The sequence below is a fragment of the Roseixanthobacter liquoris genome (genome assembly GCF_043195135.2).
In the GTDB taxonomy this organism is placed as follows: domain Bacteria; phylum Pseudomonadota; class Alphaproteobacteria; order Rhizobiales; family Xanthobacteraceae; genus NCEH01.
The window spans coordinates 485302-598771 of sequence record NZ_CM195537.1; the positions used below are offsets into that span (position 1 = coordinate 485302).

Annotated in this window: 107 protein-coding genes, 1 pseudogene and 1 riboswitch (2 of these 109 running past the window's edge); of the genes and pseudogenes, 46 read left to right on the forward strand and 62 right to left on the reverse strand. The window is 67.9% G+C overall.

Going from position 1 to position 113470, the window contains the following annotated elements:
• Positions 1–1252: the 3' portion of a thioredoxin domain-containing protein gene (locus V5F84_RS02095; RefSeq protein WP_394043197.1), read on the forward strand. Its footprint begins 764 nt before the window's first position; the window shows 1252 of its 2016 coding nt (coding positions 765–2016); its start codon lies off the left edge, out of view; the stop codon is at positions 1250–1252.
• 171 nt (positions 1253–1423) lie between these two features.
• On the opposite strand, the gene V5F84_RS02100 is transcribed toward V5F84_RS02095, so the two are convergent.
• From V5F84_RS02100 to hemE, 4 genes are all read right to left on the reverse strand, one after another.
• Positions 1424–2920 carry a glycosyltransferase gene (locus V5F84_RS02100; protein ID WP_394043198.1) on the reverse strand — a complete coding sequence of 499 codons (1497 nt, stop codon included), beginning with the start codon at positions 2918–2920 and terminating at the stop codon, positions 1424–1426.
• Positions 2921–3086: 166 nt separating this feature from the next.
• On the reverse strand, positions 3087–4352 hold the full coding sequence (rho, locus tag V5F84_RS02105; RefSeq protein ID WP_348845784.1) for a transcription termination factor Rho: 1266 nt from the start codon (positions 4350–4352) through the stop codon (positions 3087–3089).
• A gap of 246 nt (positions 4353–4598) precedes the next feature.
• Positions 4599–5024: a protoporphyrinogen oxidase HemJ gene (hemJ, locus tag V5F84_RS02110; protein ID WP_394043199.1), complete on the reverse strand. Its 426-nt coding sequence runs from the start codon at positions 5022–5024 to the stop codon at positions 4599–4601.
• A 45-nt stretch (positions 5025–5069) separates the two neighbouring features.
• The gene (gene hemE / locus V5F84_RS02115; protein WP_394043200.1) at positions 5070–6116 is read right to left on the reverse strand and encodes a uroporphyrinogen decarboxylase; all 1047 of its coding nucleotides are present in this window, start codon (positions 6114–6116) and stop codon (positions 5070–5072) included.
• A 326-nt stretch (positions 6117–6442) separates the two neighbouring features.
• Between hemE and V5F84_RS02120 the strand changes: the two genes are divergently transcribed.
• Genes V5F84_RS02120 through dnaQ form a run of 5 tightly spaced genes read left to right on the forward strand, consistent with a single transcriptional unit; the run spans position 6443 to position 10147 of the window.
• On the forward strand, positions 6443–7312 hold the full coding sequence (locus V5F84_RS02120; protein ID WP_394043201.1) for a pyruvate, water dikinase regulatory protein: 870 nt from the start codon (positions 6443–6445) through the stop codon (positions 7310–7312).
• 16 nt (positions 7313–7328) lie between these two features.
• The gene (locus V5F84_RS02125; protein WP_394043202.1) at positions 7329–7943 is read left to right on the forward strand and encodes a Maf family protein; all 615 of its coding nucleotides are present in this window, start codon (positions 7329–7331) and stop codon (positions 7941–7943) included.
• Complete coding sequence (locus V5F84_RS02130; protein WP_394043203.1) at positions 7940–8788, forward strand: shikimate dehydrogenase; 849 nt, start codon at positions 7940–7942, stop codon at positions 8786–8788. The genes V5F84_RS02125 and V5F84_RS02130 overlap by 4 nt, the downstream gene beginning before the upstream one ends.
• Before the next feature lie 3 nt (positions 8789–8791).
• On the forward strand, positions 8792–9400 hold the full coding sequence (gene coaE / locus V5F84_RS02135) for a dephospho-CoA kinase (protein ID WP_394043204.1): 609 nt from the start codon (positions 8792–8794) through the stop codon (positions 9398–9400).
• A 12-nt stretch (positions 9401–9412) separates the two neighbouring features.
• Positions 9413–10147 (forward strand): DNA polymerase III subunit epsilon, encoded by a 735-nt coding sequence (dnaQ, locus tag V5F84_RS02140; protein WP_394043205.1) that lies wholly within the window; start codon positions 9413–9415, stop codon positions 10145–10147.
• 167 nt (positions 10148–10314) lie between these two features.
• On the opposite strand, the gene secB is transcribed toward dnaQ, so the two are convergent.
• Positions 10315–10797: a protein-export chaperone SecB gene (secB, locus tag V5F84_RS02145; protein WP_394043206.1), complete on the reverse strand. Its 483-nt coding sequence runs from the start codon at positions 10795–10797 to the stop codon at positions 10315–10317.
• 133 nt (positions 10798–10930) lie between these two features.
• Between secB and V5F84_RS02150 the strand changes: the two genes are divergently transcribed.
• The gene (locus V5F84_RS02150) at positions 10931–11140 is read left to right on the forward strand and encodes a DUF1674 domain-containing protein (protein WP_394043207.1); all 210 of its coding nucleotides are present in this window, start codon (positions 10931–10933) and stop codon (positions 11138–11140) included.
• Between the two features lie 16 nt (positions 11141–11156).
• Here the strand turns inward: V5F84_RS02150 and V5F84_RS02155 are convergent, their stop codons facing one another.
• Positions 11157–11963, reverse strand: a complete 807-nt coding sequence (locus V5F84_RS02155; protein ID WP_394043208.1) for an undecaprenyl-diphosphate phosphatase — start codon at positions 11961–11963, stop codon at positions 11157–11159.
• Between the two features lie 244 nt (positions 11964–12207).
• On the opposite strand from V5F84_RS02155, the gene V5F84_RS02160 reads away from it, so the two are divergent.
• The 3 genes from V5F84_RS02160 to V5F84_RS02170 all read left to right on the forward strand — a co-directional run bounded on the left by V5F84_RS02160 (position 12208) and on the right by V5F84_RS02170 (position 15092).
• Positions 12208–12897 (forward strand): glutathione S-transferase family protein, encoded by a 690-nt coding sequence (locus tag V5F84_RS02160; protein ID WP_348845773.1) that lies wholly within the window; start codon positions 12208–12210, stop codon positions 12895–12897.
• Positions 12898–12977: 80 nt separating this feature from the next.
• Positions 12978–14102: a tRNA epoxyqueuosine(34) reductase QueG gene (queG, locus tag V5F84_RS02165; protein ID WP_394043209.1), complete on the forward strand. Its 1125-nt coding sequence runs from the start codon at positions 12978–12980 to the stop codon at positions 14100–14102.
• A gap of 75 nt (positions 14103–14177) precedes the next feature.
• Positions 14178–15092: a Rossmann-fold NAD(P)-binding domain-containing protein gene (locus tag V5F84_RS02170; RefSeq protein WP_394043210.1), complete on the forward strand. Its 915-nt coding sequence runs from the start codon at positions 14178–14180 to the stop codon at positions 15090–15092.
• Between the two features lie 26 nt (positions 15093–15118).
• Here V5F84_RS02170 and V5F84_RS02175 read toward each other — a convergent pair whose 3' ends face one another.
• Positions 15119–17137, reverse strand: coding sequence for a SpoIIE family protein phosphatase (locus tag V5F84_RS02175; protein ID WP_394043211.1), 2019 nt, complete (start codon positions 17135–17137; stop codon positions 15119–15121).
• Positions 17138–17191: 54 nt separating this feature from the next.
• Positions 17192–17707 (reverse strand): universal stress protein, encoded by a 516-nt coding sequence (locus V5F84_RS02180; RefSeq protein WP_394043212.1) that lies wholly within the window; start codon positions 17705–17707, stop codon positions 17192–17194.
• A gap of 167 nt (positions 17708–17874) precedes the next feature.
• Here V5F84_RS02180 and V5F84_RS02185 point away from each other — a divergent pair, with 167 nt between their 5' ends.
• Both V5F84_RS02185 and V5F84_RS02190 read left to right on the forward strand, forming a co-directional pair.
• On the forward strand, positions 17875–18309 hold the full coding sequence (locus V5F84_RS02185) for a GlcG/HbpS family heme-binding protein (protein ID WP_394043213.1): 435 nt from the start codon (positions 17875–17877) through the stop codon (positions 18307–18309).
• 2 nt (positions 18310–18311) lie between these two features.
• The gene (locus tag V5F84_RS02190; RefSeq protein WP_394043214.1) at positions 18312–18908 is read left to right on the forward strand and encodes a D-glycero-alpha-D-manno-heptose-1,7-bisphosphate 7-phosphatase; all 597 of its coding nucleotides are present in this window, start codon (positions 18312–18314) and stop codon (positions 18906–18908) included.
• Positions 18909–19134: 226 nt separating this feature from the next.
• Here the strand turns inward: V5F84_RS02190 and V5F84_RS02195 are convergent, their stop codons facing one another.
• A complete protein-coding gene (locus V5F84_RS02195; RefSeq protein WP_394043215.1) occupies positions 19135–19725 on the reverse strand; it encodes a malonic semialdehyde reductase in 591 nt (196 codons plus the stop codon).
• Positions 19726–20031: 306 nt separating this feature from the next.
• Here V5F84_RS02195 and V5F84_RS02200 point away from each other — a divergent pair, with 306 nt between their 5' ends.
• The 3 genes from V5F84_RS02200 to V5F84_RS02210 all read left to right on the forward strand — a co-directional run bounded on the left by V5F84_RS02200 (position 20032) and on the right by V5F84_RS02210 (position 22864).
• Positions 20032–21270, forward strand: a complete 1239-nt coding sequence (locus V5F84_RS02200; protein ID WP_394043216.1) for a pyridoxal phosphate-dependent aminotransferase — start codon at positions 20032–20034, stop codon at positions 21268–21270.
• A gap of 19 nt (positions 21271–21289) precedes the next feature.
• Positions 21290–22354 (forward strand): AbrB family protein, encoded by a 1065-nt coding sequence (locus V5F84_RS02205; protein WP_394043217.1) that lies wholly within the window; start codon positions 21290–21292, stop codon positions 22352–22354.
• 102 nt (positions 22355–22456) lie between these two features.
• Positions 22457–22864 (forward strand): DoxX family protein, encoded by a 408-nt coding sequence (locus tag V5F84_RS02210; protein WP_394043218.1) that lies wholly within the window; start codon positions 22457–22459, stop codon positions 22862–22864.
• A 1-nt stretch (position 22865) separates the two neighbouring features.
• On the opposite strand, the gene V5F84_RS02215 is transcribed toward V5F84_RS02210, so the two are convergent.
• Both V5F84_RS02215 and V5F84_RS02220 read right to left on the reverse strand, forming a co-directional pair.
• Complete coding sequence (locus V5F84_RS02215; protein ID WP_394043219.1) at positions 22866–23630, reverse strand: M48 family metallopeptidase; 765 nt, start codon at positions 23628–23630, stop codon at positions 22866–22868.
• A gap of 188 nt (positions 23631–23818) precedes the next feature.
• Positions 23819–25189 (reverse strand): polyhydroxyalkanoate depolymerase, encoded by a 1371-nt coding sequence (locus V5F84_RS02220; RefSeq protein WP_394043220.1) that lies wholly within the window; start codon positions 25187–25189, stop codon positions 23819–23821.
• Between the two features lie 156 nt (positions 25190–25345).
• On the opposite strand from V5F84_RS02220, the gene V5F84_RS02225 reads away from it, so the two are divergent.
• The 3 genes from V5F84_RS02225 to V5F84_RS02235 all read left to right on the forward strand — a co-directional run bounded on the left by V5F84_RS02225 (position 25346) and on the right by V5F84_RS02235 (position 27872).
• A complete protein-coding gene (locus V5F84_RS02225; RefSeq protein ID WP_394043221.1) occupies positions 25346–26704 on the forward strand; it encodes an ActS/PrrB/RegB family redox-sensitive histidine kinase in 1359 nt (452 codons plus the stop codon).
• A gap of 73 nt (positions 26705–26777) precedes the next feature.
• The gene (locus V5F84_RS02230; protein WP_394043346.1) at positions 26778–27332 is read left to right on the forward strand and encodes an ActR/PrrA/RegA family redox response regulator transcription factor; all 555 of its coding nucleotides are present in this window, start codon (positions 26778–26780) and stop codon (positions 27330–27332) included.
• Positions 27333–27488: 156 nt separating this feature from the next.
• Entirely contained in the window at positions 27489–27872 is a 384-nt protein-coding gene (locus tag V5F84_RS02235; protein WP_394043222.1) for a DUF4174 domain-containing protein, read from the forward strand.
• Positions 27873–27973: 101 nt separating this feature from the next.
• Here the strand turns inward: V5F84_RS02235 and V5F84_RS02240 are convergent, their stop codons facing one another.
• Together V5F84_RS02240 and V5F84_RS02245 are read right to left on the reverse strand one after the other, a co-directional pair.
• Positions 27974–28459, reverse strand: coding sequence for an MmcB family DNA repair protein (locus tag V5F84_RS02240; protein ID WP_394043223.1), 486 nt, complete (start codon positions 28457–28459; stop codon positions 27974–27976).
• Positions 28456–29340, reverse strand: coding sequence for a YihY/virulence factor BrkB family protein (locus V5F84_RS02245; protein WP_394043224.1), 885 nt, complete (start codon positions 29338–29340; stop codon positions 28456–28458). The genes V5F84_RS02240 and V5F84_RS02245 overlap by 4 nt, the downstream gene beginning before the upstream one ends.
• Before the next feature lie 113 nt (positions 29341–29453).
• Between V5F84_RS02245 and V5F84_RS02250 the strand changes: the two genes are divergently transcribed.
• Positions 29454–30509, forward strand: coding sequence for an FUSC family protein (locus V5F84_RS02250; protein ID WP_394043225.1), 1056 nt, complete (start codon positions 29454–29456; stop codon positions 30507–30509).
• Positions 30510–30641: 132 nt separating this feature from the next.
• Positions 30642–32342, forward strand: coding sequence for an acyl-CoA dehydrogenase family protein (locus V5F84_RS02255; protein WP_394043226.1), 1701 nt, complete (start codon positions 30642–30644; stop codon positions 32340–32342).
• Positions 32343–32416: 74 nt separating this feature from the next.
• Here V5F84_RS02255 and V5F84_RS02260 read toward each other — a convergent pair whose 3' ends face one another.
• Positions 32417–33745, reverse strand: a complete 1329-nt coding sequence (locus V5F84_RS02260; RefSeq protein ID WP_394043227.1) for an MFS transporter — start codon at positions 33743–33745, stop codon at positions 32417–32419.
• A 262-nt stretch (positions 33746–34007) separates the two neighbouring features.
• Here V5F84_RS02260 and V5F84_RS02265 point away from each other — a divergent pair, with 262 nt between their 5' ends.
• From V5F84_RS02265 to V5F84_RS02275, 3 genes are all read left to right on the forward strand, one after another.
• Positions 34008–34511 carry a TspO/MBR family protein gene (locus V5F84_RS02265; RefSeq protein WP_394043228.1) on the forward strand — a complete coding sequence of 168 codons (504 nt, stop codon included), beginning with the start codon at positions 34008–34010 and terminating at the stop codon, positions 34509–34511.
• 70 nt (positions 34512–34581) lie between these two features.
• On the forward strand, positions 34582–34776 hold the full coding sequence (locus V5F84_RS02270; protein WP_394043229.1) for a twin transmembrane helix small protein: 195 nt from the start codon (positions 34582–34584) through the stop codon (positions 34774–34776).
• A 12-nt stretch (positions 34777–34788) separates the two neighbouring features.
• Positions 34789–35373 (forward strand): cob(I)yrinic acid a,c-diamide adenosyltransferase, encoded by a 585-nt coding sequence (locus V5F84_RS02275; protein ID WP_394043230.1) that lies wholly within the window; start codon positions 34789–34791, stop codon positions 35371–35373.
• A 25-nt stretch (positions 35374–35398) separates the two neighbouring features.
• On the opposite strand, the gene croR is transcribed toward V5F84_RS02275, so the two are convergent.
• The 4 genes from croR to V5F84_RS02295 form a co-directional block, all read right to left on the reverse strand.
• Positions 35399–35866 carry a 3-hydroxybutyryl-CoA dehydratase gene (croR, locus tag V5F84_RS02280; RefSeq protein ID WP_394043231.1) on the reverse strand — a complete coding sequence of 156 codons (468 nt, stop codon included), beginning with the start codon at positions 35864–35866 and terminating at the stop codon, positions 35399–35401.
• Positions 35867–36066: 200 nt separating this feature from the next.
• A complete protein-coding gene (locus V5F84_RS02285) occupies positions 36067–36654 on the reverse strand; it encodes an OmpA family protein (RefSeq protein WP_394043232.1) in 588 nt (195 codons plus the stop codon).
• Positions 36655–36704: 50 nt separating this feature from the next.
• Positions 36705–37124, reverse strand: coding sequence for a hypothetical protein (locus tag V5F84_RS02290; RefSeq protein WP_394043233.1), 420 nt, complete (start codon positions 37122–37124; stop codon positions 36705–36707).
• Between the two features lie 142 nt (positions 37125–37266).
• Positions 37267–38679, reverse strand: a complete 1413-nt coding sequence (locus tag V5F84_RS02295) for an HD-GYP domain-containing protein (protein WP_394043234.1) — start codon at positions 38677–38679, stop codon at positions 37267–37269.
• A gap of 148 nt (positions 38680–38827) precedes the next feature.
• Here V5F84_RS02295 and V5F84_RS02300 point away from each other — a divergent pair, with 148 nt between their 5' ends.
• The 15 genes from V5F84_RS02300 (at position 38828) to V5F84_RS02370 (ending at position 55129) form a co-directional block, all read left to right on the forward strand.
• Positions 38828–39505, forward strand: coding sequence for a TetR/AcrR family transcriptional regulator (locus V5F84_RS02300; protein WP_394043235.1), 678 nt, complete (start codon positions 38828–38830; stop codon positions 39503–39505).
• The gene (locus V5F84_RS02305; RefSeq protein ID WP_394043236.1) at positions 39502–40470 is read left to right on the forward strand and encodes an HlyD family secretion protein; all 969 of its coding nucleotides are present in this window, start codon (positions 39502–39504) and stop codon (positions 40468–40470) included. The genes V5F84_RS02300 and V5F84_RS02305 overlap by 4 nt, the downstream gene beginning before the upstream one ends.
• Before the next feature lie 62 nt (positions 40471–40532).
• Complete coding sequence (locus V5F84_RS02310; protein WP_394043347.1) at positions 40533–41468, forward strand: ABC transporter ATP-binding protein; 936 nt, start codon at positions 40533–40535, stop codon at positions 41466–41468.
• Positions 41465–42592 (forward strand): ABC transporter permease, encoded by a 1128-nt coding sequence (locus V5F84_RS02315; RefSeq protein ID WP_394043237.1) that lies wholly within the window; start codon positions 41465–41467, stop codon positions 42590–42592. The genes V5F84_RS02310 and V5F84_RS02315 overlap by 4 nt, the downstream gene beginning before the upstream one ends.
• Before the next feature lie 152 nt (positions 42593–42744).
• The gene (gene ccoN, locus V5F84_RS02320; RefSeq protein ID WP_394043238.1) at positions 42745–44403 is read left to right on the forward strand and encodes a cytochrome-c oxidase, cbb3-type subunit I; all 1659 of its coding nucleotides are present in this window, start codon (positions 42745–42747) and stop codon (positions 44401–44403) included.
• Positions 44404–44414: 11 nt separating this feature from the next.
• Positions 44415–45164, forward strand: coding sequence for a cytochrome-c oxidase, cbb3-type subunit II (ccoO, locus tag V5F84_RS02325; protein WP_394043239.1), 750 nt, complete (start codon positions 44415–44417; stop codon positions 45162–45164).
• A 3-nt stretch (positions 45165–45167) separates the two neighbouring features.
• Positions 45168–45329 (forward strand): cbb3-type cytochrome c oxidase subunit 3, encoded by a 162-nt coding sequence (locus V5F84_RS02330; protein ID WP_348845743.1) that lies wholly within the window; start codon positions 45168–45170, stop codon positions 45327–45329.
• A gap of 4 nt (positions 45330–45333) precedes the next feature.
• On the forward strand, positions 45334–46215 hold the full coding sequence (ccoP, locus tag V5F84_RS02335) for a cytochrome-c oxidase, cbb3-type subunit III (RefSeq protein WP_394043240.1): 882 nt from the start codon (positions 45334–45336) through the stop codon (positions 46213–46215).
• Positions 46216–46340: 125 nt separating this feature from the next.
• A complete protein-coding gene (gene ccoG / locus V5F84_RS02340) occupies positions 46341–47810 on the forward strand; it encodes a cytochrome c oxidase accessory protein CcoG (protein ID WP_394043241.1) in 1470 nt (489 codons plus the stop codon).
• An 11-nt stretch (positions 47811–47821) separates the two neighbouring features.
• On the forward strand, positions 47822–48325 hold the full coding sequence (locus V5F84_RS02345) for a FixH family protein (protein ID WP_394043242.1): 504 nt from the start codon (positions 47822–47824) through the stop codon (positions 48323–48325).
• Positions 48326–48379: 54 nt separating this feature from the next.
• A complete protein-coding gene (locus tag V5F84_RS02350) occupies positions 48380–50581 on the forward strand; it encodes a heavy metal translocating P-type ATPase (protein ID WP_394043243.1) in 2202 nt (733 codons plus the stop codon).
• Positions 50578–50763, forward strand: coding sequence for a cbb3-type cytochrome oxidase assembly protein CcoS (gene ccoS / locus V5F84_RS02355; RefSeq protein WP_394043244.1), 186 nt, complete (start codon positions 50578–50580; stop codon positions 50761–50763). The genes V5F84_RS02350 and ccoS overlap by 4 nt, the downstream gene beginning before the upstream one ends.
• Complete coding sequence (locus V5F84_RS02360) at positions 50760–51911, forward strand: MFS transporter (RefSeq protein WP_394043245.1); 1152 nt, start codon at positions 50760–50762, stop codon at positions 51909–51911. Before ccoS ends, V5F84_RS02360 begins: the two co-directional genes overlap by 4 nt.
• Positions 51912–51975: 64 nt before the next feature.
• Positions 51976–52725 carry an SDR family oxidoreductase gene (locus tag V5F84_RS02365; RefSeq protein WP_394043246.1) on the forward strand — a complete coding sequence of 250 codons (750 nt, stop codon included), beginning with the start codon at positions 51976–51978 and terminating at the stop codon, positions 52723–52725.
• Positions 52726–52804: 79 nt separating this feature from the next.
• Positions 52805–55129, forward strand: coding sequence for a putative bifunctional diguanylate cyclase/phosphodiesterase (locus V5F84_RS02370; protein WP_394043247.1), 2325 nt, complete (start codon positions 52805–52807; stop codon positions 55127–55129).
• Positions 55130–55139: 10 nt separating this feature from the next.
• Here V5F84_RS02370 and V5F84_RS02375 read toward each other — a convergent pair whose 3' ends face one another.
• The 15 genes and pseudogenes from V5F84_RS02375 to V5F84_RS02445 form a co-directional block, all read right to left on the reverse strand.
• Positions 55140–55769 carry a 2-dehydro-3-deoxy-6-phosphogalactonate aldolase gene (locus tag V5F84_RS02375; RefSeq protein ID WP_394043248.1) on the reverse strand — a complete coding sequence of 210 codons (630 nt, stop codon included), beginning with the start codon at positions 55767–55769 and terminating at the stop codon, positions 55140–55142.
• A 22-nt stretch (positions 55770–55791) separates the two neighbouring features.
• Complete coding sequence (locus V5F84_RS02380; RefSeq protein ID WP_394043249.1) at positions 55792–56706, reverse strand: 2-dehydro-3-deoxygalactonokinase; 915 nt, start codon at positions 56704–56706, stop codon at positions 55792–55794.
• Positions 56707–56773: 67 nt separating this feature from the next.
• Positions 56774–57595, reverse strand: coding sequence for an amino acid ABC transporter ATP-binding protein (locus tag V5F84_RS02385; RefSeq protein WP_394043250.1), 822 nt, complete (start codon positions 57593–57595; stop codon positions 56774–56776).
• 84 nt (positions 57596–57679) lie between these two features.
• The gene (locus V5F84_RS02390; protein ID WP_394043251.1) at positions 57680–58495 is read right to left on the reverse strand and encodes a transporter substrate-binding domain-containing protein; all 816 of its coding nucleotides are present in this window, start codon (positions 58493–58495) and stop codon (positions 57680–57682) included.
• An 86-nt stretch (positions 58496–58581) separates the two neighbouring features.
• The gene (locus V5F84_RS02395; RefSeq protein ID WP_394043252.1) at positions 58582–59235 is read right to left on the reverse strand and encodes an amino acid ABC transporter permease; all 654 of its coding nucleotides are present in this window, start codon (positions 59233–59235) and stop codon (positions 58582–58584) included.
• Between the two features lie 10 nt (positions 59236–59245).
• Complete coding sequence (locus tag V5F84_RS02400; protein WP_394043253.1) at positions 59246–59920, reverse strand: amino acid ABC transporter permease; 675 nt, start codon at positions 59918–59920, stop codon at positions 59246–59248.
• Positions 59917–61122 carry a LacI family DNA-binding transcriptional regulator gene (locus V5F84_RS02405; RefSeq protein WP_394043254.1) on the reverse strand — a complete coding sequence of 402 codons (1206 nt, stop codon included), beginning with the start codon at positions 61120–61122 and terminating at the stop codon, positions 59917–59919. Before V5F84_RS02405 ends, V5F84_RS02400 begins: the two co-directional genes overlap by 4 nt.
• 181 nt (positions 61123–61303) lie before the next feature.
• A pseudogene (locus V5F84_RS02410) lies at positions 61304–61810 on the reverse strand (allophanate hydrolase-related protein); the annotation flags it as partial.
• Positions 61780–65322 carry an urea carboxylase gene (uca, locus tag V5F84_RS02415; RefSeq protein WP_394043255.1) on the reverse strand — a complete coding sequence of 1181 codons (3543 nt, stop codon included), beginning with the start codon at positions 65320–65322 and terminating at the stop codon, positions 61780–61782. The pseudogene V5F84_RS02410 and the gene uca, both read right to left, overlap by 31 nt.
• Before the next feature lie 2 nt (positions 65323–65324).
• Complete coding sequence (locus V5F84_RS02420; RefSeq protein ID WP_394043256.1) at positions 65325–65981, reverse strand: urea amidolyase associated protein UAAP2; 657 nt, start codon at positions 65979–65981, stop codon at positions 65325–65327.
• Between the two features lie 12 nt (positions 65982–65993).
• Positions 65994–66797, reverse strand: a complete 804-nt coding sequence (locus V5F84_RS02425; protein ID WP_394043348.1) for an urea amidolyase associated protein UAAP1 — start codon at positions 66795–66797, stop codon at positions 65994–65996.
• A 16-nt stretch (positions 66798–66813) separates the two neighbouring features.
• Positions 66814–67632, reverse strand: coding sequence for an ATP-binding cassette domain-containing protein (locus V5F84_RS02430; protein WP_394043257.1), 819 nt, complete (start codon positions 67630–67632; stop codon positions 66814–66816).
• Complete coding sequence (locus V5F84_RS02435; protein ID WP_394043258.1) at positions 67629–68441, reverse strand: ABC transporter permease; 813 nt, start codon at positions 68439–68441, stop codon at positions 67629–67631. The genes V5F84_RS02430 and V5F84_RS02435 overlap by 4 nt, the downstream gene beginning before the upstream one ends.
• A gap of 888 nt (positions 68442–69329) precedes the next feature.
• Positions 69330–70400 carry a putative urea ABC transporter substrate-binding protein gene (locus V5F84_RS02440; protein ID WP_394043259.1) on the reverse strand — a complete coding sequence of 357 codons (1071 nt, stop codon included), beginning with the start codon at positions 70398–70400 and terminating at the stop codon, positions 69330–69332.
• Positions 70401–70476: 76 nt separating this feature from the next.
• A riboswitch (guanidine-I (ykkC/yxkD leader) is annotated at positions 70477–70589 on the reverse strand.
• Between the two features lie 181 nt (positions 70590–70770).
• Positions 70771–73311, reverse strand: coding sequence for a glycoside hydrolase family 18 protein (locus V5F84_RS02445; protein WP_394043260.1), 2541 nt, complete (start codon positions 73309–73311; stop codon positions 70771–70773).
• 414 nt (positions 73312–73725) lie between these two features.
• On the opposite strand from V5F84_RS02445, the gene pap reads away from it, so the two are divergent.
• A complete protein-coding gene (gene pap, locus V5F84_RS02450; protein WP_394043261.1) occupies positions 73726–75231 on the forward strand; it encodes a polyphosphate:AMP phosphotransferase in 1506 nt (501 codons plus the stop codon).
• Positions 75232–75297: 66 nt separating this feature from the next.
• Here the strand turns inward: pap and V5F84_RS02455 are convergent, their stop codons facing one another.
• The 9 genes from V5F84_RS02455 to V5F84_RS02495 all read right to left on the reverse strand — a co-directional run bounded on the left by V5F84_RS02455 (position 75298) and on the right by V5F84_RS02495 (position 84745).
• The gene (locus tag V5F84_RS02455; protein ID WP_394043262.1) at positions 75298–76047 is read right to left on the reverse strand and encodes an SDR family NAD(P)-dependent oxidoreductase; all 750 of its coding nucleotides are present in this window, start codon (positions 76045–76047) and stop codon (positions 75298–75300) included.
• A gap of 64 nt (positions 76048–76111) precedes the next feature.
• Complete coding sequence (locus V5F84_RS02460; protein ID WP_394043263.1) at positions 76112–77326, reverse strand: ABC transporter substrate-binding protein; 1215 nt, start codon at positions 77324–77326, stop codon at positions 76112–76114.
• A gap of 111 nt (positions 77327–77437) precedes the next feature.
• Positions 77438–78454: a LacI family DNA-binding transcriptional regulator gene (locus V5F84_RS02465; RefSeq protein ID WP_394043264.1), complete on the reverse strand. Its 1017-nt coding sequence runs from the start codon at positions 78452–78454 to the stop codon at positions 77438–77440.
• A gap of 199 nt (positions 78455–78653) precedes the next feature.
• The gene (locus tag V5F84_RS02470; protein WP_394043265.1) at positions 78654–79697 is read right to left on the reverse strand and encodes a branched-chain amino acid ABC transporter permease; all 1044 of its coding nucleotides are present in this window, start codon (positions 79695–79697) and stop codon (positions 78654–78656) included.
• A gap of 8 nt (positions 79698–79705) precedes the next feature.
• Positions 79706–80593 carry a branched-chain amino acid ABC transporter permease gene (locus V5F84_RS02475; protein WP_394043349.1) on the reverse strand — a complete coding sequence of 296 codons (888 nt, stop codon included), beginning with the start codon at positions 80591–80593 and terminating at the stop codon, positions 79706–79708.
• Between the two features lie 21 nt (positions 80594–80614).
• On the reverse strand, positions 80615–81328 hold the full coding sequence (locus tag V5F84_RS02480) for an ABC transporter ATP-binding protein (protein ID WP_394043266.1): 714 nt from the start codon (positions 81326–81328) through the stop codon (positions 80615–80617).
• A complete protein-coding gene (locus V5F84_RS02485) occupies positions 81321–82076 on the reverse strand; it encodes an ABC transporter ATP-binding protein (RefSeq protein WP_394043267.1) in 756 nt (251 codons plus the stop codon). Before V5F84_RS02485 ends, V5F84_RS02480 begins: the two co-directional genes overlap by 8 nt.
• Positions 82077–82269: 193 nt before the next feature.
• Complete coding sequence (mmsB, locus tag V5F84_RS02490; protein WP_394043268.1) at positions 82270–83211, reverse strand: 3-hydroxyisobutyrate dehydrogenase; 942 nt, start codon at positions 83209–83211, stop codon at positions 82270–82272.
• Between the two features lie 10 nt (positions 83212–83221).
• A complete protein-coding gene (locus V5F84_RS02495; protein ID WP_394043269.1) occupies positions 83222–84745 on the reverse strand; it encodes an aldehyde dehydrogenase family protein in 1524 nt (507 codons plus the stop codon).
• Between the two features lie 166 nt (positions 84746–84911).
• On the opposite strand from V5F84_RS02495, the gene V5F84_RS02500 reads away from it, so the two are divergent.
• The gene (locus V5F84_RS02500) at positions 84912–85922 is read left to right on the forward strand and encodes a 4-hydroxythreonine-4-phosphate dehydrogenase PdxA (RefSeq protein ID WP_394043270.1); all 1011 of its coding nucleotides are present in this window, start codon (positions 84912–84914) and stop codon (positions 85920–85922) included.
• 53 nt (positions 85923–85975) lie between these two features.
• Here the strand turns inward: V5F84_RS02500 and V5F84_RS02505 are convergent, their stop codons facing one another.
• Genes V5F84_RS02505 through V5F84_RS02530 form a run of 6 tightly spaced genes read right to left on the reverse strand, consistent with a single transcriptional unit; the run spans position 85976 to position 91370 of the window.
• Entirely contained in the window at positions 85976–86518 is a 543-nt protein-coding gene (locus V5F84_RS02505; RefSeq protein WP_394043271.1) for a flavin reductase, read from the reverse strand.
• A 44-nt stretch (positions 86519–86562) separates the two neighbouring features.
• Positions 86563–87168, reverse strand: a complete 606-nt coding sequence (locus V5F84_RS02510; RefSeq protein ID WP_394043272.1) for a malonic semialdehyde reductase — start codon at positions 87166–87168, stop codon at positions 86563–86565.
• Between the two features lie 60 nt (positions 87169–87228).
• Positions 87229–88542 (reverse strand): NtaA/DmoA family FMN-dependent monooxygenase, encoded by a 1314-nt coding sequence (locus V5F84_RS02515; protein ID WP_394043273.1) that lies wholly within the window; start codon positions 88540–88542, stop codon positions 87229–87231.
• Positions 88543–88586: 44 nt separating this feature from the next.
• Entirely contained in the window at positions 88587–89435 is an 849-nt protein-coding gene (locus tag V5F84_RS02520; protein WP_394043274.1) for an ABC transporter ATP-binding protein, read from the reverse strand.
• Between the two features lies 1 nt (position 89436).
• A complete protein-coding gene (locus tag V5F84_RS02525; RefSeq protein ID WP_394043275.1) occupies positions 89437–90255 on the reverse strand; it encodes an ABC transporter permease in 819 nt (272 codons plus the stop codon).
• A gap of 29 nt (positions 90256–90284) precedes the next feature.
• Complete coding sequence (locus V5F84_RS02530) at positions 90285–91370, reverse strand: putative urea ABC transporter substrate-binding protein (RefSeq protein ID WP_394043276.1); 1086 nt, start codon at positions 91368–91370, stop codon at positions 90285–90287.
• 269 nt (positions 91371–91639) lie between these two features.
• Between V5F84_RS02530 and V5F84_RS02535 the strand changes: the two genes are divergently transcribed.
• Both V5F84_RS02535 and V5F84_RS02540 read left to right on the forward strand, forming a co-directional pair.
• On the forward strand, positions 91640–92269 hold the full coding sequence (locus V5F84_RS02535; protein ID WP_394043277.1) for a TetR/AcrR family transcriptional regulator: 630 nt from the start codon (positions 91640–91642) through the stop codon (positions 92267–92269).
• Between the two features lie 39 nt (positions 92270–92308).
• Entirely contained in the window at positions 92309–93118 is an 810-nt protein-coding gene (locus tag V5F84_RS02540) for a carbon-nitrogen hydrolase family protein (RefSeq protein ID WP_394043278.1), read from the forward strand.
• Here V5F84_RS02540 and V5F84_RS02545 read toward each other — a convergent pair whose 3' ends face one another.
• Both V5F84_RS02545 and V5F84_RS02550 read right to left on the reverse strand, forming a co-directional pair.
• Entirely contained in the window at positions 93119–93958 is an 840-nt protein-coding gene (locus V5F84_RS02545) for a GntR family transcriptional regulator (protein ID WP_394043279.1), read from the reverse strand.
• Between the two features lie 80 nt (positions 93959–94038).
• A complete protein-coding gene (locus V5F84_RS02550; protein ID WP_394043280.1) occupies positions 94039–95247 on the reverse strand; it encodes a pyridoxal-phosphate-dependent aminotransferase family protein in 1209 nt (402 codons plus the stop codon).
• A 231-nt stretch (positions 95248–95478) separates the two neighbouring features.
• On the opposite strand from V5F84_RS02550, the gene V5F84_RS02555 reads away from it, so the two are divergent.
• From V5F84_RS02555 to V5F84_RS02570, 4 genes are all read left to right on the forward strand, one after another.
• Entirely contained in the window at positions 95479–98445 is a 2967-nt protein-coding gene (locus V5F84_RS02555) for an FAD-binding and (Fe-S)-binding domain-containing protein (RefSeq protein WP_394043281.1), read from the forward strand.
• 71 nt (positions 98446–98516) lie between these two features.
• Positions 98517–99524 (forward strand): Bug family tripartite tricarboxylate transporter substrate binding protein, encoded by a 1008-nt coding sequence (locus V5F84_RS02560; RefSeq protein ID WP_348845701.1) that lies wholly within the window; start codon positions 98517–98519, stop codon positions 99522–99524.
• A 240-nt stretch (positions 99525–99764) separates the two neighbouring features.
• Positions 99765–100283, forward strand: coding sequence for a tripartite tricarboxylate transporter TctB family protein (locus V5F84_RS02565; RefSeq protein ID WP_394043282.1), 519 nt, complete (start codon positions 99765–99767; stop codon positions 100281–100283).
• 11 nt (positions 100284–100294) lie between these two features.
• Complete coding sequence (locus V5F84_RS02570) at positions 100295–101806, forward strand: tripartite tricarboxylate transporter permease (protein WP_394043283.1); 1512 nt, start codon at positions 100295–100297, stop codon at positions 101804–101806.
• Positions 101807–101878: 72 nt separating this feature from the next.
• On the opposite strand, the gene V5F84_RS02575 is transcribed toward V5F84_RS02570, so the two are convergent.
• The 12 genes from V5F84_RS02575 to V5F84_RS02630 form a co-directional block, all read right to left on the reverse strand.
• Positions 101879–102871, reverse strand: a complete 993-nt coding sequence (locus V5F84_RS02575; RefSeq protein WP_394043350.1) for an amidohydrolase family protein — start codon at positions 102869–102871, stop codon at positions 101879–101881.
• Entirely contained in the window at positions 102871–104379 is a 1509-nt protein-coding gene (locus V5F84_RS02580; RefSeq protein ID WP_394043284.1) for an aldehyde dehydrogenase, read from the reverse strand. The genes V5F84_RS02575 and V5F84_RS02580 overlap by 1 nt, the downstream gene beginning before the upstream one ends.
• A 32-nt stretch (positions 104380–104411) precedes the next feature.
• On the reverse strand, positions 104412–106115 hold the full coding sequence (locus V5F84_RS02585; RefSeq protein ID WP_394043285.1) for a thiamine pyrophosphate-requiring protein: 1704 nt from the start codon (positions 106113–106115) through the stop codon (positions 104412–104414).
• Positions 106116–106133: 18 nt separating this feature from the next.
• The gene (locus tag V5F84_RS02590; RefSeq protein ID WP_394043286.1) at positions 106134–106841 is read right to left on the reverse strand and encodes a GntR family transcriptional regulator; all 708 of its coding nucleotides are present in this window, start codon (positions 106839–106841) and stop codon (positions 106134–106136) included.
• Between the two features lie 30 nt (positions 106842–106871).
• Complete coding sequence (locus V5F84_RS02595; RefSeq protein ID WP_394043287.1) at positions 106872–107852, reverse strand: ABC transporter substrate-binding protein; 981 nt, start codon at positions 107850–107852, stop codon at positions 106872–106874.
• A gap of 35 nt (positions 107853–107887) precedes the next feature.
• Positions 107888–108739 carry an ABC transporter permease gene (locus V5F84_RS02600; protein WP_394043288.1) on the reverse strand — a complete coding sequence of 284 codons (852 nt, stop codon included), beginning with the start codon at positions 108737–108739 and terminating at the stop codon, positions 107888–107890.
• Entirely contained in the window at positions 108726–109574 is an 849-nt protein-coding gene (locus tag V5F84_RS02605; RefSeq protein WP_394043289.1) for an ABC transporter ATP-binding protein, read from the reverse strand. The genes V5F84_RS02600 and V5F84_RS02605 overlap by 14 nt, the downstream gene beginning before the upstream one ends.
• Before the next feature lie 233 nt (positions 109575–109807).
• A complete protein-coding gene (locus V5F84_RS02610) occupies positions 109808–111223 on the reverse strand; it encodes an amidase (RefSeq protein ID WP_394043290.1) in 1416 nt (471 codons plus the stop codon).
• Positions 111220–111438: a hypothetical protein gene (locus tag V5F84_RS02615; protein WP_394043291.1), complete on the reverse strand. Its 219-nt coding sequence runs from the start codon at positions 111436–111438 to the stop codon at positions 111220–111222. Before V5F84_RS02615 ends, V5F84_RS02610 begins: the two co-directional genes overlap by 4 nt.
• An 11-nt stretch (positions 111439–111449) precedes the next feature.
• Complete coding sequence (locus V5F84_RS02620; protein ID WP_394043292.1) at positions 111450–112154, reverse strand: ABC transporter ATP-binding protein; 705 nt, start codon at positions 112152–112154, stop codon at positions 111450–111452.
• A complete protein-coding gene (locus V5F84_RS02625; RefSeq protein ID WP_394043293.1) occupies positions 112147–112902 on the reverse strand; it encodes an ABC transporter ATP-binding protein in 756 nt (251 codons plus the stop codon). Before V5F84_RS02625 ends, V5F84_RS02620 begins: the two co-directional genes overlap by 8 nt.
• Positions 112903–113044: 142 nt before the next feature.
• A protein-coding gene (locus V5F84_RS02630; RefSeq protein ID WP_394043294.1) for an ABC transporter substrate-binding protein crosses the window boundary here: on the reverse strand, positions 113045–113470 show its end. The gene runs 831 nt beyond the window's last position; only the last 426 of its 1257 coding nucleotides appear in the window; its start codon lies off the right edge, out of view — the gene reads right to left on this strand; the stop codon is at positions 113045–113047.

Sequence of the window (113470 nt, forward strand, 5' to 3'; positions counted from 1 at the left end):
GGACGAATATTGGCTCGTGCCGCACTTCGAGAAGATGCTGTACGACAACGCCCTGCTGCTGGAATTGCTGGCCCTCGCCCACCAGGAGACCCGCGACCCGCTGTTTCTCGCCCGTGCGCGCGAAACCGTCGGGTGGCTGGAACGCGAGATGCTGACCGCGGGCGGCGCCTTCTGCGCCAGCCTGGACGCCGACAGCGAGGGCCACGAAGGCAAGTTCTATGTGTGGACTTTGGCCCAGATCGAGGACGTCCTGGGCGCGGACGACGCGGCCACTTTCGCCGGATTCTATGACGTGAAGCCCGGCGGAAACTGGGAAGGCGCCACCATTCTCAACCGCACCAAGGCCGGCAACGTGGCGCCCGAGGACGAGGCGCGCCTCGCCCCGATGCGCGAAAAGCTCCTTGCCGCGCGGGCCAGGCGCGTGCGGCCGGGGCTGGACGACAAGGTTCTGGCGGACTGGAACGGCCTGATGATCGCCGCCCTCGCTCGCGCCGGTGCGTTGCTGAACGAGCCCGCCTGGATCGCGCTTGCGGAGCGGGCGTTCGCGGCGGTGGTTGATCTCATGGCGGAAGGCGACCGGCTCGGCCATTCCCATCGCGCCGGGCGCACGCTTTTTCCCGGCCTCGCGAGCGATCTCGCCGCCATGGCACGGGCCGGTATCGCCCTGCACGAGGCGACCGGGGAAGGCGAGCCGCTGAACCGGGCGGTGGCCTTCCTCACCGTGCTGGAGCGGCACCATCTGGACCCCGCGAGCGGCGCCTATTTCCTCACGGCCGACGATGCGGATGCCTTGGTCGTGCGACCGCTCTCCACCATGGACGAGGCCCAGCCGAACTATAATGCGGTGGCGGCCGATGCCCTGGTGCGCCTCTCCGCTTTGGTGGGCGACGACGCCTTGCGCACCCGGGCCGACCGCATCCTGCGGGGCCTCTCGGCCGCGGCGGCGGGAAACGCGCTCGCCCACGGGGCGCTGCTCAATGCCATCGACACCCGCCTGCGATTGGCGGAGATCGTCACCACCGGCGCCGCGAGCGCGGCGTTGGCGGAGGCCGGCTTGCGCCTCTCCTTCCTCGCCCGCGTCGTGATCCGCGCCGCCGCGGCGGACGATCTGCCCGCCGGGAGCCTTGCCCGCGCCCGCATGGAGAGCGCGCCGCCCTCCGGCGCCGCCTTCATCTGCGTGGAGGGGCGCTGCACCTTGCCGATCACCGAGCCCGAGGCGATCGGACCCGCGTTGCAAGCGGCGCGGGCTTGAAATCGGAAAATTTGTCCGCTCGGAAACGTCTATGCCTCTAGAATCGATTTTGGAAGCGCTGGGCGGCCGTTTTTGTTCGGACGAGGAAAGTACCGTCCGACGTCCGATTTTGCCGCCAGCGGCCTTCTGGTTCGATCAACTTTTTCGCGAATTATGGTTGTAAATGCGCCTTTAGCGCGCATTTTCCGGCGCGCCGGCGGAAGCCCCATTTTCTTCGCCGGCGAGCTTGTCCGGAGCCGGCCTCTCTCGACGCACCGGCATCCGGGGCACCGAGGCGAGAAGGTCCCCTCCCTGCGCATGCGCCGATGCGGGTCGCAGAAGATCGGCCATCACCTGGTCCACCACCGCCGGCCAGGAATACCAGGTGAGGTTCGAGATGCGATGCTGCGATGCAGCATAGATCGCAGCATCCTCAAGGGCGCGGATCGCCTCCGGCATGTCGCGCCTGCTTGAAAAATACCGCCCCGCCGGGCCCAGCACCTCGCGGACCACCGCAATGTCGCGCGCCAGCACGGGCAGCCCGCGCGTCGCCGCTTCCAGGGGCGGCAGGCCGAACCCCTCGGCCAGGGAGGCAAACAGCAGGGCATGGGCGCCGGAATAATGCGCGGCCACTTCGGCGTCGCCCAGGTCCTGATGCCAGAACAGCCGCTGGCCATACCAGGGCGAGCCGCAGATGATCTCCAGCATGTCCTCGCTCATCCAGCCGCGACGGCCGATGATCACGAGGGGCCGCTCATAGCCTTCCCCCCAGAGCCGCTCGAACGCCGCCACCGCATCGCCGTGGCCCTTCTTGGGCTCCACCGTGCCCACCATCAGCCACGGGCGCCGGGCCAGCACGGCGCGATGCGCATCGCTCAGCGCGGCGGTCGCAAGCGCGCCCTGCCCGTCCGTGGGATCAAAGCCATTATAGGCGATCGCGCCGCTCACGCTCTTTCCGTACCAGTGCGCGAAATCGCGCAGATCCTCCAGGCTTTGCCCGGAGACCGCATAGAAATGTCCGCCCGTCTCCACGGCCTGCACCAGGGCGCGCTGGAATCTCAGGCGCCAGGGATATTGATAGAAGGTCGGCATCAGCGCCGGCAGGATGTCGTGGACGAGAAACACGATCCGCGCCCCGGCGGCGGCCGCGCGCCGATAGGCGCTGAAATCCATCTCGTGCCAGAAACCGGCGCAGAACAGCACGTCGCCCGGTGCGAAGTCGATCGCCGCGCCGCGCGCCGGCACCGGTGCAAGCGCGGCGCGCATTGCCGGAACGAGACCGTCCATGGTCCGTGAAAAGGCCGCGCTGCCCCGCTTCAGCGGCGCCGCCGGGATCAGGCTCGCCGCAAACCGGCTTCCCGTCGACAGGACATGGCTGACGTAGCGCAGCCCTTCAAGGCCGGCGCGAAGGGCGATGCGCGCCGCGGGAGCCGGCGCGGCCGGCGCGGGCGCGGTGCCCACCAGCGGGTCCAGCCGGCGCACGAAACCGCCGTCCGCAGCGCATTCCACCAGCTCGAACCCGACCCCCGCCCGCGCGGCGAAGCGTGCGCCGTGATCGGCATATTGGGTGAGCACCCGGTGGATGCCGAGCGGTGCGGGATCCGGTTTTATGAATGAGGTGTCCAGCAGCACCCGTCGCACGCCGGCCTGATGCCGCGCCTCGTCCCGCTGGCCGCCCGGATCGCGCATCGCACTTCCAATCCCCATGATCGACGTGCCGCCCCCGGCGCCAGATCGCCGCGCCATCATGCGCACGGATCGGGATAAATCCATGCGCGGTCGATGCGGCGTTGGACAAAAAAAATCAGCCGCAACGGGTGCGGCTGATTTTCGGTTTCCTCGGAAAATTTCCCGATCAGGTGTTCATGGAATCGAAGAAATCCTGGTTGGTCTTGGTCTGCCGCAGCTTGTCCATGAGGAATTCGATGGCGTCCACCGTTCCCATGGGGTTGAGGATGCGCCGCAGGACGTACATCTTCTTGAGCACGTCGGCGGGAACCAGAAGTTCTTCCTTGCGGGTGCCGGAGCGCGTGATGTCGATGGCGGGGAACACCCGCTTGTCGGACACCTTGCGGTCCAGGATGACTTCCGAATTGCCCGTGCCCTTGAACTCTTCGAAGATCACTTCGTCCATGCGCGAGCCGGTGTCGATGAGCGCCGTCGCGATGATGGTGAGTGATCCGCCTTCCTCGATGTTGCGCGCCGCGCCGAAGAAGCGCTTGGGCCGCTGGAGGGCGTTGGCGTCCACGCCGCCGGTCAGCACCTTGCCGGAGGAGGGGACCACGGTGTTGTAGGCGCGGCCGAGGCGGGTGATGGAATCCAGCAGGATTACCACGTCGCGGCCATGCTCCACGAGGCGCTTGGCCTTCTCGATCACCATTTCGGCGACCTGCACGTGGCGCGAGGCCGGCTCGTCGAAGGTGGAGGAGATGACCTCGCCCTTCACCGAGCGCTGCATGTCCGTGACTTCCTCCGGCCGCTCGTCGATGAGCAGCACGATCAGGAAGCACTCGGGATGATTGGCGGTGATGGACTTGGCGATATTCTGCAGCAGCACCGTCTTGCCGGTGCGCGGCGGCGCGACGATCAGCCCGCGCTGGCCTTTGCCGATGGGCGAGACGATGTCGATGATGCGCGCCGAATAATCCTTCTTGGACGAATCCTCGAATTCCAGCTTCAGGCGTTCGTCGGGATAAAGCGGCGTCAGATTGTCGAAATTGATCTTGTGCCGGGTCTTCTCGGGGTCTTCGAAATTGATCGTATTGACCTTGAGAAGCGCGAAATAGCGTTCGCCCTCCTTGGGGCTGCGGATCTGGCCGTTGACCGTGTCGCCAGTCCGCAGGCCGAAGCGGCGGATCTGGGAGGGGGAGACATAGATGTCGTCCGGGCCGGGCAGATAATTGGCGTCGGGCGAGCGCAGGAAGCCGAAGCCGTCCTGGAGCACTTCGACGACGCCCTCGCCGATGATCTCGGTTTCGCTGGCAGCGAGTTGTTTCAAAATCGCGAACATCAGCTCCTGCTTGCGCAGGGTGCTCGCGTTTTCGACCTCGTTTTCTTCAGCGAAGGCGAGCAGTTCGACGGGGGTTTTGGACTTGAGATCCTGGAGTTTCACTTCCCGCATATGGGAAAGCCTCGAAATCTTGAATTGGGCCGGCGGCTTCGTGAACCAAAGCCGGGCAGATGGAAGGGGCGGGGAATCGCAGATCTTCAGGAAACACCGGGATACCGGGATCTCACCTGACGTTCCGTATCGGCCCCATGACGTGGCCGTAAAAACGAAACGCGCGCTGCCTGCGTTTAGGAAAGCGAAAGAACAATACCGGAATCGCGGGCCTTTATGCAAGCCCTGTCGCGGCCCGCCGGCTCATCAAAAGGGCTTAAGGATCACCAGGATCACGATGCCGATCATCAGAACCGTCGGCACCTCGTTGGCGATACGAAAGAATCTGGCGCTTTTGGTGTTGCGGTCCTCGGCGAACGCCCTCGTCCATTTCGCGCATTCCCCGTGGAAAGCGGACAGGGCCAGCACCAGAACCAGCTTGGCATGCAGCCAGGGCGAGGAAATCCAGCCGCCCTCATAGATCAGGAAACCGCCCGCGAGCCAGGTCACGATCATGGCCGGATTGGAAATCGCCTTCAGCAGGCGGCGTTCCATGACCTTGAACGTCTCCGATTGCGCCGAGCCCTTCGGCGCGTCGCAATGATAGACGAACAGGCGCGGCAGATAGAACAGCGAAGCCATCCAGGAGATGACCGCCATCACGTGCAGCGCCTTGATCCAGAGATAGAGCATGTCAGCTTCCGCCCTCGGCGGCACGCATCGTCGCGCACCGGATGATCACAGGCTTGTCCGCACCTTTTCCACAAGGTTTTCCACATGCGCGAGGGGGGTCTCCGGCTTGATTCCGTGGCCCAGGTTGAAGATGTGGCGCGCGCCCTGAAAATCCTTGCGGATATTGAAGATTTCCTCGTCCAGCTGCGCCCCTCCGGCGATCAGCCGCAGCGGGTCCAGATTGCCCTGGAGCGCCACTTTATCCCCAAGCCTCGTCCGCGCAACGCGGCGATCCGCGCTCCAGTCGAGCCCGATACCGTTGAGCCCGAGGGCGGCGAGCTTTTCCAGCGCCTCCATGGTCGCGCCCTTGGGGAACGAAATGATCCGCGCGCCGGGATGCACCGCCCGCACCCCTTCAACGATCCGCGCCAGGGGCTTGGCGCACCAGCGCTCGAACGAGGCCGGGTCGAGCACGCCGGACCAGGTGTCGAAAATCTGCACCGCATCCGCGCCGGCGGAAATCTGCCCGTTGAGATGGGCGATGGACATCTCCACCAGTACGTCGATGAGCGACTGGAACAGGTCGGGATCGCGCAGGGCGAGCAAACGCGCCGGCCCCTGGTCGTCGGTGCCCTGCCCGGCCACCATATAGGTCGCAACCGTCCAGGGCGCCCCGCAGAAGCCGATCAGCGCGGTTTCAGCGGGCAGGGCCGCTTTCACCAGCGAAAGCGCCTCGTAGACCGGCTGGACGCGATCCGGGTCGAGCGCACTGCGCAGTGCCGCCACGCCCGTGCCGCTCGTCACCGGCTCCAGGCGCGGCCCCTCGCCCGCCTCGAAGCGCACGTCCACCCCGAGCGCATGGGGAATGACCAGGATGTCGGAAAAGATGATCGCCGCATCGAAGGCGAAGCGCCGGATCGGCTGAAGCGTCACTTCGGCGGCGAGCTTGGGCGTGTAGCACAGGGTGAGGAAATCGCCGGCCGTGGCCCGCACGGCGCGATACTCGGGCAGATAGCGCCCGGCCTGCCGCATCATCCAGAGCGGAGGGATCGCCTGGGGCACGCCATCGAGCACGGCGAGAAAGGGGGAAGGCTGCGCCGCGCTGTTCGTCATCCCGCTCCAACTATCTAAAAAGGAATCTTATTTAAGAGATGAGTCTTTTACGTCTTAACGGTTGATTAACTATTCGCAGCGCCGTCGACAACCGGTCCACAGGCTGACACGTCCGCGCACCCGTCCCGGTGAGCCGGCCAACAATCGTTAACAAAAGGTAAATCGCCGCCCATCGGGAGATTTCCCCACAAGCCCACAGAGGGTGCCTTTGAGTCAGTCCCGAGGGGTTCAATTGTGGACGACGATGCCCATGACTCTTTCGCCGGCCTTGCATGACCCCGAAGGGCGTGCGTTTCTGCACCGACCGTCCACAGGCCGGTGGATAAATGGCAGGATATGACGTGACGGCACCGCGCGTTCCCAACGAAAGCTATTTCCATCTGCATCTCGTGTCGGACGCCACCGGCGAGACGCTGATCAATGTGGGCCGCGCCGCCTGCGCCCAATATGCCAATGTGCTGCCGATCGAGCACGTCTATCCGCTCGTGCGCTCCATGAAGCAGCTCGAGCGCGTCTTGATCGACATCGAGAACAATCCCGGCATCGTGCTCTACACGCTGGTGGACAAGGAAGTCCGCGAACGGCTGAAAGAGCGCTGCCGGGAACTCGGGGTGCCGTTCCTCTCGGTGCTGGCGCCGGTGGTGCAGATGTTCCAATCCTATCTCGGCGGCGAGCCGCAGCCGCGCGTCGGCGGGCAGCACGCACTGGATGCCACCTATTTCAAGCGCATCGACGCGCTCAATTTCACCGTCATGCACGACGACGGCCATATGACCGACGATCTGGAGCTGGCGGACGTGGTGCTGCTCGGCGTGTCGCGCACGTCAAAGACGCCGACCTCGATCTATCTCGCCAATCGCGGCATCAAGACCGCCAATATTCCCCTCGTGCCCAATGTGCCGCTTCCCCCCGGCCTGGAGCGGCTGAAGAAGCCGCTCATCGTCGGCCTCGTCGCCAGCGCGGAACGGATCGTGGAAATCCGCCAGAACCGCCTTCTGGGGCTGAATGCCGCCACGCCGAACACCGCTTATGTGGACCGCGAGGCGGTATCCGAGGAACTCGCCCTCTCGCGCCGGCTGTGCGCGCGCCACGGCTGGCCGCTGATCGACGTGTCGCGCCGCTCCATCGAGGAGACGGCGGCCGCCATCATCGGCCATCTCTCCGAGCGCCGCCGGCGTGCGATCGTGGAAACCTGAGCGGACGGACCCGGCCATGAGCCTCTGGCGCGACCCCAATCCCCTCGCGCTCGCCTCGCGCAGCGCCACCCGGCGCGCCTTGCTGGAGGCGGCGGGCCTGCCGGTGGACCTGGTGGACGGCGATGTGGACGAACGCGCCATCGAAGCCTCGGCCCAGGCCTGCGAGGCCGGGCCGGACGATGTCGCCCGCATGCTCGCCCGCGCCAAGGCGTTCGCGGGCGCGCGACGGGTCGGCGCGGACCGCCTTGTGGTGGGCGCCGACCAGACCCTAGCCCTGGCGGGTGAGGTGTTTCACAAGCCGAAGGACCGCGCGCGGGCGCGCGCCCAGCTCTCCCGCCTTGCCGGCCGCACCCATGCCCTGCATTCCGCCGTGGCGGTGGTGCAGGCCGAGGAGGTGGTGTTCGAGACGGTTCAAACGGCGCGGCTGGCCATGCGTCCCCTCTCCGATACCGCGCTCGACGCCTATCTCGACGCTGCCGGACCGGCGGTGCTCACCAGCGTCGGCGGCTATCAGCTGGAAGGGCTGGGCGTGAACCTGTTCGAGGCCATCGACGGGGACCATTTCACCATTCTCGGCCTGCCGCTGCTGCCGCTGCTGGGATTCCTGCGCGACGAGGGCGTTTTGCTGTGAGCGTGACCCTGTGCATCAGCGGCCATCCCGTGGCCTATTCCCGCTCGCCCATGCTGCATGGCTATTGGCTGGAAAAGCACGGTCTCTCCGGCACCTACGGCCGCGAGGACGTGCCGCCGGAGGAAGCCGCGGCCTTCTACGCGAACTTCGCCGCGCGCGGCTATGCGGGCGGCAATGTGACCGCGCCCAATAAGGAAATCGCCTTCCGCGCCGTCGCCGAGGCGGACGAGACCGCCCGCGCGCTCGGGGCGGTGAATACGCTGTGGATCGAGGACGGGCGGCTCCACGGCGGCAATACCGACGTCTACGGCTTCTTGGCCAATCTCGATGCCGGGGCGCCGGGCTGGGACCGCACGGGCGGCCCGGTGCTGGTGCTCGGCGCGGGCGGTGCCTCGCGGGCCATCGTCTATGGCCTGTTGTCGCGCGGCGTGGAAAAGCTCTGGCTCGCCAATCGCACCGTGGAGCGCGCGCAGGCGCTGGCGGACCAGTTCGGCCCGCGCGTGGTGCCGATCGGCCTCGGCGAGATCGCCGCGCCCTTGGCGGATGCGGCTTTGTTGGTGAATACCACTTCGCTCGGCATGAAGGGCCATCCGCCGCTCGAACTCGATTTTTCGCCCCTGAAGGCCGAGGCGGTGGTGACGGACGCGGTTTATGTGCCGCTGGAGACGCCCTTGCTGAAGGCGGCGCGGGCGCGCGGCCATCGCATCGTGGATGGGCTCGGCATGCTGCTGCACCAGGGCGTGCCCGGCTTCGAGCGCTGGTTCGGCGTGCGGCCGGACGTCGATGCGTCGCTGCGCGCGCTGATCGTCGCCGACTTGCGCGCCAAGGGCCAGCTGGAGGCCTGATCCATGTGGATTCTCGGGCTCACGGGCTCCATCGGCATGGGAAAATCCGCCACCGCGCGCCTGTTCCGCGCCGAAGGCGTGCCGGTCTATGACGCCGATGCGGCCGTCCATGCGCTTTATCGCGGCGCGGCCGTGGCGCCGGTGGAAGCCGCCTTTCCCGGCGTGACGAAGGACGGGGCCATCGATCGCCCGGCCCTGTCCGCCCGCGTGCTGGGCGATGGCGAGGCCATGAAGCGGCTGGAAGCCATCGTCCATCCCCTGGTGCGGGCGCAGGAGATGGCGTTTCTCGACGAGGCGCGGGCCGCCGGCGCGCGGCTGGTGGTGCTGGACATTCCCCTGCTGTTCGAGACCGGCGGGGACCGGCGCGTGGATGCCGTGGCCGTGGTGAGCGCGCCGCCAGCGGTGCAAAAGCGGCGGGTGCTGGAGCGCGTGGGCATGACGGGCGAGCGTTTTGCCGCCATCCTGGCCAAGCAGCTGCCCGATTCGCTCAAGCGCACCCGCGCCCATTTCCTGATCGATACGGGGCGCGGGTTCGAGAGCGCCCGGCATCAGGTGCGCGGCATCGTGCGCGCGCTGAGCGGGCCGGGCCGGCGGCGTCAGGCCGGGAATTGAGCGGAAAAGACCATGCGGGAAATCGTCCTCGACACCGAAACCACCGGCCTCGACGCCAATAAGGACGACCGGCTGGTGGAAATCGGCTGCGTGGAAATGGTCAACCGCATCCTCACGGGCACGGTGTTCCACGTCTATATCAATCCGGAACGCGACATGCCGGTGGAGGCGTTCAACGTCCACGGCCTGTCCGCCGACTTCCTGTCCGACAAGCCGAAATTCGCCGAGGTGGCGGACGCGTTCCTGGACTTCATCGCCGACGACACGCTGGTGATCCACAATGCGGCGTTCGACATCGGCTTCCTGAATGCGGAACTGACGCGTTCCGGGCGGCCGGTCATCGCCCGCGACCGGGTGATCGACACGCTGGCCCTGGCCCGCCGCAAGCATCCCGGCGCCCAGAACAGCCTCGACGTGCTGATGAACCGCTACGGCATCGACAGTTCGCGCCGCGTCAAGCACGGCGCCTTGCTGGATGCCGAGCTGCTGGCGGAAGTTTACAGCGAACTGCTGGGCGGCCGGCAGGCGATGCTGGTCGGGCTGGTGGAGGAAAGCGGCAATGCCGCGCCGCGCCTGGTGGCCGATACGGTGATTGCCGCCCGCGCCCGTCCGGTGCCGCTGGCGCCGCGCCTCAGCCAGGAGGAGCGCGACATCCATCGCGCCTTCATCGAACAGATGGGCGACAAGGCGCTTTGGGCGCAATATCTCGTGGACGAAGTCCGGGCCGAAGAGGCCGCGCGGGGCTGAAGCTCTGGGTCTGCGGCAGTGCGCGAACCCCCTCACCCGTCCGTTGCACGGCCGACCTCTCCCCGGCGGGGAGAGGTGAATTCGCGCTCCCTCTCCCCGCCGGGGAGAGGGTTGGGGCGAGGGGCGCCGCCGCGATCAGCGAAAGCCCGCACCCTGCGCGGAAATCCTCAGGCCTGGCCGACCGGCTGGAAGCGCTGGGCTTCCGCCATCATGCGCTGCTGATAGAGGCTGGCGAAGTCCACGGGATCGATCATCAGGGGCGGGAAGCCGCCGTTGCGCACCGCGTCCGCCACGATCTGGCGGGCGAAGGGGAACAGCAGGCGCGGGCACTCGATGAGCACCACCGGCTGGAGGCTCTGCTCGGGAATGCCCTGGATGCGGAAGATGCCGCCATAGGTCAGGTCGAAGGCGAACATGGTGTTGCCCTGGACCGAGGCCTTGCCATCCACCTTCAGCTCGACTTCGAACTCATTGTTCGCGAGCGGGCGGGCGTTGACGTTGATCTGGACGCTCACGTCCGGCTGGCCGGCAGGGCTCGCCAGGGAATTCGGAGCGTTGGGATTCTCGAACGAGAGATCCTTGATATATTGTGCGAGGACATTGAGCGAAGGCGCCACATTGTCCGCCGGGCTGCCATTTTGAGTCGCCATGCTCGTCTCCCTTGAGGCTGGTCCTCGTCCCCATGCGAGGTGGCGGGTCGCTAGCATGCCTCAGGACCAGGGGCAAGGACGCCAGCGGGGATGCACCATCGGCAGCCCCGCTTATGACAGGAGGAAGACCAGCATGAGCGAAACCGAAATTCGCGCGCCGGCGGCAGCGCCCGGCAAGCCCCTTTCCCCGGCGGCGCAGCGCGCCTTGGCCGAGGCGGCGGAACGGCGCGCGGCGATCGACGCGGTGGCGAAATCCATGCCGAAGGAACTGAACGGGCGCGGCGGCACCGAGCCCGTGCGCTACGGGGATTGGGAAGTCGGCGGCATCGCCTCCGACTTCTGACGGGGCGAGCGCTCCCTCAGTGCACGATGGCGAGGCCGATCAGGCCCGCAACGCCCACGATGATCCGCCACCAGCCGAACACCGCATAGCCGTGGCGGGAGACGAAATCGAGCAGCGAGCGCACCACCAGGACGGCGGCGCAGAAGGCCGCGACGAAGCCGATGAGGATCAGCAGCCCATCGTCCAACGACAGGAGGGAGCGGTTCTTGTAGAGGTCATAGACGAACGCGCCGAACATGGTGGGCAGGGCGAGGAAGAAGGAGAATTCCGCCGCCGCCCGCTTGTCCACGCCCATCAGCATGGCGCCGACGATGGTCGAGCCGGAGCGCGACATGCCGGGGATCATGGCCAGGCACTGGAAGAAGCCGATCTTCAGCGCCAGCAAAGGCGGGAAGCCCATGGCGTTGTTATAGCGCGGCTCCGGCACGATGCGGTCCACGAACAGCAGCACGATGCCGCCGAAGATCAGCGTGAAGCAGATCAGCATCGGGCTTTCAAACAGCACCGCCTTGATGAAGCCGTGCAGCGCGGCGCCGATCACCGCCGCCGGCAGGAAGGCGATCAGCACGCCGAGCACGAAACGCCGCGCGCCGGGGCTGGTGGGCAGCGCCAGCGCCACCTTGAGGAACCGCTGGAAATAGACCGTGAGGATCGCCAGCACCGCGCCGAGCTGGATCAGCACCTCGAACGTCTTGCCGGTGCTCTCGAAGCCAAGGAAATGCCCGGCCAGCAGCAAATGGGCGGTCGACGAGACGGGGATGAATTCGGTGAACCCTTCCAGGAGGCCGAGGAGCAGGGCTTCGAGCATGGTGCCGAGGGTCATGGCGCGGGAGTCCGGGCGTGAAGGGGAAATGGCCAGGGGCCATGAAGCGGCGGCATCCTGAAATTTTCGCTTAATCGGTGCAATGCAAAAGCATCCGCCGGCGCGGACGCGGACGTTGGGTCAGGCGCTTGGTTTGGTTCACCATGTGGCCCTATTGCCACAGCGCGCCCGTCCATTCGGTCTTGCGGCACTGCGAGAACCGCTCTAGACCGGGGATCAGCCGCAGCGGCGAAATCCCCCAGACATGCATCTGCACCATCATCCTTTCTGCCCTCATTCGCGTTTCGTGCGCCTCCTGCTTGCCGAATACGGCATCGAGCCGGAGCTGGTGGAAGTGCGCGTGTGGGAACGCCGGCCGGAATTCCTGGCGCTGAACCCCGCCGGCGAAACGCCGGTGATGGTGGAGCAGCAGGCCCCTTCCGTTCCCGGCGCCAGCATCATCGCGGAATATCTCGACGAGACGCGCGGCCTTGCCCTCGCAGACCGCCGCCTGCTGCCGGAAGACCCGGCCGGGCGCGTGGAAGTGCGGCGCCTCGTGGCCTGGTTCAACGACAAGCTGTTCCTGGAGAGCACCGAGCATCTGGTGCGCGAGCGCATCTACAAGCGCTATATGAAATCCGACCAGGGCGGCGGCCCGCCCGATGCCCAGGCGCTGCGTGCGGCGCGCACCAATCTGCGCTACCATCTCAAATATATCGGCTGGCTGGCGAAAGGCCGCAATTGGCTGGCCGGCGAGCGCATGAGCCATGCGGACCTTGCCGCCGCGGCCCATCTCTCGGTGGCCGATTATCTGGGCGACGTGCCGTGGGACGAGGACGAGGACGCGAAGGCCTGGTACGCGCGGCTGAAATCGCGCCCGACCTTTCGCGGCCTGCTGAACGATTCCATTCCGGGAATGCCGGCCTCCAGCACCTATGCGGACCTGGATTTCTGAGCGGGCCGGCGGTGCGTGAAAATCCCCCTCTCCCGCGTGCGGGGGAGAGGGCGTCGACGGCGGTGGAGACACCGCCGGATATGGCCGCCCTCAAGGCGCATCTGCACGCGCTCGCCCTTGCCGAGGGGTTCGACGCCTTCGGCATCGCCGATCCCGAGGCCGCCTCCGCCTCCGCCGCCGGGCCGCGCCTGCGCCAATGGGTGGCCGAGGGAAACCATGGCGACATGGGCTGGATGGCCGAGACCCTGGATCGCCGCGCGGATGCGCGCACCCTATGGGGCGAAGTGCGCACGATCGTCATGCTGGGCCTCAATTATGGGCCGGACGAGGACCCGCGTGCCGCCTTGGCCCAGCGCACGGGCGGGGTGATCTCGGTCTATGCGCGGGGCGAGGATTATCACGAGCTGATCAAGGCGAAGCTCAAGCGCATCGCCCGCGCGCTGCTCGCAAAAGCCGGCAGCGGCGACGTGAAGGTGTTCGTGGATACCGCGCCGCTGATGGAAAAGCCCCTCGCCCAGGCGGCGGGGCTCGGCTGGCAGGGCAAGCACACCAATCTGGTGTCGCGGGCGCGCGGCTCCTGGCTGTTCCTCGGCGCCATCGCCACCACGCTCGACCTGCCGGCGGATGCGCCGGAAGACGATCATTGCGGACGCTGCCGCGCCTGCCTCGACGCCTGCCCGACGGCGGCCTTCCCCGCGCCCTATCGCATCGATGCCCGGCGCTGCATTTCCTATCTCACCATCGAGCATGCCGGGCCGATCCCGCGCGACCTGCGCCCGCTCATGGGCAACCGCATCTATGGCTGCGACGATTGCCTCGCCGCCTGTCCCTGGAACAAGTTCGCCGAAGCCGGGCGCGAGATGAAGCTCGCCGCGCGGGCGGAAAATCGCGCCCCCGCCCTGGCGGAGCTGGTCGCGCTGGACGACGGGGGGTTCCGCTCCCGGTTCGCGAAAAGCCCCATCAAGCGCACCGGGCGCGTGCGCATGGTGCGCAATGTTCTGATCGCCATGGGCAATTCGAACCATCCCGCATTCGTGCCGCAGATCCTGCCTTTGCTGGCGGATGACGCGCCGCTGGTGCGCGGGGCGGCCGTGTGGGCGCTCTCGCGCCTGATGCCGCCGGCGGAGTTCGCGCGGCTCGCGGCATCGCGCGCGCCCGATCCCGACGACGCGGTGCGGGCGGAATGGGACGCCGCTCTCCCCTGAGTGGGGGGCGGGTGAGTCGGGGGCGTTCCGGCGCAACGGCCGCTTTGGCCCTTGCCGGAAGCGCGCGGCTGCGTCATGACCGATGGCATGAGCACGCTGCTGGCGGTGGGATTGGGATATTGCGGGCGCGCCCTTCTGGCGCGCGAAACCGTGCCGTTCTCACGCGTGATCGGCACCAGCCGCACGCGCGAAGGCGCGCAGGCGCTCGCCGCGCTGGCGCGGCCCGGCCTTCCCGTCGCGGGCCTGCCGTTCGACGGCGTGCACCTCTCGGCCAATCTCGAACAGGCGCTGCGCACGGCCAATGTGCTGCTGCTTTCGGCCCCGCCGGGCGAGGCGGGGGATCCGGTTCTCGCGGCGGGCCGCGCGGCGCTGATGGCGAATGCCCATCTGCGGTCGGTCGTCTATCTCACGACGCTCGGGGTCTATGGCGACCACAAGGGCGCCTGGGTGGATGAGCGCACCAAGCCGAAGCCGGGTTCGCTGCGCCTGGAACGGCGCCTTGCGGCGGAGGCGGAATGGCTGCGCTTCGGTGGCGCGCGCGATGTGCCGGTCGCGATCCTGCGCCTCGCCGGCATCTATGGGCCCGGCCGCAACGCCTTGGTGCAGGTGGCGCGCGGGGAAGCCCGGCGCATCGACAAGCCGGAGCAGGTGTTCAACCGCATCCATGTGGACGATATCGGCGCCAGCATCCGCGCGGCGGTGAAGCGGCGGTTCAACGGCGTGGTGAACGTCACCGACGATCTGCCCACCGCGCCGGGCGAGCCGATTCTCGCCGCCGCGACATTGCTGGGGGTGGACCCGCCGCCGGCGATCCCCTTCGATGAGGCGGCGCGGGACATGACGCCCATGGCGCTGTCCTTCTGGGCGGCCAACAAGCGGGTCGCCAACGGCCGGCTGAAGCACGAGCTGGGCGTGACCCTGACCTATCCCACCTATCGCCAGGGCCTCGCCGCGCTCTATGCCGCCGGCGAAGGGCGCGACCAGAAATAGCCTGAAATCGCCGACCTTTCGTGGCGCTATGGATGCTGCGCCAGCCAGGATTTCAGCTTTTCCAGCTGGTGCGGCCCCTGAAGGGAAAGCGCGCGCGCCGGGCCGAGTTGCGCGGCGTCGTCGGCGGCGTGCTCCACCTGGCGGGCAAGGTCGGCGGCGCCGGCAAGGCCGAACTGGCCGAGCAGGCCGGCGAGCGCATGGGCTTCGCGCCGCAGCGCGGCCGCGTCCCCTGCCGCGACCAATGCGTCCCAGGCTTCGAACCGGCGCGCGGCATTTTCCACGAACCGCTCGGCGAGGGACTGGAACGCGGCCGGGCTCACCGCGTGGCGCAGCGCCGCGACGCCGGAGAGGTCGAGCCCGTCCGCATCCGCCGCCCTTGGGCGATCGAGGGAAATCGGCGGCGGGACGGGTTCGGGCGCGGGAAGATCAGCGTGCGGGGCGGCGGGATTTTCGGCCGAACCGGCCTCAGCGGCGGCGACGGGCGTGGCATCGCGGTGCGGGTCCGGATCGACGGCATCCGCCGGCGCTTGCGCGATCTCGGCGCCGGCGGTGTCGCTGCGCTCCAGCAGGATCAGCATCCAATCGTCCTGCGGATCGGGGCCGAGGCGGGCGGAGATGCGCGCGGCGGTGCGGCCGGCGGCGGCCGGCAAGGGCAGGGCGGCGCGGCTCTGCACCTCGCCTACCAACCAGTCCGGGCAGCTGCCGCCGCTCGCGAGTTCCGCCGGGTCGAGCCCGTCGGTCGCGAGCAGGAGGCGCTCCCCCGGCGCGAGGGCCAGGCGCAGATCCTCGTAGCGCGGGCGGTCGGCAAATCCGAGCAGCGGCCCTTCGCAGGTCACCGCCCGCGCCGAATCCGCCGTGAGGATCATGGGATGGGGGTGCCCGGCGGAGGCGATCTCGATCGTCCCGTCCGCCAGCAGGTCCACCACCAAAGCGGTGGCGATGGCGGCATCGAAGGCCGGCTCGCCGAAGATCAGGTCCGACCAGCGGGCCAGGAATTGCCCGGGTGAGAGGCCGGGGTCGAGATCCAGCGCGCGCACCATGGCGGCATGGGCGATGGCGCCGGCCTTGGCGTCGATGCCATGGCCCATCACATCCACCATCACGATGCGCTCGCGCCCCGGGCGCGGCAGGTGCACCACGAGGTCGCCGCCGCCGATGTCGGCGGTCTCGTGCAGCAGCGCCAGCGCGAACGGGCCGAGCGCCTGCGGCAGGTTGGGCTGCACCAATTGGCCGAGCGTGGTGCCGAAATAGCGGAACAGCCGCAGCCGCTGGCGCAGCGCGCGGGTGAGCGCGAGCTGGATGGTTTCCAGCAGGGCTTCCGGCGTCACCGGCTTGGTAAGAAAGGTGTCGATGCCCAGTTCCAGGGCGCGGGTGCGCACGGTGGAATCCGCCGTGATCATGACGATGGGGATGGGCGGCCGGTCGCGGTCCTCCTCCAGCGCCGCCACGAGGGCGGTGCCCGGCTCCGCGCCGAGATGAAAGTCCGTGAGGATCAGGTCCACCTTGGTTTCGCGCGCCAGGGCCAGCGCGCTGCGCAGGTCGCGGGCGGCGATCACACGATAATGGGGCTCCAGGAGGCCGAGATAGGTCTCCAGGAGCAGTTCCTCGTCCTCCACCACCAGCACCTGCGGCCGCCGGCGCGCCAATTGGCGGCGCAGGCGCAAGCGGTTGGGTGGGCCGGGGTCGTAGCTCGCCTGGTCGAGGAAATGCCGGGCCAGCGGCAGGCCGCGCCCGGATTCCGCCTCGGGCGCGACGCGGGTGAGGCTCGCCGCCTCCCAGGCCGCCGCGAAGCCGCGGAACGGGCCGCCGTCGTCCTCCAGGTCCAGGGTCAGCACGATGCCTTCCAGCCGCACCCGCACGGTGAGCGTGCGCGCCGGCGGGCGGGCGTGCTGCACGGCATTGGTGGCGAGTTCCACCAGCGCCAGCACCACCTCGTCGCTGATGTCGGCGCCGATGCGCAATTGCGCCAGCTGGCGCCGCAACGCCTTGCGGATCCAGGAGATGCTCTCCAGCGTGGCCGGCCTTTGCGCCTCGAACAATTCCAACGCCCGTCCCCCTCCGTTGATCCCGTGCGGCCGTCCGCGCGCCGTTCGCCCGCCTCAGGCGAGGGCGTCCAGCTCCTCGTCCGAGAGGGCGCCGGGCACGATCGTCACGGGGATCGGAAAGCGCGCCGCATGCGGCCCGGCGGCGGCGGCGACCAGCGGCCCCGGCCCGTCCGATCCGGTTCCGGCGGCGAGCACGAGGATGGCGATATCGCGGTCCTCGCCGATCAGGTCCAGCAAGGCGGCGCTCTTGCCGCCCTCGCGGATCACCGTTTCGGCCTCGATGCCGGCGAGCTGGCGGGCGCGAGCGGCATAATCGTCGAGATGGGCCTGCATGGCCTCGGTGGCTTCCGCGCGCATCAAATCGGCGATGCCGAGCCATTGCTGGCGCGCGCCCTCCAGGTCCAGGATGCCCAGCATCACCACGCCGGCGGCGGTGCGGGCGGCGCGGCGGCTGGCATAATAGACCGCGCGGTCGCATTCCGGGGTCTCGTCGATCACCACCAGGAACTTGCGGCGGTGCCCCGGTTCGTTGATCTGCCGCTTGGGATTGGTGTTGGTGATGGGATGCATGATCCGGCCCTCGCCCGCCGCGCCGCGATGCTGCCACGCGCGGCCCCTGCCATCGACAAAAAACCGCGCCCGCGCAACCGCCTCGGTGTCTTTCCCCGCCCGTCTTTCCCTGCGGCCGGGCTTGTAATACTTCTCTCGCGTCGCACGGGGCGGCACGGGAGACGCGCATGTCGGTTTTGACCCTCGACCAGGCCCAGACCATCCTCTCCACGGCGCTGCGCCAGGCAGTCGCCCAGAATCTGAGCCCGCTGGCGATCGTGGTGCTGGACGGGCGCGGGGCGCTGAAGGCGTTCGCGGCCCAGGACGGCACCAGCCTGAAGCGCGGCGAGATCGCCATCGGCAAGGCGCGCGGGGCGCTGGCGCTGGGCATGGGCTCGCGCTCCCTGTTCCGCCGCGCCAAGGAGCAGCCCTTCTTCATCGCCGCCGCCGGCGAAGTGGTGGGGGACCTCATCCCGGTGCCGGGCGGCGTGCTGATTCGCGATGGGGCGGGCGCCATCTGCGGCGTGGTCGGCGTTTCCGGCGACACCTCGGACAATGACGAGGCCTGCGCCGTCGCCGGCATCGAGGCGGCGAGCTTCCGCGCCGATCCCGGCCAGGACTGAGCATGGACGACGATACCGGGGCGCGGGCGCAAGCCTTGCGTCCCGCCGCGTTCCTGGATCGGGACGGGGTGCTGAACGTCGATATCGGCTATGCCTTCCGCCCGGCGGACCTGCGCCTGATGCCGGGCGCGGGGGAAGCGGTGGCGCGGCTGAATGCGGCCGGCTATCTGGTGTTCGTGGTCACCAACCAGTCGGGCATCGCGCGCGGGCTCTATACGCTGGAGCAGGCGCAGGCGTTCAACGCAGCGCTGGCGGAAGCACTGTCCCGCCACGGCGGGCATGTGGACCGCTTCTATCTCGCGCCGTTCCACCCGGACGGCAGCGTCGCGGAATATGCCCTCGACCATTTCGACCGCAAGCCCAATCCCGGCATGATCCTGCGCGCGCTCGCAGAATGGCCGGTGGAGCGGGCCCGCTCCTTCCTGATCGGCGACAAGGAGACCGACATGGAAGCGGCCCGGCGCGCCGGGCTGCCGGGCCATTTCTATGCGGGGGGGAATCTCGACGAACTCGTCCGCGAAATTATCGGCGGGATGGAAGGGAAAATTCCGTCCCAAGGCGGGGCGAGGGGGGGCGGGGCCGGCCGGGAGGCCCTGTAAACCCTGGGTTTTCGGCAGAATGTTTCACGTGAAACATTCGCCTGCCGCGGACGAACGGCGGATCCGTGAGCGATCACGCCGCCTTTTCGGGCGATGAAACCGCCTGTTCGCCCGAATGCGCGCCTGCGTTCGGCAAGCCGGTTTTTTGTGGGCGACTCGTGCAAGAGGCGCCTCCGCGAAGGCGCCTCTGCGATGAGGGAGCGATGGGGCGGGAGCGGTCCGTCGCTCAGAGGATCTTGGCGCCTTCCTCGAACGGCAGGCGCGGCAGGCGCGGCATGACCTTCGAGGGGTCGCCATGGCCGAGGGCGGCGATGAAATTGCTCTTCACCTTTCCGTCCGGGAAGAATTCCGCATCCAGCTTGGCCGCGTCGAAGCCCGACATGGGGCCGACGTCCAGGCCCACCGCGCGGGCGGCGAGGATGAAATAGGCGCCTTGCAGCGAAGAGTTGCGGAAAGCGTGGGGTTCGACCATGCCGGGATTGTTCACGAACAGATCCTTGAAGCCCGGCGCATGGGGGAACAGCTGGGGGATCTTCTCGTAGAATTCCAGATCGTAGGCGATGATGGCGATGACCGGCGCGGCGAGCGCCTTGAGATTGCCTTCGGAGAGGGCCGGCTTCAGCCGCGCCTTGGCTTCCTCGGACGCCAGGAACAGGATGCGCGCGGGCTGGGTGTTGGCCGAGGTCGGCCCATAGATGGCGAGGTCGTAGAGCGCGCGCAGCTCGGCTTCGCTGACGCCCTGGTCGGTCCAGCCGTTCTGCGAGCGCGCCTTCAGGAACAGAGTGTCCAAAGCGGCCTGATCAATCGTGTAGCTCATGGCATCACCGTATGGAGGAGGCCGGGCCGCCGGCCCGGGATGGCTTCGACTTAGGCTTGCGGCGCGAACATGGATAGGGGGTCGCCTTGCAATGGTCCTTTGCAAGGATGCAAACCACGCATCAAGAATGCTGATTGATCGGTCACGGCATTTGATGGGTGCTGGCGGCCGAACACGGCTATGGTCGCCGCTCTCCCACCGCGTCCCCCGCGTCCCCTGGCTCGAAGAGGCGCCTCCACCGCGTCCTTGCCAAGGGCGCCTCCCACCGCGCCGTCGCGCCCGAAGGCTTGCGCCCAGGTTGTCCCCATGACCGCTTCCGCTTCCGCATCACCCCCCGCCTCCCAGCCCGCCGCTTCCGCCGCCGATCCCCTGCTGGAGGCGGTGCGCGCCCATGTGCGCGCCCTGCCCGAGAGTGGCATCGTCGAAGTGATGAATTACGGGCGAAACCGCGACGGCATCGTGCCGCTCTGGGCCGGGGAGGGCGATATCCAGACCCCCGCCTTCATCTGCGAGGCGGCGGCGCAGGCGCTCCATGCCGGCGAAACCTTCTACACCTGGCAGCGCGGCCTGCCGGAGCTGCGCGCGGCGATCGCCGCTTATATCGCCGGCCTCTATGGCGTGCCTTCAGATCCCGAGCGCGTCTTCGTCACCGGCTCGGGCATGCAGGCGATCCAGATCGCCTTCGCCCTGGCGCTCGGCGCGGGCGACGAGGTGATCATCCCCTCGCCCACCTGGCCCAATGCGGCGGCGGCGGCGCTCAAGGCCGGCGCGCACCCGGTCTATGTGCCCTTCTCCTACGGCCCGCAGGGCTTCGCGCTGGACCATGCGCGCCTCGCCGAAGCGGTGACGCCGCGCACCCGCGCCATCTTCCTCAATTCCCCCGCCAACCCCACCGGCTTCGTTGCCTCGCTGGAGGATCTCAAGGCCGTGCTGGCGCTCGCCCGCCGGCATGGGCTCTGGATCGTCGCCGACGAGATCTACGGCCGCTTCCATTATGGCGAGGGCGTGCGCTCCCCGTCCTTCCACGATGTCATGGACGCCGACGACCATATCCTGTTCGTCCAGACCTTCTCGAAGAACTGGGCCATGACCGGCTGGCGCATCGGCTGGATCGAGGCGCCGGCGGCGCTCGGGCAGGTGATCGAGAACCTGATCCAATATTCCACCTCCGGCGTCGCCGCCTTCATGCAGCGCGGCGCGGTGGCGGCGCTGACGCAGGGCGAGCCGTTCGTCGCCGCGCAGATCGCCCGCGCCCATCGCGGGCGCGATCTGGTGGCCGACGCGCTGCTGGCCACCGGAAAGGTGGACCTCGTGAAGCCGGACGGCGCCTTCTACCTGTTCTTCGGCATCGAAGGGGAACGCGACGTGCGCACCCTCGGCCTGCGGCTGGTGGACGAGGCGAATGTGGGCCTTGCCCCCGGCACCGCCTTCGGCGCGGGTGGTGAAGGCTTCATGCGGCTGTGCTATGCCCGCGGTGAAGAGCAGTTGCGTACCGCCGCAGACCGGCTGGTGCGTTGGCTGGAGGCCCGCCCCCCGGGCCGGTGAAGCGTTCAGGCATCGTCTCATGACCCTCAATCTTCCGCCGCGCTGGGCGTTCCTGGTGGCGAGCCTCATCACCCTCGCCAGCGGCGCGCTGGGAGGTCTGGTGTTCTTCCGCCTCGGTCTGCCGGCGGCCTGGATGTCGGGCGCGCTGATCGCCACCACCGCGCTCGCTCTGTGCGGCGCGCGGCTGGAAGTGCCCACGCCGGTGCGGTTCGTCGGCTTCCTGGTGCTCGGCGCCTCCATGGGCACCGCCATGTCGCCGGACATGCTGACCCATGCCGCCACCTGGCCGATTTCCATGGCCCTGCTCGCGGTCAGCGTGGTGGGCGTGATGGCCGGCAGCATGGCGTTCCTGGTGCGGGTGGCGCGGTGGGATGCGCAATCGGCCTTCTATGCCTCCGCGCCGGGCGCGCTCAGCACCGTGGTGGCCATGGCCGCGACCACGCCCGCCGACATGCGCAAGGTGGCCTTCTCCCAGGCCATGCGGCTGTTCCTTCTGGTGGCGGCCCTGCCCCATGTGATGGGCCGGGTGGGCCATCCCTCCGGCGCGCCGGCGGCGGTGCCGCTTTCCTCCCTGCCCGATGTGGCGATCCTGCTGGCGGTGAGCCTCGCGACCGGGGTTGCCTTCAACCGGCTGCGGGTGCCGGGCGGCATGCTCGTGGGCGCCATGACCGGCAGCGCGCTGCTGCACGGCTTCGGCTTTTCCCATGCCTTCGTGCCGCCGATCCTGCTGATTCCGAGCTATGTGGTGCTCGGCGCGGGGGTGGGCGCGCGGTTCCAGGGCACCGACCGGGCGACCCTGCGCTCGTGCCTGTTCGCCTCGCTCGGCGCGTTCGCCGTGGCGCTGGTGGTGTCGGTGGCGTGCGCGCTGCTGGCGGCGCAGCTGACCCATGACGACCCCGGCAAGCTCATCACGGCGTTTTCGCCCGGCGCGCTGGAGACCATGACCGTGCTCGGCTTCGCCATGGGCTATGACCCGGCCTTCATGAGCGCACATCACCTGTTCCGCTTCGCCGGCATTTCGGTGTTCCTGCCCCTCGCCGCCCATCTGCTGTTCACGATCCGCCGCCAGCACGATCGGAAATAGGCGCGCGCACGGTCACCGCATCGTGAGCCGGGCCGTGTTGCCTTGTGCCGGGCGCGCGGCCCAAAGAGTGCCGATACGTCTGGACATGCCGGAGGGGCACTCATGAACCGTATCGACGATCTTGCCTTGCTGGTCGGCCGCCTGCTGATGGCGGCGCTGTTTCTGCCCTCGGGCATCCGCAAGGCGACCAATCTTGGCGGAACGGCGCAATATCTCGGCGCGCTCGGCGTGCCATCGCCGGACCTGATGGCGATCGCGGCGGCGGCGACGGAAATCGGCCTGCCGATCCTGCTGGTGCTGGGCGTGGTGCCGCGCCTCACCGCCTTTCTCACCGGCGGCTTCGTGGTGGTGACGGCGCTGATCGCGCATCGCTTCTGGGATGTGGCGGACCCGGCGGCGGCCGCCGGGCAGCAGATCCATTTCCTCAAGAATGCCGCCATCGTCGGCGGCACCATGTTCTATTTCGTGTCCGGCGCCGGCGCCTTCTCGCTCTCCGGCCGCAAGGCGTGACCTAGCCGTCGGCGCCGTAGCTGTGCAGGCTGGCGCCATTGGCGCGCAGCCAGGCTTCGGCGCCCTTGCGCTCGGGAAAAATGCGCTCCACGGCGCGCCAATAGCGCGGGCCGTGGTTCATTTCGAGCCGGTGCGCCACCTCGTGGGCGGCGAGATAATCCAGCACATGGGGCGGGGCGAAGATCAGCCGCCAGGAAAACGACAGGTCGCCCGAGGCGGCGCAGGAGCCCCAGCGGCTCGCCGTGTCGCGCAGGGTGATGGCGCCGATCTCCACCTGGAGCGCGGCGGCGTGGCGCCGCACGGCGGCGGTCAGGTCGGCCCGTGCCTGGCGCTTGAGATAATCGGCGATGCGGCGGGCGATATGGGGCAGGTCGCCGGGCACGCACAGCAGGTGCATGCCGTCCTGCGGGTCGATCTCCAGCGAACAGGTGCCGCGCAGGCTCTCGCGATGGACGATGCGATGGGGAATGCCGCGCACGGGGATGATCTCCCCCGGCGCGAAGGGCACGCGCTGCGGCAGCCGCACGAGGCGCGTGCGCACCCAATCCAGATGGCGCTGCACGAACGCATTGGCGGCCGCGAGCGGCACATGGGGCGGCGCGGTGAGCGTGACGTCGCGCGAGACCGTGCGCACGCGCAAGGTCAGCCGCCGTGCCGTTGGATGCCGCCGCACGCACACCCGCACGGTTTCCCCATCCACCAGCAGATCGATCCATTCGGCGCCGCGCCGCGCCGCCGGCGATGTATCCTGCCTGCGAAACAGCATGGCATTCCGACGATTGGGTGGGCCAGAAGCGGCCGGGAACAAGCTTATCCCCGAATGTGAAAAGATTCGCCGCCGAAACGCTACCCCCCTGCCGCATCAGCGTGGGGGAAAAGCGCAAACGGCCAAAGAGTGGCGCCCCTCCGCGCGCGCCCGCCGCAGGTCGCGGCGGCCGCCGAAGGCGCTCCATCCTAGGTCGGGAACAGCTGGGTCACATTATCGGCACCGGAGCGGTGCGGCGCCGCCGGATGGGCGTCGGCGCGCGGGCGCTCCTGGGTCATGATGAAGTCGGAAATGCGCGGCGCGATCTCCGAGCGGAAGCGCGAGCCGTTGAACACGCCGTAATGGCCGACGCCCGGCTGGAGGTAATGGGCGCGCTTGTCCTGCGGGATGTTGGCGCACAGGCGATGCGCCGCGAGGGTCTGGCCGACGCCGGAAATATCGTCCTTCTCGCCTTCCACCGTCATCAGCGCGACCGTGCGCACCGCTTCCGGCCGCACCAGATGGCCGCGATGGGTCATCTCGCCCTTGGGCAGGGCATGGGTGATGAAGCCCTTTTCAACCGTTTCAAGATAAAAGTCGGCCGAGAGATCCATGACGGCGAGATACTCGTCATAGAATTCGCGATGCTTGCCCGCCGGCTCGCCGTCGCCCTTCACGAGGTTGCGGAACAGCTCGTAATGCGCCTGGACATGGCGGTCGAGGTTCATGCTCATGAAGCCGGTGAGCTGCAGGAACCCCGGATAGACCTGCCGCATGGCGCCGGGATGGGCCCAGGGCACGGTCGTGATGACGTTGCGGCGGAAGAATTCGATGCCCTTGTCCATGGCCAGCCGGTTCACGGCGGTGGGCGCCTCGCGGGTATCGATGGGGCCGCCCATGAGGATCATGGAGCGCGGCGCGTTGGGGTCCTGCTCGTCTTCCATGCGCGCCACCGCCATCAGCACCGGCACGGCCGGCTGGCACACGGCGAGCACGTGGCAGTCGCCGCCGAAGCTGCGGAAGATGGAGATCAGATAGTCCACGTAATCGTCGAGGCCGAAGCGGCCTTCCGCCAGCGGCACCATTTTGGCGTCCGCCCAGTCGGTGATGTAGACGTCATGGGTGGGCAGGAAGGCTTCCACCGTGCCGCGCAGCAGCGTCGCGTAATGGCCCGACATGGGCGCCACGATCACCAGCTTGGGCTGGGGGCGGCGCGGGGGATATTCGAACGCGCGCGAGAAATGCAGCAGCCGGCAGAACGGGCGGCTCCACACCGGGTTGATATGGACCGGCACCTTCATGCCGCTGACCATGGTATGGGTGATGCCCCATTCCGGCTTGCCGTAGCGGCGGGTGGTGCGCTCGAACAGTTCGAAGCCCGCCGCCATCGACTTTCCGGCGGTGGTGTGGGACGCGGGATTCATGGGATTGGCGAAGAACATGCGGCTGGCATCGGCGAGCGCCCGCGACGGGTTGAGCGCCGCGTGTGTCATCTCGTACATCCAGTACAAGGGCGCGGACAGACTGGTCCCATTCACGGATGGCTGGCGCGCGGCGCCGCCAAATTCACCGATAGCCATGGTCGTCCCTCAGGTTCTTTATTATCGCAGGAGAGTGTGGCCGGGTTTTCGAGCGGTCAATCTCGACAAAAGGTCTACTCAAGGGTTGACCCATGTCATCCACCATTATGCTTGCGCGAGCCTAACGATATCCTGACGTCACACAGAGAACCCGGCATGCAATATGGATCGGCGACCTTCCCGTATGGCAGATCCTTCGGACTGCGGCTCGACACGCTGATTCGTCTGCGCTGGCTCGCGGTCGCCGGGCAGCTGCTGGCGCTGCTCGTGGTCCATGGCCTGCTGGGATTTCCGGTTCCGCTCATTTCCTGCCTCTTGGTGGTGTCGCTTTCCGCATTGGTCAACCTTCTGCTGCGGGTTCGGTTCCCCATCGCTCGCCGGCTGGAGGATGCCGCCGCCGGCCCCCTGCTCGCCTATGACGTGCTTCAGCTCACCGGCCTGCTCTATCTGACGGGCGGGCTGAACAATCCCTTCGCCCTGCTCTATCTGGCGCCGGTGACCATCTCCGCCACCGCCTTGTCCTGGAGCACCACGGTGGCGCTGGGCGTGCTGGCCATGGGTTGCGCCGGCGCGGTGGGGCTGTGGCACCAGCCGCTGCCCTGGTCCGGGCCCGACGCCCCGGCCCTGCCGGACCTGTACCTGGCGGGAACCTGGGTCTCCATCGCCGTGTCCATCGGCTTCATCGGCCTGCATTCCTGGCGGGTCACGGAGGAGGCGCGAGAACTCGCCGACGCGCTCGCGGCGACCGAGCTGGTGCTGGCGCGCGAGCAGCATCTCTCCCAGCTCGACGGCCTCGCCGCCGCCGCCGCCCACGAGCTGGGCACGCCGCTCGCCACCATTGCCCTGGTGGTGAAGGAGATGGCGCGCGGCACCGCGCCCGACCATCCCATGGCCGAGGACATCGCCCTGCTGCGCGACCAGGTGCAGCGCTGCCGCGACATCCTCCAGACCCTGACCTCGCTCGGCTCGGGCGACGCCCCGTTCGACCGCATGCCATTGTCGCTGCTGCTGGAGGAAGTGGTGGGCCCGCACCGCGACTTCGGCATCTTCATTTCCGTCACCCTGCCCGAGGATCGCAGCGCCGAGCCGGTACTGGCGCGCAATCCCGGCCTCATCTATGGGTTGGGAAACTTGGTGGAGAATGCGGTGGACTTCGCGACCGCACGGGTAGAGATCGAGGCGCGCTGGACCACGACGCGCATGGAAATCCTGGTGCGTGACGACGGCCCCGGCTTTTCCCCGGAGGTGAGCGACCGCATCGGCCAGCCCTATGTGACGAGCCGCGCGCGCGACCGCCAGAACAGCGAGGAAGAGAGCGGGCTCGGCCTCGGCTTCTTCATCGCCAAGACGCTGCTGGAGCGCACCGGCGCTGCGCTGGTGGTGGAAAACCGCGCCATGCCGGGGCGCGGCGCGGAGGTGAAGATCTCCTGGTTGCGCAACACCATCGAGATGGATCCCGACGACGCCGGGACAAATACGCGTCCCGCCCCCTATGCTGAAGCCAAGCCGGGCTGAGGCGGCCGCAAGGCCACCCCGTCCCGGACCAGGCGCCGCTGGAAGAACAGGCGCCCAAGAGGTAAACGAGATGATGTCTGAACCCACCTTGCCCGAGATCGAGGGCCCGCGCTCCGTCCTGATCGTCGATGACGACCGTTCGTTCCTCCAGCGCCTCGCCCGCGCGCTCGAAGCCCGCGGCTTCGAGGTCTCCACCGCCGAGAGCGTGGCGGAGGGCCTGTCCCTGGTGGAGAGCGGCGCCCCGGCCTATGCCGTGGTGGACATGCGGCTCGGCGACGGCACCGGGCTCGACGTGATCTCGGCGCTGAAGAAGAAGAGCCCCGGCGCGCGCGCCATCGTGCTCACCGGCTATGGCAACATAGCCACGGCGGTGACAGCGGTGAAGCTCGGCGCGGTGGATTATCTCGCCAAGCCCGCCGATGCGGACGACATCGTCGCCGCCCTCATGGCCAATGCCGACCACAAGCCCTCGCCGCCGGAAAATCCCATGTCCGCCGACCGGGTGCGCTGGGAGCATATCCAGCGGGTCTATGAATTGTGCGGCCGCAACGTCTCGGAGACCGCCCGCCGGCTGTCAATGCACCGTCGCACCTTGCAGCGTATCCTGGCCAAGCGCGCGCCGCGCTGATACGGCCTGTGGTTGCAATCTGATTTTAGGGTTGTAATAAACGGGAACCGGACGCCGGGTCGCGGCGTTTCGGTGTCGGCGGGAAGGTCCCGCGCTTTGTCCGGCCCGTGTCCACGGGACGGCGCCTTCTCATCGATGAAGCGGACAACCGGCGGCATGGCAGGACTTTCCCTCGTTCGCCTGGCCCTTGCGCTCGCCCTCATGGTGGCGGTCCAGGTGCCGTGCGCCGTCCGGGCGCAAAATCTCGACACCTATCGCGGCCGCGCGCCGGCGGTTTTCATCGTCGCGCCGGGCATCGATTCCCCTGTGCTCGCCGCGCAGATGAAAAGCCTGAACGAAGCCGTCGCGGGCGTGCTCGCGCGCGACCTCGTGGTGATCGAGCTGGAGGATCTGACCGACGTGCAGCGCCAGCGCTTCGATGTGCCGCCGGACGCGTTCCAGGTGATCCTGGTGGGGATCGACGGCCACGTGATCCAGCGCTGGGACGCCCCCGTGGCGCCGGCGACCTTGTTCAAGCTGATCGACGAGGCGGGCAAATAGCGCGCGTCCGGCGCCCTTGGTGCGCGCGATTGCCTTTCTTTCACCGGTCGTCGGGACGATTGTCTCCCGCGGCGACGTCAGGCCAGGACTGTCGATCGGTCCTAAAGATCGCTCATGCCGCGCAGTTCGGGATCGTGAAGGGCGGCGAGGCGGCCGGCGGCGGCGCGGGCGAGGCGGATCAGCAGCGCCTTGCGGGTGGCGGCCGGCAGGGGATGGACCGGCGCCGGGCGGATCACCGCCGCGCCGAAGGCATCGCCCACCAGTATGCCCACGTCGGGCGGAAGCAGCTCCTGCGGAAAGTCGACCGTGACGGCGAAATAGAGCCGGTCGCAATGCAGCCGATAGTCGGGCCATTTGGCATCGGCGCGGAAGTCGGCGACGCTGGACTTGATTTCCACGATGCTCACCTCGCCCTTGAGGTCGAGCGCGGCGATGTCCGCGCGCCGGCCGCTGGCGAGGCAGAATTCGGGAATGCCGATCAGCCCCAGCGCCGCGAAATGGCGCAGCACCCCGCGTTGCAGCGCCAGCGCGGTGGGCGACTGGCGCCCGTCCGGCGGGGGAACCGGCAGCGCGCCGGCCGGCCTCACAGGTCGGGCTCCAGCACCAGCCGCTCGCGCGCGGCCTGGCGCGAGCGCAGGCGGGCTTCGCGGGCACGGGCGATGGCGGCGTTGAACTCGCCGCCGAACACGAAGATCGTCGCCGTCAGGTAGAGAAACACCAAAGCGATCATCACCGAGGCGAGCCCGGCATAAGTGGTGACGTAATTGGCCGGGAATTCGGACAGATACATGCCGAATACCGTCGCCGCCACCAGCCAGAGCGTGAGCGTCATGACGATGCCCGGCGTCACCTCGCGCAGCGACCGGCGCCCGGCCGGCAGCCACAGGTGCGCCACCAGAAGGCCGATGATGAGAATGACCGTGGTGGCACCGAACCGGGCGGCGGTGACGATGCCGCTCAGCGGCTGGAGCGCCGGCACGTTATAGATCACCGTACGCCAGATCAGCGGCCCCAGCACCACCAGGAACGACAGCGCCAGCATGCCGGCGGCGCCGATCACCACGAACACGATGGATTCCAGCCGCAGCCGGTACCAGGACCGCGCCTCCTTCACCTGATAGGCCCGGTTGAGGCCGATGCGCAGGCTCTCGATGCCGTTGGAGGAGAAATACAGCGCCAGCACCACGCCGAAGGTGATGACATCGGTGCGCACATGGCTGACCACGCTGCGGATTTCCTGGGCGATGGGCGCCGCCACCTGCTGCGGCCAGGTGTCGAGGATGAGCTGGATGGTCTCGTTCGCGAGCGGCCGCAGATCCAGAAATCCGGCCAGCGCCGTGACGAAGATCAGGAACGGGAACAGCGACATCAGGATCGACAGCGCGATATGGCTCGCGATGGCCCATCCGTCGTCGGCGACGAAGGTCCACACCGCATCCATCACGATTCGGTAGGCGCGCATCACCATCCCGGGGGTCGTCTCCTCTGACAGGGGTTGTCGGCGCGAGGCGCATTCCTCCACAGCGTACACATGATAAGGAGAAGCCCGTCGCAGGGCCATCTGTCCAGAGGTAACTCCCTTTGCCACACATCGATCCGGCCCATCTTCGCCTTGCGGTCCGCGCCACCGTGGCGGCGGCGGTCGCCTTTCTGCTCGCCTGGCTCCTCGGCCTGCCGAAGGGCTATTGGGCGGTGCTCACCGCGATCCTGGTGGTGCAATCCTCCATCGGCGCCAGCCTGGCGGTGGCGGTGGACCGTTGCCTCGGCACCCTGGCCGGCGGCGGCGTCGGCGTGGCGCTGGCGATGATCGCCGGCCCGTCCTGGAGCCTCACCTTCGCGCTGCTCCTGCTCGGCACCTTCCTCTCGGCTTTCCTCGCGGCCCGCAATCCCAGCTTCAAGCTCGCCCCGGTGACGGTGGTGATCGTGATGCTGGCGGATCCCACCCATGCCGAACCCTGGATTTCGGGCCTGGAACGGGTGTTCGAGATCGCGCTCGGCGGGGCGGTGGGCCTGGCCTGTGCGCTGCTGGTCCTGCCGGACAAGGCGCTCGGCTATCTGTTTCCCCATGTGGCGGACGCCCTGGAGGCGAGCGCGGAGCTGCTGGAAGCCGGGGTCTCCGCCCTGCTCGACGGCGGCCTCGATCCGGCGCGCATGGATGCGCTGAACCAGAAGGCGCGCGCCGCCCTGCGCGCGGCGGACGTGCGGGCCGGGGAGGCGCGCCGCGAGCGGCTGGGCCCGTTCAATGCCGCGCCCGATCCCGGCCCCATCGTGCGCGGCGGGCGGCGCCTGTGGCATTCGGTGATCATCCTGCTGCGCGGAGCCGACCGGCCCTTGCCGCCGGCGGTGGCGGACCAGGTGCGGCCCGTCCTCTCGGCGGCGGCGCAGGCGCTCGGGCAGGGCGTGCGCGCCACCGCCGCCGCCCTGCGCGGCGGTCCGGCGGCGGACCTTGCGGCCACCGATGCCGCCGTGGCGGCGCTGGAAGCGGAGATGGAGCGGCTCGGCAGCGCCGGCGCATGGGCCGGCGAGGGGCCGAGCCTGATGCAGCTTTATGCGGCGGCCGCCGGCTGCGCCTATATCCACGACAATCTCACCGAGCTGGCCGCCCGGCTCGCCGAGGCGCGCAAGGACGCCGCCTGAGCGGCGAAGTCGCCCTGGGCCGCAGCGTGAGCGGTGCTGCGCCGTATTAGCCAAATCTCCCGTTGCGTCGCGGCGGTCGCGGGATAATCTGGCAAGAAAATTCCGCACCGCACAACCAGAGGAAATTCCGCCATGTCCAGCAGTGCCGCGCTTCAAGCGCTCGATGCCGCCCCCATCGACGCCGTGGCCCTCGGCCGGACGGCGATCCCTGTGTTGCAGAGCGTGCTCGCGGAAGCTACCTCCCAGGTGCGCGCGCGGGTGAGCGAGGGCGGCAAGCTGTCCTCCAAGCTGCTGGACGCCGAGCAGCGCGCCTCCCACGGCCTCGCCTGGCTCGCGACTTACGTGTTCGGCGTGCGCGAGCTGGTGCATTATGCCGACAGCCTGACCGCGACCGGCCAGTTCGGCGAGACCGAGCGGCTGCTGGTGCAGATCGGCCTTGGGGAATATGTGGCGCAGATCCTCGGCGGCATTCCCATGAGCCAGGGCGAGATCGTGCGGCTGGAGGATCTGTTCCTCGGCCCCGAGACCATCGCCGCTTTGCGCGCCGAGCCGGCCATCGCGGAACTTGCCCGCGCCGGCAACACCGCCGAGAGCCGCGCCGCGCTCGCCGCCATCATCCGCGAGAGCCACAGCGGCACCGTGGGCGAAACCGGCCTCGACGAGACCATGGCGGCCATGCGCACGGAAATCCGCCGCTTCGTCGAGGCGGAGGTGGCCCCGCATGCCCACGAATGGCATTTGAAGAACGCCTATATCCCCATGGAGATCATCCAGGGGCTGGCGGACCTCGGCGTGTTCGGCCTCACCATCCCGGAGGAATACGGCGGCCTCGGCCTCTCCAAGGAGGCCATGTGCGTGGTCACGGAGGAGCTGTCGCGCGGCTATATCGGCGTCGGCTCGCTCGGCACCCGGTCGGAGATCGCGGCCGAGCTGATCCTCGGCGGCGGCACGGAAGAGCAGAAGGCCCATTACCTCCCCAAGCTCGCCTCGGGCGAGATCCTGCCCACGGCGGTCTTCACCGAGCCCAACACCGGCTCGGACCTCGCCTCGCTGCGCACCCGCGCGGTGAAGGAAGGCGAAGGGGAGGGTGCGGTCTACAAGGTCAACGGCAACAAGACCTGGATCACCCATCCCGTCCGCGCCGATCTGATGACGCTGCTGGTGCGCACCAATCCGGCCGAGCCGGGCTATCGCGGCCTCTCCATGCTGCTGGCGGAAAAGCCGCGCGGCACGGACGCGGAGCCGTTCCCCGCCAAGGGCATGACCGGCGGCGAGATCGAGGTCCTCGGCTATCGCGGCATGAAGGAATACGAGATCGGCTTCGACGGCTTCGAGGTGCCGGCGGGCCAATTGCTCGGCGGCGAGGAGGGGCAGGGCTTCAAGCAGCTCATGAACACGTTCGAGGCCGCGCGCATCCAGACCGCCGCGCGCGCCGTGGGCGTCGCCCAGGCGGCCATGGAAACCGCCCTGCGCTATGCCGAGGAGCGCATCCAGTTCGGCAAGCCGCTGATTTCCTTCCCGCGCGTCGCCGACAAGATCGTGATGATGGCGGTGGAGACCATGATCGCCCGTCAGATCACCTATTTCGCCGCTAGAGCCAAGGACGAGGGGCGCCGCACGGATCTGGAAGCCGGCATGTCCAAGCTGCTCGGGGCGCGCGTCGCCTGGGCGGCGGCGGACAATGCCTTGCAGATCCACGGCGGCAACGGCTTCGCGCTGGAGTATCCGGTCTCGCGCCTGCTGTGCGACGCGCGCATCCTCAATATTTTCGAGGGCGCGGCCGAGATCCAGGCCCAGGTCATCGCCCGCCGCCTGCTGGAAGGCGGGAACTGAGCTTTCCGCACGAAAAAGGCGGTCCCGGCTTCGGCCCGGACCGCCTTTTTCATTTCAGAGGACCTGTTGCGGCCTCACGCGCTCGGCAGCGGTGTCGTCACCTTGGCGCCGGCGGCCTCGCGCGCCCACAGATTGATGCCGATGAGGGCACCCATCACGCAGATCGCCACCAGATAATGGGCGTGCGCCATGGGGTCGATCTGGAGCGCCAGCGTCACCAGCAGGGGCGTCAGCCCGCCGAACACCGCATAGGCCACATTGTAGGAGAAGGACACGCCGGAGAACGCCACCGCCGGCGGGAAGATGCGCACCATCACGAACGGCGTGGTGGAGATGATGCCGACGAAGAAGCCGGCCAGCCCGTAGAGCGGCAGCAGAAGGCCCGGTTGCGCGCCCACCAGGGCATAGAGCGCATAGGTCGAGGCGCCGAGCGCGGCGCTGCCGAGGGCGAGCACCCGGCCCGCGCCCAGCCGGTCGCAGGCGAGCCCGGTCAGCACGCAGCCGATGGACAGGGTCAGCGTGGCGAGGCTGTTGGCCGTGAGCGCGTCGGCGGCGCTGATGCCGTAGCGGGTCTGGAGCAGGGTCGGCGTCATCAGGATCACCACCACGATGGCGGCGGAGAGCATCCAGGTGAGCGCCATGGACAGCAGCACCTGCGGCGCATAGCGGCGCATCACCAGCTTCACCGGCAGTTCGGCGGCGAGCGCCTTGCGGGCCTTCATCTCCTTGAAGATGGGGGTCTCTTCCAGCCAGGAGCGCAGATAGACCGCGCAGAAGCCGAACACGCCGCCCAGCAGGAACGGGACGCGCCAGGCCCAGTCGTGGATCTCCGCCGGGCTGAAGCCGCGATTGATGGCGGTGGCCACCAGCGAGCCCAGCAGGATGCCGGAGGTCAGCCCGCAGGTGAGGATGCCGCAGGCCAGGCCCACCCGGCCGGCGGGCACGTGCTCGGACACGAACACCCAGGCGCCCGGCACTTCCCCGCCGATGGCGGCGCCTTGCAGCACCCGCATGGCGAGCAGCAGAACCGGGGCGGCTATGCCGATGCTCTGGTAGCTCGGCAAAAAGGCGATGCCCAGGGTGGAGAGCGCCATCAGGAAGATGGAGAGCGTGAACATGCGCTTGCGGCCGAGCGTGTCGCCGAAATGGGCGAGCACGATGCCGCCCAGCGGGCGCGCCAGATAGCCGGCGGCGAAGATGCCGAACGCCTGCAATTGCACCAGCCAGTCGGGAATGCCGGGCGGAAAGAACAAATGTCCCAGCACGGTGACGAAGAACACGAAGATGATGAAATCGTAGAATTCCAGCGCGCCGCCGAGGGCGGACAGCACCAGGGTGCGGTAATCGGCGGCGTTCAGGCGGCGAGGGGCGGCCGATGCACGGGGGGCGGATGGCTTGGACATGGCGAACTCTTTGCGGCGTCTGGCGCCGGGAATGACGGTGAGTTGACAGCCCTTTGCGCTGCGATGCAGCAATATTCAAGCAGGAAAACGCGCCTTCCGGGTTCTTTGACGCATGGCGGACCCGCGTTTTCGGCAATGTTCGCAAAGCTTGGCCGGTGGCGTGCGCCTCCGCTCCCCCGCTTTCAGCGCCCTTGACGGGGCGCGTTCCGGCCGCGAGGCTCTGCGCCCCTCCGGCCCCTGCGGCCGAGCCGATGGAGTGCCCATGCCCGCCGTTCCGGCCGGAGCCTCTCCGCTCCCGCGCTCTCTCCTGCGCCTTCTCGCCTGCCTCGCGCTGGTGGCGCTGGTGAGCCTCCTCGGCGGGGCCACCACCGCGCCGCAGATCCCCACCTGGTACACGACGCTTTCCAAGCCCGCCTGGACCCCGCCCAACGCCGTCTTTCCCATCGCCTGGACGCTGCTCTACCTCATGATGGCGGTGTGCCTCTGGCGGCTGTGGGACAAGGTGCCGCCTTCGCCGGCGCGGCACCGGGCGATCCTGCTATTCCTGCTGCAACTGGCGCTGAACGCGATCTGGTCGCCGGTGTTCTTCGGCCTTCACGCCATCTGGCCGGGCCTGCTGATCATCCTTACGCTGCTGGTCGCCCTCTTAGCGACGCTGCGCGCCTGCTTCCGGGTGGATGCGCTCGCGGGCTGGCTGCTGGTGCCCTATCTGATATGGGGCTGCTATGCCGCGAGCCTCAACGCCGCGATCGCGGTGCTGAACTAGCAGGCTTGCGCCGCCACGGAGCGCAACAAGCGGTTTCCAACCCGCGCGAACATGCCATAGAATACCCGACATGCTGCATTGGACCATCTATCTGCTCATTCCGCTGGCGCTGGCCAGCGTCGCCGGCGTGCTCGTGCTCGGGCTAGTCAATCTGGCGGCCGGCGGGTCGCCGCAGCGCTCGCAGAAGCTGATGCAATTGCGCGTGCTGTTCCAGTTCCTGGCCATCGTGCTCATCATGATCACCATCTTCGCCATGGGCCGGTGACGGGAGCGCGGATTGGTCAAGCTGAACAAGATCTATACCCGCACGGGTGACGACGGCACGACCGGCCTCGGCACCGGCGAGCGCGTGGCGAAATACGATGCCCGCGTGGAAGCCTATGGCACCGTGGACGAGACCAATGCCGCCATCGGCCTCGTGCGGCTCCATCTGGCGGACGCGGCCGATCTCGACGCCATGTTCGCGCGGATCCAGAACGATTTGTTCGATCTCGGCGCCGACCTGTGCACGCCCGAGCGGCCCGGCGCGCCACCGCCGGCCTATGAGGCACTGCGCATCGTGCCGGCCCAGGTGGAGAAGCTCGAAGCCGATATCGACCGGCTGAACGCGGACCTCGCGCCGCTGCGCTCGTTCGTGCTGCCGGGCGGCACGCCGGCGGCGGCCTATCTCCATCTCGCCCGCACCATCGCGCGCCGCGGCGAGCGGCAGATGGTGGCGCTCGCCCAGGCGCCGGGGGAAAAGGTGGGTCCGGCGGCGATCCAATATATGAACCGCCTCTCCGATCTCCTGTTCGTGGCGAGCCGCTATGTGAACGCCCGCGGCGCCGGCGACGTGCTCTGGGTGCCGGGCGCCAGCCGCTGAGGCCTGAGGCCGGGCGCAGATTCCATCAGCCGGCGGCGGGGCGCAGCGGGCTCGGCGCGCTTTCGGCCTTGGCTGGCACCTTTACCCAGGCTTCGCCGTCCAGCACCAATTCGTCGCCCACCTTGCAGGTGCAGGCGAGGCGCGCGCGGCGCCGCTCGGGGATCAGCTCGGCCACTTCCACCCGCACCACCACCACGTCGCCGATCTTCACCGGCGCGCGGAAGTTCAGCGTCTGGGAAATATAGACCGCGCCCGGCCCCGGCAGGCGGGTGCCCAGCACCGCCGAGATCAGGCTGGCGGTATAGAGGCCGTGGGCGATGCGGGTGCCGAACGGCGTCTTGGCGGCAAAATGCTCGGAGAGATGGATCGGATTGCGGTCGCCGGTCACTTCGGCGAATCCCACCACGTCCGTGGAGACGATGGTTTTATGCAGCTCCTCCGACAGGCCGACGGTGAGGTCCTCGAAATACAGCACGCGCAACTCGGGCAGCATGAACGTCTCCTTAGGTGCCTGCGGTGGAGCCTGCGGACGAGGTTGCCCTCGGCGAGGCGCGCCCTTCTTCCGGGGCGGGCAGGCATAAGGATCGCAAAGCGCGCCGGTTTCAAGCGCGACCATCGGGGGAGAGGCCCGGCGGGCGGCGATCCCTGAGGCCGCCGCCCGGATGTGCTGCGCCGCCCGGAGGCGGCGGGCCGTCACGGCATCACGCGGCCGATATTGTAGATCTGCACGCGGCGGTTCACCGCGGCGTCGGGGTTCTTGGTGTCCTGAAGCGCTTCCTTGCCGAGGCCGACCGCCTGGAGCCGGTTGGGCGCCACGTTGAACACGGTGGTGAGCGCGGCGACGATGGCGTCGGCGCGTTCCTGGCTGAGCTTCAGATTGTATTCGCGCGAACCGACGCCGTCGGTATTGCCCACGACCAGGAATTTGTAGCCCTGGAGAATGGGATTGTGCAGCGCGTCGGCGATCGAGCCCAGGGTCCGGTAGGACGAGGGGAGGATCATCGCCGAGTTGAAGTCGAACTGGATCTGCACCGTGATCTGCGCCAGCTTGTCGAGGCTGAGCACCAGCGGCGGCGGGACGATCTTGTCGCCCGGGAACTTCACCATGTTCTGTTGCGCCTGCTGCTTGAGCAGTTCGGCGCTGATGCCCGGCGCATTGTCGGTCAGGCCCTTCAGGCCGTCGACGATCTGCGCGTTGGAAAGGTCCGTCTGGGCAAGGGCGGGGGTCACCGACAGGGCGAGACCGGCGGCCAGAGCGAGGCGGATCAGAGGCGACGTCATGGTTGTCGTCCTTCTATGAATGGATCTCGGTTATGGGCTCGGCGCGGCGCTCAGCGGAAGCCGGCGTCGGTGATGGTCTGGTTGCAGGCCGGCGAAACCACCTTTGTGGCCTCCAGCAGGCAGGACAGCAGATTGCCGTCGCCCATGACCATGCCCTGGCACAGCCGCGCGGCGTCCGCATTGCAGACCTTGAGGATCGATTGCTGCGCGGCCACGCGCTTCTCGATCGACACCATCACCTTGGCATAGTCCGACTTGCACTGGGCCGAGACCTTGTCGGCCTTCGCGTCCAGGCACTGGCGGATCAATCCATTGCCGAGATTGACGCCCTTGCAGAGGGTTTCGATATCCTTGCCGCAGCTTTGCGCCAGCAGCCCGGCCGCGTCGGCGTAGCTGATGGTCTGCGCGCTTGCGCTCACCACCGAACCTGCCAGCAGAGCGGCCGCCAGCATCACTCGAATGCGCGTCATCATCCGTTCTCCCTTGCCCCTTGGGGAGGATCCGGCTTAGCAGAACCGAAGTGCCCCCAACAGGCCAATCGGAGCCGATTTCAGGCAAGACCGCCAGTTTTTCATGTGGTTGCGGTGCACACGACGGGCCGCGCGTCGGCTCCTATGTGCCCTTACGGAAGTCCGCTTCTGAGCTGCGGCCGATCACCGCCTCCAGTGCGGCGAGGCAATGGGGATCGACGACGGTACCCGCGCCCTGCCGCAAAATGTCGAGCGCCTGCGCCATGGGCATCGCCGCGCGGTAGGGCCGATCGGCGGAAAGGGCATCGAAAATATCCGCCACGGTCAAAATGCGTGTTTCAAGAGCAATTTCATCGCCGCGCAAGCCGAGCGGATAGCCCTTGCCGTCCAGCCGCTCGTGATGGGCCGCGGCGATCGGCGCAAAGGCGCGGAAGGCCGATATGCGGCTGAGGACCTCGCCGGTATAGCTGGCGTGGCGCTCCATGGCGGCGCGTTCGTCGGGCGTCAGCGCCGCCGGCTTGTCGAGAATGAGATTGCTGACCCCGAGCTTGCCGATGTCGTGCAGCAGCGCCATGCGGCGTATCCAGCGGCGGTGCTCCGCGCCGATCCCGAGCTCGGCCGCGATCGCGTTCGAAACCAGGGCCACCCGCTCGCTGTGCCCGGCGGTGAACGGGCTCTTGGCATCGATTACGCTGGCGAAGCCGTGGACGATGTCGTCGAGGAACCGCTCGTCCACGACGGTCACCCGCTGGGCCGGTTCGAGCGCGAACAGATGCTGCGCCAGATCGGGCGCCCGGAGCGCATCCCAGAAGCCCGGATACTGTGCAGCGTCCTCGAAGGCGCGGGTCAGGCTGGGGTCGAACCAGTGACCCGCGCGGCTGCGGACCGCCTCGAGCGCCGCCAAGGGGCCGGCGCCGGCATGGAACACGTCCGCCACCTGGGCGAGGAGCGCGATGCGCGCATAAAGCGGAATCTGCGTGCCCCGCATCCCGCCGGGCAGGCCGCCACCATCCCAATGCTCGTCGAGGGCGGCGATGCCGGCGGCCACCGGCTCGGGAAAGCGCATGCGGCGGGCGATCAGCGCGCCCCGGTGGCACCGGGTCTCGATGAGATCACGGGCCGCGGCCTTGCCGCGCCGCACCACATGGGCCAATTGGGCGACGCGTTGTGCGAGCGGGGCGCCAGCGCCGGTCTGGCCGACGATGAAGGACAGGATTTGCGGCAGGCCGCTGACCTTCTTGAAGCCGCGCTTGAAGGCCAAATCGTCGGCCAGATACAGGTCGCACAGGCGGGCGGCATTGCTGCTGCATCCGAGATCTTTTAGCAGCACCGTATAATACAGCTCCCAGGTGCCTTCGCGCGGCAGATCGATCTGTCGGGCGATGGCAAGGGCGATCCAGCAGGCGCGGACGCAATGGCCCTCCGGCTGGCCCTCCGTAAGGTCCAGGGCGAAGCTCAGGGCGCCGAGCAGTTCGGACAGGGGGATGCCGGCCGCCTCGGGCAGCGGGGTGAGGGTCGGCGCGGGACCCTTGTTCCGCGGCTTAAGGGACTGCATCTGCCGATCTTACCTGAGTGTCGCGCTTTTCAGCATAACGCGGATCGAGTTTACGCGTTCCCATAGGAGATGGAGCCTGCGTCGGGCTGGATGCGAGCGTGAAGTAAAATATGACTGACTCGTCAGTCATATTTCGGTATGGTGCGAAATGCCCGATCGCGCCCGTCCCGCCGCCCCCTCCGCTCCGCCCCCGAAGCGCCGCCGTGCCGGCGCGGCCAACGGCCCGGACCAGCGCGAGGCGCGCCAGGCGGCGATCCTGGCGGCGGCGCTGGCGCAATTCACCGAGCATGGCTATGCCGCCACCCGCCTGGAGGATGTGGCCCGCGCCGCCGGAATCGCGAAGGGCACGCTCTATCTCTATTTCCCCGACAAGCAGGCGCTGTTCGAGGCGGTAGTGAAAGCCACGGTGGCGCCGGTGCTGAGCGATGCGGCGGCCCTGCTACCCGCCTATCAGGGCACCACGCGCGAGCTGCTGCACACGATTTCGGAAATCTTGATCTCGCGCATCGTCGAGGGGCCGCCACGGGCTATCTTGCTGCTGATGATCGCGGAAGGCCCGCGCTTCCCGGAACTTGCGGCGTTCCACCACCGCGAGGTGGTTTCACGGGGGGTGGCGCTGATCCGCGCCATCGCCGAGCGCGGTCTTGCGCGCGGCGAGATCACCTCCGACGCCGCCGTCCGCTTCCCGCAGATCGTGATCGCCCCCGCCATGACGTCGCTGGTCTGGAACAGCCTGTTCGCGCATATCGAGCCGCTGGACGTGCGCGCCTTCATCCAAACCTACAGGGACGTGCTGCTGCGCGGCCTCGGGAGCACGGACGCATGAAGCCCGCCCTCGCGCGCCTTTCGCTCTTCGTCGCGGCGGCGCTGGTCGCCCTCGCCGGCTGCTCGGCGCCGCCCGACAACCAGTTCACCGGCTATGTGGAAGGCGACCTGCTGTTCATCGGTCCGCAGGAGGCGGGACGCGTGCTGACCTTGCCGGTGGCCGAGGGCAGCGCGGTGAAGGCCGGTTCCGTGATCGCGACCGTGGAGAACGATGTCCAGAAGGCGGACCTTGCCGCCGCCGTCGCCGCGTTGGGCGAGGCCCAGGCGCGGCTGGACAAGGCGAAGGCGGCCCAGCAGCGGCCGGAGGAAATCGCCATTCTCGATGCCTCCCAGCGCCGGGCGAGCGCGGCGCTCGATCTCTCGCGCATCGAGCTGGAGCGCCAGAAGACCCTGGTGCCGAAGGGCGCCTCCTCCCAGGCGAACCTGGACACGGCCCAGCACCAATACGACCAGAACCTGGCGAGCCTGGACGAGATCCGCCGCCAGATCGACAATGCCCGCATCGCCTCGCGCGACGAGGATATCGCCGCCGCCCAGCAGGCGGTGATGCAGGCTGGGGCCAATCGCGACGCCGCCCGGATCCGGCTCGACCGCCGCGCCCTGAAGACGCCGTCCGACGCCACGGTGCAGACGCTCTATTATCGCGTGGGCGAACTGGTGCCCGAGGGGCGGCCGGTGGCCTCGCTCCTGCCGCCGGGGCTGGTGAAGGTGCGCTTCTTCGTGCCCCAGGCGGCCTTGGCCAAGATCGTGCTCGGCGCCCCGGTCGCGGTGTCGTGCGACCATTGCCCGCCGCTCACCGCCGATGTGTCCTTCATCGCCGATGCCGCCGAATATACCCCGCCGGTGATTTACAGCCGCGAGGAGCGCGCCAAGCTGGTCTATCTGGTGGAGGCGCGCCCGCGCGATCCCTCCGCCGCCCGGCCGGGACAGCCGGTCACGGTGACCCTGGCGGGACCGGCGCGGTGAGCGCGGGCGGCCCCACGGCGCCGGCCCCCGCGCCCTCCCCGGACGAGGGCGACGGCCGCACGATCGTCATCGAGGTGGAGGGCCTGCGCAAATCCTTCGGCAGCCGGGTGGTGGTGGACGATCTCTCCATGCGCGTGCGCAAGGGGCAGATCTACGGCTTCCTCGGGCCCAACGGCTCGGGCAAGACCACCACCATCCGCATGCTCTGCGGCCTGCTGACCCCGGATGCCGGGCGCGGCACCTGCCTCGGCCTCGACATCCTGACCCAGGCCCGCGAGATCCGCAGCCATGTCGGCTACATGACGCAGAAATTCTCGCTCTATGCCGACCTCTCGGTGCGCGAGAACCTGGAATTCGTCGCTCGCCTCTACGGCGTGCCGAAGCCCGAGCGCGCCGCCCAGCAGGCGCTGGAACGCCTCGGCCTGGAAGGGCGCGGAAAACAGCTCGCCGGGGAATTGTCCGGCGGCTGGAAGCAGCGCCTCGCGCTCGGCGCCTGCATCCTGCCCTCGCCCGAACTGCTGCTGCTGGACGAGCCCACCGCCGGCGTCGATCCCCAGGCGCGGCGGGAATTCTGGTCGCAGATCCACGCGCTGGCCGCCGAGGGACTGACCGTGCTGGTCTCCACCCATTATATGGACGAGGCCGAGCGCTGCCATGAGATCGCATACATCGCCTATGGCCATCTGCTGGCGGAAGGGCGGGTGCCGGACGTGATCGCCGCCTCCGGCCTCTCCACTTATACCGTTGAGGCGGTGGGCGGCGCCGATCCCGGCCGCACCATGGCGGTGCTGGCGCGCACGCTGGAAACCACGCCCGGGGTGGACATGGTGGCGCCGTTCGGCAATCGCCTGCACATTTCCGGCCGCGACCTGAACGGGCTCGATGCCGCGCTCGCCCCCTATCGCGCGCGGCCGGACCTCTCCTTCCAGCAGGACGCCCCGACGCTGGAGGATGTGTTCATCGACCTCATGAGCCGGTCCAAGGACGCGCTGCGATGATCGCCATTCCCGGCTTCTTCCGCCGCGTCTCCGCCATGGTGCGCAAGGAATTCATCCAGCTGCGGCGCGACCGGGTGACATTCGCCACCATGATCATGATCCCGCTGCTGCAACTGGTGCTGTTCGGCTATGCCATCAACACCACGCCGCGCCATCTGCCGACGGCGGTGTTCAGCCACGAGAACAACGAGGTGACGCGGGCGATCCTTGCCGCCCTGCGCAATACAGCCTTCTTCGCCTTCACCCGCGAGGCGCAGAGCGAGGCGGAAGCCGAGCATCTGGTGCGTGGCGGGGAGGTGCTGTTCCTGGTGGAGATTCCCGCCGGCTTCGAACGGGCGCTGCGGCGCGGCGAGGATCCCCAGCTCCTGGTCGCGGCGGATGCCACCGATCCCGTGGCGGCGGGCAATGCGCTCGGCGCGCTCGCGGGCATCGTCGGCACGGCGCTCAAGCAGATCCGCTTCGTGGATGCCGTCGGCGCGATGCCGTTCGAGATCGTCCAGCACCGGCGCTATAATCCCGCCGGCACCTCCCAGCTGAACATCGTGCCGGGCCTGCTCGGCACCATCCTCACCATGACCATGCTGATCTTCACCGCTCTGTCGGTGACGCGGGAGGTGGAGCGCGGCACGCTGGAAAGCCTGCTCTCCATGCCGATCCACCCGGTGGAGATCATGCTCGGCAAGATCATTCCCTATGTGCTGGTGGGGGTGCTCCAGGCGGTGCTGATCCTCGGCGCCGGCGTGGTGCTGTTCGGCGTGCCGGTGGAAGGCTCGCTGCTCCTGCTGTGCATCGTGACCTTGCTGTTCATCACCGCCAATCTCGCAGTGGGCTATACCTTCTCCACCCTGGCGCAAAACCAGCTCCAGGCGGTGCAGATGTCGTTCATGTTCTTCCTGCCGAACATCCTGCTCTCGGGCTTCATGTTTCCCTTCGCCGGCATGCCGCTGTGGGCGCAATGGATCTCCGAATGCCTGCCGCTCACCCACTACCTGCGGATGGTGCGCGGCATCTTGCTGAAGGCGTCCACCTTCGCGGACCTGCAACTCGACATCGCGATCCTGGCCCTGCTGATGCTGATCGCCATGGGCATTGCGGTCGCCCGTTTCCGCCAGACTTTAGACTGATCGGCGCCGCCTTTTCGCCACGGGTGCGGCAATGGGGCATCCGGGTGATCCCGTAGCTTTGACCTGTATCAAGGAGAAAGAGCATTCCCGGCCCATGTTGCGGCTAAGGCTTGCAGGGCGGGTTTGCACCGCCCCCGCGCAAGGGGTGCCCAATGTCCATTGTCCAGACACCGACCACGAAGAGCATGACATTTGGGGAACTTGGTCTCCTGATCGTGTTCTCGCTTTTCGCTTTCTTCGCCGTTGTGGTGGCCGCCAAGGCCCACACTTCGGCCTATGCCTTCCATGCCTTCGTGTTCGCAGCGGCAAGCGTCGCTGCGGTGTTCGCCATCGGCAATCGCTACATGGATCGCGATGCCGAACTTCCGCCGCAAACCATCGACGGAAAGCCCAATTACAATATGGGCCCGGTGAAGGTCGGCACGCTGCTGGCCGTGTTCTGGGGCATCGCGGGCTTCCTGGTGGGCGTCATCATCGCCCTACAGCTGGCGTTCCCGCTGCTGAACTTCGACCTGCCCTGGACCTCGTTCGGCCGGCTGCGGCCGCTGCACACCTCGGCGGTGATCTTCGCGTTCGGCGGCAACGTCTTGATCGCGACCTCCTTCTATGTGGTGCAGCGCACCTCCCAGGCGCGCCTCGCGGGCGATCTTGCCCCCTGGTTCGTGATCTGGGGCTACAATCTGTTCATCGTCATCGCGGGCACGGGCTACCTTCTGGGCATCACCCAGGGCAAGGAATACGCCGAGCCGGAATGGTACAGCGACCTGTTCCTCACGGTCGTGTGGGTGACTTATTTCCTCGTGTTCCTGGTCACGGTGCTGAAGCGCAAGGAGCCGCATATCTATGTGGCGAACTGGTTCTACTTCGCCTTCATCCTGACCATCGCCGTGCTGCATCTCGGCAACAATGCCGCGATCCCGGTCTCGGTGTTCTCGCCCAAGTCCTACATCCTGTGGTCGGGCGTGCAGGATGCCATGGTGCAATGGTGGTACGGCCATAACGCGGTGGGCTTCTTCCTGACCGCCGGGTTCCTGGCGCTGATGTATTACTTCATTCCCAAGCGCGCGAACCGGCCGGTCTATTCCTACCGCCTGTCGATCGTGCACTTCTGGGCCCTGATCTTCCTCTACATCTGGGCCGGCCCGCATCACCTGCACTATACGGCGCTGCCGGACTGGGCGCAGACCCTGGGCATGACCTTCTCCATCATGCTGTGGATGCCCTCCTGGGGCGGCATGATCAACGGCCTGATGACCCTCTCGGGGGCCTGGGACAAGCTGCGCACCGACCCGGTCATCCGCATGATGGTGGTGTCCGTCGCCTTCTACGGCATGGCCACCTTCGAGGGCCCGATGATGTCGGTGAAGGCGGTCAACTCGCTCAGCCACTACACCGAATGGGGCATCGGCCACGTGCATTCCGGCGCGCTCGGCTGGGTCGCCTACATCTCCTTCGGCGCCATCTACTGCCTGGTGCCCTGGCTGTGGAACAAGAAGGACATGTATTCGGTGAAGGCCATCAACTGGCACTTCTGGATCTCGACGCTGGGCATCGTGCTCTACATCTCCTCGATGTGGGTCGCCGGCATCCTCCAGGGCCTGATGTGGCGGGCCTATACCTCGCTCGGCTTCCTTGAATATTCCTTCATCGAAACGGTCGAGGCCATGCACCCGCTTTATGTGATCCGGGCGCTGGGCGGAATCCTGTTCCTGATCGGCGCGCTGATCATGGCGTGGAACGTGATCATGACCATCCGCTCGCCGGAGACGGTCGCCGAGACCACCGGCGCCGCGCTCGCTCCCGCCGAATGACGGAGATAGAGATGTCGACCAAGACCGCTTCGATCTGGAGCAAGCACGCGATCTTCGAGAAGCACTCGCTGATCCTGCTCCTGGGGGTGCTGGTGGTGATCTCCATCGGCGGCCTCGTGGAAATCGTGCCCCTGTTCTACCTCAAGAGCACCATCGAGAAGGTGGATGGCGTCCGCCCCTATACGCCGTTGGAGCTGGCGGGGCGCAACATCTACCTGCGCGAGGGCTGCTACAATTGCCACAGCCAGATGATCCGCCCGCTGCGCGACGAGGTGGAGCGCTACGGCCATTATTCGCTGGCGGCGGAAAGCATGTACGACCACCCGTTCCAATGGGGGTCCAAGCGCACGGGGCCGGATATCGCCCGCGTCGGCGGCAAGTATTCGGACCTCTGGCAGCTTGAGCACCTGAACAATCCGCGCTCCGTGGTGCCGGCCTCGATCATGCCGAGCTATCCCTGGCTCGCGCACAACAAGCTCGACGCCAAGCATATCGCCGACGACATGAAGGTCCTGCGCGTGGAGGGCGTGCCCTACACCGACGAGATGATCGCCAATGCGCAGGCCGACCTGAAGACCCAGTCCACCACCGACGCCGACGACATGGACGCGCTCCAGAAGCGCTATCCCAAGGCGCAGGTGCGTGATTTCGACGGCAATCCGGGGGAGCTGACCGAAGCCGACGCCCTGATCGCCTACCTCCAGATGCTCGGCACGCTCGTGGACTTCAAGCTCTACGACGACAAGGCGAACGTGAGGTGAGCCATGCGTGACATCTATATGTTCTTGGCGTCCTTCGCGCAGACCTGGGGGCTGATGCTGTTCTTCCTCGGTTTCGTCGGTGTGATTGTCTACGCCTTCTGGCCTTCGAAGAAGATGCAGAAGAACTTCGACGAAGCCGCCCAAATTCCGCTGAAGGAGGATTGATCCCGTGAGCACCGCACACGAGAGCCATGACGCGCACGTGGACGCCGCGAGCGGGACCGTCACCACCGGCCACGAATGGGACGGCATCCGCGAACTCAACAATCCGCTGCCGCGCTGGTGGCTGTGGACCTTCTATGCCTGCATCTTCTGGGCGGTCTGCTATTGGATCGCCTTCCCGGCCTGGCCGCTGATCTCCGGCTATACGCCGGGATTGCTGGGATGGAACTCGCGCCAGGCGGTGCAGGGCCAGCTGGCGGACCTGCGGGCGCTGCGCGCCGCCACGTCCGAGAGGCTGGCCACCGCCTCGCTCCAGGACATCGAGAAGAGCCCGGATCTGCTGGCGCTCGCGCGGGCGGAAGGGCGGGTCGCCTTCGCCGACAATTGCGCGCCGTGCCACGGCGCCGGTGGCGGCGGGGCCAAGGGCTTCCCCAACCTCAATGACGACGACTGGCTGTGGGGCGGCACGCTGGAGCAGATCCAGGAAACCATCACCCACGGCATCCGTTCGGGCGACGATCTCGGCCACCAGGGCAACATGACGCCGTTCGGCGCCGTGCTCTCGAAGACCGAAATCTCCGATGCTGCGGATTTCGTGCGCTCGCTGTCGGGCCTGGTGCCGGCGGATACGCCGAGCGTGCAGAAGGGCGCGGCGGTGTTCAAGGCCAATTGCGCCGTCTGCCACGGCGAGAATGCCAAGGGCAACCAGGAGCTTGGCTCCAAGAACCTGACCGACGGCATCTGGCTGTATGGCAGCGACAAGGCGACCATCGTCCAGACCATCACCTACGGCCGGGGCGGCGTGATGCCGGCCTGGGGGGCGCGCCTGTCGCCCACCACCATCAAGGCCCTGACGGTCTACGTCCACACCCTGGGCGGCGGCCAGTAGCAAAGCCGTCCCCTCCGCCGGCGCCGGCTTCGGGCCGCCCGGCGGAGGGGCTTCGCGCGTGAGGGCATGCGACCCTCCTTTTCCACGCCTTTCCCCACGGGGGCGGGCAAAAGATCAGTGATGTGATGACCGTTCCCGCCGCCAAGACCAATGCGCCCCCGCCAGCCGCACCGGACGCCGACGATGCGCCGCTGTATGCCGCGCGGCGTGCGATCTATCCGCAGAGCGTCCACGGCACGTTCCGGCGCATCAAGTGGATCGTGCTCATCGTCACGCTCGGCATCTATTATTTCCTCCCCTTCGTGCGCTGGGATCGCGGGCCGGACGCGCCCAACCAGGCGGTGCTGATCGATTTCCCCGCCCGGCGCTTCTATTTCTTCTTCATCGAGATCTGGCCGCAGGAATTCTATTATGTGGCCGGCCTGCTGATCCTCGCGGCGCTGATCCTGTTCCTCATGAATGCGGTCGCAGGCCGGGTGTGGTGCGGCTATCTGTGCCCGCAGACGGTGTGGACCGACCTGTTCATGGCCGTGGAACGGCTGATCGAGGGTGACCGCCGCGAGCGCATCGCCGCCGACAACGCCCCCTGGACCATCGACAAGATCTCCCACAAGGCGCTCAAGCATACGCTGTGGCTGCTGATCGCCTGGTGGACCGGGGGCGCCTGGGTGCTCTATTTCGACGATGCCCCGACCCTGGTGCGTGAGCTTGCCACCTTCCAGGCCTCGGCGACCGCCTATATTTCGATCGCGGTGCTGACCTTCACCACTTATGTGCTGGCCGGCCACATGCGCGAGCAGGTGTGCACCTATATGTGCCCCTGGCCCCGCATCCAGGCGGCGCTGACCGACGAATACGCGCTCAACGTCACCTATCTCCTGGATCGCGGCGAGCCGCGCGGATCGCTCAAGAAGGTCGCCCAGCTGCGGGCCGAGGGCAAGCCGGCGGGCGATTGCATCGACTGCAACCAGTGCGTCAATGTCTGTCCCACCGGCGTCGACATCCGCAAGGGATTGCAGCTGGACTGCATCCAGTGCGGCCTGTGCATCGATGCCTGCGACACGGTGATGGACAAGATCCATCGTCCGCGCGGGCTGATCCGCTATGAATCGGAAGCCAATCTGGAAGCGCGGGCGCGCGGCGAGGCGCCGGTGCGGCGCATCGTGCGCATGCGCACCATCCTCTATGCGGCCCTGATCTGCGGCATCGGCGGGCTGATGCTGGCGACGCTGGTCAACCGCTCCACCGAGGGGCTCGCGGCGATCCATGATCGCAATCCGGTGTTCGTGCGCCTGTCCGACGGTTCGCTGCGCAACGCCTATACGCTGCGGCTGATCAACAAGAAGCTGTACGACCGCACGTTCGCGCTCTCGGTCTCGGGCGTGCCGGGCGCCAGCCTGACCGTGGTCGGCACCGACGCCGGATCGGAAAACGACGCCCTCCTCGTCGGTCCCGATCAGACGCGCGAAGTGCGCGTGCTGGTGACCACCAAGGACAAGCTGGACGCCGGCGCCTCCCTGCCGGTGACATTCGAGATCCGCGACACGGCCACCGGCATCGCCGCCCGTGCCAGCGACCATTTCATCGCGCCGTAAGGAAGCATTCGATGGCACAGCTTGGCCTCGCCGAAAAGCCGCCGCGGGAACTCACCGGCCGCATGATGCTGCTGATCATCCTCGCCTTCTTCGGCGTGGTGGTGGGGGTGAACGTGGTCATGGCCCGGTTCGCCGTCACCACCTTCGGCGGGGTGGAGACCGAAAGCTCCTACAAGGCAGGCCTCGCCTTCCGCAGCGAGGAGGAGGCCGCCGCCCAGCAGGCGACGCGCGGCTGGAACGTGGAGGCCGACGTGGAAAGCCGGGGCGAGGCGCGTCACGTCGTGCTGATCGTGCGCGACGCGGCCGGCAAGCCCTTGAGCGGGCTCGATGTGACGGGGCGCCTGTTCCATCCCACCGACGCGCGCGGCGACGTCACCCTCGTCCTCGCCGACATCGGCGGCGGCCGCTACACGGGCGCCGTCACCGCCCATGCCGGGCAATGGGATCTGATGCTTGATCTTGCGCAAGGCGGGCAGCGCTTGTTCCGGTCCAAGAACCGGGTTCAACTGCATTAGCCCGTCCTGCGGACGTCGATGCGGGGGCTCGCGTGATTTCCGGGTGCTGCGCACATGGCCGAGGCCGTCGATTATTCCATCTTTCTCGCCCGTGACGCGGAGGGCCGCGCCGAAGTGAATCTCGCCGTGGACGGCGTGGATTGCGCCGCCTGCATCAGCGACATCGAGAACGGCGTAAAATCCCTGCCCGGCGTCGTCCATGCGCGGCTGAACTACACCACCCATCGCCTGACCGTCGCCTGGAGCGGCGAGGGCGCGCCTGCCGAGGTGGTGCAGCGCCTGGAATCGCTGGGCTATCGCGCCCATCCCTTCGCCGGCCGGGTGGAGGAGGAAGAGGCGCGGCGCGCCCGCTGGCTGCTGCGCTGCATGGGCGTCGCGGGCTTCGCGGCCATGAACGTGATGCTGCTGTCGGTCTCGGTCTGGTCCGGCAACGTCACCGACATCACGCCCGAGACCCGGGATTTCTTCCACTGGCTGTCCGCCCTCATCGCCCTGCCCGCCGCCGCCTATGCCGGCCAGCCCTTCTTCCAGAGCGCGCTGCGCGCCGTGCGCACCCGCAAGCTGAACATGGACGTGCCGATCTCGCTGGGCGTCATCCTGGCGCTCGGCATGTCGGTGGTGGAAACCGCGCTGCATAAGGAGCACGCCTATTTCGACAGCGCGGTGATGCTGCTGTTCTTCCTCCTGGCGGGCCGCTATCTCGACCATGAGGCGCGCCGGCGCACCCGCGCCGTCGCCGGCAATATCGCCGCCTTGCGCGGGGAGATGGCGCATCGCCTTGGGCCCGACGGGGTTCCGGTTCTGGTGCCGGTGCAGGCGCTGGGCGCGGGCGACATGATGCTGGTGGCCGCCGGCGAGCGGGTGGGCGCGGACGGTGAGGTGGTGTCCGGCGCCTCGGCGGTGGACGAGGCGCTGATCACCGGCGAGACCCTGCCGCGCCTCGTCGGCCCCGGCGCGCGCATCTATGCCGGCAGTCTCAACGGCTCCGGCGCGCTGAACGTGCGCGTCACCGCCGGCGGCGAGGGCACGCTGATCGACGATGTGCAGCGCCTGCTGGACGGCGCCCTGAGCGCGCGCGGCGCCTATGTGCGCCTCGCCGACCGGGTGGCGCGCCTCTATGCGCCGGTGGTCCATCTGACCGCGCTCGTCTCCGCCATCCTGTGGCTGGTGCTGGGCGCGAGCGTGCATGACGCGGTGATGATCGCGGTCGCCGTGCTGATCATCACCTGCCCCTGCGCGCTGGCGCTGGCGGTGCCGGTGGTGCAGGTGGTGGCGACCGGGCGGCTGTTCCGCGCCGGCCTGCTGGTGAATGCCGGCGACATGCTGGAGCGCCTGGCGCCCGTGGACACGGTGGTGTTCGACAAGACCGGCACGCTGACCTTGCCCGATGCCGTGCTGCGCCTGCCGCAGGACGCCGATCCGCGCCCGCTCGCGCTCGCCGCGCGCCTCGCCTTGTCGAGCCGCCATCCGCTCGCCACCGCGCTCGCCCGCTCGGCCCAGGGCGCCCCCTTCGCCGAGGTGGAGGAGATGGCCGGGGCGGGCGTGCGGACCCTGCTGCCGGAGGGCGAGGCCCGGCTCGGCAGCCTGGATTTCTGCGATGCGCGCGTGCCTTCGGACCTGCCCGCCGATTGTTCGCTGATCGCGTTCCGGCTCGGCGCGGCGCGCCTCGTCATCGGCATCGCCCAGCAGGTGCGGCCCGATGCGCGGGACGTGGTGGACGCCCTCAAGGCGCGCGGCATCGCGGTGCGCATTCTCTCCGGCGACCGGCCGGAGGCGGTGGCGCCGGTGGCCGCGCGGCTCGGCATTGCCGATTATGAGGGCGGCCTGCGCCCGGCCGACAAGATCGCGGTCCTCGAAAAGTTGAAGGCGGCGGGGCATCGCGTGTGCATGGTCGGCGACGGGCTGAACGATGCGCCCGCGCTCGCGGCGGCGGACGTCTCGCTCTCCCCGGCCAGCGGCGCGGCGGTGACGCAGGCCCAGGCCGACGCGGTGTTCATCGGCCCGCGCCTCGCCCCGGTGCTCGCGGCTCTCGACGGCGCGCGCACCGCCGGGCGGCTGATGCGGCAGAATCTCGGCCTCGCCATCTGCTATAATTTCATCGCTGTGCCGCTGGCCGTGGCGGGGTATGTGACGCCCCTGGTGGCGGCGCTCGCCATGTCCGGGTCGTCCATCCTGGTGACGCTGAACGCCCTGCGCGCCGGCCGGCCCGCGGCGGGACAGGCGCCCCTGGCGGCAGTGGAGGAGGTGCGCGCATGACGGTCCTGCTCTATCTGGTGCCGATCGCGCTCGGGCTCGGGCTGATTGGCCTGTTCGCCTTCCTCTGGAGCCTCAAGAGCGGCCAGTATGAGGATCTGGACGGCGCCGCCTTCCGCGTGCTGAGCGACGACGACCTTCCCGCCACGCCCCATGCGCCCGCCAAGCGGGACCCGCGCCCATGAGGCCCGCGACCCCCCTGCCCGGACCGCGCGCCGGCATGCTGGTGTGCATCTGCGATCCCCAGTTCGATCCGCCGGCCAATGACAATGCCGCGCGGCGGGCCCCGCCGTTCGCCCTGGCCTTGGGATTTGCCTTCGCGGTGCTGGCGCAGACGCTGGCGAGCGGCATCCTGCCCCTGGCGGGGGCCGCGCTGGCGCGCGATCCCCATTACGCGACCCTGCCGTTCGCCGCCATGCTGGTGGGCGCGGCGCTGGCCTCCTTCCCCGCCTCGTTTCTCGGCGATGCCTTCGGCCGCCGCACCGGCTTTGCCCTCGGCGCCTCGCTCGGCGTGGGCGGCGGCGCCTTGCTGGCGGTCGGGCTGGTGCAGATGCAATTCGCCTGGGTGTGCCTCGGGGCGCTCTGGCTCGGCATGGCCCAGGGCTTTTCCTTCTTCTACCGGCACGAGGCGGCGGCCACCGCCGGGCGTCCGGTGGCCGCTGCCGCGGGCGTGCTCACGGGCGGCCTGCTCGCCGCCTTCGCCGGCCCCCTGCTGGCAATGGGCGCCGAATGGCTGTTCTCGCCCTTCTTCCTGGTCGGCTCGGCGGTGCTGGCCGCGCTCGCCCACACGCTGTCGCTCGCCGTCGCTGTTCTGATGGCGCCCGACGCCGCGCCGCGCTTCCGCGAGAAGCTCACCCTGCCGCTGGGCGCCATCGCGGTGCCGACGCTCTGCGGCGCGCTGGCGTGGCTCGGCATGAGCCTGCTGATGGCGCAGGCGCCCCTGGCGCTGCTCGGCTGCGGCATCGGCGAGGGGGCGGTGTTCGGCTTCATCGCCCTGCATGTCGCCGCCATGTATGCGCCGGCCGCCCCGCTGGCCTATTTCGGCGCGCGCCTCGCGCCGCGTCCGCTTGCCCTTGGAGGGCTCGCCCTGGTGGTGCTGGCGCTCGCCCTGCCCGCCGCGAGCGCGCTGCTGCCGGCGCGCCTCTCGGCGGAAACCTGGGGCTGGACCGTGGCGCTGATCCTGGTGGGCGCCGGCTGGTCGCTCGCCACCATCGGCTGCACCGGCTGGATCTACCAGAAGGGCGCGCCCTCGCGCCTTGGGCTCGCCCTGCATGACGGCGCCCTGTTCCTCTCGGCGATTCTCGGTGCCGTGCTCGCGGGCAGATTGCTCTAGCGTCGACTTGTGAACACCGAAGGGATCTGCCAAGGCTCCTGTGACGGTACGTCGGGAGCGCGGCATGTCTCAGCTTTTTTCGCTTGCCGGGCGCACGGCCCTGGTCACGGGAAGCGCCGCCGGGCTCGGGTTTGAAATCGCCAAGGGCATGGCGCAGGCGGGCGCCCATGTGCTGCTCAACGGGCGCGATCGCTCCCGCCTGCTGGCCGCCGCCGCCCGCCTCGCCGATTTCGGCAAGGTGAGCCTTTTGCCGTTCGACATTTCCGACGCCACCACGGTCGCCCACGCGCTGGAGGAAGCGCCGCCGGTGGACATCCTCGTGAACAATGCCGGCGCCCGCGACCGCCGCCCGTTCTTCGAACTGGACGACGCGGCGTTCCAGCGCCTGATCGACGTGGACCTGATCGCCCCCGCGCGGCTGATGCGGGCGGTCGCGGGCGGCATGGCGGCGCGCGGCAGCGGCCGCATCATCAATATCACCTCCATCGCCGGGCCGATCGCGCGCTCGGGCGATGCCGCCTATACCGCCGCCAAGGGCGGGCTGGAGGCCCTGACGCGGGCGCTGGCCGCCGAGTTCGGGCCGCGCGGCGTCACGGTCAACGCCATCGCGCCGGGCTATTTCGCCACCGATGCAAATGCCGCCATGGCCTCGGATCCGGCCATCGGCGACTGGCTTTCGCGCCGCACCTCGCTCGGAAGATGGGGGCAGCCGCAAGAAATCGCCGGCGCGGCGGTATTCCTGGCGTCGCCGGCCGCAAGTTATGTCACCGGCCATGTTCTGGTTGTGGATGGCGGATATCTCGCGCATTTCTAGGAGCTCATTTCGGGCTCACTATCCCTGCGTCGCATTTGAGAGATAAATTCAGCGAAAAGGGGAGGCGGCAAGATCGACGATGGATGACGGACGACTCAACTCCTTGACGGGGGAATTCGTCGAGCCGATCCGCGAACAGGTCTTCCGGAGCCAGCGTTTCGGCGAGTTGGTTCGGCACAGCCGCGTGCTGTTCCTCCTCTCCTCCATCCTCAACGCGCTGTTCCTGTTCAGCGATTGGCGCTTCGAGGGACAGTCGCATTTCTTCGAGGCGATCTACGCCCGGTGCCTGTTGATCGCGGTGTCGCTGGCCTGCGCCGCCCTCGTCAACCGCGCCGTGAGCTTCCGCGCGGTCCAGTGGATCATCGTCGTCTGGCAATGGATCACGGCTGCCGGGGTGGCGGTGCTGGTGCATTCGCGCAGCGACATCGCCCTGTTCGTGGTGCTGCTGCTGCCGGCGATCTATTATCTCGTGGTGCCGGTGTCGTTTCGCTGGTCGGTCGCGAGCGGCCTGCTGTGCAGCGTGCTGATGCTGGTGGGCTATCTCGGGGTGCCGCCGCAATCGGACACCGCGCTCGGGCTCGCCTTGGCGGTGGTGATGCTCAACGCCGCGCTGATCCTCGTGCTGGTGCGCAACAACCGCCAGAGCCGCCTCGAATGGATCGCGACCCAGGATCAGAAGGCCGCGCGCGAGGTGCTCTCGCAAAGCGAGCGCCTGCTGGAGCGCACCTTCATGGCGGTGCCGATCCCGCTGCTCATCACCGAATTGGAGAGCGGGCGCATCGTGCGCTACAACGCCGCCGGCGTGAGCTATTTCGGCGGCGAGCCGCAGGAATTCGGCGTCCAGTCGGTGTGGCAGATCTATGCCGATCTTGGTGCGCGCCGGGTGTTCCTGGAGCGGCTGATCCGCGACGGCTCGGTGACCAATTTCGAAACCAAGATCCGCCTCGGCAACGGCGAGCTGCGCAGCGTCCTGGTGGCGGCCACCTTCATCGAGATCGACGGCGAGGCGTGCCTCGTCTCCGGCGTCATCGACATCACCGACCGTCTCGCCGCCGAGCAGAAGATCCGCTATGCGGCGAGCCACGACGCCTTGACCGGGCTGACCAACCGCGCCGCCTTCCAGGCCCAGCTCGATGCGGCGATCCGCGAGGCGCGCACCAAGCCCGGCGCGATCTTCCTGCTGCTGGTGGACCTGGACGGGCTGAAGGACGTGAACGACACGCTGGGCCATGCGGCGGGCGATGCCCTGCTGGTGGAGACGGCGCGGCGCCTGGAGCGGCTCGCGGGCGAGCGCGCCCTGGTGGCCCGGCTCGGCGGCGACGAATTCGTCATCCTGCTGCGCGGGGCGATCTCGCTGGAGGAGGCGCAGGCCCTGTCCCAGGCGATCATCGCCGATTTCCGCCATCCGCTGGTCTATCAGGACCGCTCGCTCTCCACCAAGGCGAGCATCGGCCTTGCCGCCTGCCCGAACGCCGATTATGCCCCCGGCGAGCTGATGAAGGATGCGGATCTGGCGCTCTATGCCGCCAAGCAGGAGGGCCGCAACCGCGCGGTGCTCTATGCTCCCTCCATGCGGCGCGCCATGAACGAGCGCATCTCGCTCAACCGTTCGCTGGTCAATGCGGTGGCGGGCGACGAGATCACGCCCTATTATCAGCCCAAGGTGTCGCTCGTCACCGGCCAGTTGATGGGGTTCGAGGCGCTCATGCGGTGGAAGCGCTCCACCACCCAGGTGCTCCAGCCCCACAGCTTCCTCACCGCCTTCGAGGACCCCGAGCTTGCCCTGCTCATGGGCGACACCATGCTGCGGCAGGTGGCGCGCGACGTGCGCAAATGGCTGGATCTGGGCTATCCGGTCGGGCGCGTGGCGGTGAACCTCTCGCCGGCCCAGTTCACCCATCGCGATCTTGCCAACCAGATTCTGGAGCTGCTGGCGGCGGAGGGCGTGACGCCGAGCCATTTCGACGTCGAGATCACCGAGACCGTGTTCCTCGGCCGCAATTCGGATTTCGTCGCGCCCATTCTCGGCCAGTTGCACAGCGCCGGCATGAACCTCGCGCTGGATGATTTCGGCACCGGCTATGCGGCGCTGACCCATCTCAAGCAATTGCCCATCGACACCATCAAGATCGACCGCAGCTTCGTCCAGGATACCGAGAGCGATTCCTTCGACGCCGCCATCGTGTGCACCGTGATCGAGCTCGGCAAGAACCTCGGCATGTCCGTGGTGGCCGAGGGCGTGGAGACGGTCGGCCAAGCGCGCTTCCTGCGGGAGCGGGGATGCGAGGTGGCGCAGGGCTTCCTTTATGCCCGGCCGATGCCGGCCGCCGCCACGGCCGAGTTCCTCGCCCGCGAGACCCGCGACACCGCCGCCGCCCGGGTCTGCGACCTCTGGGGGCGGTGAGGGCGAAGGCTCAGGGAAACAGGGCGCGCGCGGCGTGAACGAGCGCGGCGGCATCCCGCGCGATGGCGTCCACGGGCTTGCCGGGCTTGTAGAGCGCGGAGCCGAGCCCGAAGCCGTCCGCCCCGGCGGCGTGATAGGCCGCCATGTTGCCCGCGTCGATGCCGCCGACCGGCAGCAGAACGACGCCCGTCATCACCGCGCGCCAGGCCTTGAGGATCTGCGGCGGCAGGCCCTCGGCGGGGAACAGCTTGAGCGCGTCGGCCCCGGCGCGCAGGGCGGCGAACGCCTCGGTGGGGGTGGCGACGCCGGGGGTGCAGACGAGCCCGGCAGCCTTGGCGGCGCGGATCACCTCGCCGTCCGAATGGGGCATGACGATGAGCCGGCCGCCGGCCTGCGCCACATCGGCCACGTCCGCCGGCGACATCACCGTTCCCGCCCCGATCAGGGTCTCGGTGCCGAAGCGCTCGGCCAGCAGGGCGATGGAGCGCAGCGGATCGGGCGAGTTCAGCGGCACCTCGATGATGGCGATGCCGGCATCCACCAGCGCCGCGCCCACGTCCAGCGCCTCCTCCGGCTTCAGGCCGCGCAGGATGGCGACCAGCGGGCAGCGCGCCATGGCTTGGGTGAAGGTGAGGGTCATCGCGCGTCGTCCCGTCCGAGGGTCAGAGGAGGCCGGCGGCGCGCGCGATCGCGCACAGGCCGGCGGCGGCGCAATCGGGCGGCGCGCGGTCGTGCGGCAGCGCGAGCAGCGCGGCGGCGGTGGAATAATGCTGCGTCAGCGCGGCATTGGCGATCAGCGTGAAGCTCTCGCGGCCGTCGGTCACGCTCGCCAGTTCCGCGCCGATCAGCAGGCCGGAGAGGAAATCCGCGCTGTCGGCATCGGCGAGGCCGCCGGTCAGGCCCAGGGCGCGGATCGTGAACAGGCGCGAGAGCAGGGCGCCGGGACCGTGCAGGTCGCGCGAGGCGGCGACCCCGGCGCGGAAGCCGGCGGGGGATGGCGCCGCATCCCCCATCATGCGGCCGAGAATGGTATGCCCCTTCAGCGCCGCGAAGATCTCCCCGGTCATGAAGGTGGCGAAGCCGGTGACGCGGCCGCCTTCCACCAGCACCCATTTGGAATGGGTGCCCGGCAGCACGAACAGCCCGTCTGACCGTCCCAGAACGGCGAGGGCGCCGAACAGCTCGGTCTCCTCCCCGCGAATCACGTCGGGGGTCTTGGGATCGTCAACCAGCAGGCCGGGCACGATGTGGACCGGGCCGAGGGCGGGATCTTCCACCGGCAGCGGCATGAGGCCGGCGGCCAGCGCGTCGAGACCGGCGGGGCAGGTCACATAAGGGGCTTCCGCCCAGCCCTGCCGGCTGCCGATCATGCCCGACAGCAGGATCGGCAGGCGGCCGTGCGCCTGCGCCCACGGGCCGGCGATGCGCGAGAGGACCGGCGCGAACGCCCGGTCCTTCACCGCCATCAGCCCTTCGGCGGATTCGATCCGGTCCAGGATGCCGCCGTCCCCATCCAGCAGATAGGCGCGCAGCGAGGACGTGCCCCAGTCCAGGGCGATGAGGGACGCGCGTCTCACGGGCGGATCTCGCTTCTGCTTGGGGTGCGCGGGCTCAGGGAAAGGGGCGCCGGGGTCCGGCGCCGGTTCAGTGGTGCAGGATCTGGCCGAGGAAGGTGCGGGTGCGCTCGCTCTTGGGATGGGCGAAGAAATCCTCCGGCGCGCCTTCCTCCACGATCTCGCCCTTATCCATGAAGATCACCCGGTCGGCGACCTGGCGGGCAAATCCCATCTCATGGGTCACGCAGATCATGGTCATGCCGTCCTGGGCGAGCGAGGTCATGGTGTCGAGCACCTCCTTCACCATTTCCGGGTCGAGGGCGGAAGTGGGCTCGTCGAACAGCATGATCTTGGGGCTCATGCACAGCGCGCGGGCGATGGCGACGCGCTGCTGCTGGCCGCCGGACAGCTGGCCGGGATATTTGTTCGCCTGCTCGGGAATGCGCACCCGCTCCAGATATTTCATGGCGATCGCCTCGGCCTCCTTGGGGGCGAGGCCGCGCACCTTGCGCGGGGCGAGGGTGCAATTCTGCAGCACGGTGAGGTGGGGAAACAGGTTGAACGACTGGAACACCATGCCGACCTCGGCGCGCACCTTGTCGAGGTTCTTCGAGGAGGTGCCGACTTCCACCCCGTCCACCTCGATGCGTCCGCCCTGGTGGTGCTCCAGCGCATTGATGCAGCGGATGAGCGTCGACTTGCCCGAGCCGGAGGGCCCGCAGATGACGATCCGCTCGCCGTGGGTGACGGTGAGGTTCACGTTCTTGAGCGCGTGATAGGTGCCGTAATGCTTTTCCACGGCCTCCATGCGGATCATCACTGGCCCGCTCTGCTTGGAGGGCGCGGCCGCGGCGCCGAGATCCGGGCTCCGGCCTTGGCTCTGGCTCTCGCCTTCATGGGCAGTGGTCATGACGAAGTCTCCGAACGGCGCTGGCGGGTCTGTGCGGGGCTGCGCAGGGCCACGGACGCGCGTCCGTGGCCCGCGGTGCGGGGGTCAGAAGGTGGGCATCACCGGAAGCGGGGTCTTGAACCACTTCTGGTTGATGGCGTCGAGCTCGCCATTATTCTTCACGAAATACAGGAACGTATTGATCCACTGAAGAAAATCTGTCGAGCCGCGACGCACCGTGATGCCGTTGTACTGGCTGCGCAGCACGATCTTGCGCTCGATGCCCATGTCCGGGTTGGCCTCGGCGAGCTGGGTGCCGATGAGGTTGTTGGCGCCGAGCAGGTCGGTCTGGCCGGAAACGAACGCCTGGGCGGCGGTGGCATCGTCGTCGAAGCGCATGATGGTGGCGCCCTTGGGAACGGCGGCGGTCAGCGCGGTATCCTGGGTCGAGGCGCGGGCCACGGCGATCTTCTTGCCGACGGTCTGGTCCAGCGTCTTCACATCCAGCTTCTTCGGGCCGATCAGCTGGATCTCGATTGCCGAATAGGGGATCGAGAACTGCACCTGCTTGGCGCGCTCCGGCGTGATGCCGAAGGTGGCCACCAGCACGTCGATCTTGTTGGTGAGCAGATAGGGAATGCGGTTCGGCCCGGTGACCGGGACGATCTCGACCTCGACGCCGAGATACTTGCCCATCAGCTTCGCGACGTCGGCATCATAGCCTTCCGGCTTGCCCTCGGTGTTGAGCAGGCCGAAGGGCGGCAGATCCACCAGCATGCCGACCTGGAGCTTCTTCTTCGACAGGATGTCGTCGATGCTCTGGGCCGAGGCGCCGTGGGAAAGGGCGGTCGCGGCCAGCGCCGCGAGGCCGAGGGCGGCGAAGGCGCGCCGCGTGGTGGTCAGGACGGACGTCAGGGACATGTGCTTTCCTCCGATTGGCCCCTGGCGGGGCAGGCGCGCCGATGAGGGGCGGCGCGGATTGGATCGATCCATATGCGTCCCGCTCCTCAGCGCGCGACGGTTCCGAACTTCTTCTCCAGGTGGCGCGAATAGAGCGAGAGCGGCCAGCACAGGATGAAATAGATCACCGCCACCACGCCGAACACCAGGAACGGGCGGAAGGTGGCGTTGTTGACGATCTGCCCGGCGCGGGTCAGCTCGACGAAGCCGATGATGGAGGCGAGCGAGGTGCTCTTCACCAGCAGCACCAGGAAGCCGACCGTGGGCGCCACCGCGATCTTCGCCGCCTGGGGCAGGATGATGTCCTTCATGCGGGTGAAATAATGCAGGCCGAGCGCGGTGGAGGCCTCCCACTGGCCCTTGGGAATGGCCTGGATGCAGCCGCGCCAGATCTCGCCCAGGAACGCCGCGCCGTTGAGCGTGAGGCCGATGGCGGCGGCCATCAGCGGGTCGATGGTGAGGCCGAGGAAGGTGGCGCCGAAGAACACCAGGAACAGCTGCATCAGCAGCGGCGTGCCCTGGAAGATCTGGATGTAGCCGGCGGCGGTCGCCCGCAGCCAGGGCCAGGTGGAGGTGCGGGCGAACGCCACCAGGAGCCCGCCGGTCGCCCCGCCGACGAAGGCGATCAGCGAGAGCAGCAGCGTCCAGCGCACGGACGAGATGAGGAACAGCAGTTCCGCGGAGGTGAATTGACGGATCATGGCATCCTCCTCAGCGGGTCACATCGGTGGGCGCGAACACCATCTTGTAGATGAGCGCGAACACGCCCGAGAACATCAGCGACATGGCGAGATACATGGCGGTGACCACCAGATATATCTCGAACGAGCGGAAGGTCTGGGACTGGAGATTGTTGGCGATGGCGGTCAATTCCTCCGCCGAAATGGCGGAGACCACGCTGGAGGTGAGCATCAACAGGATGAACTGGCTGGTGAGCGCCGGATAGATCGCCTTCAGCGCCGGGAAGATCACGATATAGGAGAATACCTGCATGGGCTTGAGCCCGAGCGCCTTGCCCGCCTCGATCTGGCCCTTGTGGATGGTCTCGATGCCTGCCCGCACGATCTCCGTGGCATAGGCGCCCACATTCACCACCATGGCGAGAAGCGCCGCCTCGTTCGCGTCGAGCCGCACCCCGGCGCGCGGCAGGCCGAAGAAGATCAGGAAGATCTGCACCAGGAACGGCGTGTTGCGGATGATCTCCACATAGGTGTCCACCAGCCAGCGCACCGGACGCGGACCGGCGGTCTTGCCGAGCGCGCCGGCCACCGCGACGATCAGGCCGAGCACCATCGCCATGGCCGAGAGCTGGATCGTCAGCCAGGCGCCGTAGAGCAGGTCCTGCCAGGCGTTGAAGACTTCTCCGAACTGGAAGACGTAGTTCATGTCCCTGCGCTTCCCTTGAGGGTGTGAGGAGTGGAGCGGCGGGGCCGCCGGACCCCCGCCGCACCGACATCGACGGGGACGGATCGGGCCGGGGGCGCGACCGACCGGCCCGGCCCGGCGCTGCCGCACGATTGGCGGATGATCAGGCGCGGCGGCACGATGATCTGCTCCGGGGGGCGACCCGGATTATCGATCCGCCGCAGCAGCAGCCGCGCCGCTTCCCGGCCGACCACGCGCGGATCGGTGGTGAAGGTGGTGAGCGCCGGCCGGTGGAGGCCGGCCTCCGCCACATCGTCGCAGCCGACCACGGCCACGTCGCGGCCGGGTTCGAGCCCCCGCTCGGTCAGCGCCAGCATCACGCCGAACGCGACGATATCGTTGTAGCAGACCAGGGCGGTGGGCGGATTTTCCTCCGCGAACAGGTCGCGGGCGGCGGCATAACCCGAGGAGCGGTCGAGCACCGGGCAGGGCACGATGGGGCCGATCTTCAGCTTGTGCCGGCGCAGCGCCCGGCGAAAGCCCGCGAGGCGTTCGCTCAAGGGCGCGATGCGCCGCACGCCGCCGATGAAGCCGATATGGCGATGGCCGAGGCCGATCAGATGCTCGGTGACGAGTTCCATGCCGGCGGCATAGTCCGGGCCGACATAATCGGCGGCGAAGCCGTCCACCCGGCGCTGCGCGAGCACGCAGGGCAGGCCCGCGCAATGGGCCTCCTCCAGCGCGTCGGCGCGGGTTTCCTCCGCCGGCACTAGCACGATGCCGTCGACGCCATGTTCCTGCATGCGCACCAGAACGCGCCTCTGGCGCGCCGCGTCCTCGGCCGTATTGGTGATGAAGCCCACATAGCTTTCAGCATCCAGCACGTCGTCGATGCCGGCGGTGAACTGGGAATAATTGGGCGTGATGATCTCGCACAGCACGAGGCCGATGGTGCGCGAGGCGCCGGAGCGCAGATTGGCGGCGCGGCGGTTGTAAACATAGCCGAGGTCCGCCATCGCCTGGTCCACCCGGTTGCGGGTGTCTTCCTTCACCAGCGGGCTCTTGCGCAGCACCAGCGAGACCGTGGCGCGCGAGACCCCGGCATGGGCGGCGATGTCGTTCAGCGTCACGCGATGGGCAAGCGGAAGGGCCGCTCCGCCGGGGGCGGTTTCGCTCGCTGGGCGAGCGGGCGCGGACGCCCCTTTGGCTTTCCTGAGATCCACCCGGCGTTCTCCCCGCCGGCGCTATTTCTGCGCTCGGCCAGGGTTCTCTAGGGGAGGCAAAACCGGCGGTCAACGAAAAATTAGATCGATCTAAATCGGTCTTTCGTCGCGTTTGCGGTGCAGCATCGCGCAAGGGATTGGAGGCGCAGGGCGGTTCCCCCCGCGCCTCCGCTTGGGCCGGTCAGCTCTGCCGCGATGCGATATAGGCGCGCCATCCGCCAAGGGCGGTGATCTCCTGCGCGCCCGCCACCGCATGGGCCTCGCACAGGAAGCCGGGCACCTGCGAGCCGTCGTCCAGGGTCAACTTGCCGATGCCGAGCGGCGCCGGGATGCGGGCGACGAAGGCTCCGAAGGCGGCGGCATCCAGCGCCCAGACTTCCACATCCAGCCCCGGGCCGGAGAAGCCCGGCTCGCGCACCACGCCCGGCTTGGCGGGCACCGTGTCCGGCAGCACGAACAGGCGATAATCCGGCGCGGTGCGGCAGCGCTTCACGAGCGCCCCGCCGGCGCCCGTCAGTTCGCCATTGAGCGGCATGCCCGAGAGGTGGGCGCCGACCACGGCGATCGGCAATTGCCCGCCTGCGACGGCGCCCGGCTCGGAGGGGGATGCGGGCGGGGAATGGAGGCCGCTGAGCGGGCTCTCGCTGAACTTGCTGGTCACGACATTGCCTCCAGAACGGCCACCACGTCTCCGGTGCGCACCGTGCGCCCGGGCACCATGCGCACGGCGCGCACGCGCCCCGCGGCATGGGCGGTGATGGAGATTTCCATCTTCATGGATTCGATGATGGCGATGGTCTCTCCCGCCGCCACCTGCGCATTCTCTTCCACCAGCACCTTCCAGACATTGCCCGGAACATTGGCGCTGACGCCGAAGCAGCCTTCGGGAATGGCCTCTTCTTCGCCGCCCGCAATCCCCTCGTCGGCAACGAAGCTGTCGAGCCCCTGTTCCTTCCAATGGGCGCGCTCGGCATCGAAGGCCGCCTGCTGGCGCGCCTTGAAGGCGCTGATCTCGCCGGCATTGCGGGCAAGCTCCGCCGCATAGTCCGCATAGGAGAATTGCGTCTCCTCGATGCGCAGCGGATAGGCGCCATGGGGAAAGGCGGCGCGCGCCTCCATCAGCTCCGCATGGCTCACGGGGAAGAAGCGGATCTGATCGAAGAAGCGCAGCAGCCAGGGCGTGCCGGGCTTGAACTCCGGCGTGGTGCGCCAGGTGTTCCACACCTGGATGGTGCGGCCGAACAGCTGGTAGCCGCCCGGCCCCTCCATGCCGTAGATGCACATATAGGCGCCGCCGATGCCCACCGCGTTTTCCGGCGTCCAGGTGCGGGCCGGATTGTATTTGGTGGTGACGAGGCGATGGCGCGGGTCCATGGGGGTGGCCACCGGCGCACCGAGATAGACGTCGCCGAGGCCGAGCACGAGATAGCGCGCGTCGAACACCAATTCGCGCACCGCCTGCTCGTCCTTCAGCCCGTTGATGCGGCGGATGAACTCGATGTTCGAGGGGCACCAGGGCGCGTTCGGGCGCACCAGCTCCTGGTATTTGCGCATGGCGAGCTGCGCATCCTCGTCGTTCCACGACAGCGGCAGATGGACGATGCGGCTCGGCACCACCACGTCCTCGGCCGCGGGCAGGGACCGTTCGATCTCGTCCAGCAGGCCGAGCAGTTTTCCGCGCGGAAGCTGCGTGCCGTCATAATGGAGCTGAAGCGAGCGGATGCCGGGCGTGAGGTCGATGAGGCCGGGGATCTTGGCCTCTTCCACCGCCGCCGCCAGCAGATGGGCGCGCAATCGCAAGGCGATGTCCAGCGTCATGTCGCCGAACTCCACCAGCAGGTTATCGTCGCCCTGGCGGCGATAGACCACGCGCACCGGCCCGTCGTCGCGCTGGGCGAGGATGGGGGAGGCGGCCTGCGGCACGCTCTTCACCGCCGGTCCCGCCACCGGGTCGTGCGGCCGGGCCAGCGGATGGAAGCGCACCTGATCGCCGGGCTTCAATTGGCCCATCTTCCACAGCTCGTCCCGCGCGATCACCGCCGGGCAGACGAAGCCGCCGAGCGAGGGACCATCCGGGCCGAGGATGATGGGCATGTCGCCGGTGAAATCGATGGCGCCCACCGCATAGGCATTGTCGTGCAGATTGGAGGGGTGAAGCCCCGCCTCCCCGCCGTCGGTACGCGCCCAGCGCGGGGTCGGGCCCATCAGCCGCACGCCGGTGCGGGCGCTGTTGAAATGCACCTCGTAGGTGGCGTCGAACAGGTCGGCGATATCCGCGTCCTGGAAGAAGTCGGGCGCGCCGTGGGGGCCGTAGACCACGCCGATGTCCCACGCCCGCGTCAGCGGCGCGGGTTCGGCCGCCACCGTCTCGGGCAGGGGCGGACGGGTCGCCGGCGGGTTGAGGTGGAGCACGTCGCCGCCCTTCAGATTGCCGGTGGCATGGCCGCCGAACAGGCCGAGGGCGAAGGTGGCGCGCGAGCCGAGCACCTCCGGCGCCGCGAACGCCCCGCGCACGGCGAGATAGGCGCGCTGTCCGGGTCCGGAAATGGCGCCGATGGAGAGTGTCTGCCCCGCCTTCACCGCGAAGGCTGCATCGTGGGGCACCGGCACGCCATCGAGGGTCGCCGGCATGTGGGCGCCGGCGATGGCGATGTCGGCGTCGGTGTGGAAGCGCAGCGTCGGGCCGTTCACCGTCATTTCCAGAGCGACAGCGGTTTGCTTGTTCCCCACCAGCGCATTGGCGCGGGCGAAAGAGCGCGCGTCCATGGGGCCGCTCGGCGGCACGCCCACATGCCACAGATGCAACCGCCCCGGCAGTTCCTGAAGGCTCGATTGCGCGCCGGGACTGAGCACCTCGATGCTCTCCGGGCGGAAGGCGAAATCCTTCAGCGCCGTGGTCGCCACCTTGCCGGAGGCCAGCAGGTCCGACGCGGCAATCGCGCGCAGATAGGCCAGATTGGTCTCGATGCCGCTGATGGCGGTCTCTTCCAGCGCCGCCCGCAAGGCGGCGAGCGCAGCGGGGCGGTCGGCGCCGGAAACGATCACCTTGGCCAGCATGGGATCGTAAAAAGGCGTCACCTCCGTGCCGGTCTCCACCCAGCTGTCCACGCGGGCGCTGGGGGAAAACGTCACCTGCGTCAGCAGGCCGGCGCTGGGCTGGAAATTGGCGTGCGGGATTTCCGCATAGACCCGCACCTCCATGGCCGCGCCCTTGGGCACGAGGGGAGCGGCGGGGATGATATCCTCGCCGGCCGCCTGGCGGATCATCCATTCCACGAGGTCGATGCCGAACACCGCCTCGGTGACGGGATGTTCCACCTGCAGGCGGGTGTTCACTTCGAGGAAGTAGAAATCCTCCCGCGCCGGGTCGTAGATGAATTCCACCGTGCCGGCGGAAGCATAAGACACGCTTTCCCCCAGCTTCACCGCCGCGGCGTGAAGACGGGCGCGGGTCGCATCGGAGAGCAGCGGCGCGGGTGTCTCCTCGACGACCTTCTGGTTGCGGCGCTGGAGCGAGCAGTCGCGCTCGCCGAGCGCGATCACCTTGCCCTTGCCGTCGCCGAAGATCTGCACTTCCACATGGCGCGCCTCGGAGACGAACCGCTCCAGATAGACCCGGGCATCGCCGAAGGAGGCGCGGGCGGTGCGCTGGACGCGCTCGAACGTCTCCTTCAGCTCCTGCGGCGTATGGCACAGCTGCATGCCAATGCCGCCGCCGCCGGCCGTGCTCTTGAGCATCACGGGATAGGTGATGGCCTCGGCGGCCTTCAGCGCTTCCTCCACGTCCTCCAGCAGGCCGGTGCCCGGCAGCAGCGGCACGCCGCTCTTCTGCGCGATCTCGCGGGCGGTGTGCTTGAGGCCGAAGGCGGTGAGATGCTCCGGCCGGGGCCCGATGAAGACGATCCCCGCTTCCGCAAGCCGTTGCGCGAACGCGACATTCTCCGAGAGAAAGCCGTAGCCCGGATGCACCGCCTGCGCGCCCGTCGCCACGCAGGCGGCGATCACGGCGTCCACGTCGAGATAGCTCTCGCTGGCGGGGGCGGGACCCACGCGGACGGCTTCGTCGGCGTCCAGCACGGGCCGTGTGAAGCGGTCCGCGTCGGAATGGATGGCGACGGAGGAAATTCCCATCCGCCGCAATGTCTTGATGATCCGGCCGGCGATCTCGCCCCGGTTCGCGATGAGGACCTTGGAAAACATCTTCAGCCCTCGGCGCCCGCGAAGATCAGGACGCGGATCGGCGTCGGATTGAAGCCGTTGCAGGGATTGTTGATCTGCGGACAATTCGAGATGACGCACAGGACATCCATCTCCGCCTTCAGCTCCACATAATCGCCGGGCTTGGAGACGCCATCCACGATCGCCAGCTCGCCGGAGGGCTCCACCGGCACATTCATGAAGAAATTGATGTTCGGCACGATGTCGCGCTTGGACATGCCGTGTTTGGAGACTTCAACCACGAAATTCTCGCGGCACGCGTGCAGATACTTGGTGTGGTGGCCGAAGCGCACCGTATTCGACTCGCAGGAGCACGCCCCCGCCGAGGTGTCGTGCCGCCCGCTCGTGTCGGCGGTGACGGTGAGCATGAGATGCCCCTCGTTGGAGATCAGCCGCGTGCCGGTGGAGACATAGGCCGAGCCCTGGACGCGCAGCGTGTCCTGGGAGGAATAGCGCTCGGCGAAGTCGTCGGCGCGGTAGAACAGGGTGTCCACCGCCTGCTGGCCTTCCAGGTCGATGATGCGGATGAATTGTCCGCGCTTGACGAGCCCGGACCAGGGCGCCTGGGCGGGAATGTCGTAGGCCGCGATGGCCTTGGCGGGATCGTGCACGGGGGCGGCGAAGAATGGGGTGCTGTTCATGTTCGCTCTCCCTCAGCGCGCGAGATTGTCGAAGCCGCGCACGGCTTCCTGGGTGGCGGTGCGGCACAGGTCGTCGGCGGCGGGGGCGGGCGCCTGGAAGCGCACCACTTCCACCGGCCTGGGCTCATAGGCCGGGTTCGGGTCGAGCGGATGGGGGCAGTTGGAGAGCGCGACCAGCACATCCATTTCCGCCCGCAGGTCGACGAAATCGCCCTGCTGGCGCTTGTCCTCCAGCCACACGAAGCCGCCCGCCTCATTGGTGCGCACGGGGGCGAAGAAGGTGATGCAGGGCGGAATGTCGCGCCGGTCGAGGCCGAGCTTTCCCGCCGCCAGGATGAAATTGTCCCGCGTGTTGCGCAGCGCCCCGGCGCCGTAGCGGGCGCGGTTGGAGGCCGGGGTGGAGCCGCCCATCAGGGCGTCATGGGCGCCGGTCGTGTCCTCGACGATGGAGAACATGACCTTGCCCATGTCGGAGAAGATCACCCGCCCCTTGCCGAGCGCCGCGGTCCATTGGACCTTCACCGTATCGGCATAGTTCAGCCGCTCGGACGTATCGGCGGCGTTCCAGGCGATCAGGGAGACGGCGGAGGGGCCTTCGGGTAGCGAGATGCGCAGCGCCTCGCCCGCCAGCACCTTCACGGTCCAGTACCAGCCGCCGGGAATGGTTTCCCGATGCAGCGGGCCGGGCGGGAGCATGACGCTCCAGCGCTCGGTGGGCGGCGGCAGGGCCAGGGGCGCGTGGTCCTGGCCGGCGGCCTTCAATTCCTCATAGCGGCGCTTGTTCGCCTCGATGAGGGCGCGTGTCTCGTCATTCATCGTCATGCGTCTCTCCTCAGACCGACAGAAGCGCCGGGTCGTCCCGGCCGGTGTCCTCGGGGGAGATCGGGCCGTCCCGATCGGAGGATGGAAGGGGCGGCCGGCCGGCGATGCGCCGGGGCCAGACCTCGATGTCGTGGGCGATGGTGGCGCCGAAGCGCTCGCGCTCTTCGTCCCGGTTGCGCTTGCGCTCGAAGGCGATCACCCGCGTCGCCAGCGTGAAGGCTTCCTTCAGGTCGTGAGTCACCATCACGACGCTCATCTCGCAGCTGTGCCAGAGCTTGAGCATGAGCGCGTGGATATCGCCGCGAATGCCGGGATCGAGCGCGCCGAACGGCTCGTCCAGCAGCAGGATCTTCGGTTTGCGCATGATCGCCTGGGCGAGCGCGAGGCGCTGCTGCATGCCGCCGGACAAGGCGGCGGGATATTTATCCTCCGCGCCGGCGAGCCCCACTTCGGCGATGAGGGCGCGTGCCTCCTCCCGCGCGCGCCGACGGGCCGCGCCGAACAGATGGCCGGTGAAGGGCGCGCCGGGAATTTCGGCGGCGAGCAGCACATTGCCCAGCACGGTCAGGTGCGGGAACACGCTGTAGCGCTGGAACACCACGCCCCGGTCGGCGCCCGGTTCCCCGGCGAGCGGCTTGCCGTCGATCAGCACGCGGCCGCGCGTCGCCGTCTCCTCGCTCAGGAGGATGCGGAGGAAGGTGGTCTTGCCGCAGCCGGAGGGACCGACCAAAGCGACGAAGGAGCGCGGCGCGAAATCGAGGGAGATATTCTCCAGCACGATCTGTTCGCCATATTCCTTCCAGAGATGCTCAACCCGGATCGCGGTCATTTCGCGCCTCCGAACCAGGGAAAGGCGACGTCGCGCAGCCGGGCGAGGGCGAAATCCATGATCACGGACAGCAATGTGATCCACGCCACATAGGGCAGGATCACATCCATGGAGAGATAGCGGCGCACCAGGAAGATGCGATAGCCGAGCCCGGAATCCGCCGCGATCGCTTCGGCCGCGATCAGGAACAGGAAGGCCGGGCCGAGCGAGAGCCGCACGCCGTCGATGAGGCGGGGCAGGATCTGCGGCAGCACGATGCGCAGCGCGATCTGCCAGGTGGAGGCGCCGAGCGTCTCCGCCTTGATGATCTGCTCGCGCGGCAATTCCTGCACCCGCATGGCAAGGTCGCGGATCAGGAACGGCGTCACGCCGATGACGATCAGCGCGATCTTGGAGGCTTCGCCAAGGCCCAGCACGATGAACAGGATCGGCAGCAAGGCGAGCGGCGGCACCATGGAGACCATGCCGACGAAGGAGGCGAGCAGCGCCCTCACACCCGGCAGCAGGCCGATGAGCATGCCCGCGACGAGCGCGATGACGGTGGAGAGCGCGAGCGCGGAAAACAGACGCTCCAGGCTCGCCAGCGTGTCCGACCACAAGATGTAGTCCCCGGTGCGGGCATCGGGAATGAAGGCGACGCGGGCAATGGCGTCGCCGATGGTCGCAAGGCTCGGCAGCAGCTTATCCGCCGGGTTTTCCGCCAGGCGCTCCGCCGAGCCGAGCACATAGGCGAGCAGCACCAGGGCGAACGGCAGGATCGCGAGCAGGAGCCCCGCCGTGCGGTCCGGTCTGCGGTTGATGAGACGCATGGAGGAAGGTCCGATCTGCCGTTGCCGTTTGTCGTCCCTCCCCCCTTGTGGGGGAGGGCAGGGAGGGGGGTGTCCCTCCGTTTATGCTGGCGAGGGAGGATGCTTGCGGCACCCTACCCCCCTCCCCACCGCTCCCCCGTGAAGGGGCAGGTGGCTCCGCAATCTGATTTCTCCCTCCCCCCTTGTGGGGGAGGGCAGGGAGGGGGGTGTCCCTCCGTTTATCCTGGTGAGGGGGAGGCTTGCGGCACCCTACCCCCTCCCCAACCCTCCCCCACAAGGGGGGAGGGGGCGCCGCGAATCTGATTTCTCCCTCCCCCCTTGTGGGGGAGGGCAGGGAGGGGGGTGTCCCTCCGTTTATGCTGGCGAGGGAGGATGCTTGCGGCACCCTACCCCCCTCCCCACCGCTCCCCCGCGAAGGGGGAGGTGGCTCCGCAATCTGATTTCTCCCTCCCCCCTTGTGGGGGAGGGCAGTGAGGGGGGTGTCCCTCCGTTTATGCTGGCGAGGGAGAGGCTTGCGGCACCCTACCCCCCTCCCCACCGCTCCCCCGCGAAGGGGGAGGTGGCTCCGCAATCTGATTTCTCCCTCCCCCCTTGTGGGGGAGGGCAGGGAGGGGGTGTCCCTCCGTTTATCCTGGCGAGGGAGATGCTTGTGGCACCCTATCCCCCTCCCCACCGCTCCCCCGTGAAGGGGGAGGTGGCTCCGCAATCTGATTTCTCCCTCCCCCCTTGTGGGGGAGGGCAGGGAGGGGGGTGTCTCTCCGTTATGCTGGCGAGGGAGGATGCTTGCGGCACCCTACCCCCCTCCCCAACCCTCCCCCACAAGGGGGGAGGGGGCTCCGCGAATCTGATTTCTCCCTTCTCCCGCAAGGGGGAGGGGGATGCGCGAGGCTAGAGCTTGCCGTCGGCGGCGGCGGCCATGTAGGTGTCGGTGAAGCGGAACTTCACGTTCTTCGCATCGCCGAGAATCTTGCCGTCGGCCAGCTCGATGCCCACCGCGTCGGCGGACTTGGCGTCGTTGCCGAGCAGCTTCTTCTCGAACAGGAACTTGCGCACCCGGTCCATGGTGGTGCCCACGGCCGGCGACTTCACGAAGGCGACGGCGTCGGAGGCCTTGTCGAACAGCTTGGTGGCGGCGAGCTGGCTTTCGAAGCCGGCGAGGTCGGTGCCGGAGGCCTTGCCCATGGCGGTGCGGGCGGCGATGCCGGCCTCGGTCTTGGCGGTGGTGAGCGCCATGGTCTCGTACCAGATGCCGACCAGCGCCTTGCCGAAGTCCGGATTGTCCTTGAGCGTCGCGGTGTTGGCCACCAGCAGGTCCATGATCTCGCCGGGGATCTTGGAGCTGTCGAACACGTTGTGGGCGTTCTTGTCGGCCAGGATCTCGGAGACCAGCGGGTTCCAGGTGACGACGGCGGTGACGGCCTTGGTCTTGTAGGCGGCGACCATGTCGGCGTCGGAGGTGTTGGTCACCTTCACGTCGCGCTCGCTCATCTTGATGGATTCGAGCGCGCGGGCGAGCAGGTAGTGGGAGACGGAGAACTCGACCAGATTGACCTTCTGTCCCTTGATGGCGGCAAGGTCGGTCTTGTTCTTGAGGATCACGGCGTCATTGCCGTTGGAGAAATCGCCGACGATCACGGCGGTGGTGTCCACGCCACCGGCGGCGGGCACGGAGAGCGTGTCCATATTGGTGACGGTCAGGGCATCGAAGGCGCCGGCCGTGTATTGGTTGATGGATTCGACGTAGTCGTTGAACTGGGTGACGTCGATCTTGATGCCGTATTTGTCGGCCCATTTCTTGACGATGCCGGTCTCGGCGGCATAGCCCCAGGGCATCCAGCCCACATAGATCGACCAGGCGACCTTGAATTCCTTCTTCGGCGCGGCGAGCGCCGGGGACGCGCCGGCGATCAGCGCGGCGGCACAGGCAAGGCCCAAGAATTTCGAGAAGCGAGAGCGCATATTCTATTCCCCTTCGTTAGGTCGAACGATGAGGAATTGGCGAGACTCCAGTGCCGCCAATTCCTTGGCCACCGAGGTCTCCCGGGCTTTTATCCCGCCGTGCACCCGGCCGGATGTCTCCCGGACCGGTGGCAGCTCTCGGACCAGCACACCGCGGGATGCGATGCCGGAACCCTAGCCGCCAACTCTGTCCTATCTTCAGCAAATCACGTGCCAGATGCGACCGACGCAGATTCAAGGGCTTCCGGCGCCGCCCGAGCGGGGGCCTGCACGCGAAAAGAGCAGTGTGGGTCAAAAAAGGGCAGAATTTGTTCTTCCGGCCACCCATGCATGCAAAAGGCCGCCGGCTCCGGACCCGCTGCCGCGCGCCTCAACCGAGCGCGACATGGGTGTCGGCGGAGACCCCGAGAAGCGCGGCCTGCGCATCCGCCGCCTTGTGCGCGGCATCGAGGGTCGCGGCCCATTCGTCGATGATGCTGGCATCATTGCCGGTGACATTGGCGAGGCTCAGCTGGTCCAGCGCCACGCCCTTCAGCGTATAGGTGCGCAGGTTTTCCGGCAGGGCGATCACCGTGGAGCCGTTGACCTCGCTCAGCACCACGCTGTCGGCCGACACCCAGCCGAAATTCAGCACGTCGGTCGAGGGCTGGAAGTCGGTGATCACCTCCTGCTTGCCCCAGTTCCAGGTGATGTCGATGGTCTCCGGCGCGTGGGCGACGGGTGCGGCGGAGACCACGCTGTCGAGCACGCCATTGCCGCCGATCACCGTGTCCGGCGTCAGGCTGGAGGCATTTGCGATGTCCGAGAACGACTTGCCCTGCACCCAGCTCTCGTAGGCGGCCTTCACGAGGCTCTCCGCGCTGCCGGTCGCATCGCCCGAGAGATCGTAGAACATCATGCCGCCGAGCCCCTGGGACTGGGCCCATTCCGCCTTCATGGCCACCGAGGCGGGGGTCTCGACCGAGGAGAAGATGCCGAGCTTGGCATTGTAGACATAGGCCGCCTGGGCGTCGTCGTCCCAATAGAGCGACCAGCCGCTGTTGGGATCCTGAAGCTTGGCGAGGATGTCGGCATAATCATAATGGCCGACCGAGGAGCCGACGGGAAATCCCGTGCTGGCGGCATCGAGCCCGCCGTCGCCGCCGTCCGCCACCCCGCTCCAGGCGGCGGTATAGAGCGGCGCGCCGAGCACCATCTTGCCGGGGTCGATGCCCTGGACGAGATATTGCGCCACCGCGCTTTCGATGCCCGTTCCATCGGCGGAATCCACCAGCGGCGCGAGATGCCCGGTGGTGGTCTCCCAGGTGCCGTGGAAGTCGTAGGCCATCACATTGAACCAATCCACATAGGGATCGAGGCCCGCGAGATTGAAATTGGCGATCTTGGTCGCGCCCACCGGGGAGGCGACGGAAATGGTGTAGTCGCGCCCGGTCTCCGCCTCCAGCCCGTCGAGCGCATGGCGCAGATCCGCGACCAGCAAAGCGTAATTGGCGCCATCGTCCGGGCGCACGGAATTGCCCGCCGCGCCTTCCCCGCCGGGAAACTCCCAGTCGAGGTCCACGCCGTCGAACATGGGATAGGTCTTCAGGAAATCCACCACCGACTGCGCGAACGTGTCCCGCCCCTCGGCGGTCGCGGCGGCGTCGCTGAAATGGCCGGAGAGGGTCCAGCCGCCGATCATCATGGAGACCTTCAGGTCGGGATGCTCCGCCTTCAGTTCCACGATCTGGTTGAAGCTGCCCGCCAGGCCCTGGCCCGCCTTGTCGGCGATGCCGTCCACGCTGTCGGCGGCGGAAAACAGCATCTGCGTGTCGCTATAGGGATCGAACAGCACCATGCGGCCGCTGGCATCGATATTGGCCGAGGCATAGATGAGATTGGTGAGCTGGTCGGCGGGCACGTCGGAGATGGTGTAATTGTGGTCGTAGACCGTCCAGTCGGCATAATAGCCGGCGAGGATGGGTCCTTTCGCGCCGCTCGCGGGGGTATCCGCGGGCGGGACCTCCACGACGGGCGGCGTTTCCACCACCGGCGTTTCCGTGACAGGCGTTTCCGTAACAGGCGTGTCCGCCGCCGGCGGCTGCGTTGCCGGGGGCTGGGCCACCGGCGTTTCGGCCACCGGTGTTTCGGCCACGGGAGTGTCGACGACAGGGGTGTCGACGACGGGCAGATCAACGGCGGGCGGCGTGGGGGGAAGCGGCTCGGCCGGGGGGACCACCGGCGCCTGCGGGCCGGTCGTGCCGCCCGCGTCATCATGCGCCGCATGGGCGGCGGTGAGCGCGGTGGACCAGGCCATCAGCGTGGAGGCATCGTCGGCGCTGATGTTGGACAAGGAGAGTTCGGCCAGGGCGACGCCGCTCAGCGTATAGGTCTGGTCGCTGGCCGGAAGGGCGATCACCGTCGAGCCGTTCACCTCCGACAGGGTGAAGTTGGCGGCGCCCATCCAGCCGAAATCCAGCATGTCGTGGGCGGGATCGAAGGCGACGGTCTCGTGGGTCGCCCAGCCCCACTGGATGTCCACCTCCTTGCCGAGCCCCGCATTGCCGCCGAAGGCCCCGTCGCCGGGATCGAGGATGCGGCTCCAGGCCACCAGCGCCGAGGCATTCAGCGCGGCGATATTGGCGAGTGAAAGCTCAGCCAGGGTGACACCGCGCAGCGTATAGGTTTCGGCGCTGGAGGGAATGGAAATCACCACCGAGCCGGCGACTTCCGCCACCGTGAACGTGTCGGCCGTGAACCAGCCGAAATCCAGCGTATCCCGCGTGGGGTCGAAGTCGAGCACGGTATTCGTGCCCCACGCCCAGGTCAGGGCCGTGACGACGGCGGGGTCGCCCTGTTGGCGCTGCGCTTCCGCGTCCCATTCGTCATCGTTCAGCGTGCTCGTCACGGTTCCAGTGTTCCCGCTCGACATGCCCGCCTCCCGCCCCGCCACCAACTAATGCATTTGATCTGAATCATTAACGCTTGCGGGTGACGCCAGCATGGCGGAAGCCAGTGGGGATTGTCGAGCGCCTTTTACAGGCGAAATGCTCAACCAATTGGTTTATTCATGAAAATTTAACCAATCAGTATTTTCCACAGGACAGTAAAGAAGGCTTTGGCCCCGCGCGAAGACGCTGGTTGCAAGGAGGTAGCATGGTGTCCGGCCGCTGACGCCGTCGGGCGCGACCGGGTCCGCCCGATGCGCACGCCGTCCAAGCGCGCGGGGCATCTCGGATGCGCACGCCGTCCAACGGCGCGCCACCTCGGCCCCAGGCGCGCGGCCCGCACTTGACGCTGTCTCCGCGCAGCCGGAGATTGCGCTCCGACAGCAGACAGGAATTTCATGTTCGATTCCATGAAGATCGAGCGCAGTCTCGACAAGGCGAGCTTCAAGGCCCTGGAACCCGGCCTGCGCGAGGGGCTGCTGGACCTCCAGTCCGAGCTGATCGCGCAGAAGCGATCCACCATCCTCATTCTTATCAATGGCGCGGATGGCGTGGGCAAGGGCGCAATTCTCAACCAGCTCTACGGCTGGCTGGATGCGCGCAAGCTCGCGACCCTCACCTATGAGGCGCCGACCGACGAGGAGCGGGCGCGCCCGGCGGTCTGGAAATATTGGCGCGACATGCCGGCCCACGGGGAAATCGGCATCGTCCTCGGCTCCTGGTATCACACCCCGCTCGAAACCCATGCCCTCGGCGGGCCGGACGGGGCGGAGCTGACCCAGGCGCTCGATGCGATCAATCATTTCGAGGCCATGCTTCATGCCGAAGGCGTGCTGCTGCTGAAACTGTGGCTCTATCTCGATCCCGAGGACGCCAAGGCGCGGCTGAAGGCGCTGGACGAGGGCCCCTACGACCGGCCGGTGGTGCGGGAATGGGCGCGCATCACCAGCAGGAAGACACGCCGCCGGCTGGAGGCGAGCGCCGCCGAGGCGTTCCGGCAGACCTCCACCGGCATCGCGCCCTGGACCATCGTGCCGGCGGCCGATCCCCATTATTGCGCGATCGCGGTCGGCAATGCGCTGATGGAACTCCTGGTACGGGCGACCGCCCTGCCGCCGGCGGCGTGCGCGGTCCCCGTGCCGGCCAGCCCGCCGGACCATCCCCCGCCAAGCCCGGCGGCGCTGCCGGCGGTCAGCATCCTCTCCACCCTGGATTTCACCCGCAAGCTCGACGAGGCGAGCTATCGCGCGCAGATCGACACGGAAAAGCAGCGCATCACCCACCTCACCAATTCGCGCGCCTTCGCCAAGCGGGGGCTTGTCTGCGCGTTCGAGGGCAGCGATGCGGCCGGCAAGAGCAGCACCATCATGCGCCTGCGCGAGGCGCTGGACCCGCGCCGTTTCCGCGTCCACCCCATTTCCGCCCCCACCGATGAGGAGCGCGCGCGGCCCTATCTGTGGCGCTTCTGGCGGCGCATTCCCGCGCGCGGCTCCACCGCCGTGTTCGACCGCTCCTGGTATGGCCGGGTGCTGGTGGAGCGGGTGGAGAAACTGATCCCGGAGGAGGATTGGAGCCGGGCCTATGGCGAGATCAATGATTTCGAGCGCCAGCTGCACGAGGGCGGCTATGTGCTGGCGAAATTCTGGCTCGCCATCAGCCCGGACGAGCAGGCGCGCCGCTTCGCCGCGCGCGAGCGCGTCGCCTACAAGCGCTTCAAGCTGACGCCGGAGGATTGGCGCAACCGGGAGAAATGGCCGCTGTACGAACAGGCGGTCACCGACATGGTGGACCGCACCAGCACCTTCTATGCCCCCTGGACCCTGGTGGAGGCCGAGAACAAGCATTTCGCCCGGGTGAAGGTGCTGCGCACCATCGCCGACCGGCTGGAAGAGGCGCTGGGCTGAGGCCGGCGGGGCCTGCCGGGCGCGGGCGCCCGGCGGCCTCGGCCGTGCGACGCGGCATCGCCGGCCTCAATGCATGTGCAACCCGCCGTTCACATCGAGGACAGCGCCGGTGACATAGCTGGAAAGGTCGCTGGCCAGGAACAGGCAGGCGTCGGCGATTTCTTCCGCGCGGGCCAGCCGGCCCATGGGCACGGCTTCTTCCACCGCGCGCCGCCGCTCCGGGGTGAGCTGGCCCTGGAAAATATCGGTATCCACCAGCCCCGGCGCGATCGCATTGACGCGGATGCCGTCGGCGGCCAGCTCGCGCGCCATGGACTTGGCGAGGCTATGCACGCCCCCCTTCGCGGCGGCATAATGCGGGCCGCCGAACACCCCGCCGCCCCGCAGGGCCGCGAGCGAGCCGATGCACACGATCACGCCGGCCCGCCGCGTGCGGAAATAGGGCACGATGGCCTGGCTCATGTTGAAGGTGCCGCGCAGGCTCGCGTCCATCACCAGGTCGTAATTGGCGCGGTCCACGTCCATCAGGCGGGTGGGCTGGCTGACGCCGGCATTGTTCACCACGATGTCCAGCGCGCCGAAATGGGCGAGCACGGCATCGACGGCATGGGCGCATTGCGCCGGATCGGTGACATTGCAGGCCAGGCCCAGATGCGCGGTGCCGAGGCGCGCCGCGGCGTCGGCGGCGGCCTTGCCGTCCAGGTCGAAGATGGCGATGCGCGCGCCTTCGCGGGCGAAGCGGGTCGCGGTGGCAAAGCCGATCCCGCGCGGCGTGGCCGCGCCGGTGACGACCACGACCTTTCCTTCCAGCAACATGATGATGTCCCTTGATTGTTGGGGGCCGGTGCCGGCGGCAGACGCGGCACCGGCTTTTTTGTCCTCAGCCGCGCTTGACCAGCGGGCAGGAGCCCTTTTCCATCGACTGGAAGGCCTCGTCGCCGGGCACCACGGCTTTGACGATCATGTCGTCCCACGGATACTTGGACTCTTCCGGCTTCTTCACCTGGAGCAGGTACATGTCGTGCACCATGCGGCCATCGGGGCGGATGATGCCGTTCTTGGCGAACATGTCGTTCACCGGAGTCTTGCGCATCGCCGCCATCACCTTGTCGCTGTCCTTGGACCCGACGGCGGCAACCGCCTTCAGATAGTGCAGCACCGAGGAATAGTCCGCCGCCTGGGTGACGGTGGGCATGCGGCCGACCTTCTCGAAGAAGCGCTTGGACCAGGCGCGGGTCTCGTCGTTGAGATCCCAGTAGAAGCCTTCGGTGTAGAGCAGGCCCTGGGCGGTCTTCAGGCCGATGGAGTGCATGTCGGTGATGTAGCCGCCGAGCACGGCGAGGCGCTGCTTGCCGTCCTTGGTGATCTTGAATTCCTCGGCCTGCTTCACCGCATTGATGGTGTCGCCGCCGGAATTGGCGAGCGCGATCACCTTGGCGCCGGAGGATTTGGCGCTGAGCAGGAAGGCGGAGAAGTCCGGCGTGTTGAGCGGCGTCTTCACCGAGCCGATCACCTTGCCGCCGGCGTCCTTGACGATCTGCGCGGTGTCCTTCTCCAGCGCCAGGCCGAAGGCATAGTCGGTGGTGAGGAAGAACCAGGTGTCGCCGCCGTCCTTCAGGATCGCCTTGCCGGTGACGTTGGCCCAGGAGATCGTGTCGAAGGCGTAGTGGATGGAATAGGGCGTGCACTTGTCGTTGGAGATGCGCGAGGTGGCGGCGCCGACGACGATGGCGATCTTCTTGAGCGAAGCGGCGATGTCCACCACCGCGATGGCGACGGCCGAGTTGGAAATATCGGTGATCATGTCGACATGATCGGTCTCGTACCATTGCCGGGCGATGCCGGCGCCGATGTCGGCCTTGTTCTGGGTGTCGGCATAGACGAGGCCGATGGGCTCGCCCAGCACCTTGCCGCCGAAATCATCGATGGCCATCTGAACGGCGGTCACGGAGCCCTGGCCGGAAATATCCGAGAACAGGCCGGACATGTCGGTGAGCACGCCGATCTTCACGCCCTCTGCGGCATGCGCCGTGCCGAACGGCAGGGCGGCTGCGAGGGCCACCGCGAGCGCGGGAAGCGAGAACAGTTTCTTCATTTTGGACGATCTCCCCTTACGTTTTGTTTTTCACTTTTGACTGCTTGTGCATACGTATGCATCCACAGGCCCGCGCGCGTGTCAATGGGCGTTCTCCCGGCGCGCGCGGTGTTATTCCGCCGGGTGTTTTGCGGCGATGAGCGCAGACGAGCGCACGATCAGTTCACCCGGAAGCCGCTCGGTGACGGCCTTGCGCTTGGTCTTGCGCTCCGGGTCGAACAGCAGCGCCAGGGCGCGCTCGATCATGGCGTCGATCGGCTGGCGCACCGTGGTGAGCTGGTAGCTCGGCCAGGAGGCCGAGGGGATATCGTCGAAGCCGACGATGGAGAGGTCCTGCGGCACGCGCAGGCCGAGTTCGAAGCGCGCCGCGTCCAGCGCCCCCATGGCCATCACGTCGCTGACGCAGACGATGGCATTGGGCCGCCTGCGGAAACGCAGCAGGCGCAGGGCGGCGGCGAAGCCGCCCTCATAGGTGTTGCTGCCCATCTCGTCGCCGACCAGGGACAGGCCGTGGCGCCCCAGCGCCTCCTCCAGCCCCTGCTTGCGCTCGATATGGGTCGAGGTGTCGGCCCGCCCGCCGATGATGGCGAAGCGGTCGTGCTCCGCCTCGATCAGGCGCTCCGTCAGGTCGAAGGAGGCCTGCACATTGGCGCAGCACACCGAGCAGACCGCCTCCTTGTAGGTGGCGCGGTTGAACAGCACGACCGGCGTCTTGTTGCGCTCGCACGCATTGGCCATCTTGCTGGACAGGGCCGAGGACGTGATGATGACCCCTTCCACCTGATATTGCAGGAGAAACGGCAGCACGTCGTCCACTTCCCCGCCCGGCGGCACGGTGAACAGCAGCACCCGCTTGCCGCGCTTCTGCAACGCCGCGACGAAGCCGTTCAGCACCGTCGGATAGAACGGGTTGAGCAGGTCCCCCATCACCAGGCCGACGATGTTGGACTTGTTGCTCAGAAGGCTGCGCGCCAGCTCGTTGGGCGTATAGCCGATGCTCTGCGCGGTCGAGAGAATGCGCTCGCGGGTATCGCTCGAAATGCGCTCGTCGCCGGCGAGCGCCCGCGAGACCGTGGATTGCGAGACGCCCGCGGCGCGCGCCACGTCGCGCGAGGTAATCTTGCTCATCCGTCCTCCGCACTGGCCCGGCGCATCCGCGCGGCCACGTTATAGCCCGGTCGATCCCGGCGTTCCAAACGGCGGGGCGCAGGCGAGGACCTGCCCGCCGGGCGAAGCGGACGGGCTGCGCCCGCCCGGCCGCCGGGCCTTCATGTGGCCCTGCGCGCTGCGCCGCCGGTCGCGGCGCGATTGGCGTGGGCGCGCCATTTCAGAAGTCCGTGCTGGGTCGCGGCGCGGGCGTGAACCGCCCGTCCGCCCGTCGCCGCCGCCAGAAGGCGGGGAGCTTGGCGAGCCGGTCGAGCTCGCCCACGATCCCGCGCCGGAAGGCGAGCACGCAGACCACGAAGATGGCGCCCTGGATGATCGTGACCCAGGAACCGAACTGGGCCAGATATTGCTGCATGCCGGTGACGATCAGCGCGCCCATGACGGGCCCGGTCAGCGTTCCCGCGCCGCCGAGCACGGTCATCAGCACCGCTTCGCCCGAGGCTTGCCAGCTGACGTCGGTGAGCGAGGCGAGCTGGAACACCAGCGCCTTGGTGGCCCCGCCCAAACCCGCCACGCCGGCGGAGATCACGAAGGCGGCGAGCTTCACGTGACGCGTCTTGATGCCGAGCGAGGTGGCCTTGATGTCATTGTCCCGCACCGCCCGCAGCACCTGGCCGAACGGGGAATTGATGGTGCGGTAGATGATCAGGAAGCCGATCAGGAACACCCCCATGACGAAATAATACATCGCCATGTGGCTGCCGAGCGGGATCAACCCGAACAGATCGCCGCGCGGCACGCTCTGGATGCCGTCCTCGCCGCCGGTGAACTCGGCCTGGAGGCAGAAGAAGAACACCATCTGCGCCAGCGCCAGCGTGATCATGGAGAAATAGATCCCCTGCCGGCGGATCGCCAGCCAGCCGAACGCCGCGCCCAGCACGATCGCGACGGCGGTGCCGGCGAGGATCGAGAGTTCCGGTGTCAGGCCCCAGTATTTCGCCGATTCCGCCGTCACATAGGAGGCGATGCCGAAATAGGCGGCATGGCCGAAGGAGAGCAGGCCGGCAAAGCCGAACAGCAGGTTGAAGGAGCAGGCGAACAGGGCGAAGCACAACACCTTCATGGCGAACAGCGGGTAGACCATGAAGGGGAACACCGCGAGCGCCGCGATGCCGAGCGCCCAGGCGAGGACCTGGCGCCGGCGCGCGGCGGCCGCCCGGGCGGCGAGGGGCGCGGTCACGGGCGTGGTAACGGGACTTGCCATGAGCATGGTCACGCCCTCCTTCCGAACAGGCCGGCCGGCTTCACCAGCAGGACGCAGGCCATGAGGACAAATACGACGGTGCTGGACGCGGCGGGATAGAACACCTTGGTCAATCCCTCCACGAACCCCACCAGGAAGCCGGAGACGATGGCGCCCGACATGGAGCCGAGGCCGCCGATCACCACCACCGCGAACACCACGATGATGATGTTGGAGCCCATCAGCGGGCTCACCTGGTAGATCGGCGCGGCGAGCACCCCGGCGACGGCGGCGAGCGCGACGCCGAGGCCGTAGGTGAGGTTGATCATCTTCGACACGTCGATGCCGAACGCCCGCACCAGGTGGGGTTTCTCCGTCGCCGCGCGCAGATAGGAGCCGAGGCGGGTGCGCTCGAACATGTACCAGACCGCGAAGCAGATGCTGATGGAGGCCACCAGCACCCAGGCGCGATACGTGGGCATGTACATGAAGCCGAGATCCCAGCCCCCGCGCAGTTCGGCGGGGATGGCATAGGGCTGGCCGGAGGAGCCGAGCTTCTGGCGGAAGCTGCCTTCCAGCAGTAGGGCGAGGCCGAAGGTCAGGAGCAGGCCGTAGGCCGGGTCGAGCGCATAGACCCGCCGGAGCACGAAGCGTTCCAGCAGCAGGCCGAACGCGCCGACGATCAGGGGCGCCAGCAGCAGCGCGGCCCAATAATTGACGCCCAGGGTCTGGAGCAGGATCCAGGCCAGCATGGCGCCGAGCATGTATTGCGCGCCATGCACAAAATTGACGATGTTGAGCATGCCGAAAATCAAGGCGAGGCCAAGGCTCAGCATCGCATAGAAGGCGCCGTTGATGAGGCCCAGCATGAGCTGGCCCATGAACGCCTCAATGGAGAGATTGTAGAGGGTATCCAATATATTATGCATATTACCCTCCTATGCGTGCAAATAGTTGGCGATGGCGCGCACTTCGTCGGCCTTGGCGGCATGGGGGATGTGTTCGACCACGCGGCCGTTCTCCAGGACATAGTGCTGGTCCGCCACGCGGGCGGCGAACTTGATGTTCTGCTCCACCAGCAAAATGGTGTAGCCGAGCGTTTTCAGTTCGCGGATCACGGCGCCGATCTGCTTGACGATCACGGGGGCGAGCCCTTCCGTCGGCTCGTCCAGCAGCAGGGTGTCGGCGCCGGTGCGCAGGATGCGGGCGATGGCCAGCATCTGCTGCTCGCCGCCGGAAAGCTTCGTGCCGCCGCTCTTGGCGCGGTCCTTCAGGTTCGGGAACAGGCGATAGATGGCGTCGAGCCCCATGCCGCCGTCGCGCAGCTTGGGGGGCAGGCGCAGATTCTCTTCCACCGAGAGGGTCGCGAAGATGCCGCGATCCTCCGGGCAATAGGCGAGGCCCTGCCGCGCGATCTGGTTCGCCTGGGCCGCGATGGTCTCCTTGCCGTGAAACAGGATCGAGCCGCGGCGCTTGTCCAGCAGGCCCATCATGGCCTTGAGCGTGGTGCTCTTGCCGGCGCCGTTGCGGCCGAGCAGCGTCACCAGCTGGCCCGGGCGCACGTCGAAGGAGACCGAATGCAGCACGTGGGAATCGCCGTACCAGCCGTGCAGGTCGCGCACGCAGAGGACGGAGGCGCTGGCCTCATTCATCGTCGTCGTCCTCCCCGAGATAGGCGGTGATCACGTCCGGATTGGCGGTGACTTCCGCATAGGTGCCGCTGGCGAGAAGCTGGCCGCGCGCCAGCACCGTGATGGTGTCGGAGAGGGTCGCGACGACCGGCAGATTATGTTCCACCATCACCACCGTCCGCCCCTTCGCCACGGTGCGGATCAGCTCCGTGATCGGGCCGATGTCCTCCGGGCCGAGGCCGGACATGGGTTCGTCCAGCAGCAGGGTTTCCGGCTCCAGGGCGAGGGTGGTGGCGAGTTCGAGCGCCCGCTTGCGGCCATAGGCGAGGGAGCCGGAAGCGGTGTCGGCATAAGCGGTGAGCCCGACCATCTCCAGCAGTTCGTCGGCGCGGTCGTCGAACCGGGCAAGCGCGGCGGTGGAGCGCCAGAAGCAATAGCTTCCGCCCTCTTTTCCCTGGAGCGCGACGCGCACATTGTCCCGCGCCGAGAGCTGGTCGAAGACCGAGGAAATCTGGAACGAGCGCACCAGGCCGAGGCGCGACACGGCGGCCGGCTCCAAATGGGTGATGTTGCGCCCGCGATAATGGATCGAGCCGTGGGTCGGCTTGAGGAAGCTGGTCAAGAGATTGAACAGCGTCGTCTTGCCGGCGCCATTGGGGCCGATGATGCCGTGTATGGTGTGTTCGGCCACCTGAAGGCTGACGTCCTTGACGGCGAAAAAGCCGTTGAACTGCTTGCTCAGGTCGCGCGCTTCGATCGCGATGCCCATGTCCCTCCTCCGGTAATGCGGAGACCCGGCGCGGTCCGTCCTCCGGCCGGTGGCGGGGGCCGGAGGCGGGCGCGGGAGAGCGGGATTCCTCTAGGGAAAGCCGCTTCCATCGCGCCGCGCGGGTCGTCCTTGGCGTTCAGCGTTTCCTCCTCCCCCGCCTTTTGTTTTATGGCGGTGGGAGATTTTACCCGGTCTAGACGGCGCGCCTCATCTGGTCGTCCTCGCCCGCGGCACCGGCCGCCGCGCCTTCGGGCACCTTCATCATCATCTTGATGATGCTGCCATAATCCAGATGCCCGTTGCCGCTCTGGCAATGCAGCGCGAACAGGTCGCACGCGAGATCGCCGAGCGGGCTCAGGGATTTGTATTCCGCCGAGAGCTGCTTGGCCAAACGCATGTCCTTGAGCTGGAACTCGGAGCGGAAGCCGCCCTGGTAGCCGTGGGAAGACGGCACATGGGGCATGATGCCGGGATAGGGATGATAGCGCTCCAGGGCATAATTGGTGCCCGAGGAATTGCGCATCACCTCGGAGAGAACCGCCGGGTCGAGGCCGTTGGCGACGCCGAGCGCGAGCGCTTCGGCCGTGGCGGCCATGCACACGCCCGAAAGCATGTTGTTGCAGAGCTTCGCGGTGTGGCCGGCGCCGTTGCCGCCCACATGGAAGATGCGCTTGCCCATGGCTTCCAGCAGCGGGCGCGCCCGCTCCAGGTCGGCGGCGCTGCCGCCCACCATGAAGGTGAGCGTGCCGGCTTCCGCGCCCGGCGTGCCGCCGGAGACCGGCGCGTCGATCATGCTCTTGCCGGCGGCGTGGGCCTCGACGGCGATCTCGGACGAGACGGTGCTCGAAATGGTGCTGGAATCGATCAGCAGCGTGCCGGGACGCGTCTTCGCCACGAGGCCGTCCGGGCCGAGATAGAGATCGCGCACATTCTGCCCGGTGGGCAGCATGGAGATCACCACGTCGGCCTCGGTGGCGGCACCGTGGGGCGAGACCGCCGCATGGGCGCCGAGCCGCACCGCCTCGTCGAGGGCGGAGACCGAGAGGTCGTAGGCGAAAACGGTGTGACCGGCCCGGATCAGATTGCGGACCATGGGACGCCCCATGTTTCCGATGCCGATGAATGCAACCCGCATGATGCGCTCCCTAGGCCGAAATGTTCGGATTGATGATGGCGGTCTTTGACCAGGTGAAGTGATGCAGCATGCTTTCCAGGGACAGTTCCTTGCCCATGCCGCTCATCTTGGTGCCGCCGTATTCGATGTTCGCTTCGGCCACCGCATACTGGTTCACCTGCACGAAGCCGGCATCCACCTGTTCGATGAACTGGAAGGCCTTGGACAGATCGTTGGTCCAGACCGTGGCGGCGAGGCCGAACTTGACGTCGTTGGCCTCCTTGATCACCGCGTTGAAATCGGTCCAGCGCGCGAGCGTCGCCACCGGGCCGAAGATCTCGTCCTGGCACACCTGCGAGGCGTGCGGGATGCCTTCGATGAGGGTCGTCTGGTAGAAATAGCCGTCCTTCAACGCCGGGTCCTGCGGGCGCGCGCCGCCGGTGAGGATGCGCGCGCCCTCGGTCTGGCGCGCCATCTGCACATAGCGCTCCACGCGGTCGAGCTGCGACTTGGAGATGATGGAGCCGACCTGCGTGCGCTCGTCTAGCGGGTCGCCGACCCGGAACGTCGGAATCACCGCGAGCACCCGCTCCACCACTTCGTCATAAAGCGAATCGTGGATATAGACCCGCGTGCCGGCGGTGCAGGACTGGCCCTGGCGCTGCAGGCGCAGGCCGCGGACCACGCCGTCGGCGGCCGCTGCGGGGTCCATGTCCGGCAGGAACACGCTCGGGTTCTTGCCGCCCAGTTCCGCCGTGACCGGGGCGATCTTGTCGGCGGCGTAGTGCAGGATCTTCACGCCCACGGCGCTCGATCCGGTGAAGGTGACCTTGCGCACCTGCGGATGCTCGCACAGCAGGCGGCCGGCTTCCTCGCCGAAGCCCGAGATGCAGTTCGTGACGCCCGGCGGCAGCACTTCCTGGAGCAGCTCGAAGCAGCGCAGCACGGCCAGCGGGGCCTGTTCCGCAGTCTTCAGCACCACCGTATTGCCGGCGGCGAGCGCCGGGCCGATCTTGGATGCGAGTTGCATCAACGGGGCGTTCCAGGGAATGATGGCGGCGACCACGCCAAGCGGCTCGCGCTTGGTGAACAGCAGGCGGCCGTCGAGATAGGGAATGGTCTGCCCCTTCACCTCGCCGGCGAGGCCGGCAAAGAAACGCAGGATATCCACCATGGTTGCGGCTTCGCCGCGGGTCTGGGTCGCGAGGGCGTTGCCGGTCTCGAACGCGGACAATTGGGCGATCGATTCGGCCTCGCTCTCCAGCCGTGCGGCGGCCTTCACCAGGAAGGCGGCGCGGTCGCGCGCGGTGAGATGGCGCCAGCTGGCGAAGGCGGCCTGGGCGGAGGCGACGGCGCGGTCCACGTCGGCGGCGCCGCAGCGCGGCGCGTGGCCGATGATGCGGGCGGTGGCGGGATTATCGACGTCGAACGTATGGTCGGTGAGCGCGGCCTGGAGGCGGCCCTCGCACACCACCATCCCGGACAGGCGCTTGGCTTGCGCGGCGGCCGCCTCGGCGCGCTGCACGGGCGATATTGCCTCGCTGATATCGAGCATTGGCTTCCTCTCGTTTCCACCCCGGCTCCGCTCTTTGAGTCTGCCGGCGGGCCATTCCGTTGCACTTCGGCGCGGCGGGACGGGGTCCCGGCTCTGCTTGCGCATACGTATGCACTAGTGCTAATCGACGGCTAACAAGAAGTCAATCAGGTGATTGGAGACGTAAATGGCTCGTATTGGAATGATGCTCGGCGACCCCGCCGGGGTGGGGCCGGAGGTGGTCGCCAAGGTGCTTTCGGCCAACCGCACCGTGCCGGTCGCCCTGTTCGCGGATCCCGAAGTGTTCGCGCGCGCACAGGCGATCGCGGGCGTCAGCATCGATGTCGAGCCGGTCGCCGATAGCGCCGCGAGCGCCGCGTCCGACGCCCTCGTGACCCTGGTCGCGGTGCCGCTGGCCGACGGCGAGAGCCTGCGCCCCGGCATCGCCTCGGCCCAGGCCGGGCGCCACACGCTCGCGAGCCTCCAGGCGGTGGCGGCGGCCGCGGCCGCGGGGCATGTGAACGGCATCCTCTACGGCCCGCTCAACAAGCAGGCGATGAAGCTCGCCGGCCATCACGCGCTCGACGAGATGCACTATTTCCAGGAATTGCTGAACTGGCGCGAGACCTGCTTCGAGCTGATCAACCGCGGCCCGCTCTGGACCACCCGCGTCACCTCGCACATCCCGATGAAGGAGGTCGCCGCGGCGATCACGGTCGATCGCATCCTTGAGGCGACGCAGATCGGCCTGCGCGCGGCGCGCGCCGGCGGCATCGCCGCCCCCCGCGTCCGCGTGGCGGCGCTCAATCCCCATGCGGGCGAAGGCGGGGCCATGGGGCTGGAGGAGATCGAGGTGCTCACCCCCGCCGTCGCGCGGATGAAGGCGGACGGGCTCGACGTGGAAGGTCCGTTCCCCGCCGATACCATCTTCCGCAGCGCCCTGCGCGGGGATGCCGACCTGATCGTCACCATGTATCACGACCAGGGGCAGATCGCCCTGAAGACCGTCGCGTTCGGCGAGAATGTCACCGTTCTCGGCGGCATGCCGGTGCCCATCGTGACCTCGTCGCAAGGCACCGCCTTCGACATCGTCGGCCAGAACAAGGCTGATCCCTCGGCGCTGCAACACGCCTTCGATCTCGTGGTGCGCCTGGCCGGTGTCGGCGCGGCCTGGCGGGGAGAACAGGTCGCGGCCTGATCGCCCTCTGGTTGGTTTCCCGGATCAAGGTTCCAGGAAGCCCGCCGGCGCGCTCATTGCGAGGTGCCGTCATGCACCGCGTGATAGCGGCGGCCGAAATAGATCAGCGCCTCCGGGGCCGCCCCGGCGGCGATGCCGACCACCTCGCAGAACAGCACGCAATGGGTGCCCACATCCACGGTTCGGGCCACCCGGCAATCGAATGCCGCCACCGCGTCCGCCAGCATGGGTGCGCCGGTGGCGGAGGGCGCCCATTGGGCCGCCGCGAAGCGCTCCTCCATGGGCGTCTTGCCGCCGAACAGCGCCGACAGGCCCTTGTGGCTCGGTGAGAGCGTGTTGACGCACAGCACCCCATTGGCCTGGAAGGCCGGGCTGACCGACGAGCCGCGATTGAGGCACACCAGCAAGGTGGGCGGGCTGTCGGTGACGCTGCACACCGCGGAGGCGGTGAAGCCCGCCTTCCCGCCCGGCCCGTCGGTGGTGACCACATTCACCGCCGCGCCGACGCGGGACATGGCGTCGCGATAGCTCTGCTGGGTCACGGCCGGCGCATCGGGCGGGCCGGCGTCCGCCGGCGGGGTCTGGCTGAGGTTCATCGGGGTCCCTCCGGGATGGCGGGGAGTGGCGGGCGCGGCCGGGCTCATGCCAGCACGCAGGCGTCCGCGAAATCGAACCGCGGCAACCGGCCGAACACGCCGGAGGGGTCGCCATGGCCGAGATTGACCAGGAAGTTCGCGGTCCAGCTCGTTCCCGCGAAGAAGGCCTCGTTCACCTTGGCCTTGTCGAAGCCGGACATGGGCCCCGCGTCGAGCCCGAGCGCGCGTGCGGCGAGGATCAGATAGCCGCCTTGCAGCGTGCTGTTGCGGAACGCGGTTTCCCGTGCCGCCTCGGGGCTGGAGGTGAACCAGGACTTGGCGTCCGCATGCGGAAACAGCTTGGGCAAGTGGTCGTAGAAGGCCTCGTCCTGGGCCACGATCACCGTGACGGGCGCGGCCATGGTCTTCTCCAGATTGCCCTTGGAGAGCGCGGGGCGCAGCTTTTCCTTGCCTTCGCGCGTGCGGACGAAGACGAAGCGGCCGGGCGAGCAATTCGCCGAGGTGGGGCCCATCTTCAGCAGGTCGTAGAGTTCGACCAGGGTTTCGTCCGCGATCTTGCCGTCGCGCCACTTGTTGTGGGACCGGGCCGTGCGGAACAAGGTGTCGAGACCATCCGGGCCGACGGCGCCGGGGTGCGATGCTTCGCTCATGTGCCTCTCTCCAGGGTGCGGGGGGTGCGGCGGCGCGCGGATGCGGCCGCCGCTTCGCCGTCAGAATTCCAGCAGATTGTCGCGCAGCTTCTCGTGGGTATAGGCGGTTCGGGTCAGGCCCCGGCGCTGGAGCGCGGGAACGAGGCCGTCGGCCACCTCCATGATGTAGCGGCGCGAGACGCGCAGCACCGGCGTGGTGATGAGGAAGCCGTCGCCGCCCACCTCTTCCATCACCTCGCCCATGCGGTCCGCCACCTGGTCGGGCGTGCCGATCAGCTCCACCGAGGAGACGAGGCCGCCGCCGCCATCCACCACCAGTTCGCGCACGGTCTTGCCCGAGCCCCATTGCTGGAACTTGTCGAGCGTGCCCGACTCGCCATTGGTGACCAGCTTTTCCGGCAGCGGCTTGTCCACGTCGTATTTGGAGAAGTCGATCTCCGTGATGGCGGAGAGCGAGGACAAGGTGTCGTTGATGAAATGGGGCGAGGAGACGAGGCGCTGATACTTGGCCTTTGCTTCCTCCTCGGTCTCGCCGAGCGTCGGGGTGATGCAGAACAGCACCTTGATGGCATTGGGATCGCGGCCGAGCTTCACGGCGCGGGCGCGGATGTCATCGCGGAACTTCTTCATCTCGGCGACGCCGCTCGCCACCGAGATGATGGAATCCGCGTGGAGCGCCGCAAAGTCCCGGCCGCGCGGCGAGGCGCCGGCCTGCACATAGACCGGCCGGCCCTGGGGCGAGGGCACCGTGTTCAGCGGGCCGCGCACCTGGAAATACTTGCCCTTGTGGTCGATGGTGCGGACCTTGGAGGGATCGGCATAGATGCCGTTCTCCCGGTCGAGGACGATGGCATCGCTATCCCAGCTGTCGAACAGCTTGCTGACCACTTCCATGTATTCGTCCGCCATCTCGTAGCGGATTTCGCGCAGCGGCAGCTTGTCCATGCCGAAATTCTGCGCGGCGAGATCCTCCGCCGAGGTGACGATGTTCCAGCCGAAGCGCCCGCGCGTCAGGCTGTCGATGGTGGAGCACAGGCGCGCCAGCAGATAGGGCGGATAGGCGAGCGTGGACATGGTGGCGACCACGCCGAGGCGGCTCGTGGCCATGCCCATGGCGGTGGCGAGGGGGGCGGGGTCGTGCTTCGGCACCATCATGGCATTCTTCAGCGCGAAGTCGCGCGAGCCGCCGAAGGTCTCCGGCACCATCAGCTTGTCTTCGATCATGATGTAGTCGAAGCAGGCGCGCTCCAGCGTCTGCGCCATTTCGATATAGAAGCGGCCGTCCCAGGGATACCCGCCATTGCCGAACGGCTCGCGCCATTCGTCGGGGGTGAAGTTCATGAACCAGGCCAAGTGAAAGGGTTGCGCGACCATGTGGCGTGCTCCTAGGCGTTGGATGTTGCAGGCGGGCAGGGCGGTTAGGCGGCGCCGGCCTTGAGGGGGAAGGGGTGGACCATCGCCAGGGCCGGAGGCGAGGCCCCGCTTTGGCCGTGGTCCTGCCGCGCCTTGGCGCGGGCGGCTTCGAAGCGTTCGGATTCGCGGACGATCCGGCACTTGGCCTCGAAATCGGAGGTGATCGTCGCCCCGTAGCGCTCGGGCGCCTGGGGATCGCGGCGCGGACGGTCCACGGCGATCACGCGGGTGCCGAGGGCGAACGCCTCGGCAAGGTCATGGGTGACCATGACGATGGTCATGGCATGCTCGTCCCACAATTCGCGCACCAGCACGTGCATCGCCTTGCGGGTGCCGGGATCGAGCGCGCCGAACGGCTCGTCCAGCAGCAGCACCTTGGGCTTCATGATCAGCGCCTGGGCGATGGCGAGGCGCTGCTGCATGCCGCCGGAGAGCTGCTGGGGATATTTGTCCAGCGCCGCGCCGAGGCCGACGCGCTGGAGCAGGGCGGTGGCCTGTTCCTTCAGCGCGCGGTGCGTCTTGCCGAAGAAGCGGCCGAGCAGCGGCGCCTGCGCCCATTGCGGGCCGAGCATCACATTGCCCAGCACCGTCTTGTGCGGAAACACCGAATAGCGCTGGAACACCACGCCCCGGTCGGCGGTGGGCTCGCTGGCGATCGGCTTGCCGTCGATCAGGATCTCGCCGCGCGTCGGCGTCTCCTGGCTCAGCAGCATGCGCAGCAAGGTGGTCTTGCCGACGCCGCTCGGTCCGATGATGACCAGGAATTCGTGGTCCGGCAGGTCGAGGCTGACGTTCTCCAGCACGACCGTGTCGCCATATTCCTTCCAGACCTTGTCGATCTTGATCGCCGTCACCTCAGCTCTCCTTCAGCGCGGCCCAGGGGAAGGCGTAGGTGTTGAGGCGGCGCAGGCCGTAATCCATCAGGAAGGCCAGCAGGGTGATCCAGGCGACGTACGGCAGGATGACGTCCATCGCCAGATAGCGGCGCACCAGGAAGATGCGATAGCCGAGCCCGCCTTCCGCCGTGATCGCCTCCGCCGCGATCACGAACAGCCAAGCGGCGCCGAGCGAGAGGCGGACCGAATTGATGAGGTTCGGCATCACCTGCGGCAGCACCACATGGGTCATCATCTGCCAGGTGGAGCCGCCCAGCGTCTGCGCCTTGATGATCTGTTCGCGCGGCAGGCTCTCCACCCGCAGCACCACGTCGCGGATCAGGAACGGGGCGATGCCGAATACGATCAGCACGATCTTCGACACCTCGCCCAGCCCGAAGATGATGAACAGGATCGGCAGCACCGCCAGCGGCGGCACCAGGGAGAGCGCGGCCAGCACCGGCTCGAACATGGCGCGCAGATGGGGGATGAAGCCGATCAGGATGCCCAGCACGCACCCCATCAGGGCCGAGATGCCGAGCCCCACGCACAGCCGCCAGAGGCTGAGATAGGTGTCGAACCAGAACAGATACTGGCCGCTGGAGCGGTCCGGCTGCGCCATCAGGCGTTCCATGGCGGCATAGAAGGACGAGAAGCCGGGGATGAGCTTGTCGCCCGGATTGGCCGCGAGGCGGGCCTCGGAGGCCATCAGATAGATCAGCAGGATGGCGAGGAAGGGAAGGATGCCCAGGATCAGCTTCTGGCCGCGCGCGGGCGGATAATTGATGATGCGTCGCAAGGATCGGCCCTCCCTTCGCTCGCCGAGTGTCAGAGCTTGCCGTCGGCCGCCGCCTGGGCGAACGAGGCGTTGACGCGCATCTTCACGTTCTTGGTGTCGCCGAGGACGCTGCCGTCCGGCATCATGATGCCGATGGCATCCACGCTGGTCGCGCCCTGGCCGAACAGGCCGCGGTCGAAGCAGAAGGTGCGGATGTAATCCCAGGCCTTCTTGGTGCTGGCGGCGGTGAGGAAGGTCGCGGCGTCGCCGGGGGTGTAGAAGAAGTGGGTGGTCTCCACCTGCGACTGGAGGCCCGGAACGTCCGTGCCCATGGCGCTGGCCATGATTTCGTTGATGGGCTTTGCGGCATCGCCGCCGGCCTTCATGGTGGCGAGGGCCTCATACCAGGCGCCGGTGATCGCCTTGGCGAAGCTAGGATTGTCCTTCAGCACCTCGGTCTTGGCGATGAACACATCCATGATCTCGCCGGGGATCTTGGAGCTGTCGAACAGGATCTTGGATTCCTTGCTGCCGGCGAGCATGTCGGCGGTCATCGGCTTCCAGGAAACCGCGTGCTTCAGTTCCGGCTTGGTGAGATAGGCGGAAGCGATGTCGGCGTCCGAGATGTTGATGGTTTTCACTTCGCCGACGCCGTGCAGGCCGTTCATCACCAGCGCGCGGTCGAGCAGATAATGGGAGACGCTGAACTCCAGCAGATAGACGTCCTGCCCCTTCAGCTCGGCCACCGATTTCGCCGTCTTGGACAGCAGCACGTCATTGCCGTTGGAAAAGTCGGTGATGAGGAAGATCGAGGTATCCACGCCGCCGGCGGCGGGCATGGTCAGGCCGTCCATGCCCGCGACGCCCACCGCGTCCAGGTCTCCGGCGATGAACTGGTTGATGGAGCCCACGTAATCGTTCACCAGCACGATATCGATATCGATGCCGTATTTGTCGGCCCACTTCTTGAGGATGCCGGATTGCTTCATGTAAGCCAGCGGCATGAAGCCGACATAGATGGAATAGCCCATCTTGAAGGATTTCTTCTCGGCGGCCTCGGCGCGATTCGGGCCGGCGCCGAACACGGCGCTACAGAGCAGGGCAAGCAGGACCACGGCGCGTAAAATGCGGTTCATAGGCGAACTCCGACGGTCGAATGCGACAAGACGACGCTTATTAAGCGAGTGTTCAATACGCACCTGCAAGAGAGATTTTTGCGTCGCACAACATTTATGCAAAACCTTATGCCGCAAGGCGTGAAAGGCCCTATCTTGTGCAGTGGCGCGCCGGTATTGCCTGCGATATCGGCAGCGAAAACCGGGCTTTCGCCCTATGACCTACGGGATAACCCGAAGTGGCCGCGTCCGGCGGGGCATGCGATGCTTCGCCCGAAGGGAGAGGTTTAATGAGCGTGAAGGTGGTGCGTCAGCGCCTCGATCCGGCCAAGCGGTCGGAACTTATCCTGGATGAAGCGCTGAGATTGTTCGGCACGTCCCACTACAGCATCGTCACGGTGCGCGACATCGCGCTCGCCTGCGGGATCAATGTCGGGCTGATCTACCATTATTTCGAGAACAAGGATCATCTGTTCCGCAGCGTGCTCGCCCATGCGCTGAACCAGATCATGGCCGGCTACGAGGCGCGGCGCGGCGCGCGGGACAATGATCCCCTCTCGGATATCGGCGCCTGGCTCGACATCCAGATCGAGATCGCCCCCACCGTCACGCGCATGGTCAAGATCATGGCCGACTATGCGGCCCTCAATGCCCGCGATGCACAGGTGGACCAATTGGTCGCGGATTTCTATCGCGACGAGCGCATCCTGGTGGAAGAGACGCTGGCCCGCGGCATCGCCGCCGGCGTGTACCGGCCGGTCGACACGGCCAAGATGGCGCGGCTGATCGGCCTGCATCTCGATGGCATCTTTCATGCCTCCGCCAGCCGTGGCGATGATCGCATCGCCGCGGACATCGAGGAATTGCGCGAGTTCCTGCTTCATTTCCTGGGCGTGCGGCCGGGGCCGGCCGCGGCCTGACCTCGATCCGCCCCCGCACGGCCATCCGACGGAGCGTTCATGCTGATCGCCTTATTGCAAATGACCCCCGTCCCCGCCGACCCGGCCGCCAATCTCGCCCGCATCGAACAGGCGGCCATGGCGGCGGGCGCGTTCGGCTGCGATCTGCTGGTGACCCCGGAAATGGCCGTCACCGGCTACAATATCGGCGCCGATATCGCCCGCCTCGCGGAACCGCGCGACGGCCCCCTGGTCGCCCGGCTGGCGGAAATCGCGGCGCGCGCCGGGCTCGCTCTGGTCGCCGGCTTTCCCGAGCGGGCGGGCGGGGACGTCTATAACAGCCTCGCCCTGGCGCGGCCGGACGGCGGCACTTTCGTCTATCGCAAATGCCATCTCTACGGGCCGGACGAGAAGGCGGCGTTCACCGCCTCCAGCGCCTTTTCCCAAATCGTCGAGATCGCCGGGCTGAAGGTGGGATTCCTGATCTGCTACGACGTGGAATTTCCCGAGATGGTGCAAGGGCTCGCGCTGGCCGGCGCGGATCTGGTGGTGGTGCCGACGGCGCTCGCCGCCACCGCGTCCTGCCGGCGCATCGCGCTGAGCCTCGTGCCCGCGCGGGCGCTGGAGAACCATGTCTTCATCGCCTATGCGGATCTCTGCGGCAGCGAGCGCGGGCTGGCCTATCAGGGCTGCTCGGTGATCGCGGCGCCGGACGGGGAGGATCTGGCGCGGGCGGGCGAGGCCGAGGCGCTGCTCATGGCCCGCATCGATCCCCGCGCCTATGACGCCGCGCGGGCGGAAAATCCCTATCTGGAAGAGCGCCGGCCGGCGCTTTACGCCACCCGGCGCGCGGTCACGGCGGAGGAATAGTCAGGAGGCCGGGACGGTTCCGGCCTTGGTGCGCGGGACGCGAGCCGCGGCCTTGCCACGCGCCGGCTGCGGAGCCGGTGGCGTTTCGCCGGAGTCCGGGCGAGGCGCGCCGCCGGCTTTGGGGGCCACCCGCTTTCCCGCCGTGCGCGGCTCGGGCTTCTCCTTGGCATCGAGGCCGGCGAGGGATTCATGCACCATGCCGGCCTTGTGGCGCAGGTGGTCGCGCAGGATGCGGCCGAGCCGGGGGCCGTCGCGCTCCGCCAGCGCTTCCATCATGCGTTCGTGGTCGTCCACCGCCTCGCGCCAGCGGGCGGGGGACTTCTTCGCGACGAAGCGCACCGCGTGGATGCGTATCATCAGAGTGTTGTAGAGCTGGGTCAGCGGCGCGTTGCCGGCGATCTCGAAGAAGGCGGCGTGGATCGCCTTGTTGAGGTTGAGATAGGGCGCGACTTCGCCCGCCTCGTAATGGGCGACCATGGCGTCGTGCATGGCCTTCAGCCGGGCGAATTGCGCCGTGGTGATGCGGGTGCAGGCGAGCTCCCCGGCGAGCGCTTCGAGCGCGCCCATGATGGGGAAACAGGCGTCGATCTCCTGATCCGAGATGCGCGCCACCATCGCCCCGCGATTGGGCGTGAGCACCAGCAGCCCCTCGGCCGCGAGCACCTTGAGCGCTTCGCGCAAGGGCGTGCGCGAGACGCCGAAGCGGGCACAGAGCGCCAGCTCGGGGATCTTGTCGCCCGGCTGCAATTCATCGCCGAGGATCATGTCGCGCAGCAGCGGCACGAGTTCGCCATGCAGGCTGCGCCGGGCGATGAGCGCCTTTTGCGGGGGTTCGGGCATGGAACGCTCGCTCTCCTGAGGCGAGAAGGGTTCCGCGCCGGCGCGGGGCGAGGCCGCCCGCGCCGGCCGTCGAGCGCGCGCTATTCGGCGGCGACCGGCACCTGGTGGCGCGCGGCGGCGGCGAGATAGTCCATGGCCGCCTGAACCCCGCCCTTGCGGTGCGGGATGCCGGCGAGCTCCAGCCCCATCTCCACGCCCGCGAGCGCGCCCAGGATGGTCAGGTCGTTGGTGTCGCCGAGATGGCCGATGCGGAACACCCGGCCCTGGAGCTTCGTGAGGCCGGTGCCGAGGGAAATGTCGAAATGCTCCAGCGCCACCTGGCGGAAGCGGTCGGCATCATGGCCGTCCGGCACCAGCACCGCGGTGAGCGAGGAGGAATAATATTTCGCCTCCCGGCACAGCACCTCCAGCCCCCAGGCGCGCACGGCGCGGCGGGTGGCCTCGGCATGGCGGTCGTGGCGGGCGAAGACATTCTCCAGCCCCTCCTCGTGCAGCATGTCGATGGCTTCGGCGAGGCCGTAGAGCAAGGTGGTGCCGGGCGTGTAGGGGAAGAAGCCGTTGCGGTTCGGGCCCAGCATCTCTTCCCACGCCCAGAACAGCTTGGGCAGCTTCGAGGTCTTGGTGGCGGCCAGCGCCTTCTCGCTCACGGCGGTGAAGGAGAGGCCGGGCGGCAGCATCAGCCCCTTCTGCGAGCCCGCCACCGTGACGTCCACGCCCCATTCGTCGTGGCGATAATCGATGGAGGCCAGCGAGGAGATGGTGTCCACCATCAGCAGCGCCGGATGGCCGGCGGCATCGATGGCCCGGCGGATCTCGGGCACCAGCGTGATGCAGCCCGTGGAGGTCTCGTTGTGCACCACGCACACGGCCTTGATCTCGTGCGCCGTGTCCGCGCGCAGCCGCGCCTCGATGGCGGCGGCATCCGCGCCGATGCGCCAGTCGGAGGCGATGAATTCCGGCTGGATGCCGATCTTCAGGGCCATGTTCTTCCACAGGGTCGCGAAATGCCCGGTCTCGAACATCAGCACCTTGTCGCCGGCGGAGAGCGTGTTCACCAGCGCCGCTTCCCACGCGCCCGTGCCCGAGGCGGGGTAGATGATGACCGGGCTGCTGGTGCGGAAAATCGTCTTGATGCCGTCCAGCACCCGGCGCCCGAGCTTCTGGAAATCCGGTCCGCGATGGTCGATCACGGGCATGTCCATGGCCCGCATGATGCGGTCGGGCACCGGCGTCGGGCCGGGAATCTGCAGGAAATGGCGCCCCGCGATGCGGGCGGAATTGCTGGCCATCGGGTTTCGCTCCCCTTGGATCATTGGGCGACCGGAAAAATCCGCGCCGCGATTTAGCGTTCTGTTTCAGGCCTTTGACCTTCGCGGCCAGCGCCGGTCCGGGGGGCGGACACGGCGCGGCGACGGCAGCGCGCGAAACGCATCTTGCATGAAATGAATTATGAATGCAAAATCAGTTTCAAGCCCGGCACTGAGACCGGAAATGAAGATGCCAGGGTGGGAGATGCGAGGATGGCGGCACGTCTGATGCCCGGGCTGGAACGTCGGCTGCGCGCCGAGACCACCGGCGACGTGCTGTTCGACCGCTTCAGCCGCGGCCGCTATGCCACCGACGCCTCGGTCTATCAGATGATGCCCGTGGGGGTCGTCGTGCCCCGCTCGGTGGACGAGGCGGAGCGCGCCATCGCCCTGGCGCGGGAAGAGGGTGCCCGCGTGCTGCCGCGCGGCGGCGGCACCTCCCAATGCGGCCAGACCCTCAATGATGCGCTGGTGGTGGATTGCTCCAAGCATTTGACCCGCATCCTCGACCTCGACGTGGAGGGGCGGCGCTGCGTGGTCGAGCCAGGCATCGTGCTGGATGAGTTGAACCGCCAGTTGAAGCCGCACGGCCTGTGGTTCCCGGTGGATGTCTCCACCGCCTCGCGCGCCACCATCGGCGGCATGGCGGGCAATAATTCCTGCGGCGGCCGCTCGCTGCGCTACGGCACCATGCGGGACAATGTGATCTCGCTGGACGCCGTGCTGGCGGACGGCACGCCCGCGCATTTCGGTGCCGTCTCCCCCAATCTGCACGAGATCGAGACCGGCTCGCCGCTGCTTCCCCTGGCGCAGGATCTCCTGGCGCTGGGCGCCCGCGAGGCGGACGAGGTGGAGGCGCGGTTTCCCAAGGTCCAGCGTCGCGTGGGCGGCTATAATCTCGATGCCTTGCTGCCGGGCAGGCCGCTGAACCTCGCCCATCTTCTGGTGGGCTCGGAAGGCACGCTCGCCTTCTCCACCCGCATCGAATTGAAGCTGTGGCCGGTGCTCGGCAAGCGGGCCCTCGGCGCGTGCCATTTCGGCAGCTTCTACGAGGCGATGGATGCCGCCCAGCATCTGGTGAAGCTGAAGCCCATCGCGGTGGAACTGGTGGATTCCACCTTGCTCGCGCTCGCCTCCGACATCGCCATGTTCCGCCCCACGCTGCGCCAGTTCGTGCGCGGCACGCCGGAAGCGATCCTGCTGGTGGAGTTCGCCGAAACGGAAGAGGAAAACGCCCTGCGCCTGGAGCGCCTGCACCAGGTGATGGGCGATCTCGGCTTCGGCTGGGACCGCACCGGCGCCAAATGGGGCGGGGTGGTGGACGTGCTGAACCCGGCGCTCCAGGCGGCCATTGCCGATGTGCGCACCTCCGGCCTCAACATCATGATGTCCATGAAGGAGGCGGGAAAGCCCGTGTCCTTCGTGGAAGATTGCGCGGTGCCGCTGGAGCATCTCGCCGAATATACCGAACGCCTCACGCAAGTGTTCGAGAAGCACGGCACGCGCGGCACCTGGTACGCCCACGCTTCCGAAGGCTGCCTGCATGTGCGCCCGGTGCTGAACCTGCGCCAGGACAAGGATCTCAAAGCCATGCGCGCGATCGCCGAGGAGGCGTTCGCGCTGGTGAAATCCTACAAGGGTTCCCATTCCGGCGAGCACGGCGACGGCATCGTGCGCTCGGAATTCCACGAGACCATGTTCGGCACCCGCCTCGTGAGCGCATTTGCCGAGGTGAAGGACCGCTTCGATCCGGACGGCCTCTATAATCCGGGCAAGATCGTGCGGGCGCCGAAATTCGACGATCGCAGCGTGATGCGCTACGGCCCCGGCTATGCCGGCCTGCCCATGGAGACGCAGCTCGACTGGTCGGCGTATTCCGGCTCCGGCGGCGGGTTCCAGGGCGCGGTCGAGATGTGCAACAATAACGGCGCGTGCCGGAAGCTTTCCGGCGGCACCATGTGCCCCTCCTATCGCGTCACCCGCAACGAGAAGGACGTAACGCGCGGCCGCGCCAATACGCTGCGCCTTGCCGTCACCGGCCAATTGGGGCCGGATGCGCTGACCTCCGACGACATGGCCGAAACGCTGAAGCTGTGCGTCTCCTGCAAGGGCTGCCGGCGCGAATGCCCGACCGGGGTCGACATGGCCCGCATGAAGATCGAGGTGCTGGCGGCGCGCGCCGAGAAATACGGCCATTCCCTGCGCGACCGGCTCGTGGGCTGGCTGCCGCATTATGCCCCGCTCGCGGCGAAGCTCGCGTTTCTGCTCAATCTGCGCGATCGCCTGCCGGGTGCCGCGAAGCTGTCGGAAAAGCTCACTGGCTTCAGCGCCCGGCGCAGCCTGCCGCGCTGGCGGCGCGACGTGTTCGCGCCCGCGGGCTTCACATTCGGCGAGATGGGCGGCCGCGAAGTGGTGCTGTTCGCCGATACGTTCAACCGCGCGTTCGAGAAGGAAAATCTCGACGCGGCGCTGGACGTGCTGCTTGCCGGCGGCTACCGGGTGCATCTCGCCCTGCCGCCGGCCGGCGAGCGACCCCTGTGCTGCGGGCGCACCTTCCTGTCCGTCGGGCGGCCGGATCTCGCGAAGGCCGAGGCCGAGCGGGTGATTGCCGCGCTCGATCCGTTCCTCTCGCGCGGCGTGCCGGTGGTGGGCCTGGAGCCGAGCTGCCTGCTCACCTTCCGCGACGAGGTGCCGGCGCTGCTGAAGAGCGCCGCCGCGGACCGGCTCGCCGCCCATGCCTTGCTGTTCGAGGAGTTTCTGGCCCGCGAGCACGACCAGGGGCGCCTCGCCCTGCCGCTCGGCGCGATCGAGGGCACGGCCTTGCTTCACGGCCATTGCCACCAGAAGGCGTTCGCCGCCATGGGCGCCGTTGAAAAGACGCTACGCCTCGTGCCCGGGCTGAAGGTGGAAACCATCGAATCCAGCTGCTGCGGCATGGCGGGCGCGTTCGGCTATGGGGCGGACACCATCGAGGTGTCCCTGGCCATGGCGGAACTCTCGCTGCTGCCGGCGGTGCGCGCGGCCGGCGAGGACACGATCCTCGTCGCCGACGGAACCTCCTGCCGGCACCAGATCGCGGACGGCGCCAAACGCTCCGCGATCCATGTCGCCCGTCTCCTCGCCCGCAGCCTCGCGGCCGGCGTGGACCAGAAGCGGGAGGCGCAGGAGGCCGCGCAATAGCTGCGTGCGTAACCAAGACATCGCCAGCCGGAACGAGCGTCGCAAAGGCGCCGGACATCAAGGAGGAAGCCATGTGGAGTGCCGAGCTTAAACGCGGTGCCGTCGCCGCCATCTTCGCCGGCGGCCTGTGCGCCGCCGCCCCCGCCCTCGCCTGGGAGCCCACCAAGCCCATCGAGATCATCGTGCCCGCCGGCGCCGGCGGCGCCACGGACCAGATGGCGCGCATGATCCAGGCCGCCGTGCAGAAGAACAATCTGCTGAAGGTGCCCACCGTGGTCTCGCTGAAGGGCGGCGCCTCGGGCGGCGAGGGCCTCATGGACATGAAGGCGAGCGCGGGCGACCCCTACAAGTTCATCATCGCCCAGTCGTCGATCTATACGCTGCCGTTCTCGGCGAAACTGCCCTTCTCCTGGAAGGACATGACGCCGGTTGCGATCATCGCGCTGGATGAATTCGTGCTGTGGGTGAATTCCACCGCGCCCTACAAGACCACGGCGGAATTCACCGCCGCCGCCAAGAAGGCCGGCACCGAGACCCTGCGCATGGGCGGCACCGGCTCCAAGCGCGAGGACCAGATCCTCACCGCCGCCATCGAGAAGGCCACCGGCGCCAAGTTCGCCTACATCCCCTACAAGTCCGGCGGCGAGGCGGCGACGCAGCTGGTGGGCAACCACACCGAGGCGAACGTCAACAACCCGTCGGAAAACGTCGCCCAATGGCGGGCCGGGCAGGTGCGCGCGCTCTGCCTGTTCGACACCACCCGCCTGCCCTACGACGAGAAGGTCACGCCCGACATGGCGTGGAAGGACATTCCCACCTGCAAGGAAGTCGGGCTCGACATCGACTACACGATGCTGCGCGGCATCTTCCTGCCGGGCAAGGTCACGCCCGATCAGGTCGCCTTCTATCAGGATCTGTTCCGCAAGATCGCGCAGACCCCTGAATACAAGGATTACCTGAAGAACCAGGCGCTCAAGGCCGCCTATATCGAGGGCGAGGCCATGACCAAGTTCCTCCAGGAGGACGAGGCCCGCCACAAGGCGCTGATGACCGAGGCCGGCTTCATCGCTTCCAACTGAGGCGCGTCCGCGCCGCCGCCCTTCCCCACACGCGGGGGGAGGCAAGGGGGAGCGGGAGGCTCGGCGCGTTGTCAGGGCCGCGCCGGCGCCCTCTGCTCAGGTCCGCCCGCAAGGCGAGGCTCCCTCTCCACCCTTCCGTTTCGGCGGGAGGGTGGAACGCCTCGCGCCGGACGAGGCCCCGTTCCTGGCTCACCGGATGGCCGCTCTGGCCGCACGCCCTTCTCACCCGCGGAGCACGCCATGTCCGCCGACCTTCAGTCCTCCCCAGCGGCCGACGACCGGGCCGTGATCTCCCGCCGCGCCGTCGATCTCTCGGTTTCGGTGCTTCTGTTCCTGGTTGCGCTCGCGCTCGCCTACGACAATTGGAAAGTCGGCATCGCCTGGGCTCCCGATGGGCCGGAGGCCGGCTATTTTCCGTTTTATCTCTGCATGATCATGGCGGTGGCGTCCCTGGTGGGCGTCGCCCGCAGCCTCACCGACGCGAACGGGCGGGATGGCTTCGTCACCCGCGGACAGGCGCGGCGGGTGATGCAGGTGTTCGTGCCAACCCTGGTCTTCGTCGGCCTGATCCAGCTGCTGGGCATCTATGTGGCGAGCTTCGCCCTGGTGGCGGGCTTCATGATCTGGCTCGGCAAGGCGCCGGCCTGGAAGGCGGTGCTGACGGCGGCGATCTTCACCGCCTTCATGTTCTACGTCTTCGACGTGCAATTCACCGTGCTGATGCCCAAGGGACCGCTCGAAGCGGCCTTCGGTCTCTGAGGAGTATTGACATGGACGCGCTCCTCTCCCTGATGCACGGTTTCGAAGTCCTGCTGACCTTCGACAAGATGCTGCTGATGCTGGTGGGCATCACGCTCGGCATCCTGGTGGGCGTGCTGCCGGGACTCGGCGGGCCGAACGGCGTCGCCATCCTGCTGCCGCTCACCTTCTCCATGGACCCGACCTCGGCCATCGTGATGCTCTCCTGCCTCTATTGGGGCGCGCTGTTCGGCGGGGCCATCACCTCCATCCTGTTCAATATTCCGGGCGAAGCCTGGTCGGTGGCGACCACGTTCGACGGCTATCCCATGGCGCAGAAGGGGCAGGCGGCGGAGGCGCTCACGGCGGCGTTCACGGCCTCGTTCGTGGGCTCGCTTGTGGCGGTGCTGCTCATCACCTTTCTCGCGCCCAGCATCGCGGAATTCGCCATCTGGTTCGGGCCGCCGGAATTCTTCGCGGTCTATCTGCTCACCTTCTGCTCTTTCGTTGGCCTCGGCCGGGAAGCGAAGCACAAGATCGTCATCTCGCTCATCGTCGGCTTCCTGCTGGCGGCGGTGGGCATGGATACGGTCTCGGGCCAGCTGCGCATGACCTATGGCTCGGTGGAGCTGCTGCGCGGGTTCGACTTCCTGGTGGCGGTGATCGGCCTGTTCGGCATCAGCGAAATCCTGCTCACCATGGAGGACCAATTGGCCTTCAAGGGGCAGAAGGCGGTGATCCGCATGCGGGTGGTGTGGGAAACCTGGAAGACGCTGCCGCGCTATTGGGTGACGCTGCTGCGCTCGTCCGCGATTGGGTGCTGGCTCGGCATCACGCCGGGCGGGGCGATCGCCGCCTCCTTCATGGGCTACAATCTCGCCAAGCGCTTCGCCCGCGACAAGGAAGGCTTCGGCAAGGGCCGCATCGACGGCGTGCTGGCGCCGGAGACCGCCGCCCATGCCGCCGGCACCTCGGCTCTGCTGCCCATGCTGGCGCTCGGCATTCCCGGCTCGGGCACGGCGGCGGTGCTGCTGGGCGGGCTGATGGTGTGGGGGCTTCAGCCCGGTCCGCTGCTGTTCACCGAGCATGCGGATTTCGTGTGGGGCCTCATCGCCTCCATGTATCTCGGCAATATCGCGGGGCTGATCATCGTGCTCGCCACCGTGCCGCTGTTCGCGGCGGTGCTGCGCGTGCCGTTCGCCACCATCGCGCCGATGATCATCGTGTCGTGCGCCGTGGGCGCGTTCGCGGTGCAGAACGCCATGTTCGACATCTGGCTGATGCTGGCATTCGGCGTGGTGGGCTATGTGTTCAAGAAGCTGGACTATCCGCTGGCGCCCATGGTGCTGGCCTTGGTGCTGGGAGACAAGGCGGAGGACGCCTTCCGCCAGGCCATGATCGGCGCGCGTGGCAATATGGGGGTGTTCTGGTCCAACGGGCTGGTGGGCACCATCACCACGCTCGCCCTGCTCATGCTGTTCTGGCCGGTGATCATGAAGCTGGTGAGCCTGGTGCGCGGGGATCGCGCGCCGCGCACCGCCTGATGCGAACGGCCCCGGTCGGTGACCGGGGCCGCGTTTTCGTTCAGACCTGACGAGTTCAAGACTGTGCGCGGGTCAGGCCGCCTCGCCCAGCAAGGCCAGGGCGGTGCCGGCGCCGATCCGCTCGCGCTCCGCATCCGAAAGGCCGGGCACGGCGGCGAGGCTCTCCAGCGGCGTCTCGTCGCCCATGTCGAACGGCGCGTCGGTGCCGAGCACCACGTGATCGGCACCCACCACGTCCACCAGATGGCGCAGCGCCTGCGGATCGAACAGGATGGTGTCGAAATAGAGCGTGCGCAGCAGGTCGCGCGGCGAGGAGGTGGTAAGCGCCTTGGGCTCGGCGCGCACCTTCTGCCCGTGCACGAGGCGGCCGATCTGATAGGGCAGATAGCCCCCGCCATGGGCGACCAGCAGCTTTAATCCCGCAAGTTCGTCGAGCGCGCCCGAGAACAGCAGGTTCGCCAGCGAGACGGTGGTGTCGACGGGATTGCCCACGAGATTGGTGAGGTAATAGGCCTCCAGCCCGGCTTTCGCGCCCACATAATAGGGGTGGATGAACACCAGCACGCCGAGGTCGCGCGCCTTGCGCAGGAACGGGCGGAAGCGCGGATCGGCGAGCTGGACGCCCTCGATGGTGGTGCCGATCTCGACCGCGCGGAAGCCGTGGGTCTTCACCGCGCGCTCCAGCTCGGCGACCGCCAGCTCGGGATGCTGCATGGGCACGCTCGCCATGCCGCGCAGGCGGTCCGGGGCGGTCGCGACCATCTCCGCGATGCCGTCATTGACCAGCCGCGCGGCGGTGGCGGCCAGCTCCGGCTCGGCCCAATAATAGAACATGGGCGGGGCGGTGGAGACGATGGAGCGGTCGAGCCCCTTGCGGTCCATCACCTTCAGCTTGGCGGCGGGGTCGATGAATTCCTCAAACAAAGGATAGATATAGCCCTGCTCGTGCACCATCCGCCGCTGCGCGCCCGTGCCCTCGATGCGCGCCGCAAATCCCTTGGGATCGGCGGCGATGGCGTCGAGAATGCGCGGGGGAATGACGTGGCTGTGGATGTCGATACGCATCACGAATACCTCTTTTCGACACCGTCTTCCGCGTACCAGTCGAACGGCGCATCGGAGAGGTTGACGATCACGTTCTGGATCTGGGTGTATTCCTGGTAGGCGATCAGGCCGTTCTCGCGCCCGATGCCGCTCATCTTGAACCCGCCCCAGGGGGAAGAGGGGTCGATGCGGTGGTGGTCGTTGATCCACACGATGCCGCTCTGCATGGCGTGGGCGACCCGGTGGGCGCGGGAGAGGTCGCGGGTCCAGATCGAGGTCGCGAGGCCGAAGATGGTGCCGTTGGCGAGCGCGATCGCCTCCGCCTCGGTCTCGAACGGCAGCACGCACACCACCGGCCCGAAGATCTCCTCCTGGGCGATGCGCATCTCATCGGTGACGTCGGTGAAGATGGTCGGCGTGAAGAAGAAGCCGGCCTCGAACGCCCCGCCCTCCGGCCGCTTGCCGCCGGCCGCGAGCGTCGCGCCCTCGGCGAGGCCGATGTTCACATAGCGCTCGGTCAGCGCCCGCTGCTTCTCGGAGACCAGGGGGCCCATCTGGGTGGCCGGGTCCTGGGGATCGCCGATGCGGATCGCATTGGCGCGCGCCACCAGCTTTTCCACCACCGCGTCGTGGATCGAGCGGTGCACCACCAGCCGCGCACCCTGCACGCAGGTCTGGCCGGCGGCGATGAAGGAGGCGAACAGGGTGGCGGAGACCGCCCGGTCCACATCGGTATCGCCGAACACCACCACCGAGGCCTTGCCGCCCAGTTCGGCGGAAACCTTGGTGAGGTTCTGCGCGGCGAGCGCGGCCACCGCCTTGCCTGTTTCCGTGCCGCCGGTCAGGTCGATTTTCTTGATGCGGGGATGGGTGGTCAGGGCATAGCCGGCGGTGCCGCCGAAGCCCGGCACCACATTGTAGACGCCGTCCGGCACGCCGGCTTCCTTGAACACCTCGGCGAGCAGCAGCGGGGTGATGGGCGCCAGCTCGCTCGGCTTGACCACCATGGTGTTGCCGGCCGCCATGGAGGGCGCGACCTTCTTCACCAGGATCAGCAGCGGGTGGTTCCAGGGCGTGACATGCCCCACCACGCCGAGCGGCACGCGCCGGGTGTAGTTGAGATAGCTGCCGCCGAATGGGGGCACCGTATCCTCATGGGTGCGGGCGACGGCGCCGAAATAGCTGAACCATTCCGGCAGGCGCGCCAGCTGGGCGGTCATCTCGCGCCGCGCGCGGCCGATCTGGTCCACCTCGATGCCGACGATCTCGGGCAGGCGCGCCTTCAGGATCGCCGCGGCGCGATGCATGATGTCGCCGCGCTCGGCCCCCGAGAGGCCGGACCAGACCGGAAACGCAGCTTCCGCCGCCTGGACGGCGCGCTCGATGTCGGCGGCATCGCCTTCCGCGACGCGCCCCACGAGGGTTCCGTTCTTGGGGTTGCGCACGTCGAGCACACGGCCCGAGGCCGAGGGCACATAGGCGCCGTTGATGTAAAGGCCGAGCGGTTCCGCTCCACCGGGGGTGAACATGGCACTCTCCTCGATCTGGGAAGGCGACGGGCTCAGAGCGGCCGCCGCGAGGCTTCGGTCATGATGTTGAGCACGGCGCTGCGGCCCGAGCGGACGGCCGCGAGCGCTTCGAGCAGCGCCGGCTCCACATCCTCCATGCGGGTGACGCGCCGCCCGAAGGCGCCGCACGCCTCCGCCAGCGCCTCGAACGCGGGCGATTGGGGCAGCAGGCTGCCCACGTGGCCGAACTGTTCCTGCGCGCCGTTCGGGAAATCCTGGCGCGAGGCGAGCACCACCGAATTATAGCTCTCGTTGTTCAGCACGATCACCAGCAGCGGCACGCCGTTCTGCCGCGCCGCCCAGAGGGCGGGGGTCGGCGCGCCGAACATGAAGGCGCCGTCGCCGACCACGGTGACCACGAGCCGGGCGGGATCGCCGAGCTTCGCGCCCAGCGAGGCGCCGAGCGCCCAGCCGAGATAGGAGCCGCCATTGCGGTAATAGCTGCCCTCCTCGCCGGGCGTGAAGCCATAGGCGAAGGGATTGCCGGAGGTTACCGCCTCCTCGATCACCATCGCCTCGGGGGCGAGGCGCGCGAGGATCGCACCGACTTCCATGGGCGAGATGGCGCCGCCGGAAAGCGCCGCCGCGCGCCGCTGGTCGCGATCCGCCATCATCTTTTCATGGCGCGCCGCGATCTGCGCCTTGCGCGCCGCGATGCGAGGATCGTCCTTGTGCGTGCGGGCGACGGCGATGAGGGCATCGAGGGCGCGGCCCACGTTCACGCTGTGCACCGTGTCGCTCGGAAAGCCCCAGGTGGTCCAGCGCTGCTGGATCGGATCATTGCCGATGTGGATGATGTGGACGTCATCCTGCAAGGTGAGATCGGCGGGCACGAACGGCACGTCGTGGTCCACCACCACCATCAGGTCGGCGTCCACCACCTGCTGCTCCGGGTTGAAGCCGAGGTGCTGCGGGTGTTCCAGCGGGGCGTTAAAGCGCCCGCGATACTCGGTGATGCCGGCACCCGTGAGTTCCGCCAGCTCCACGAAGGCGCGGCGCAGCTCCGGCGTGCGGCCCACATAGGCGGTCACGAGCAGCGGATTGCGGGTGGCGATGAGGCGTTCGACGATCGCCTCCGCCTCGTCCAGCGACAGCGTGCCCTGGCGCACGGAGCGGATGCGCGCGGGGCCGATCAGCCCGCCGTCCTCCACCTCGCTCATCAGCGTCTCGCGCGGGAACGCCATGTAGACCGGGCCCTGCGGCTCGGAATTGGCGATCTGGAACGCGCGATCCACCGCCGGGCCGATGGCGGCGGGCACGGAGATAGTCTGCGTCCACTTGGTGTAGTTGCGCACCAAGGCGTGCTGGTCCGGCACGTCCTGGTGCCAGTTGATGAATTTCGAGCGCCCGCCGGGCACCGAGGAATCCAGCGCCGACGGCGACATGCCGGCGCACAGCAGCACCGGGATCTGCGAGGCGCGGGCATCGTTGAGGGCGCCGGCCGCATTGGCGGTGCCGACATCCACATGCACCAGCGCCACCTGGGCGCGGCCGGTGGTGAGATAGGCGCCCTGCGCCGCCGCGCAGGCGATCACCTCGTGCGGGCAGGTGACGAGCCTGGGCAGCTTCACCTGCTGGTGGGTCAGGCTGGCATAGGCTTCCTGCAAGGCCGGCGTATCGGTGCCGGGATTGATGAAGATGGCGTCCACGTCATGGAGCGCGAGGCCCCGCAGAAACCATTCCGCGACTGTCGGCATGTTCGGTCCTTTGAAAAGTCAGAGCGTCTCGGCGGGGTGCGGCGGGGCGGCAGATGCGCTCGCGCGTTCGGCGGCCACCCGCTGCACCATGTCGGCGGTGTCGCGGAAATGCTCCGTCAGCACCCGTTGTGCCGCGCCCACGTCCCGGGCGCGGCAGGCCTCGTACAATGCCCAGTGCTGGCGCTGGGGTGTCTCGTAGCCTTCCGCGTCGACCCAGATGCGCACGTAGCGCTCCACGTTCCGGCGCAGCACGTCGATCTGTTCCACGAGGCGCGGCCAGCCGCTGGCGGCATTGATGATGGAATGGAAGCGCTGGTTCAGCTCGCGCCAGCGCGCGCGGTCCTGCGGGGCATCCATGGTGGCCAGGATCTCGCCCATCTTGGCGATCTCCTGGTCGGTGAGGTTGGGGACGGACCGCGTGAGCGCCAGGCATTCGAGGGCGGTGCGCATGGCGAACAGCTCCGCCACCTCCTCGGCCCGCAGCTGCGACACCTCGGTGCCGCGGAACGGATAGCAGGTGACGAGACCCTCCACCTCCAGCACCTTCAGCGCCTCGCGGACCGGCATGCGGCTGCATCCGAGGTCGGCCGCGATGCGGTCCGGTTCCAGGCGCGCGCCGGGTCCCAGCCGCCCCTCGATGATGGCGGTGCGCAGCACGTGCAGCACCGCTTCCTTGCGGCTTGGAATGCTGCCCAGAAGCAGCTTTTCGCCGTCGGTCAGGCCCATGGTGGTCGTCCTCGCTCGGGATTCATCCGCTCACTTCGCGTCGGGCGGGCGGTACCCTTGCTGGAGCGAGAAATCCACCGCCGCCTTGAGATCCACCGGCGCGCGCAGCACCTTCCACTTGAGCAGGTCGTCCTCGGTGAGCTTGAGGAAATCCTCGGGGATCGTGCGCTGGTCCCAGCCCGCCTTGGTGTAGCCGAGCATGGCCTCGTCCACGCTGGTCTTGGCCCGGCGGGCGAGCACTTCGGCGGCGCGCTTGGGATCGCTCTGGATGATGTCGAGCGCGGCGAGATGCGCCCATACCACCTTGCGCGCTTCTTCCGGGTGCGCCTTGATGAAGTCTTCGTTCAGCACCAGGGCGTTGCGGTAGATCTGGCCGTTGGCGAACACCTCGCGCCAGTCCCACAGAAGCTTCGCCTGGCCCTTCTCGATCATCTGCGAGGCATAGGGCTCGTAGACGTAATAGGCGTCGATGTCCTTGCGCTCGAGGGCGATGCCGGCCTCGGGCGGGGGCACCTGGATGAATTTCACGCCCTTGGGGTCGATGCCGTGGCTCGGCAGAATGTGCTCGGCGGCCAGCAGGTGCATGGTGTCGAGCTGGCGCACGATGCCGAAATTCTTGATGTCCTTGTCGGAGGCGAGGTCCTTGCGGGCCACCACGGTCGCCGAGCCGTAGCTGGAGGCGCCGGCGATGATGATCGGCAGCCCCCGTGCGCGATAGGTGAGGGCGGTGGCGATCTGGGTATAGGCCGCGTCCCATTCCCCGGTCTGGAGCACCTGGCTCACGCGCTGGGAGGAGCCGCTGTCGAAGATCGGGTCGAGGCCATAGGCTTTCCAGATGCCCAATTCCTCGTCGAGGAAGGGCATCAGGTGATCCCAGCCGGGATAGCCGGCGAAGATGCGCGGGCGATAGGGCTCGGCGCTCGCCTGCGCCACGCCGAACAGGGTTGCGGCGCATAGCGAGAGGGCAGCGATCAACCGCCCGGGTCGGAACGAAAATCCGTGCCTTGTCATGTCGGCTTTTCCTGTTCTGCTCTGGAAGGGAGGGGTCAGTCGGTGCGCTGCATGCCCCAGCGGCCGATGGTGCGGCGCTCGAGCCAGTCGAAGAACACGGTCTCCACCAGCAGGCCCACGATGCCGATGATGAGCATGCCGCCGATCACGAGGTCCGGGCGCAGCTGCCAGCGGGCATTGTCGATCATGAAGCCGAGCCCGTCGGTGGCGGCGAGGATCTCGGCGGAGATGATCACGCGCCAGCCGGTGCCGTAGCCGAGCCGCAGGCCGGTGAGGATGAACGGCATGGCGGCCGGGATCACCACCCGCACGAAGGCGCGCAGCGGCCGGGTGCCGAACACCTTCACCACGCGGATATATTGCTCGTCGATGGCGGCGACGCCCGCCGCGGTGTTCACCAGGATCGGGAACACGGCGGTGATGAAGATGGCGAAGATGATCGACTTGAAGCCGAGGCCGAACCACAGGATGGCGAGCGGCACCCAGGCGACGCCGGGGATGGGATAGATGATGCGGATCGTGGTCTGCAACGCGCTCTGCGTCCAGCGGGACCAGCCGACCACGAGGCCGAGCGGCAGGCCCACGATCACCGAGGCCACATAGCCGACCACCTGGCGCTCCAGGGAGCGCGTCACATTGTGGATCAGGTCGCCGTCGTCGAACGCTTCGCGCACCGCCTGCGCCACTTCCGCCGGGGTCGGAAGGAGATGGCGCGGATAGATGCCGCTGGTGGCCGCGAGGTGCCAGAGCAGGATCACGCCGACCAGGAACAGATATCCCACGGCCGCATGGGCAAAGCGCGTGGCGCGCGGGCCGCGCAGGCGGTCGATCAGGGGCCGGGTGCCACGTTCCGTGACGGCGGCGGGGGTCGCATCAATTGGCGACATGGCTTGCTCCTTCCTGCGCCGGAGCCGGCACGCCGGCGCCGAGAATGTCCGCGAGGCCGCGATAGGTCTTGTGATGGCCGAGGCCCATCTCCTCGCCGAGCGAGGCGCGCACCTGATTGACGCGTTCCAGATAGGCCGGCGAGGTCACGTCGCGCGGCCGGGGAAGGTCGTTCTCGACCACCAGCTTCATGCGGCCGGGTCGCGAGGTCATGACGACGATGCGGTCGGCGAGCTGGACCGCCTCGTCGATATTGTGGGTGACGAACAGCACCGTCTTGTTGAGCGCCTCCCAGATCGAGAGCAGTTCGTCCTGAAGCTGGGCGCGGGTGAAGGCGTCGAGCGCGGCGAACGGCTCGTCCATCAGCAGCACCTTGGGATTGACGGCGAGCGCGCGGGCGATGGAGACGCGCTGGCGCATGCCGCCGGAAAGCTGCTTGGGATGGGCGTCGGCGAATTTGTCCAGCCCCATGACAGCGAGGATCGCCCGCGCCCGCTCCAGCCGCGGCGTCTTCTGCCAGCCCTGGGATTCCAGCCCGAAGGCGACGTTCTCGGCCACCGTCAGCCAGGGAAACAGCGCATAGTCCTGGAACACATAGGCGCGGTCGGGCCCGGGGCCGGTGACCTTGCGCTCGTCCACCCGCACCTCGCCGCCGGACTGTTTGAGCAGGCCGGCGACAATGTTCAGCGCGGTGGTCTTGCCGCAGCCGGACGGGCCGAGCAGGCAGATGAACTCCCCTGTCGCAATGTCCAGGCTGAAGTCCTGGAGGGCCACCACCTGGTTTCCGCCGGGGGTGGAATAGGTCTTTCGCAGATTGCGGATTTCGACGCGGGACATGTCATCCTCAGCGATATATCGGATCAGATATTTGTCCGCATCAGACGGACTGGCGCCGTATTGGTCAAGCCCAAATTTTACGCAAGTCCTTGATTAAAAAGTAGATTTCGCCAACTTGCAGACGCGCCGAAGCGCGCCGCCTCCGGTTTGGAGGGACGGTCTCCCGGCGCGGACGGCGGGGAAGCTTCCCCGCCGCATGTGTCGGCGGTCGTGCCGCCGGTGTCGGCCCTACTTCACTGAAGCGCGCCGCAATCCGGCGGGATGCGCGTGTGAAAATCGGTCCTTTGCTGATAGGCGTCGGCCGCGCGCAGCAGCAGGTCTTCGCCATAGGGGCGGCCGACCAGCTGGAACGAGGCGGGCAGGCCGTTTTGCGTGAAGCCGCACGGCACCGCCACCGCCGGCAGGCCGAGATAATTGATGCCGCGCGTGCAATGGGTGAGCTTGCCGAGCACGGTGGCGAAATCCGCCTGGGTGGTCTCCGCGATCGTCGGCACGGGAATGGCGAAGGTCGGGATATGCACCATGTCCGCCTCGCCCATGGCGGCGGCAAGCCATTCGCGGGCGATGGTGGCGCGCATCATCAGCGCCTCGGCGTAACGGGTCGCGGGGTAGGAGAGGCCGGGCATCAGGCGCGCGCGCACCTGGGCGCCGATGTCCTGCGGCCGCTCCACCAGCGCCTTGCGATGCAGGCTCGCGCCTTCCACCGCCATCACCAGCATGATGAGGGCATTGACCAGCGCCATGTCCGGCACCGCGGTTTCGATCACGCGCGCGCCGGCGTCCGTCATCACCCGCAGGCTCTCGTCCAGCAGCGCGTTGATCTCGGGCGTCGCGGCTTCGCGATAATAGGCCCGCGGCACCGCGATGGTGCGGCCGGCGAGATCGCCCGTCAGCGCAGCCTCGTAATCGCGCACAGGCGCGTTCACGCTGGAGGCGTCGCGGGCATCCGGCCCGCCGATCACGGAGAGCAGGCGCGCCGCGTCCCGCGCGCTGGTGGCGAGCGGCCCGAGCGTGTCCAGCGAGGGCGCGAGCGGCATGGCGCCATACAAAGGCACGAGGCCATGCGTTGGCTTGACGCCGGTGATGCCGCACATGCCGGCGGGATGGCGGATGGAGCCCGCCGTATCCGAGCCGAGCGCCGCCGGCACCAGCCGCGCCGCCACCGCCGCGCCCGAGCCGGAGGACGAGCCGCCCGGGCCATAGGCGGTGTTCCAGGGGTTAAGACCGTGGCCATATTGGGCGTTGAAGCCGGTGGGCGACAGCGCGAGTTCGGCGAGGTGCAGCGTGCCGAGATCCAGCGCGCCGGCCGCGTCCAGCCGCTCCAAAGCGGTGGAGGTGATGTCCGGCACGAAATCCTTGCGGATCAGCGACCCGCCCGTGCACACGCGCCCGGCGCGATAATAGAGATCCTTATGGGCGAGCGGCACGCCGGCGAGCGGGCCGAGCGTCTCGCCCCGTGCCCGCGCCTGATCCACCGCCCGCGCCGCTTCCAGCGCGCTGTCGCGGGTGAGGAGCATGATGGCGTTGAAGCGCGGACCCAGGCGCTCCAGCCGGTCGAGGGCGAGGGTGGCCACCTGCTCGGCGGAAGCCTCGCCCTTGGCGATGGCGTCGGCGGTCGCGACGACGCCCCATTCGTGCATGGCGCTCATGGCTTGGCCTTTGTCTCGGGGGCCGGCGCGGTGAAGCTGGCGAAAAAGCTCGCGAGGCTCCAGGGCGCATCGGCGAGGGTGATCCGCTCGCGCGCGCCGGCTTCGATGGTCGCGTTGATTCCCAGCGCCACGTCGCGCGCCGCCGCCGCCTGCGCGGGATCGAGGGTGACGCCGTTGAGCGCGCGCATGCGACTCGTCCAATCATCTTCGGTCATGGTGAGGCCTTTCAGTGCACGCCGAGGAAGCGGGTGAGAGTTTCGGGCTGGCGGGCGATCTCGGCGGCGGGCGCCTCATGTACCACGCGTCCGGTTTCCAGGATGTAGACCCGGTCGGCCACCGCCAGGGCGCTGTAGAGGTTCTGCTCCACCAGCAGGATGGAGAGCCCGGCGCGCTTCAATTCGCCGATGATGCCTTCGAGATGCTGAACCATCACCGGCGCGAGGCCCTCGGAGGGCTCGTCCATCAGGATCAGCTCGGGGTCGATCATCAGCGCGCGGGCGACCGCGAGCATCTGCCGCTCGCCGCCCGAGAGCTGGTTGCCGCGATTGTGGCGGCGCTCGGCGAGGCGGGGGAAGAATTCGAACGCCTTGGCCACCGTCCAGCCATGGGTGGCGCTGGCGGGCTTGAGCACGGTGAGGTGCTCGGTGACGGTGAGCGAGGGAAACAGCCGCCGCCCCTGGGGCACCAAAGCGATGCCGCTGCGGGCGATGAGATGCGGCGCGACGCCGAGCAGGCTCTTGCCCTTCCAGCGCACCGCGCCCTGCCGCACATTGGGAGGCGAGAGCCCCATGATGGAGCGGATGAGCGTGGTCTTGCCCATGCCGTTGCGGCCGAGCAGGGCGACCACTTCGCTTTTGCCCACATTCAGGCGGGCGCCGTGCAGCACATGGGCGTCGCCGTAATAGGAATGGATGTCCGCGACCTCAAGCATTGTGGCGCGCCTTGCCGAGATAGACGTCCTGGACGTCGCTATTGCCGCGGATCTCAGACGGCGGCGCCTCCACCAGCAGCTTGCCGTTGTTGAGGCAGGTCACGTAGTCCACCAGCGAGAGGATCAGGTCCATGTCGTGCTCGATCAGCACCAGGGTCAGCTCGCGCGGCAGGGCGCGGATGATGTCGGAGACGATCACGCGCTCGGCCGGAGAGAGGCCGGCGGCGGGCTCGTCCAGCAGCAGCAGCTTGGGCTGGGCCACCAGGGCCATGGCCATTTCCAGCTGGCGCTGCTCGCCATAGGAGAGTTCCTTCACCGCCGCGTCGCGCCGCGTGTGCAGGCGGGAAATCTCCAGCGCCGCGCCGGCGCGGCGGGTTTCCTCCGCATCCAGCGCATCCTTGCCGAACAGGGAGAACTTGCGCGGCGAGAGGCCCCGCACCGCGAGCCGCATATTCTCCGCCACCGTGAGGTTGGGAAACAGATTGGTGATCTGGAAGGTGCGGCTCATGCCGCGCCGGGCGCGCGCGTGCACCGGGGCGCGGGTCACGTCCTTGCCGGCGAAGATCACCTGGCCGGAGGTGGCCGGCACGACGCCTGTGATCGCGTTGAACAGGGTCGTCTTGCCGGCGCCGTTGGGGCCGATGATGGCGCGCCGCTCGCCCGCGCGGACACGGATCGACACGTCATCCACGGCGCGCAGCGCGCCGAACTGGACCGTGACGGAATCGAGTTTCAGAAAATCGGTCACGACGCGGGGCGCCTCGGTTCTGTGCCGGCCAACCTGCCGGCGAGGGGGGAGCGAGAGGGGTCGGCGTCAGGGCAGAGCCCACCCCTCTCGCCAGCCGAAGCGGAGCCTCCAAAGGGGGAGGAGGCGGCTCCGCCGCGGCATCTCAGCTTTTCTTGATGCCCTGGAAGTCGCGCGAATAGGGCGGCTGCTTCATGTAGGTTTCCGGATCGTATTTCCAGAATTGCGACACCTGCGCATAGGACGCGACCGGGACGTTCCAGTATTTGCCGTCCGCGTTCTTGACCACCTTGCGGATGGAGACGTCGTAGATCGGATTGCCGAAGGCATCGAGCTTCACGGTGGTGCCGAGGGGCGAATTGACGAGATCGGTCTTCATCACCGAAGCCAGGAACGCCTCGCGGTCGGCGGTCGCGCCATTAAGCGGCTTCAGCGCCTCGTCGATCCACATGGCGCCGGAATACATGGAGAAGCCGTAGAGCGAGGGCAGCTTGGAGAATTTCTTGCCGTAGGCCGCCACGAATTCCTTGGTGCGCGGATTGTCCGAGCCCTCGGCGAAATGGGCGGCGAC

Coding starts and splice junctions, on each gene's coding strand:
- V5F84_RS02100 (WP_394043198.1), bottom strand. CDS start 2,920: ATGCGCGATCCGGGCGGCCAGCGGGACGAGGCGCGGCATCAGGCCGGC.
- rho (WP_348845784.1), bottom strand. CDS start 4,352: ATGCGGGAAGTGAAACTCCAGGATCTCAAGTCCAAAACCCCCGTCGAA.
- hemJ (WP_394043199.1), bottom strand. CDS start 5,024: ATGCTCTATCTCTGGATCAAGGCGCTGCACGTGATGGCGGTCATCTCC.
- hemE (WP_394043200.1), bottom strand. CDS start 6,116: ATGACGAACAGCGCGGCGCAGCCTTCCCCCTTTCTCGCCGTGCTCGAT.
- V5F84_RS02120 (WP_394043201.1), top strand. CDS start 6,443: ATGGCAGGATATGACGTGACGGCACCGCGCGTTCCCAACGAAAGCTAT.
- V5F84_RS02125 (WP_394043202.1), top strand. CDS start 7,329: ATGAGCCTCTGGCGCGACCCCAATCCCCTCGCGCTCGCCTCGCGCAGC.
- coaE (WP_394043204.1), top strand. CDS start 8,792: ATGTGGATTCTCGGGCTCACGGGCTCCATCGGCATGGGAAAATCCGCC.
- dnaQ (WP_394043205.1), top strand. CDS start 9,413: ATGCGGGAAATCGTCCTCGACACCGAAACCACCGGCCTCGACGCCAAT.
- secB (WP_394043206.1), bottom strand. CDS start 10,797: ATGGCGACTCAAAATGGCAGCCCGGCGGACAATGTGGCGCCTTCGCTC.
- V5F84_RS02150 (WP_394043207.1), top strand. CDS start 10,931: ATGAGCGAAACCGAAATTCGCGCGCCGGCGGCAGCGCCCGGCAAGCCC.
- V5F84_RS02155 (WP_394043208.1), bottom strand. CDS start 11,963: ATGACCCTCGGCACCATGCTCGAAGCCCTGCTCCTCGGCCTCCTGGAA.
- V5F84_RS02160 (WP_348845773.1), top strand. CDS start 12,208: ATGCATCTGCACCATCATCCTTTCTGCCCTCATTCGCGTTTCGTGCGC.
- queG (WP_394043209.1), top strand. CDS start 12,978: ATGGCCGCCCTCAAGGCGCATCTGCACGCGCTCGCCCTTGCCGAGGGG.
- V5F84_RS02170 (WP_394043210.1), top strand. CDS start 14,178: ATGACCGATGGCATGAGCACGCTGCTGGCGGTGGGATTGGGATATTGC.
- V5F84_RS02180 (WP_394043212.1), bottom strand. CDS start 17,707: ATGCATCCCATCACCAACACCAATCCCAAGCGGCAGATCAACGAACCG.
- V5F84_RS02185 (WP_394043213.1), top strand. CDS start 17,875: ATGTCGGTTTTGACCCTCGACCAGGCCCAGACCATCCTCTCCACGGCG.
- V5F84_RS02190 (WP_394043214.1), top strand. CDS start 18,312: ATGGACGACGATACCGGGGCGCGGGCGCAAGCCTTGCGTCCCGCCGCG.
- V5F84_RS02195 (WP_394043215.1), bottom strand. CDS start 19,725: ATGAGCTACACGATTGATCAGGCCGCTTTGGACACTCTGTTCCTGAAG.
- V5F84_RS02200 (WP_394043216.1), top strand. CDS start 20,032: ATGACCGCTTCCGCTTCCGCATCACCCCCCGCCTCCCAGCCCGCCGCT.
- V5F84_RS02205 (WP_394043217.1), top strand. CDS start 21,290: ATGACCCTCAATCTTCCGCCGCGCTGGGCGTTCCTGGTGGCGAGCCTC.
- V5F84_RS02210 (WP_394043218.1), top strand. CDS start 22,457: ATGAACCGTATCGACGATCTTGCCTTGCTGGTCGGCCGCCTGCTGATG.
- V5F84_RS02215 (WP_394043219.1), bottom strand. CDS start 23,630: ATGCTGTTTCGCAGGCAGGATACATCGCCGGCGGCGCGGCGCGGCGCC.
- V5F84_RS02220 (WP_394043220.1), bottom strand. CDS start 25,189: ATGGCTATCGGTGAATTTGGCGGCGCCGCGCGCCAGCCATCCGTGAAT.
- V5F84_RS02225 (WP_394043221.1), top strand. CDS start 25,346: ATGCAATATGGATCGGCGACCTTCCCGTATGGCAGATCCTTCGGACTG.
- V5F84_RS02230 (WP_394043346.1), top strand. CDS start 26,778: ATGTCTGAACCCACCTTGCCCGAGATCGAGGGCCCGCGCTCCGTCCTG.
- V5F84_RS02235 (WP_394043222.1), top strand. CDS start 27,489: ATGGCAGGACTTTCCCTCGTTCGCCTGGCCCTTGCGCTCGCCCTCATG.
- V5F84_RS02245 (WP_394043224.1), bottom strand. CDS start 29,340: ATGGTGATGCGCGCCTACCGAATCGTGATGGATGCGGTGTGGACCTTC.
- V5F84_RS02255 (WP_394043226.1), top strand. CDS start 30,642: ATGTCCAGCAGTGCCGCGCTTCAAGCGCTCGATGCCGCCCCCATCGAC.
- V5F84_RS02260 (WP_394043227.1), bottom strand. CDS start 33,745: ATGTCCAAGCCATCCGCCCCCCGTGCATCGGCCGCCCCTCGCCGCCTG.
- V5F84_RS02265 (WP_394043228.1), top strand. CDS start 34,008: ATGCCCGCCGTTCCGGCCGGAGCCTCTCCGCTCCCGCGCTCTCTCCTG.
- V5F84_RS02270 (WP_394043229.1), top strand. CDS start 34,582: ATGCTGCATTGGACCATCTATCTGCTCATTCCGCTGGCGCTGGCCAGC.
- croR (WP_394043231.1), bottom strand. CDS start 35,866: ATGCTGCCCGAGTTGCGCGTGCTGTATTTCGAGGACCTCACCGTCGGC.
- V5F84_RS02285 (WP_394043232.1), bottom strand. CDS start 36,654: ATGACGTCGCCTCTGATCCGCCTCGCTCTGGCCGCCGGTCTCGCCCTG.
- V5F84_RS02290 (WP_394043233.1), bottom strand. CDS start 37,124: ATGACGCGCATTCGAGTGATGCTGGCGGCCGCTCTGCTGGCAGGTTCG.
- V5F84_RS02295 (WP_394043234.1), bottom strand. CDS start 38,679: ATGCAGTCCCTTAAGCCGCGGAACAAGGGTCCCGCGCCGACCCTCACC.
- V5F84_RS02300 (WP_394043235.1), top strand. CDS start 38,828: ATGCCCGATCGCGCCCGTCCCGCCGCCCCCTCCGCTCCGCCCCCGAAG.
- V5F84_RS02305 (WP_394043236.1), top strand. CDS start 39,502: ATGAAGCCCGCCCTCGCGCGCCTTTCGCTCTTCGTCGCGGCGGCGCTG.
- V5F84_RS02315 (WP_394043237.1), top strand. CDS start 41,465: ATGATCGCCATTCCCGGCTTCTTCCGCCGCGTCTCCGCCATGGTGCGC.
- ccoN (WP_394043238.1), top strand. CDS start 42,745: ATGTCCATTGTCCAGACACCGACCACGAAGAGCATGACATTTGGGGAA.
- ccoO (WP_394043239.1), top strand. CDS start 44,415: ATGTCGACCAAGACCGCTTCGATCTGGAGCAAGCACGCGATCTTCGAG.
- V5F84_RS02330 (WP_348845743.1), top strand. CDS start 45,168: ATGCGTGACATCTATATGTTCTTGGCGTCCTTCGCGCAGACCTGGGGG.
- ccoG (WP_394043241.1), top strand. CDS start 46,341: ATGACCGTTCCCGCCGCCAAGACCAATGCGCCCCCGCCAGCCGCACCG.
- V5F84_RS02345 (WP_394043242.1), top strand. CDS start 47,822: ATGGCACAGCTTGGCCTCGCCGAAAAGCCGCCGCGGGAACTCACCGGC.
- V5F84_RS02350 (WP_394043243.1), top strand. CDS start 48,380: ATGGCCGAGGCCGTCGATTATTCCATCTTTCTCGCCCGTGACGCGGAG.
- ccoS (WP_394043244.1), top strand. CDS start 50,578: ATGACGGTCCTGCTCTATCTGGTGCCGATCGCGCTCGGGCTCGGGCTG.
- V5F84_RS02360 (WP_394043245.1), top strand. CDS start 50,760: ATGAGGCCCGCGACCCCCCTGCCCGGACCGCGCGCCGGCATGCTGGTG.
- V5F84_RS02365 (WP_394043246.1), top strand. CDS start 51,976: ATGTCTCAGCTTTTTTCGCTTGCCGGGCGCACGGCCCTGGTCACGGGA.
- V5F84_RS02370 (WP_394043247.1), top strand. CDS start 52,805: ATGGATGACGGACGACTCAACTCCTTGACGGGGGAATTCGTCGAGCCG.
- V5F84_RS02375 (WP_394043248.1), bottom strand. CDS start 55,769: ATGACCCTCACCTTCACCCAAGCCATGGCGCGCTGCCCGCTGGTCGCC.
- V5F84_RS02385 (WP_394043250.1), bottom strand. CDS start 57,595: ATGACCACTGCCCATGAAGGCGAGAGCCAGAGCCAAGGCCGGAGCCCG.
- V5F84_RS02390 (WP_394043251.1), bottom strand. CDS start 58,495: ATGTCCCTGACGTCCGTCCTGACCACCACGCGGCGCGCCTTCGCCGCC.
- V5F84_RS02395 (WP_394043252.1), bottom strand. CDS start 59,235: ATGATCCGTCAATTCACCTCCGCGGAACTGCTGTTCCTCATCTCGTCC.
- V5F84_RS02400 (WP_394043253.1), bottom strand. CDS start 59,920: ATGAACTACGTCTTCCAGTTCGGAGAAGTCTTCAACGCCTGGCAGGAC.
- uca (WP_394043255.1), bottom strand. CDS start 65,322: ATGTTTTCCAAGGTCCTCATCGCGAACCGGGGCGAGATCGCCGGCCGG.
- V5F84_RS02420 (WP_394043256.1), bottom strand. CDS start 65,981: ATGAACAGCACCCCATTCTTCGCCGCCCCCGTGCACGATCCCGCCAAG.
- V5F84_RS02425 (WP_394043348.1), bottom strand. CDS start 66,797: ATGAATGACGAGACACGCGCCCTCATCGAGGCGAACAAGCGCCGCTAT.
- V5F84_RS02430 (WP_394043257.1), bottom strand. CDS start 67,632: ATGACCGCGATCCGGGTTGAGCATCTCTGGAAGGAATATGGCGAACAG.
- V5F84_RS02435 (WP_394043258.1), bottom strand. CDS start 68,441: ATGCGTCTCATCAACCGCAGACCGGACCGCACGGCGGGGCTCCTGCTC.
- V5F84_RS02440 (WP_394043259.1), bottom strand. CDS start 70,400: ATGCGCTCTCGCTTCTCGAAATTCTTGGGCCTTGCCTGTGCCGCCGCG.
- V5F84_RS02445 (WP_394043260.1), bottom strand. CDS start 73,311: ATGTCGAGCGGGAACACTGGAACCGTGACGAGCACGCTGAACGATGAC.
- pap (WP_394043261.1), top strand. CDS start 73,726: ATGTTCGATTCCATGAAGATCGAGCGCAGTCTCGACAAGGCGAGCTTC.
- V5F84_RS02455 (WP_394043262.1), bottom strand. CDS start 76,047: ATGTTGCTGGAAGGAAAGGTCGTGGTCGTCACCGGCGCGGCCACGCCG.
- V5F84_RS02460 (WP_394043263.1), bottom strand. CDS start 77,326: ATGAAGAAACTGTTCTCGCTTCCCGCGCTCGCGGTGGCCCTCGCAGCC.
- V5F84_RS02465 (WP_394043264.1), bottom strand. CDS start 78,454: ATGAGCAAGATTACCTCGCGCGACGTGGCGCGCGCCGCGGGCGTCTCG.
- V5F84_RS02470 (WP_394043265.1), bottom strand. CDS start 79,697: ATGGCAAGTCCCGTTACCACGCCCGTGACCGCGCCCCTCGCCGCCCGG.
- V5F84_RS02480 (WP_394043266.1), bottom strand. CDS start 81,328: ATGAATGAGGCCAGCGCCTCCGTCCTCTGCGTGCGCGACCTGCACGGC.
- V5F84_RS02485 (WP_394043267.1), bottom strand. CDS start 82,076: ATGGGCATCGCGATCGAAGCGCGCGACCTGAGCAAGCAGTTCAACGGC.
- mmsB (WP_394043268.1), bottom strand. CDS start 83,211: ATGCGGGTTGCATTCATCGGCATCGGAAACATGGGGCGTCCCATGGTC.
- V5F84_RS02495 (WP_394043269.1), bottom strand. CDS start 84,745: ATGCTCGATATCAGCGAGGCAATATCGCCCGTGCAGCGCGCCGAGGCG.
- V5F84_RS02500 (WP_394043270.1), top strand. CDS start 84,912: ATGGCTCGTATTGGAATGATGCTCGGCGACCCCGCCGGGGTGGGGCCG.
- V5F84_RS02505 (WP_394043271.1), bottom strand. CDS start 86,518: ATGAACCTCAGCCAGACCCCGCCGGCGGACGCCGGCCCGCCCGATGCG.
- V5F84_RS02510 (WP_394043272.1), bottom strand. CDS start 87,168: ATGAGCGAAGCATCGCACCCCGGCGCCGTCGGCCCGGATGGTCTCGAC.
- V5F84_RS02515 (WP_394043273.1), bottom strand. CDS start 88,542: ATGGTCGCGCAACCCTTTCACTTGGCCTGGTTCATGAACTTCACCCCC.
- V5F84_RS02530 (WP_394043276.1), bottom strand. CDS start 91,370: ATGAACCGCATTTTACGCGCCGTGGTCCTGCTTGCCCTGCTCTGTAGC.
- V5F84_RS02535 (WP_394043277.1), top strand. CDS start 91,640: ATGAGCGTGAAGGTGGTGCGTCAGCGCCTCGATCCGGCCAAGCGGTCG.
- V5F84_RS02540 (WP_394043278.1), top strand. CDS start 92,309: ATGCTGATCGCCTTATTGCAAATGACCCCCGTCCCCGCCGACCCGGCC.
- V5F84_RS02545 (WP_394043279.1), bottom strand. CDS start 93,958: ATGCCCGAACCCCCGCAAAAGGCGCTCATCGCCCGGCGCAGCCTGCAT.
- V5F84_RS02550 (WP_394043280.1), bottom strand. CDS start 95,247: ATGGCCAGCAATTCCGCCCGCATCGCGGGGCGCCATTTCCTGCAGATT.
- V5F84_RS02555 (WP_394043281.1), top strand. CDS start 95,479: ATGGCGGCACGTCTGATGCCCGGGCTGGAACGTCGGCTGCGCGCCGAG.
- V5F84_RS02560 (WP_348845701.1), top strand. CDS start 98,517: ATGTGGAGTGCCGAGCTTAAACGCGGTGCCGTCGCCGCCATCTTCGCC.
- V5F84_RS02565 (WP_394043282.1), top strand. CDS start 99,765: ATGTCCGCCGACCTTCAGTCCTCCCCAGCGGCCGACGACCGGGCCGTG.
- V5F84_RS02570 (WP_394043283.1), top strand. CDS start 100,295: ATGGACGCGCTCCTCTCCCTGATGCACGGTTTCGAAGTCCTGCTGACC.
- V5F84_RS02575 (WP_394043350.1), bottom strand. CDS start 102,871: ATGCGTATCGACATCCACAGCCACGTCATTCCCCCGCGCATTCTCGAC.
- V5F84_RS02580 (WP_394043284.1), bottom strand. CDS start 104,379: ATGTTCACCCCCGGTGGAGCGGAACCGCTCGGCCTTTACATCAACGGC.
- V5F84_RS02585 (WP_394043285.1), bottom strand. CDS start 106,115: ATGCCGACAGTCGCGGAATGGTTTCTGCGGGGCCTCGCGCTCCATGAC.
- V5F84_RS02590 (WP_394043286.1), bottom strand. CDS start 106,841: ATGGGCCTGACCGACGGCGAAAAGCTGCTTCTGGGCAGCATTCCAAGC.
- V5F84_RS02595 (WP_394043287.1), bottom strand. CDS start 107,852: ATGACAAGGCACGGATTTTCGTTCCGACCCGGGCGGTTGATCGCTGCC.
- V5F84_RS02600 (WP_394043288.1), bottom strand. CDS start 108,739: ATGTCGCCAATTGATGCGACCCCCGCCGCCGTCACGGAACGTGGCACC.
- V5F84_RS02605 (WP_394043289.1), bottom strand. CDS start 109,574: ATGTCCCGCGTCGAAATCCGCAATCTGCGAAAGACCTATTCCACCCCC.
- V5F84_RS02610 (WP_394043290.1), bottom strand. CDS start 111,223: ATGAGCGCCATGCACGAATGGGGCGTCGTCGCGACCGCCGACGCCATC.
- V5F84_RS02615 (WP_394043291.1), bottom strand. CDS start 111,438: ATGACCGAAGATGATTGGACGAGTCGCATGCGCGCGCTCAACGGCGTC.
- V5F84_RS02620 (WP_394043292.1), bottom strand. CDS start 112,154: ATGCTTGAGGTCGCGGACATCCATTCCTATTACGGCGACGCCCATGTG.